Genomic DNA, 115,343 nt, shown 5'->3' on the forward strand with positions numbered 1-115,343 from the left:
AATACCCTCTGAAGACTTTAGAAATCCTTATATTTACTATTCATTTTTGTTAAAAATACAAAACTGTTATTGCTGAAAATGCAAGAATAAACTAATGTAAAAAGGACTATAAAATGGCAATAAATAAGAAACAAACTCAACCCAAAATCACAACATTAGCTGTTAAAACTATGAATAGTAAAACAGCTTCACAAATAGCAAAATCATTAGGCGCTTCTGCATTAGCACAGACTAATACAAATAAACAAACAAGTTCAAAGATGGAGGTTATTGCCTCAAAAGTATTAAGTAGTAATAAGTATAATAAAAATACAAAAGCATTGGCTGGAACTTTATTATCTCAGGCTAATAAAGAAAGAAAAGTTTAAAATAAGCAGTATCATGAGAGAGATTAATTCTTCTTTTTAGTTAAAATACTATTAAAAAATATTTGGAGAAAATTAAAATGATAAAAATAAGCCATTTAGACCATTTAGTTTTAACAGTAAAAGATATAGATAAAACAGTAGATTTTTATACAAAAGTTTTAGGTATGGAAAAAGAGATTTTTAAAGGCACAAGGGTTGCTTTAAAATTTGGTAATCAAAAGATTAATTTACATTTATTAGGAAGCGAATTTGAGCCAAAAGCGTTTAATGTTAAAGATGGCAGTGCTGATTTGTGTTTTATTGTAAATACGCCTTTAAATGAAGCTAAAAACTATATAGAATCTTTAGGTATAAAAATTGAAGAAGGAATCGTAAGTAGAACAGGAGCTATGGGAGAAATAGAATCTATTTATTTACGAGACCCTGATAAAAATCTCATAGAGTTATCAAACTATAAAAGCAAGTAAAACTTGCTTTTATTTAAAACTTCGTTTCATCAAAATAAAACTCATTAACCCCATTAAATCCTTCTAAAAAATATAAAAAGTAATTCACTTCTTCTATTTCATTTTCTGTAATTTTACCTTTCATTGAAGGCATTACTTTAAAATGTCTTATTACACCTTCAAGACAGATAGTTTTTGATAAATCAGGATTGTATAAATAATCCTTTAAAAAATCATTTGTTTGGTGAAGATGAAACTCTATATCTTCTCTACTTCCAATTTGTTGTTTTAGTCTAAATGAGATTTCATTTCCCGTTGGGGCTTTTAGTTTTAGAGTTTTATTGTTTTCTTCTATAAAGTTTTTCATTAATAGTGGAATTGGCATTGATTTTTGATGACATTCCATACATTTGTTTTCAAATATTTTTTCACCTTTTTCATACAACTCTCCATCAAACTCTTGAGGTAAATCAGATGCAAGTATAGAGCTAATAAATACACATGTAAGTAACAAATTTTTCATAGTAACTCCTTTTTTAAATTTTAGCACAAAAATAAGTCAATTTAAAAAGTGAGCGAATAAAGGAGATTATCTCCTTTATTTTATGCAATTAATAGTTTTTTTAAATCATCTTTTGCATTTGTTGTAAGTGTAAGATTGAAGTTTTCAGCTAAGAAGTTGAAAATATCTTCATTTACAAATTGTGGTGGTTTTGGTCCAAGATAAATATTTTTTACTCCAAGAGAAAATAAAGCAAGTAAAACAATAATAGCTTTTTGTTCCATCCAAGATAATACAATAGAAATTGGTAAATCATTGATTGGTGTGTTTAATGCTCCACTTATTGCTTTTGCAATTTCAACTGCACCATTTGAGTCATTACATTGACCTAAGTCTAAATATCTAGGAATTCCAGTTCCTTCAATTTCTCCAAAATCAATATCATTAAATCTGAATTTTCCACAAGATGAAGTGATGATTACACAGTCTTTTGGTAAAGATGAAGTTAATTCTCTATAATATTCTCCACCTTTCCCTGGTGCATCACAACCAGCAACTACAAAGAATTGTTTGATTTTCCCTTCTTCTAAAGCTTTTAAGATTTGTGGAGCTAAAGTTAAAACAGTTTTATAGTGGTGACCAGTTGTTAATGTTGTAGTTTCATTAAAATCAATTCCATTTGCATCTTCACACTCTAAAGTTCTTTTGATTAAAGCATCAAAGTTATCATTTTCAATAGGAGTTGAACCCTCAACACCTACAATTTTGTAAGTAAATAATCTATCTAAATATTCACAGTTTTTCTTTGGAGGAACAATACAGTTTGTATTTACTACAAAAGTTCCAGGAAATTTCTCCATTAGTTTTGCTTGGTCAAACCATGCTTTTCCAACATTTCCTTTTAGGTGAGGATATTTTCTAAGTTCTGGATAACCATGAGCTGGTAACATTTCAGAGTGTGTGTAAACATTGATTCCTTTATCTTGCGTTGCTATTAACAATCTTTCAAACATCTCTAAATCATGTCCAGAAACTAAGATAGCTTTTCCTTCAACTTTATTTTGAGAAACAGTTATGGGAGTTGGAATACCAAATTTATTTGTGTGAGTATTTGATAATCTATCCATCACTAAGCTTCCTGCTCGTCCTATTTTCATTAGTTGATTGATGTGGTCGTTGAAGTTGAAGTTTACATTTGTAAGTGTGAAATAAAGCGTTTCACTCATAACATCATCAATCTCTTTTGTAAGTTCTGGTTTAAATGTATTTAAATGTTCTCTGTATGCACTAAGACCTTTTAAACCAAAAATCATAATATCTTGAAGTCTTGAAAGATTTTCATCTTTTCCACAAGTTCCTACTGTTGCACCAGTACTTCCACATCCACCTTTTTGACTCATTTCACATTGATAACAAAACATACTCATAATATAAAATCCTTCTAAATTTTTGAGGGATTATATGGTTTTAGAAAGAGTGATACATTGATATTAATCAATAGAATATATATAAATAAAGCATTAAAACTCTAAAATACGACTTTAAAAATATAAAGGATTAAAATGTCAAAAGAAAGAATAAAAGATTTTATTGATAAACAACTTGAAAATTTAGATGATTTTTCTTACAAAATAGAAATTGATGAAAATCATATTTATGCAATTTTTTCAGAAATCTTAAGTGAAAACACAAATAAAGAGATTACTTTTAAATTACTAGATGAAGTTTTATATATGCATTCGGTTACTTATGGGTGGAAACCTGTGGAAAAAGGTGTAGCAAATAAATATTTTTGGATTGAACTTTTAAAAACAGAAGCTTAACAAGCTACTGTTTTTGGTGGAAGTTTTGAGACAAATTCTTCAATAGATATGGCAACTCTTTTTGAAAATGCCACAGCTTCTACAACTGTTCTAGCACCTGTAACAACATCACCAGAAGCAAATACTCCACGTCTAGCTGTTACTCCATTTTCATCACTTTGAAGTAGTCCATTTTCACCTAAAGATAATCCAGTATTGTTTTTTACAATTAAATCTCGTGCTGTTTGGCTAATGGCTACTAAAATAGAATCAGCTTCTTCAAAATTTTCTCTATTAATTTCTTGATCTGTTGTCATATATCTTATACCTTTTTCTGTTAGTTCTAAAGGTAATCTATGAAGTTTGAATTTCACTCCATCGATTTTTGCATGAGCAATTTCAATTTTTTCAGCAGGCATATCCTCTTCACCTTTTCTATACATAATTGAAACATCATTTGCCCCATTTCGTATAGCAGTTCTTGCAACATCCATAGCTACATTTCCAGCGCCAATTACAACTATTTTTTTACCTAAATCATAAGCTTTTGGAGTTTTTAAATAATCAATAGCAAAATGAACATTTCCTAAACTTTCACCTTTAATTCCTAATTTTTTAGGAGCCCAAACTCCAGTTCCTATAAAAATTGCATCAAAGCCATCCCTTTGTAAATCATCAAGGGTAATATTTTTACCAATCATAATATTTTTTCGGATTTTTACACCTAATTTTATTAGATTTGTTTCAATCTTATCAAGAATTGTTTTATCAAGTCTAAAATCAGGAATACCATATCTTAGAACTCCTCCTATTTGGTCATTCCCTTCATACATTGTCACATTAAAGCCTTTTAAAGCCATCATTATTGCAAGACTAATACCAGCTGGACCTGAACCAATTATTGCTAGATTTCGACCATTTAAAATTGGTTTCTCAAACTCTCTAAAATTCATATAATAAGTTGAAATATAGTTTTCAATTCCACCTACGTTTACAGGAGTCGATTTTTTATTTAAAACACAATGTCCTTCACAATGTTTTTCGTGAGGACAAACTAGGGAACAAATAATTGATAATGGATTATTTTCAAAAATTTTTTCTCCTGCTTCTTTTATATTTCCACTTAAAAAAAGTCTGATCATTTCTGCAATTGGAGTACCAACTGGACAGCCAGTTTGACATTTCGGTTTTTTACAATCTAGACAAGTTTGCGCTGAATTAATTATATGTTGCATGTTATTCTCTTTAGTAATTTCTTCCTAATTATAACAAATAAATAAAATTATAAAATTAATTTATAAAAATAAGCTATTATTCTAGTTATTTTCGTGCTAATTAAGTATAATATCAAACTTTATTAAATTAATAGTTAGTTATCAAAAGATATAATATAGATATTACAGGGAAAAGGATGATAATGTCAGTCGTTAAAAAAGTAGTGTTTTTAATAGTTTTATTCATTGGGTTTATAGTTTATTCTGTCTATAGCTTTGATTTTGACTCCCCCACAAATACTCAAACTTTAGTTTCAACTTCAACAAAAACAGAAATTAATTCTACTGATACAGGTTTGATTGATAAAATTATTAATTTTTTTGCTTCATCTGATCAAAAAGATTCTAAACCGTTTAATCTTGTGTTAACAAAAAAAGATGGAATAGTTACAATGGATGGTATTTTCTCAAATGAAGAAGATGCTAAAAAAGTCTCTAATATTTTGAATATTAATAGAGATGGTGAATATACTTATGAAGATGATGTTGTTATTGACGAAGTTTTATTATCAAAAGTTGCTGTATTAATTACTCCTTTTAAGGATTTTTTTGCGGATGGAGCTAAAATTTTAATTATAAATGATGAAGTTTCTTTATCAGGAGAATTAAAAGATCCAAATTATTATGCTTTATTAGAGTCTATTACTTCAAGAATGGATATAAATTTAATTAAAGATATAAATATTGCTAATCCAACTCTTGTTACTGCTGATAGTGAAGATAACTTGAATGATAAAGAAGTTTCTCTTGAAAGTAATAAAAATTCTGAGAATGTTAGCAAACGTGAAAATGCTGTAAAAACTATTTTAACTCCAAATGAGATTCAACTTAGTATTAATCAAATATTATTAGAAAAAAAGATTTCATTTGAAAGAAAGAGTTCAACTATTACTGCTGATTCTAATCCAACTTTAGTAGGAATAGCTAAAATATTAGAAAACAACAAAAATGTAAAAGTTGAAATTGCTGGACATACTGATTCAAGAGGTGATAAAAATCTGAATAAACAGATTTCACAAGATAGAGCAAATAGTGTAAAAATTGCATTGATTGATTTGGGTGTGGATGAAAATAGACTAATCGCTGTTGGTTATGGAGAAGAATTTCCAATTGCAAAAGATGATGAAAATGGTCTATCAGAGATAAATAGAAGAGTTGATTTTAATATTATAGGAGAATAGATTTATGCTTGACATTGCTTCACAAATTGTAATAAATTTAGTAATTGCTGGAATTATAGGTTTTATCTTAGGATATCTTCTTGGAAGAAATAGTTATCCTAAAATTGAATCTATAGAGAATGATAATAGAGTTGATGATTTGAGAGAGGAAAGAATTGTTAAAAGTACATTGAATCCTATTTTCAAAAAGAATTCAATCTTAGATTATAAACCTTTAATTTTAACTAGTCCAAAACCAAGTGGAAAAGATCCTTTGATTAAAATAAAAGGCATAAATAGTAAAATTGAGTGTGATTTAAATAATTTAGGCATTTATCATTTTGAACAAATCTCGAAATGGTCAAATAAGAACACTGAGTGGATAGAAGAGTTTTTATTGCTTCCAGGAATCGCTAAAAATAATCAATGGGTAGATCAAGCAAAAATTCTTGCTTCTGGTAAAGATACACCTTATAGTTTACAAGTTGAAAATGGTGAGATTGAAGTAGATTAAATTTTAATCTACTTACTCTTTTATCTTTACAACATATCTTCCAACAGCTTTTCCTGAAAGTAAATGCTCATAAGCCACTTTTATTTCATCTATAGAAATTTCATTTATAATCGTATTTAAACTATTTATTTTCCATCTACTTGCTAATTTTTCCCAAGCAGCTTGTTTTTTCTCTAATTTACATTCAACAGAGTCAATTCCTATTAATCTTATTCCTCTTAATATAAAAGGAAATACGTTGGTATTAAGCTCATGAGAAGACGTAAGTCCACAACATGTAGCAACACCATCATATTTTATTTGTTTAAGGGCATTAGCTAGTATTTTTCCACCTACTGTATCAACTACCCCTGCATATTTTTCACTTAATAGGGGTTTTTTTGATTCTTCTTCAAATTCTTCTCTTAGAATTACTTCATTAGCACCAATTTTTTTCAAAAAATCAACTCTATCTTTTTTCCCAGAAATTGCAGTTATGTTGTATCCTAATTTACTTAATATAGCAATTGCAATAGATCCAACACCACCTGTCGCCCCTGTAACCAATATATCACCACTTTCTGGTTTTATGCCATTTTCAATTAGTTCATTTACACTTAATGCTGCTGTTAGACCAGCTGTTCCAAAAGTCATAATCTCTTTATCTGAAATTGAATCAGGGATTCTTGCAACCCAACTAGCAGGTATTTTTACAAATTGAGCATGTCCTCCATCTGAATTCATACCCATATCATAACCTGTTACTAAAACCCTTTCTCCTACTTTAAAAATTGGAGATGTTGATTCAAAAACAGTTCCTGCTACATCTATTCCTGTAACGTGTGGGAAATTTCTGCTAACACCTGGGTTCCCAACTGAGCTTAATGCATCTTTATAATTTAGTGAAGAGTAGCTAACTTTTATAACAATCTCATTTTCTTCACATTTTGGAGTAGGTATATCTTGTATACTAGATATAAATTCCTTTTCTCCAACTTTTTCAACTACAAAAGCTTTCATTTTTTTCCTTTTTACTATTTGAATGTACTTTAGCTAAAAAATATTGAAAGCTTAATAACATTTTTTTATTAATTTGTAACTATAAATTTTTTAGAGAAATAGATATTTGAGTATTATTTTTTAGTTTTAATGTTTTAATAAATCTTTTAAACTATCTTTTGGATTTTTACCATCTAATATATGTTTTACTTCATTTGCAATAGGTGTATAGACGTTATGTTGAAGAGAAAGATTATATATAGCTTCTGCCGTTTTAATTCCTTCTGCAACCTCTCCTAGTTCTTTTAATATATCTTCTATATTCTTATTTGAAGCAAGTCCAAGTCCAACTCTATAATTTCTACTCATTGTAGAATTTGCAGTCAAAAATAAGTCACCAGCTCCACTTAATCCTAAAAATGTTGATTTTTTTGCACCAAAAAATTTCCCAAATCTTTCCATTTCCACTAAACCTCTAGCGATCAATGAAGCTTGAGCATTTTTGCCTAAATTTAATCCTTCACAAATACCACTAGCAATTGCTAAAACATTTTTATAAGCACCTGCAACTTCAGCCCCAATTACATCAGAACTATAATAAGTTTTTATAAAATTTGGAAAAAAAGGAGAAAATTGTTCAAAAAGTTTTTCTGAACTTGAATTTATAACTAAAGCACATGGTAAGCCTTGTTTAACTTCTGTTGCAAATGATGGACCTGAAATAAATCCTATGTTCTTTTTAGGAACAAAATCAGCATATATTTCATTTAAAAATTTACCACTAGAAGCTTCTATTCCTTTAGAAGCAACAAGAATCTTTTGTCCATTAAAAACAAAATTTTCTTTTAACCAATTTCGTATTTCTTGAGCTGGAATTGCAATTATTAAATATTTACACTCTAATGCAGTTTTTAAATCAACAAAGTTTTCAATCTCTTTTTTTGTTCTTGAAGTTATTAAAACTTTTTGTTTTTGACTTAGTGCAAAATGTAGAGCTTGTCCCCATTTCCCTGCACCAATTACTGCAATAGAGTTGTTTTTCATTATGATAGTCTTTGTTTTAATAAGTCATTTACTTTATTTGGATTTGCACTACCTTTTGATTCTTTCATAGTTTGCCCTACAAAGAAACCAAATAGTTTGTCTTTACCTGATTTATATTCTGCAACTTTATCTTCATTTGCAGCTAATATAGCGTCAATAATAGCTAATAAAGCTCCATCATCAGATACTTGTTTTAGTCCTAGTTTTTCAATAGCATTATCAACATCAGTTGATTCATTTTGTATTAAGAAATCAAGAACTTCTTTTGCAGCTTTTCCTGAAATAGTATTATCTTCAATTCTTTTTACAAGAGTTGCTAAAGTTTTTGCATTAATAATTGAATCTTCAATTGAAGCACCCTCTTTTAATCTTGCTAGTAACTCAACAGTTAACCAAGTAACTGCATTTTTTGCACTAATTCCCTCAGCCATCATTTCATCAAAATATTTAGCCATTTCTAAAGAAGCTGTGATTACAGAAGCATCATATTCTTTTAGACCAAATTCTTTTACAAATCTATCTTTTTTCTCATCAGGAAGTTCTGGAATTACTGAATATTTAGCAAGCATTTCATCTGTAATTATTACAGGTAACAGATCTGGATCTGGGAAATATCTATAATCAGCTGCATCCTCTTTTCCTCTCATAGATCTTGTTTCTCCAGTGTTTGGATCAAAAAGTCTCGTTTCTTGAACAATCTCTTTTGAGTGAACACCATCTTCCCAAGCTTCAATATGTCTATTTACTTCATAATGAATTGCTTTTTCAATAAACTTAAATGAGTTCATATTTTTAATTTCACATCTAGTATAAAGGTTTTTATCACCTTTTGGTCTGATTGAAACATTTACGTCACATCTGAAACTTCCTTCTTGCATATTTGCATCAGAAATTCCTAAATATCTTACAATTGAGTGAAGTTTTTTTAGATATAAAATAGCTTCTTCAGCACTTCTCATATCAGGTTCTGAAACAATTTCAAGTAAAGGCGTTCCTGCTCTATTTAAATCAACTTGTGAAGCATCTCCTGCATGGATATTTTTTCCTGCATCATTTTCTAAGTGAGCTCTAGTTACACCAATAGTTTTTTGTCTTCCATCTGGAAAATCAATTACTAATTCTCCAAGTCCAACAACTGGAACTTCAAATTGAGAAATTTGATAACCACTTGGTAAATCTGGATAAAAATAGTTTTTTCTATTAAATACTGATTTCTGATTTATTTGAGCTTTTAGTGCAGTTCCAAGCATAATAGCTTTATGAACAGCTTCTTTATTTAATACTGGAAGTGCTCCTGGTAATCCTAAACAAGTTGGACATATATTAGTATTTGGTTCTTCTCCAAAACTTGTAGCGCAAGAGCAAAAAAGTTTACTATTTGTATTTAATTGAGTGTGAACTTCTAAACCTATAATAACTTCAAACATCTATTTCCTTTATCTAACAATTTTTATATCAGCTGTTAATTTTTGTTTTTCAAAATAATCTTTTAGATATTTTTTTTCTCTTGTTGTCATAATATCGTTAAATATTTTTGCTTTTACAGTTTCAAAATTAAGAGAAGTAGTTCCTTCTTTTTTTATTACAAATAAAGAAACAAACTGCTTGTTTGCTGTAAAAATAGGAGTAAAACTATTTAATTTAGTTTCATTTAATAAAAATTGCATTTGTGGTTGTAAACTTTCAACACCTAGTTTTAAAGGAGTTTTTTCAACATCTGCTGCAATTACCATTGGATTATTTATAGCATTAGTTAAAGAAGCTTTATTTTTTGAAGTATATTGCATTACATCATAAGCTTTTGAAGTTGAGAATTGACCTTTATTTTTTTCATAATATAGTTCCATATCTTCTTGATTTGCAACTGCTAATTGACCTTTTACTATTTTTTGAATTAGTTTTTGTCTAATTACAGCATCTTTTGCTTCTTCTTCAAAATCAGAATAATTTCCATATTTTTGTTTTACTATGGCTTTAAAAGAGTATAAATCCATTCCATTTGCTTTTGCTAATTTTTCAATATATTCATTTACATCAAAAATATCAGCGTTGATATTATTATCTTTTACTGCTTGTTCATATAAAGCTTTGTCAATTAGTAATCCAACTGCTTCATTTTTGCCTAGTTTATTTACAGACATTGTTTTTTCAATATCATAAACAGTGATTGGTTCGTCATTAACAGTTATTGCAATACCATTAGCTATACCAGCAAATGATATTCCTGAACTTATAAGTAGTGTTAAAAAAAGTTTGTACATTTTGGTTTCCTTCTTTCATAAAGCAGATATTTTACCAAAAAAATAGTAAATATCTGTTTTGATGAAAAAAAGATTATAAAGTTTTAGCTTTAGTAACTTTATTAATTAAATAAAAGATTGAATTATAATCAAGTCCTGATTCTTCGCTCAATCCAATTTCACAAGTTTTAGATGTAGAAAATGCCATTTTTGCACCAGCTGTTTGCTCTTTTAAGCTTCTTAGTGCTGATTTATTTAATTCAGGAAAATTAAATCCTCTATCACCTGCAAATCCACAGCATTTTACATCTGCTGGAATAATTACATTTGTAGAACACAGTTGTGCTAAAGTTTTGAATTTATCTTCTAATCCCATTTTTCTTGAACTACATGTTGTATGAATTGTAATTGGTTCATTTATAGCTGTAAATTCTAAATCTTTTGTTAAGAATTTTAATGCAAATTCTATTGGTTCATAAATTGATAATTTATGAGAAAAACTTTCCATCATCTTTTTAGTACATGGGCTTGTATCACATAAAATTGGGTATTCTCCAAATTCACTTACATGTAATAATGCAAGTTCTAATTGTGATGATTTTGTGTGAGCTGCATCATTAAATCCTTTTGATGAAAAAGGCATTCCACAACATAGATTTGGCAAATCTTCAGGGAATAATATTTGGTAACCCGCTTTTAATAACACTTCTACTGTAGTATCAAATAACTCTTTTTCTTCTTTAGAAACAGCATTTAATCCCATACTTCTATTTATACATGAAGGGAAATATACAACTTTTTTATCACTAACTTTTTGTTCAAAGTTTAGATTTACATTTGTTCCTTTTGGCATTGAAGAGCTCCATTTAGGAAGAGAGTTTTTGCTTAATTCTCTAAATGTTTTAGTCATACTTTCCATGCTAGATGTTCCTAAAACTTTATGAACAAAGTTTGCACTATGAAGACCAAATCTAATACCTTTTAAAGTTGTAGAAAAATTATTTGCTACAAAATTAGCAATTGATTTTCCAGTGTTTGAGATTTGTTCTGTTCTTAAATGTTTTGTTAAACTTCCCGTATCTATTTTCACTGGACAAGCAGTTGAACATAAACTACATGTTGCACATGTTTCTATTCCATCATATTGGTATAAATCTTTATACTCTTTTGCCTCTTGATGATTTCCAATTGCTTCAAGTCTTGAAATTTCTCTATTTATTACAATTCTTTGTCTTGGAGTTAAAGTTAATTCATTTGATGGACATGTAGGCTCACAAAATCCACATTCGATACATTTATCAACAATTTCGTTTGTTGCTGGAAGAGTTTTTAGATTTTTAAGGTGAGCTTCTTTATCATCATTTATTATAACACCTGGATTTAATAAACCTTTTGGATCAAATAATGATTTGATTTTTTTCATCATAACATAAGCATCATGTCCCCACTCTACTTCAATAAATGCAGCCATGTTTCTTCCTGTTCCATGTTCTGCTTTTAAGCTTCCTTCATATTTAACTGCAACAGAAGTTACAACTTCATTCATTAAATTATCATATCTTTTAACTTCTTTTGCATCTGAAAAATCTTGGGTAAATACAAAGTGAAAGTTTCCTTCTAAAGCGTGACCAAAAATAAGTGCTTCTGTATAATCATATTTTTTGAATAAATTTTGAAGCTCAAGTGTCGCTTCTGCTAAACACTCAATTGGATAAGCAACATCTTCAATAATAACTGTTGTTCCTGTAACTCTTACGGCTCCAACAGCTGGGAATAAACCTTTTCTAATTTTCCAATAAAGATTATATTCGTATTCATCTTTTGTAAAATATATGTTTCTAACAACTGTAAATTCTTTTAATAGCTCTTCAATTTGAGTTATTTGAACATCAAGTTGATTATCATTTAAAGCTCTTGTTTCTATTAGAAGCGCAGTTATTTCTGAACCTAAATCTTTTATATATTCAGGCATTGCTGAATCATTTTCGATACTTTTTAAAGCAGCTCTATCCATAAGTTCAACGGCATCAACAACTATTTGTTTTGAATCTCGTGCAAGTTTTAGTTTTGTAACCGCGCTACAGGCTTCATTCATATCTTTAAAGTAAATTAATGCACTTGCTTTATCTTTTAAATCTTCAACTGTGTAATAAGTGATTTCTTCAATAAATGCCAGTGTCCCTTCACTTCCAATGATTAAATGTTGAAGTATTTCAAACTCATCTTCAAAATCAATTAAAGCATTTAAAGAGTAACCACATGTGTTTTTGATTTTAAATTTTCTTTCAATTTTTGCTCTTAACTCTTCATTGTTTTTTGTATCATCTGAAAAACTTTTTAACTCTTTTAGAAAATCACCATGAGTTTTTCTAAAAGCATCTTTACTCTCTTGGCAACCAGTATCTAGTTTTGTTCCATCTGCAAAAATAAGTTTTATAGATTTAAGAGTTTTATATGAGTTTTGTGAAATTCCACAACACATTCCTGAAGCATTATTAGCAGCAATTCCACCAATCATAGCAGCATTTATACTTGCTGGATCTGGACCAATTTTTTTTGAATATCTAGCTAATAATCCATTTGCTTGAGCACCAGTAAGTGCTGGTTGTAATGAAATAAAACTCGCATCTGATGAGATTTTGAAGTTTGAAAAGTTTCTTGAAGTGATAACTAAAATTGAATCACTAATTGCTTGACCTGATAGTGAAGTTCCACCAGCTCTAAAAGTAATACTTAAATTCATTGAGTGTGATAACTCAATAATATCTTGAACTTCTTTTGCATTATCTGTTTTGATTGCAATTTTTGGGATTAATCTATAAAATGAAGCATCCGTTCCATAGGCTAAAGTGTGAAGTTTATCTGTGAAGATTTTCTCTTTTTTAATCTTTTTTACGATTTCATCATAAAATTTCTGATATTTGCTTTCTAACATATTTAGTTCCTCCAAGATTCATAAAGGATAGATTTTAACTTCACTAAATGATAATAATATGATATTTTAATTAATCTTAAAAATATGCTTTGAATAAATAATAGTTAGAATAAGTATTTTTTAGTAGATAAGAGAGAATGTTTTATTATTTAGGCATTTTCATGCCTAAATAAATTTATTAATATTATGGAATCATCCATGTTAAAATATAAGCTTGAGCCATTGTAATAAGACCTATAAAAGTTACAAGTATTAAACTGTGTTTAACTGTAAATCTAAATAAGTCAGACTCTTTTCCAACAATACCTGTAGATGCACAAGCAATAGCGATAGATTGTGGAGAAATCATTTTACCACATACACCCCCAGTAGTATTTGCAGCTACCATTAATGTTTCATTAAGCCCTAATTGTTGAGCAGTTTGTTGTTGTAATCCGCAGAAAAGTGCATTCGATGAAGTATCTGAACCTGTTAAGAATACTCCTAACCATCCAAGGAATGGTGAAAAGAAAGGGAACATAAATCCAGTATTTGCAAGAACAAGTGCCATAGTTGAAGACATACCTGAATAGTTCATAACAAATGCAAAAGCAAGAACCATACCAATAGATAAAATTGCCCATTTAAGTTCAAAAAGTGTTTCACCCATTGTTTTTGTAGCTGTTGTTACATTTAATCTAAAAATAAATAAAGTGATAATTGCTGTTAAGAAAATAGCAGTACCAGTTGCAGAAAGAGGATTAAATGTATATACAACCTCAAATGATTTAGGAGCACTCGTAATTGGAGGCATTTTAAAAATCATATTGTGAATTTCTGTGAATTCAAATTTGAAGATAGTATCTGCGAAAATTTGACCTTTTGCAAAAAAAGCTTTAAACCATTTAGTTGTCCATATTGTAACCATTACTGAAAGAATTATAAATGGTGACCATGCTTTAAATACTTCACCCGTAGTGTGTGGTACTAAATTGAAACCTTCCATATTAGCTTTCATAACATTTTTTGGTTTCCATGATTTTAAGAAAACTGTAGTTGCTACAATAGAAACGATTGCAGAAGTAACATCCGGTAATTCAGGTCCGATGAAATTTGATGTTAAATATTGAGTAATAGCAAAACTTCCACCTGCAACAAGTGCAACTGGCCATACTTCTTTAATACCTTTCCATCCGTCCATCATAGCAACAAGCCATAAAGGAATAATCAATGATAATAGTGGTAATTGTCTACCAGCCATTGCTCCAATAGTAAAAGCATCAATTGAAGTAACTTGTCCTGCAACAATAATTGGAACCCCAAGTGCACCAAATGCAACAGGAGCAGTGTTTGCGATAAGACACAATCCAGCAGCGTATAATGGGTTAAATCCAAGACCAACTAAAATAGCAGCTGTAATAGCAACAGGCGCACCAAATCCAGCAGCACCTTCTAAAAAAGCACCAAATGCAAAACCAATTAAAATAACTTGAATTCTTTGGTCTTCAGTTATTGAAATAATTGAATTTCTAATAATATCAAATTGACCACTTTTAACAGTTAATTTGTATAAGAATACTGATGCTACGATAATCCAAGCAATCGGCCATAAACCAAATAAGAATCCATATTCAGCTGATGCGAATACCATATTAACTGGCATATCAAATCCAAAAACTGCTACAATCATAGAAAGAGCTAACGTAATGATTGCTGCGTAGTGTCCTTTCATTCTAAATACTGCTAGTGCCAAAAAGAAAAAAACAATAGGGATCAGTGCTACAAGCGCCGATAGTCCTAAGCTATCTCCAATTGGAGCATATACTTGTTGCCAAGTTTGCATATAAAACCTCCATAATAAAAAATATCCAAAGAATATTAAAATGGTATGAGATTTATATGATTTTAATGGGTGTAAGAAGGAAAGGAATCAAATATCTTTAAAAATGTATCCAGTATCAACAACTGTTTGAATAAACTCTTTGTTTAATATCTTTCTTACTCTTCTAATTAAACTTCGAATAGATTCTAAAGATACAAAACTTCCTTCCCAAACATAGTTTTCTATTGTACTATATGTAATTACTTGATTTTTTTTGCTAAGAAAAAGATTCATAAGAAGTTTTTCTTTTTTTGTTAATCTGGTTTCTTCATCATCAATAACTAAAGTTGCTGATTTAAAATCAAAATATGAATTTGTATCAAAATAGATTTTATCATCTTTGATATTACAAAGTTTTTCTATTTTTATCTCTAATTCATCAATAAAAAAAGGTTTTTTTAAATAATCATTACAGCCAAAATCATAAGATTGTTTTATTACATCAAGTTCAACACTCGCACTTATAATTATTACTGGAATTACATCATAATATTCTCTTATTTTTTTTAAAATATTTATACCATCTATATTTGGAACATTTATATCTAAAATAAAACAAGAAAAACCTTCTGTTATTCTTTCATAAGCCTTTGCCCCATCTGTAAAAGACTCTACACTATAATTTTTTAGTTTTAATCTTTTTGTTATAGTTTCATTCAATTTTTGATTATCTTCTAAAAGTAAGATTTTCATTTTAAACCTTTTTGTGTGGAAGTTTTATTGTAAAGATAACATTATTTTTATTGTTTCGGACATTAATCGTTCCTCTCATTTTATCTTCAATGATAATTTTGGCCATATAAAGACCAATTCCAGTTCCATCTTCTTTAGTTGTAAAATATGGTTCAAAAATAGAATTAATGATTTTTTCATCAATTGCACCAGCATCATCAATAATTTCAATTGTATTAAAATTTGTACATCTTTCAATATTTATATCAATTTTTCCTTTTTGATTTATAGGAAGATCTTTTTCTACAATTTTATTTTTTGCGTTGTTTATGATATTTAATAAAACTTGTTTAAATTCATTTTCATATCCATAAATCAATAATTCTTCATTTTTATTTTTATAATTAAAATTCATTTTAATATTCGAATAAAATATTTGTTTTCCAATTATTTCGTTGATTTCATTAAAAGCTTTAGATATAGAAAAAAGGTTTTTTTTAGTTGATGGTTTAAGGAAATTTCTAAAATCACTTAGAGTTTTTGACATATATTTTATTTGAATCATAGAATCATTTACAAAACTTTTAACATCATTATCTTTTAATTCATTTAATAAATATGAAGTTTGAATATCTTGTACAAGAGCTGACAATTCAACTAATGGTTCGTTCCATTGATGAGCGATTGCTGCAATCATATCACCCATTTCGGCTAGTTTACTTTGTTGAATTAAAAATTGTTTTTGCTGAATTCTTTCAGTTATATCATCCATAATACAAACAATCCCACCGACACTTCCGTCTATATTTTTATAAACTGCTTTATTTAAAATGATATGTTTCATTTCATTTGAAGGAGTATAAAAAGTAAATTCAGAAGTACTTGTGCTAAAAGTTTGCAATAACTCTTTGTCAATAAGAGTATTTTTAGTTGCAACTTTAATTGGAAAAAAATCAAAGGCAGTTTTTCCAATGATTTCATTTCTTGTTGAGCTTACTAAAGATGCAAATGCAGTATTACAACCCAAAAATTTACCTTCAGTATTTTTGTAATAAATAGGATTTGGAATAGTGTCAAGAAGCACTTTATCAAACTCTATTCTATTTGAAAGTTCAAGTTCAAGCTTTTCTCTTCTTTGAATATTAGCTTTTAAAATTACAACAATAATACTCAATACAAAAATTGTAATAATAGTTATAATAAAAAATCTAGTATGTTCTTTATAAATAGATGCAGGTTCATTTATTATTAGAGGATTTTCAACATAGTTAGAAACATCAAGATTAAATCTTTTTAATTCATCATAATTAAACATATAAAGATTTGGAGATTTTTCTAAAACAGGAATATCTTTTATATTTTTTCCATTTAAAACTTCAAGAGCCATTTTAGAAACAGTTTCACCTTGAGCAACAGCAGAAGTTAATAAACCTCCTACCATTCCACTGTTTAAGTAAAAGTCCCAAAGTCCATAAATGGGAACTTGACTTACTTTTTTTACCTCTTCAAAACTTTGTTTGTATGTAAAATAGTGTCCAGTTGTATCTTTAAATAAAAGTACAAATAAAATAGCACTATTTGCTTTTTCTAGTTTTGAAACTTTCGTTTTTAAATCAGTTATTTCAAGGTTATCTGTATATTCAATATTAAATTTATGTTTATATTTTTCAATAATTTTTGTTAAATCTTTTTTTACAGCATAACCAGTAATCGAGGTATCATTTATAATTAAAAGATTTTTTAAATGAGGATGCAATCTAGATATTAATTCAAAGTTCTTTTCTATATCAACTTCTTCTGCTACACCTGAAATATTTTTAAAAGTTAATTTATCTAACATATTTTTGTTGTAGTTATTTATTCCGCAAAATAGTACGGGTACATTTTTAAATAAATAATCATAATATTTTTCCATAAAATCAAAGGCATTATTATCACTAATAATAATTAAATCAAATTCTCTTTCTCCAAATTGTTGTTTATAAATTTTTGCAAGATTTGCTAAGTAAGAAGAGTCATCAATTCTTTTTGTATCCATATAAACTGTAGTTAGTTCTATATTTTTATCTGAGGAAAAATTCTTTTCAATAGTTTTAGATATATCATCTGTCCACGCATATCCTTTATGGTATGAATGAATTAATAATACTTCTTTTAGTTGGTTTGCTTCTAAGAAATTAAAAAAGAGTATGCTAAATAGTAAAAAATATTTCATTATAATCCTCTATTTAGCAATTATATCAAGATTTCACGAAAATCACATATCCTGATTTTGGTCCATGAGCGCCAATAACCAAAGATTGTTCTATATCAGCAGTTTTTGAAGGACCTGAAATAAATACTCCATATCCAGCATTTTCAAAATCAATTTTTTCATAAGCTTCATGCATATTATTTAAAAGTTCATTTTCTTCAATTACAATTATAATATTTTGGGCAATAAAATATAAAGCTCTATGTCTATTATTTTCATTTTTCATCCAAATAGCACCATTTTCAGCAACTGCAAAATTTCCTTTTACTACTGCTAAATCAATATTTTTTAAATCATGGGCATCATCAAAATCATTTGCATTAAAATTACAAACTGAGCAAAAATCAACATCACTTGCAATTTGTTTTTCATCGGGATAAAGAGATTTTATTGTTTCATCTAATTTATCTTTTTCGATTATTAAAGCCTTTCCTCCAACGCTTTCAAGCATAGTTGAGAAAGTCTCAAATTTATTTTCAAATTTGATACCAAAATTTTCATAACTTGGAAGTTTTACATTTTTTACAAGATTATTATCTTTAATATTTTTTAATATTTTTTCTTTGCTAGTCATCTAATTCTCCATCTCTAAACATTTCTTTGAAACTTTTTGAAGGCATAACAGGTAAATCCCTTTGTTTTCCCCAAACATTTGCTTTGTTATATAAAATAGAATTTGGAAGTTTTGGCACTATAAATCTAGCCATTTTTCCTGCAAATTCAAACAGAGTTGGTTTACTCATTAGCCATGAAGTTACTTTCATTGCCATTTTTTTCTTTGGATCAATTAGATTTGCTTCTGATAAATCTTGTCTTAGACTATAAAGTTGTGAATCTAAATCAATTTTAACTGGACAAACATTTGAACATGAACCACATAACGTACAAGCAAATGGTAAAGAGTTATGTTTTTCAGGCTCTTTTTTTGCTCCTAAGATTGAACCAATTGGTCCTGGGATTACATATTCATAAGAGTGCCCACCACTTCTTCTATAAACGGGACAGGTATTCATGCAAGCCCCACATCTAATACAGTTTAGAGCTTTTTTATTTTTATCTGATGCTAAAAACTGACTTCTATTATTATCCACAATAATAATATGCATTTCGCCACCCTCAACTGGAGCATGGAAATGTGAAGTATAAGATGTAACTGGTTGTCCAGTCGCACTTCTTGCAAGTAGTCTTGTAAATACTGATAAATCTTCAAGTCTTGGAATAATTTTTTCAATTCCCATCGAAGCAATATGAAGTTTTGGAACACTTGCTCCCATATCTGCATTTCCTTCATTTGTACAAACTACAACACCACCTGTTTGAGCAATTGCGAAATTAACTCCTGTTAGTCCTGCTTGTGCAGTTAAAAAATCTTCTCTAAGAGCTGCTCGTGCTGCTCGTGTTAAATAAGTTGGGTCATAATTTCCTTCTTCTGTTCCTAAATGTTCATGAAAAGTATCTGAAACATCTGATTTTTTTAAGTGAATTGCAGGAAGAACTATATGTGAAGGTGGTTCATTTCGTAATTGAACGATTCTTTCACCTAAATCTGTATCAATAACTTCAATTCCAAGATTTTCTAAATATGGATTTAAGTGACACTCTTCTGTTAACATTGATTTTGATTTTACAAGTTTTGTAACACCTTTTTCTTTTAAAATCTGTGCAACAATTTGGTTATGTTCAAGTGCATCAAATGCAAAATGAACTTTTATTCCTTTTTTTGTAGCATTTTTTTCAAATTCTAAAAGATAAGTATCAAGATTTGCCATTGTATGAGTTTTTATTTGATTTGCAAACTCTCTTAATTGTTCCCATTCAGGAATTGATTTACTAGCTCTATCTCTTTTTTCTCTTACAAACCAAAGTGCTTGGTCATGCCAATGCATTCTCTCATCATTAGCAACAAATTTTGCTGCATTTACGCTGTGACTACTCATGGTTTAACTCCTGCAAGAATTTCAACAATATGCATTACTTTGATTGGATTTTTATCTCTATTTATAATTCCATCCATATGCATTAAACATGACATATCTGCACCTGTGATTATTTCAGCCGATGAATTTATATGGTCTTTAATTCTATCTTTTCCCATCGCAACTGAAATAGCTTCTTCTTGAACACTAAATGTTCCTCCAAAACCACAGCATTCATCTTCTCTTTTTAATGTAACTAATTCAATATCAGATATTTTATTTAGAAGATTTTTTAACTTTGAATCATAAGGAATATTAAGTTCACTTGCAGTTGCTAGTTTTAAAACTCTGTGTCCATGACATGAATTATGAACTCCAACTTTATAGGGAAATGAAATATCAAAATCTATGTTTTCAATTTTTATAATATCATGTAAAAATTCGCAAACTTCATAAATTGAAGCCTTCACTTTATTGTAATCTTTATCATTGTCAAAAAATGGTGCATAATGCTCTTTTACCATAGATACACATGAACCACTAGGTGCAACAATATAATCAAAATCTTTAAATGTTTTTACAAATTCAATAGCTAATTTTTTTACATCTTTCGAGCATCCAGAGTTTGCCATAGGTTGTCCACAGCAAGTTTGGCTAAGAGGATATTCTATTTGTAAACCTTGATTCTTTAATAATTTATATGTTGCTTTACAAATATTTGGATATAACTCATTCATAAAACAGGGAATAAAAAGTCCTATTTTCATCTACACTCCTCATTTTTAATAGCTAATTTTATATTTAGTATATGAGATATATATGATAATTCTATTTTTTTATAAATATACTAATATCATTTTCTAAGTAATTTTCTTTTATTTCTATTTTTTTAGATAGGCTTTTTGAATAATTAAGAATATCAAGAAAATTTACATTTGTAAGGGAATCATTCTTTAAAAAGTTAAACACAAATCCTATTTTTGAAGCTTCAAAACATTTTTTTATAAAAATGAAAATTTCATCTTTTTTTAAAATATTCATAGCGCCACTACAAATATAATAATCAGCAAAAAGAAGTTCATCCTCTATGATATTTTTAATATAAAAACTTGTATTAAGAAATCTTTTTGATGCAAGAGTTATCATTTTTTCTTCACAATCAATTCCAATATATGATTTTGGCTTCAAATCATTATCAAAAAGATAGTTATAATATTCTGCAAAACCACAACCTGCATCTATGATATTAGATTTTCTGATTTCATTTCCTATAAAGTTTGTCAAAATTTCAAATCTTTTATATTGACTATATTTAGAGTTCCAATGAACTCCTTTTGCACTTATTCCATATTTTTTTATAGTAGGAGTATAAAATTCGTTATTTTTTTTCACCATATGTAGAATTATTCTGAAATTTGTTCTATTAGAACATTATTATCTTTTATAAATTTTGAAATAACTTCTGAATTAGTGTGTTCATAAGCTTTTTCATAAACAATTCTTTTTATGCCACTTGCAATTAGATTTTTTGAACATTCACTACAAGGTTCAAGAGTTACGTAAATTGTCCCGCCTTCAATTGATATTCCTTTTCTAGCTGCCCAAATAATTGCATTCATTTCTGCATGAATTTCATATGTTTTTGACCATTCATGGTGCTCTTTAGTATATTCACCATTCCAATGTTCACTACAATTTTTATAACCAGCAGGAGTTCCATTGTATCCTGTTGATAATATTCTTCCATCTTTTACAATTACAGCTCCTACTTGTTTTGATACACATTTAGATGCTTTTGAAATCTCTTTTGCAATATTAATAAAACTTCTATCGTTTAACATTTTAGTCCTAGTTAAATTTTTTTGATTATATCTAAAAGATATTTTAAATAAATAAGAGATGAATTCTATTTGAAACTTAAATAAAGCTTATTTAAATAAACAAAAATATATTTATCAGAAAAAATGTGCTATTATGAGAAAAAATTTTATTAAATTAAAAAGGCTGAGTATGGATTTTAAAGATATCAAAGAATTAATAAGAGTATTTGATAAGAGTGAACTTAACAAATTAAAGGTTAAAGAAGGTGAATTCGAAATTTCTATGCAAAGAGGTTTTGAAAGTGGAGTTACAACTGTTACAACATCAGCTCCAGTTGCTCAATCAACATTTGCATCTGCACCTGTAGTTACAACATCAGTTGTTGCAGAAGCTGTAAGTGCTCCAAAATCAGGTGAAGTTATTAATTCTCCAATGGTAGGAACATATTATTCTTCTCCTTCTCCTGAATCTCCTTCTTTTGTTGAAGTTGGTTCTACAGTTAAAAAAGGACAAACTCTTTGTATTTTAGAAGCAATGAAAATTATGAACGAGGTTGAAGCTGAATTTGATTGTAAAATTTTAGAAATTTTAGTTAAAGATGGTTCTCCTGTTGAATATGATATGCCAATTTTTGTTGTTGAAAAATTATAAGAGTTAGATATGGCAGAAATTAAAAAAATTTTAATAGCTAATAGAGGAGAAATCGTTCAAAGAGCTGTTAGAACGATTAGAGAAATGGGTAAAAAATCTGTTGCAGTTTATAGCGCAGGTGATAAAAATGCTTCATATTTAAAACATGCTGATGAAGCTGTTTGTATTGGTGGAGCAAAATCAAAAGACTCATATTTGAATATTCCAGCAATTATTACAGCTGCTGAAATGACAGGTTGTGATGCAATTTTTCCAGGTTATGGTTTTTTATCTGAAAATCAAGATTTTGTTGAAATTTGTAGATTACACAATATCAAATTTATCGGTCCATCTGTTGAAGTAATGGAAAAAATGGCTGATAAATCAAAAGCTAAAGAAGAAATGATAAGAGCTGGTGTTCCTGTAGTTCCAGGGAGTAAAGGTTCTGTTCATTCTGTTACTGAAGGTAAAAAATTAGCTCTTGAAATTGGTTATCCAATTATGGCAAAAGCAGCAGCTGGTGGTGGTGGAAGAGGAATGAGACTTATTCATGATGAATCAGAATTTGATCAACTATTTATGGCAGCTTCAAGTGAAGCATTGGCTGCATTTGGTGATGGAACTATGTATCTTGAAAGATTTATTAATAATCCAAGACATATTGAAGTTCAAGTTGTTGGAGATTCTCATGGTAATGCTATTCACATAGGTGAAAGAGATTGTTCTTTACAAAGAAGACATCAAAAAGTTATTGAAGAATCACCTGCAATTTTATTAAATGATGAAACAAGAGCAAAACTTCATGATGTTGCTGTAAAAGCAACTAAATATTTAAAATATGAAGGTGCTGGGACATTTGAATTTTTAGCTGATGATAAACAAAATATTTATTTTATGGAAATGAATACAAGACTTCAAGTTGAACATCCTGTTTCTGAAATGGTTTCTGGTATTGATATTGTTGAATTAATGATAAAAGTAGCTGAGGGTGAAAAAGTACCTCCTCAAGAATCTATAAAATTCAAAGGTCATGCAATAGAGTGTAGAATTACAGCAGAAGATCCAAATTCATTTTTACCAAGTCCTGGAAAAGTTACACAATGGATGGTTCCTGGTGGAAGAAATGTAAGAGTTGATTCTCATGTTTATACAAACTATGTTGTTCCTCCATACTATGACTCAATGATTGGAAAACTAATTGTTTGGGGAAGAGATAGAAATAAAGCTATTAACATTATGAAAAGAGCTTTAGCTGAATTTGAAGTTGAAGGAATAAAAACTACAATTCCATTTCATCAAAAAATGATGGAAAATGAAGATTTTATTTCAAATAACTATGATACTAAATACCTAGAAAACTACAAAAAACTAGACGATTTATAAGAAAAGAGCTTAGCTCTTTTTCTTAAAGCTTAAATTTATCTAAAACTAGATATACTCCGGAAAATTATACACATTTATATACCCATTTTACTTTGATATATTAATCAAAGATTCATTTTCATTAAACTGACTTACTTGCAAGACTCAAATTGCGTTTTAATTGTACATTTATGGGCAAGATTTAATCTAAACTATATAACCGTGTGTATTTTTTATAAAATAATATACTAAGGTAAAAAAATGACTTTTAACGAATTCAATTTAAAAGATTTATTGCAAAAAGCAATAGATGAAGCAGGTTTTAAAGAACCAAGTCCAATACAAGAACAAGCGATCCCGTTTGTATTAGCAGGTAGAGATATTGTTGGACAAGCACATACAGGAACAGGTAAAACAGCAGCATTTGGACTTCCTATTTTAAATAATATGAAAGGTAATTCTGGTGTTGAAGCAGTTGTTATTGTTCCTACAAGAGAACTTGCAATGCAAGTTTCAGATGAATTATATAGATTTGGTAAATTCTTAGGTGTTAACACTGCAACTGTGTATGGTGGACAAGCTTATGCTAGACAAATCAAATTAATAGAAAATGCAGGAATTATTGTAGCAACTCCAGGAAGATTTTTAGATCTTTTAAGAGGTAATAAAATTGATATTAAACCTAATTACGTAATTCTTGATGAAGCAGATGAAATGCTTGATATGGGATTTTTAGATGATATTAAAGAAATTTTTACTTTCTTACCAAAAGAGAGACAAACTCTATTATTTTCTGCAACAATGCCATTAGCGATTAAAAATCTTGCTAAAACTATTTTAAATAACCCAGAGTTTATTACTTTAACAAAAAGTGATGTTACAAATTCAAAAATTACTCAAACTTTTTACGTTGTTGATGAAAGAGAAAGAGATGATGCATTAATTAGATTATACGATTACAAAAATCCAACTAAATCTATTATTTTTTGTCGCACAAAAAAAGAAGTTGATAGATTATCAACATTTATGGTTTCTCAAGGATTTATGGCAAAAGGTCTTCATGGTGATATGGAGCAAAGACAAAGAGAAGAAGCAATTAGAGCGTTCAAAACTTCTAAATTAGAAATTCTAATTGCAACGGATGTTGCAGCTAGAGGATTAGATGTTAATGATGTTTCTCATGTATTTAATTATCATTTACCATTTGATTCTGAGTCTTATGTACATAGAATTGGTAGAACAGGAAGAGCTGGAAAAGAAGGAATTGCTGTATCTATTGTAACTCCACATGAGTTTAGAATGTTACAAAAAATTGAAAAAAATATTGGTACAAAATTAGAAGCTAAAATAGTTCCTGATATTGATTCTGTAAAAGTGAAAAAAATAGCTGAATTAAAAAATCAAATTAGTGAACAAGAAATTAAAGATTATGCTTTAGCTTTAGTTGAAGAACTAAAAGAAGAATTCGATATTTCTACTATTGCATTTAAATTAGCATCTATGATTTCAGCATCTACATTTGTTCAAGGTAATAATAATATTGGAAAAACTGAGTCTGATATTAAAAGACTTATTGAAAATTCAAGTAGATATGATAGCGAAGGTTCATCTTCTGGAAGAAATTCAAGAGGTGGAAGTAGATTTGGTTCAAGAGGTGGTTCACGAGGTGGAGATAGAGATAGAAATTCTAGACCATCTGGAGATAGAAACTCAAGAGGTGGAGATAGAGATAGAGCTCCAAGAGGTGATAGACCAGCAGGTGACAGAGCACCAAGACCAGCAGGAGATAGACCAAAACCAAGTGGAGATAGAGATAGAGCTCCAAGAGGTGATAGACCAGCAGGTGATAGAGCACCAAGACCATCAGGGGATAGACCAAAACCAAGTGGTGACAGAAGTCCAAGACCATCTGGTGATAGAAGTAGAAAAAGAGATTAATTCTCTTTTTTGAAATTTTAATATTCTCATATAAATTCTAACAAAAATCAAAAAATCACAATTCTTTAGCAATAATATAATCTAAATAATAATTCTATAATAATTTTAAGCTTATTTAAAGCTAAGGTAAACAATATACTACTATAATGACAATATAAATAAGTTATAAAAGGTTTACCTTTGGATATAAGAACAATAAACAGCTTTGAAAAAGCAAGAGAAAAAACCCTTCCTAGTTTTGCAAAACTTTCATTAGCAATGCTATTTATAGTAGTCGTATTTTTGTGGTCCTATACATCCCATGGAAATGTACCTAATAATACATTTCTGATTATTGGTGCCATATTTGGTGCTTATATGGCAATGAATATAGGTGCAAACGATGTTGCAAATAATGTAGGACCTGCTGTTGGTTCTAAAGCAATTACAATGACATGGGCAATTATTCTTGCTGCAATATTTGAAGCTTTAGGTTCTTTTATCGCAGGTGGAGAAGTTGTAAAAACTATAAAAGATGGAATAATCGACCCTGCATTAATAGCAAATCCTGAAATATTTATTTGGGCTATGACAGCAGCGCTTTTATCTGGGGCTTTATGGCTAAATTTTGCAACTTCTATTGGAGCTCCTGTTTCAACTACACATTCAATTGTTGGTGGAGTAATGGGTGCAGGAATTGCAGCTGCAGGTTTTTCAATTGTTGATTGGAATATGGTTGGAACAATTGTTGCTTCTTGGATTATTTCGCCCTTGTTAGGTGGAATAGTTGCCGCTGGTTTTTTATTTTTTATCAAAAAACAAATAATTTATAAAGACAATTTAATTGAATCATCAAATAAATTTGTTCCTATATTAATTGCATTTATGGCTTGGTCTTTTAGTACATATATTATTTTAAAAGGATTAAAAGCCATAGTTAGTGTGAATTTTTTTGTTGCAACAATTATTGGATTAATTATTGCTATTTGTGTTTATTTTATTGTAAAGCCTCTTGTTAAGAAAGCTTCTTTAAAATTAATTAATAATAGAACATCAATTAATTCTTTATTTAATATTCCACTTATATTTGCAGCAGCTTTATTATCTTTCGCACATGGAGCTAATGATGTTGCAAATGCAATAGGACCATTAGCTGCAATTAATGATGCAATTATGAATTCTGATGTTGCAAGTAATGTTAATATTCCCTTTTGGGTTATGGCAGTTGGTGCTTTTGGTATAGTTGTTGGGCTAGCTTTATATGGGCCTAGACTTATTAAAACTGTAGGTTCTGAGATTACTGAACTTGATCAAATCAGAGCTTATTCTATTGCTATGGCTGCTGCATTTACTGTTATTGTTGCAAGTCAGTTAGGTCTTCCCGTATCTTCTACTCATATTGCAATTGGTGGTGTTTTTGGAGTTGGTTTTTTAAGAGAATATCTTGATATGAATGAAAAAAGATTTTTACAAGAGACAAGAAAAAAATTCAAAAAACATAAAAAAGAACTTGATAATATGCAAGAAGAATTAGATAAAATCGAACTTATTAAAGATAAATCAAAATCTAATTATATAAGAATAGTTGAATTATATAAAAAAATTGATGAAAAAGATGATTTAGTGAAGCTTGAGAAAAAAGATATTAAAGACGCAAAAAGTACTAAATATGTTAAAAGAGATGCTGTTAAAAAAATTATTGCTGCTTGGATTATTACTGTTCCTGCTGCTGCAATTCTTGCTGCTGCAATATTCTTTATGATAAAAGGTATTATGGTTTCATAAGTAGTATTTACTTATGAAATCTTCTAAATATTTATCACTTTAATGATAAAATCTCTCAAATTTTTAAGAGGGATTTATTATCGAAGCAATACTATCTGTTTTACCTATATATTTTTTTATTTTACTTGGTTTTATGGCCAAAAAAATCTTTACAAATCAAATCGATGAAAAAAGTTTAGTTCTTTTATCTTTATATTTTTTCCAACCAATATTAATTTTTTGGGGTTTAACTAAAACTCCTATCAATTTTGAATTTGTTATTTCGCCTTTTATTTATTTAGTTGCTGTTTTAATTTCACTTCTTTTATTACTTTTATTTAATAAACAAATTTTTAAAGAAAGAACAGATCAATCTATATATTTAGCAACGGCACTTGTTGGTAATACTGGTAATTTAGGAATTCCTCTTGGAATTGCATTGTTTGGGGTTGAATCAGTTCCCTACACAAGTATAATTAATATTGCTAATACTTTATTTATTTACGTTTTTTCTGTTTATTTCTTTGCTAGAGAAAAATTCTTTTTAAAAGAAGCAATCTTAGCAATATTTAAAATTCCTGGGATTTGGTTTGCAATTCTTGCATTAATTATAAATTATAATGGAATTACTATTGATAAAAGTATTTCTATTGCACTAGAAATGGGCGCTTATACTTCAATAATAATTCAGTTAGTTATTTTTGGAATATATTTATATAATGTAAAAATAAAATCTATGCCATGGCATTTATCATTACATATTAGTTTTGTAAAACATATATTATTGCCTGTTGTTGGAATAATTATCATAGTTTATTTCACTAATTTAAATTCATTTGTAGCTTCTATTTTAATTATGGAATTAGCAGTTCCTCTTGCTGTAAATAATGTAAATTTAGCTGCTTTATATAACTGTAAACCATACAATGTTGCTGCAACTATTTTAGTATCAACTACTTTATTTGTTTTTTTACTCTATTTTTATATAGAAATTATTAAATATTTCGTTAAGTAGATTTTCATGTGTGGTATTTTAGGAACAAATTTTATTTCTAATAAATTTGATAAATCTTTGGAACTTTTAAATAATCGTGGTCCAGACTTTCAAAAATTTATCAATATTGATAATAAACAATTTGGTCATACAAGACTTGCAATTATTGATTTAGATGAAGAAGCAAATCAACCTATGATTTTTGATGATATTTTACTTGTATTTAATGGAGAAATTTACAATTACAATGAATTGATTCTTTCAGAAGAGTTAGAATGTAAAACAAAAAGTGATAGTGAAGTATTAATTCGTCTTTATCAAAAATATGGATTTGATTTTTTAAATAAACTAAATGGAATGTTTGCCTTTTGTATTTTTGATATGAAAAAGAATCTTTATTTTTCTGCAAGAGATAGATATGGCAAAAAACCATTTTTTTACTATTTTAAAGATAATAAATTTATTTTTTCATCAAGTATTAAATCAATTTTAAATCTACTTGATTATAAACCAAATCTAAATAAAGTGGCCCTTTCAAAATATATGCAATATTTTGTCTCTTTTGGTGAAGATACATTTTATCAGGACATTTATAAACTTGAAGCCGCATCATATATGATTTATGAGCGAAATAAGGCTCTTGAGCTTCAAAAGAAGAAATATTATAAGATAAATACATATAAAGCTATAAAGGATGAAAAACAGGCTTTAAATGATATTGAAGAGCTTTTATTCAAAAGTGTTGAGTATAGGCTCAACAGTGATGTGGAAGTTGCTTCTCTTTTAAGTGGTGGAATTGACAGTTCATTAATATCAGCACTTTATACAAAAATATCAGGAAAAAAGATAAATACCTTTAGTGTTGGCTATGATGAATATAAAAACTATTGTGAACTTGATTTTGCACAAATTACAGCAACTCATATAAACTCAAATCATAATCCAGTAGTTATAAATCAAAAAGAGTATATCAATTATTTTGAACAAACACATGATATGCTTGAAGAACCTCATGGAGATAGTGCAGCTATTCCTTTAAATATCTTAACAAAACAGATACATAAAGCGGGAATCAAAACTGTATTATCAGGTGAAGGAAGTGATGAAATATTTTTAGGTTATGATAACTATACAAAGTTTTTAAAATATTATGAGTTTGAAAAAAGTCTTTCAAATGAACAAAACCTTTTTTTAAATGACATAATTGGAGCTTTACAAAATAATACTAAAGAGAGTGAATATTTAAGAAGAATTGTAAAAAAACAAAATCTTTATAACTCTTTTGGAGAAATTTATACGGACATTCAAAGAAAAAGATTATTCAAAAAAGTACCAACTTTTAAAAGTGAAACTGCTAAACAAGATCCCGTTGATTGGATGAGTTATATTGACTTAAAAATTTGGCTAGGAGAGGCACTATTGAGTAAAGTTGATAGAATCTCTATGGGTAACTCTTTGGAGATTAGAACGCCATTTTTGGACTTTAATTTAGTGAATTATATGTTTAGTGTAGAATCATCTATAAAAGTGGGCGATACTAATAAATATTTACTAAAAAAAATAGCTTCTAAATATATTCCAGATGTTATTATTAATAGAACAAAAAAAGGTTTTAATTCACCTTTTAATGAGTGGTTAAATAAAGAGTATAAAGATAAAATCCTTGATGTGATAGTTGAAGTAAATAATCAAACAAATCTCTTTAATCATGAATATATATTACATATTTATGAACTATCAAAATCAAATAAATTTAAACAACATCTTTATTCACTTTTTGTATTCTCTTTATGGTACAAAAAAGAGTTTCTTTCTTAAGAAAAAAGATTGTAAAATCAAATAAATTCAAGATTATTAAAAAGAGAAGATATGACTATATTAATACCAGTAGATTCTAAAAAAAGAGATGAATGTGTTATTTCATCAATTGAAGAAAATAAGGCTTGGGCATTTGTTACATTAGACGAAGGAAGAGTTGAAAAAATTGAATTCTTTGACAGACGTGAAGATATTTCTTGTTGGATTGATGCTGTTGTTGTTATAAATGCTTTAGAATATGTTTGGCCTTTTATGGATGAAGGAATTATTGCTTTAATTGCTCCAACTCAAAAAAGTATTGATGAAATTGTAGAAGCATTTTTATTCAAAGATTTACACGACTTCTCAATTTAATGAAATTTAAAAAAAAAGATTTAAATCTACTTACTAAAGTTATTGCTTCACGACGAGATGTTAGAGGTAATAATTTTATAAATAAAGAAATATCAAGTAAAAAATTAAATATAATTCTTAATTCTGCGCTACATGCACCTTCTGTTGGATATTCTCAACCTTGGCACTTTATTTTAGTTGATAAAGAAAAAAGAGATCTAGTTTATGATCACTTTAGTAAATCATTCGAAAAAAGTAAAGATAAATTTCTCGATAAACCTTTGTACAATAGTTTAAAACTCGAAGGAATAAAAGAATCAAATATTAACATAGCTGTTTATTATAAAAAAAGCTCATCAAATGTTTTAGGTCAAACATATATGAAACGAACAGGTGAATATTCTGTTGTTTGTGCAATTTTAAATATGTGGCTTACTGCTAGAGCTTTAAATATTGGAATGGGTTGGGTTTCTATTTTAAAACCTAAAAAGATAAATAAAATATTTGACATAGATAAAAATGAGTATAAATTTATAGCTTATTTATGTTTTGGATATACAAAAGAGTTTTATAATGAGCCAGAATTAAAAAAACTTAAATGGAATAAAAAGAAAAAATTAAAAGATTGTTTCTTAAAATAGAAAGGTTTTACTTTCTATTTTAAAATCCATTTGGATTAAATCCACCAAAATCATCTCCAAAACTATTAAAATCTAAATTTTGTGTATATGGATTTGAATATCCATTTTGAACAGAAATATTTTGAAGTTGCATAATATCAGCTTTTGGATCAATGCCTTGTGGACATACTAAAGTACAAGCGCTACATAATGTGCAATCCCAAATACCATTTGTTTGAATAGAATCAACTATAGTCGCTTTATTTACTAACTTTTTATCATTTACATACCTTAATGCTCTTGTAAGAGCAAAAGGTCCTAGAAACTCTTTATTTACTTCATAAACAGGACATGAACTATAACATGAATTACAAAGAATACAATTACTTTGTAAATCTATATTTTTTATATTTTCTTGAGATATTTCAGTTGATTGGATATTTGAGTTTATTGTTAGATTTAATTTCTTTATCAAGAATGTTTCATGTGAAACATCTACAACGAAATCTTTTATAATATTTGTATTATTCATTGGTTCTATTAAATCATTATCGTTTATATTTGTTTTACATGCAAGTTTCTCTGTTCCATTAACTTTGACTGCGCATGAGCCACAAACGCCACTTTTACAGCCACATCTAAAAGTTAAACTTGAATCTATTTCTTTTCTTATTTCAATAAGAGATTGTAAAAGGTTTGCATTTTTTACTTCGTATTCATTTATTTGATTGTTTTCTAATGATTCATTATTAAATCTTTTTATCAATATTTTCATTTTATTTCCTCGAATCTGAAAACTATTTCATCATTTGATTTTTTTATAATGCTATTTTTTTCATAATCTTTTAGTTCAAAAGGAAAATCCAATCTAAAATGACTTCCCCTACTCTCTTTCCGATTTAATGCAGAAATACAAACAAGTAAAGCAACATTTATAATATTTTTAAATTCAATAAACTCTACTAAATTTTTATTATAATATTTTGATTTATCACTTATTCCCATAATTTTTATTTCTGATTGAATTTTTTTTATTTTTTCAATCAAATCTAGAACTTTTATTTCGTTTCTAAATAATCCCAAATTATTGAAAAGTAATTTACCAATTTCATCTTTTTTATTATAAAAATTTATTTCATTTGGATAGCTATAAATCTCGTTTATTAAATTTATCTCTTTTGAGATTGTATTTCCTGATTTGTTTATTTCATTAATTTTTTTTGCTTCATTTAAAGCATTTATTCCTGCAATTTTTCCAAAAGTTACTATTTCAAGTAATGAATTACCACCCAATCTATTTGCACCATGAATTGAAGCTTCTGCACACTCTCCGCAGGCAAAAAGATTTTTTATATTTGTTTTTGCATCTTCATTAGTTTTTATTCCGCCCATACTATAATGACTTGCTGGAGTTATTGGAAGTAATTGTTCTTCAATCTTTATATTTGAGTAATCAAAGGCTAAGTTACTTTCTTGTGGCATTAATTCTTTTATTTTATCAATACCTAAATGTCTTAAATCTAAATACACTTTTTGATTTTTTTCTATTTTTTCATATATTGCTCTTGCAACTTCATCTCTTGGTTTTAACTCATCAATGAACCTATTTTCTTTTTCATCAAGTAAATATCCACCTTCACCACGAGCACTTTCACTAATTAATATATTAGAATTTTCAAGGCTTGTTGGATGAAATTGAACAAATTCCATATTAGATAGTTCTACTCCTGCATCAAAAGCGATAGCTATACCATCTGCAGTATTTGAATATGAATTTGTTGTATGATTAGTATAAATTCCCGCATATCCACCAGTTGCTAAAATTGTTGTTTTAGATAAAAATTCTTTTACAACTCCCTCTTTTATATCAAGAGCTGTAACTCCTATACATTTGTCATCTTCAATGATTAAATTTAATAAAAGATGTTCGTTTTTAAACTCAATATCTTCTTCTATACATCTATCATAAAGTGTATGTAAAATCTTTAATCCAGTATAATCACTTGAATAACAAGTTCGGATTTTTTTTGTTCCTCCAAACTTTCTTTGTGATATTTTGTTCTCATTTGTTCGATTAAATGGCACACCAATAGAATCAAGCCAATAGATAGTTTCTTTAGCATTTTGACACATTATCTTTATATTATCTTTATTTGATAGTTTACAAGAAGCTTTATATGTATCTTCTATATGAGTATCTATACTATCATCATCTTCATATAATACAGCATTTATTCCACCTTGTGCTTGAACACTTTGAGAATGAGTTGGATAAGTTTTAGAAAGTACTAGAACTTTTGAATTATTATTTGAAGCATTTATTGCTGCTGTTAATCCAGCGATTCCTGAACCAATTATTAGTACATCAATCATGTTACTAATCCCAAAATTCTTTAAGTGGTTCAGGCTTATCTTTTGTTAAGTCTGAATCAAATGAAAATTCATTATTCTCATCATCTGGAAATGAATGCCCAACATCTTCTTTTATTGGTTCAATATTTTTAATAGGTTCAATTTTTTCAGATTTAATCTCTTTTTTAATCTCTTGTTTATTTGTAGGTATTTGATTTTTTAATAAAAGATATTCATTCATTATTTGTTCATAATGATTAAAATCTAATAGTATAATTCCTGGTTTACCATCTCTTAGTACTATAGCTTTTTCAATTTCATTTCGATTTAATTTATCAAAAATATTTTTACTTTTTCTTATTAATTCAGTCGATGAAAACATTTCATTTGATGTGTATTGTAATAAAGCCATTAGAATCCTTTATGTATTATAATATGTATTATAACACAAATTTAAAATAATATTTTTGTTTTTCACTAATAACTAAAAATATTAAATCTAGATTTAGCGAGTAAATAATTACTCTATATATAAGGCTTAGTATTTAATTTTACAATATATTTATCTTTTAATTTTGTATTTAAATTAATATATAATATCAATCTATATAGTATGAATTTTGTTTTTTGTATTATTAATAAGAAAAGTAGATTTATTTTAAAGATGAATTATAAACATACTTGTAAGTATGTTTATAATTAAGAATAAAATATATTCAAAAATATATTTTTACAGATATTATTTTGAGAAAATTTCTTCAGCCCACTCTGTAATAGGACCTCTTAAAACTTTTTGTAATTTAATTGCGTATGAATTTACAAGTTTATTTTCATTTTTAGTTGACTTTAGTAATGTTGTTAAGGCATTTGTATATTTATTTACATAGAAGTTATCTATTTGTTTATTAGAACCAAGTACCACAACTTTACATGAACTATCTATTCTTGAAAGAACCATTTGCATTGTTTTATTTGACATATTTTGAGCTTCATCAATTATTATAAATGCATTTGATAATGTTCTTCCTCTCATTTCCCCTACCCACATTGTTTCAATTCCATAATTGCTAATCATTTGTTCAATTCTTGCAGTCACTTCACTATCATCAAGTTCTGCAAAAATAGCATCGGGATTTTTTTTATTTCTTTTTCTTTTATGTTCAGTTCTTATTATATAGTCTAAACTATCCATCAAAGGATGATTATATATTCTAAACTTCTCTTCAAGTCCTGGTAAATATCCAACATCTTCACCTTTATCGAGTGATTCAATAGAATTTCTAATATAAATGATTTTTTGAAAGTATTTTTGACGAACTAATTTTAAAGCCCCACTAAGGGCTAAAAGTGTTTTACCTGAACCAGCCTTAGCTTCAATGATTAAAACGTTGTACAAGTGATTTAAAATAGCATCACTAAAGAAAAGTTGTTCTTTATTCAGTGGAGTAATAATTTGATCTCTAATCTCTTCTTCGTTAAGTAGATTTATTCTTTTATTTTGAATATTAGCTAATAATACTTGATCTGATGATTTAACTTTAAAGCAATATGAAAAATTGTAAGGTTTATATTCTTTATCAAATTTATCAATTACTTGATTATCTAAAAACTCTAAATCTTCAAAATTTATTGTTATATCTTTTGTAAATTCAAAGTTAAATACATCTTTATCCTTACCAACAAGGGAATCTGTTTTTATATCAAGAGATATAGCTCTTGTTCTTGCCATTATATCAAGGGATAAAAACTCAACTTGATTTTTATAATAAGAATTTGCAAACTTTGCAATCTCTAGTATTTTTCTATCATTTATGATATTTAAAGATACATTTTTTATATTTACGTCATATTCTTCTTTTGAGATTATATCTATAAAAGTATTTTTATCATTTTCAATTTTTAAACGAATAATTTTGAATAAATCTTTTTTTATTGATTCAACTATAATTGCATTCTCAAGAATTCTTGCAAATTCTCTAGCTTGAAAATTTATTTCTTCAAAACCACTTTTTTTTGTATCAATTTCATCCAAAACAGTTTCAGCAAGTATGATTAGATTGTGACCATCTTGAGAAAGTTTAAAAATATTTGTTGCATCTTCTAATAAGATATTTGTATCTAAAATATAGTATTTTTCAAAGTTCATTAAATTACCTTTTTAGGTTTCATTATCGCATAAGATATATATGCAAATAGTACTACAATTATTGCTGTGAACAATAATGAAAATGATTTTGTAATAACATATCCTACTATAAGTATTGCTAACATAGTTGGCATTTCATTATACATTCTAAAGAATTTACCACTTTTATTGCAAGTCTCATTATGAAGTTCTTTTCTATATTTATCAAGAGAAAAAGAATAAATTATTAATAAAATTAAAGCAAATAATTTAGCATACATCCATGGATTAGTATTAAAATCTAATAAAACAGGATTTAAAACCAACATTGTAATTCCACTTAATATAGTTGCCCACATTGCAGGATGACCAATATATTTGTAGATTTTAAACTCTTGAATTTTTACAATCTCAACATACTCTTTTTTATCAATATTTTCAACATGATAAACAAAAAGTCTAGGAAGATAAAAAAGCATTGCCATCCAAGACATAAAAGCAACTACATGAAAAGTCAAAACCCAAGTATAATATTCCATTTTAAACCTCTTTTTTATTTTTTATTTTAATAAGCCATTCATTTAAAGTCTTTTCAAATCCAATATTTGAATTTTCATAAAGTTCTAAATTTTCTTTTAAATATTCTTGTTCAACATATCCTCCAAAATTATGGGGGTATAAATAGCCTATATGTTGCGAATCAAGATGTTTTGGTATATCTAGTAGTTTTCCAGCTTTTATCTCTTCTAGGGCTTTATTTACAGCTTTATATGCACTATTAGATTTTGGACTTGATGCTAAGTAGATTGCACATTGTGATAAAATGATTCTTGATTCAGGATAACCTATTTTATTACAAGCAACCATTGTATTAACTGCAAGATTTAAAGCATTTGGATTTGCATTTCCAATATCTTCACTAGCAAATATTACCAATCTTCTTGTTATAAAATCTACACTTTCTCCACCATTTATTAATCTGCTCATATAATATAAAGCTGCATCAATATTTGAACCTCTTAAAGATTTTATCATTGCACTTGCTAAATCATAATGAGTATCTGAAGATGAAACTCCATCCCCTATTACATTTTCCCTTAACTCTTTTAATAAAGATATATTTATATCTTTTGATACTTTATATGCAAAATTTAAAAGTGTAAGCATGGCTCTTGCATCACCAGAACTTGATGTAATTAGATATTCTAAAGCATCTTCATGGATATTTATTTCAATATCTTTTAAAGCAATATCAAGAATTTTATTCATCTCTTCTTTTGTAAAAGCTTTAAATTCATATAAAAATGATCTTGAACGAATAGCAGAAGTTAAAGTAAAAAATGGATTCTCTGTACTTGCGCCAATTATTATTGCATCATAATTTTCCATTATTGGAAGCAAAACTTCTTGTTGAGTTTTTGAAAGTCTATGAACTTCATCGATAAAAATCAAAGGTTTAATTAAAGAGCCTTTATATTTATCAAATACTTTTCGTAAATCTTCAATTTTTATACTTGTTGCATTAAAGTAAAAATAGTCAGTGTTGATTTCTCGTGCAATAATTTTTGCTAAAGTAGTTTTTCCAGTTCCAGGTTTTCCATAAAAAAATAGATGAGGAATATCTTTTTGTTTGATTAGTTTATAAAGTGCTTTATCTTTTGCGATAATATGAGATTGACCAACAAAAGTTTCTAAACTTGTTGGTCTTAGTTTATTAGAGAGGTCTATCATCTTCATTCATAAAGATTCTTAGATTTTTGTATTCCTCTTTTGTTAAAAATCTTGTTTTTCCAGTAGGAAGATTATTTAAAGAAATTCCACCATATTCCAATCTTTTTAAATCAAGAACATCAAGTCCAAAATGGGCAAAAAATCTTCTTAATTCTCTATTTTTACCTTCAGAAATTACAACTTTAATTTTAGAAAATTTTTCACTATTTGTTAGAATATCATAGGCTAAAAATGGTGCAAAACTCATAGATTTTATTTTAGTTGTTTTAAAAGCTCCACCAGTTGCATCTTCAATTTCTAAACCATTTTGCATAGCTTGTTCAACTGGTTTTGTAATTACCCCATTTACTTTGATTTTATAAACTCTTTCTAAATCAGAGTGCATTAAAGCATCAACAATTTCTACACTATCAGATAAAAGTAATAAACCTTCACTAGCATAGTCAAGTCTTCCAACACTTAAAAAATGTTTATATTTATGATCAAGTGAATCATAAATAGTTTTTCTACCCTGAGGATCTTTTTTAGAAACAATTTCACCTTTTGGTTTATTGTAAACAATTACTGTACTAATTCTATTTTTATCTTCTCTGATAGATTTTTTACCAATATGTACTTCATCACTATTTGAAACTTTTGTTGCAAGATTTGTAACAACTTTTCCATTTACTTTTACTCTACCCTCTTCTATTAGCTTATCAGCTTCTCTTCTTGAGTAGTTACTATTATGAGATAAAAATTTATTTAATCTTACTAACTCTTCTGGAGTTTCTTCTATTTTCTTTTTCATTTTATACCAGCTTCAATTAAATCATGAATATGTAATACACCAACTAATTTATCATTTTCATCAGTTACAATTAATAGCTGTATTTTATAATCTTCTATTACTTGCAGTGCATCACTTGCTAAAAGCTCTTTGTTCTTTAATCTTTTTGGATTTTTTGTAGCAATATCTTCTACTTTACAATCCATTGAAAAATTATCATTCATTAAAGCTCGTCTTAAATCTCCATCACTTAAAAGTGCAATTACTTTTTTATTTTCATCTTCAATAATAACGCTTCCAAGTCTTCCTTCGCTCATTACTAAAATTGCATCTTTTAATTTTGTTTCACGTGAAACGACAGGAAGATTTTCTTTTCGTAATAAATCATCTACTTTAACAAAGAGTTTTTTACCTAAACTTCCACCTGGATGAAAAGATGCAAAATCCTCTTTCTTAAAATTTCTTTTTTTCATTAAACAAACAGCAAGTGCATCACCCATTGCCATAGTTAAAGTTGTAGAAGACATTGGGGCTGCATCAAGGGGACAACCCTCTTTTTCTACATTTATATTTATAAAAATATCTGCATATTTTGCAAGAGTTGATTCAGGATTCCTAGCCATTGCAATTAAAGGAATATTAAATCTCTTTAAGTGAGGAAGAATTTGAACTAATTCATCACTTTCTCCACTATATGAAATTCCCAAAACAATGTCTTCTTTTCCAACCATTCCTAAATCACCATGCATTGCTTCTGTTGGGTGAAGAAAAAATGAACTTGTTCCTGTACTTGCTAATGTTGCCGCAATTTTGGTTCCAACAAGTCCAGATTTTCCAACTCCTGTAATAATTAATTTACCTTTTGAATTTATGATTAAATCAATAGCTTTTTCAATATCAAAAGAGATAGTAGCTGCTGCTTTTTCTAACTCTTTTGCTTCAGTTAATAAAACATCTTTAACTATTTGTATAAAATCCATTTTTATTCCTTATTGAACAAAGATTGTTGGAACTATCATTGGGTATTTTTTATATTTTCTTGTACAATGTTTTCTTACTACTTTTCTTAATTCATCTTCTAATATTCTATTGTTTTTTAGAATACCTGGTTTAATATTTTCTAAGAATATAGTTAATAAATCTTCAATTTCTTTTGAAAAGAATTTATCTTGTTTATCTGAAACTAAACCAAATGAAGTTACTTTTGGTCTTTGAGATAATGTTCTATCATCTTCATTTATTTGAGCAACAATCATAACAACACCTTCGTTTGCCATTGTTTGTCTGTCTAAAATTACATCATCAGAAATTTTATGATTTAATTGATTATCTATATAAACTTTTCCAGTTTTAACTGTTTTTACTTTTTTTAGATATTTTGGAGTAACTTCAATTTGTTCTCCATCACTCATAATATAAACATTTCTTTCTAAAACACCACAATCAATACCAGTTTGACCATGTTTTAATGCATGGTTATATTCACCATGAACTGGTAAAAAGAATTTAGGTTTTACAAGTCTAAGCATCAATTTTTGTTCTTCTTGAGCAGCATGACCTGATACGTGAATATCTGGATAATCTTGATATGCAACTTTTGCACCAGCTTTTAAAAGATGATTAATAATTTCAGAAACACTTCCTTCATTACCAGGAATTGCTTTTGCAGAAAGAATAATTTGATCTTCAGGTTTAATTTTGATATGTCTATGTTCATGAATTGCCATTCTATAAAGAGCTGACATTGATTCACCTTGAGAACCAGTTGTTACAATTAAAACTTCTTTATCATTATATTTATTTACTTCATGCGCTTCAATAAATTGATCTTTTGGGAATTTAATATAACCAAGATTCATTGCAATCTCAAGATTCTTTTCCATTGATCTTCCAATAACACAAATCTTTCTATTGTATAAAAGTGCTTTTTCAATTGCTTGAGAAACTCTGTGAATATTTGAAGAAAAAGTTGACATTAAAACTCTTCCTTTTGCATTTTGGAATATTCTATCAAAAGTTGGTCCAACAGTTTTTTCTGTTCTTGTAAATCCTGGTGAATGTGAATTTGTTGAATCAGAAGTTAAAACTAAAACACCCTCTTCTCCATAATGTGCAATTCTATGTAAATCTGTAGGAAAACCATCAATTGGAGTATGGTCAATTTTAAAGTCACCTGTATGAATCATTGTTCCAGCTGCTGTTTTAACCGCAATACACGATGAATCAATAATTGAGTGAGTTACATGCATCCATTCAACTTCAAACTCATTTCCAATTTTAATAGGTGTTCTTTTTTGAATAGCTCTAAATAAAGATCTATGTTCTCTCATTTTATGTTCATCAAATTTTGAACCAATCATTTCAAGTGGTAATGATGTTCCATACACTGGAAATTGCATCTCTTTAAATAAATAAGGCATTGCACCAATGTGATCTTCATGCCCATGTGTAATAATAATTCCAACAATTTTTTCTTTAATTTCTCTAATATAAGTAAAATCAGGGATTAAAATATCTACACCATGCATATTTTCATCAGGGAAACTCATACCAACATCAACAATTATTGCTTCATTCTCTGTTTCAATAACCATCATATTTCCACCAATTTCACCTAATCCTCCAAGTGGAGTAATTTTAAGTTTAGCAGTCGTATTTAAATTTAATTTATAATGTGGATTTAATCTATCTCTATGTATTTTTTCATTTACTAAATAGGCTTTTTTTAAATCAGTAATCCAACCTTCACCTTTTACTTGAGTCGCTTGTGGATCTTTTGCAACTTTTGGTTTTGGCTTTCTTTTTTTGAAAGGTTTTTTAGTTTCACCCTCTGTGTTTTGTGGGTTAGTTTCATTTTGATTAGCTTCATTGCTAACAACAATTTGTTCTTCTTTGTTAATTTCTTCCATCTTTTACCCTTGTATGCATTTGGCTATACAAAGATGAACTTACTTCATGAGGTCTAACATTATCATTAATACTTAATTCTTCATAAATTTTAGAGATGGTATTTTTATCTATCACTGATGTAAGATTTTTTGAAAGTTTTTTTCTTGGCTGCACAAAACAGGCCTTTAAAAACTTATTAAAATCCTTATCAAGATATTTATCCATATCTTTTTTGATATAAAGAATTGAAGATATTATCTTTGGAGGTGGATCAAAAGATTCAGGTGGAACATCAAACAGTATTCTAGAATCAACAGAAATTAATTCCGTGATAATACCAAGTGATGAATAATCTTTATCGTTAACTTTCGCAGTAAATTTTTCTGCTACCTCTTTTTGAACCATTACAATAATGTGTTCACAATTTTTATCTTCAAATGCTCTTAATATAATGTTTGTTGCAATATAGTACGGTAAGTTTGCAATTAAGTCATATTTACCGTCATTTAGGGTTTTTTGCTTGTCCCAAGCCACTAAAACATCTGTGTGAATCAGTTTTAGTTTTTCCTCTTTTATTTCTATTGCGAACTTAGACTTTAAGATACCAATTAAATCAGTATCAACTTCATAAGCAGTCATATCTTTGTACTTGACTAAATTTTTGGTCAAATCACCTAATCCAGGCCCAATTTCCACCATATAATTATTGTTGTTGGGCATCGATTGGATGATCTTATCCAAAATAGTCGTATCTTTTAAAAAGTTTTGTCCGTATTGTTTTTTTGCTTTTACTTTTTCCATAATTGCAAGGAGTATATCTGCTTTTAACTTACAATTAGATAAGATAATATTTAGTAATTAAGAAGGATTTTAGTTGAGTAGTTTTGCAAAAAGAATAATACCATGTTTAGATGTTGATAATGGAAGAGTTGTAAAAGGGGTAAATTTTGTTGGACTTCGTGATGCTGGTGATCCAGTTGAAGTTGCAAAAAGATATAACGCTGAAGGAGCTGACGAGCTTACTTTTTTAGATATTACAGCTAGCCATGAAAATAGAGGAACTATTGTTGACATTGTAAAACAAGTTGCTAAAGAAGTATTTATTCCTTTAACCGTTGGTGGAGGAATTAGAAAACTTGAAGATATTTATGCTTTATTAAATGTGGGTTGTGACAAAGTTTCTATAAATTCTTCAGCTGTTTCAAATCCAAACTTAATAAATGAAAGCTCAAAAAGATTTGGTTCACAATGTATTGTTGTAGCAATTGATGTAAAAAGAGTTGCTGATGGCTCATATCATGTTTTTGTAAAAGGTGGACGAGAAGATACGGGTCTTGATGCACTAGCTTGGGCAAAAGAGGTTTATGATAGAGGTTGTGGAGAAATACTATTAACTTCTATGGACACTGATGGTGCAAAAACAGGATTTGAATTAAATATTACTGGTCAAATTTCAAAACTTGTAGACATTCCAGTAATTGCAAGCGGTGGTGCTGGAACAATGGAACACATAAAAGAGGCTTTTGAATGTGGAGCAAGTGCAGCATTAGCCGCTTCAATTTTTCACTTTAAAGAGATAGATATTATGGATTTAAAAAGATATTTAAGAGCAAATAATATTCCAGTAAGGATATAAAATGATGAAAAAAAGATTTTTTATAGCGGCACTTTTATTACCAATTTTAGGATTTTCTTACGAATTAAATTTTAATAAAAGTTTTACAAAAGTTGTAAATCCTGATTTATTAACAACAAATATTACAATTAGTGTTGAGAAAAAAGATGAAAATAAAGTAAATAGTGAAATAGAAAAATTTAGTGATTTTTTAAAAAAAACAAATGATGTAATTCTTAAAAATGGTAGTTTTACATTAAGTCCTAAATATAAATATCATGATAATAAACAAGAATTTATAGGTTATGTTGGAAATTTAAGATATACAGCTGAATCAAAAAATGCAAAAGATTTAAATGTTTTTATGGATAAATTAATTTCAATAAAAAACGGCATCAAATCAGATGAAGTAAAACTTAATATCTCAAATGTTTCTTGGAAAACAAGTGATAATTTAGAAAATAAGAATTTTGATGATTTAAGACTTGAAGCTATAAATTGGATTGATAGTTACGCAAAAACTCTTTCTTCACAAGTTTCTAAATATTGTGAAGTTTCAAAAATAAATATTTTTGAAACAAACACAGGAAATGTAGTCTATGCAAGGTCTGAAATGGCATATTCAGGTATGTCAAAATCAATGGCAGATATAGCACCAATTAATAGTGAACAAAATATAACAATCAATCCAAATTTTATATTGGAATGTAAATGATTATATGTGCTGGAAGAAATGAAACTTTTCATTTCGCTCACCCAATAGGGGTAGGTCTAATCGAATCTGCTATAAATCTTACAAGAATGTGTTTATTTAATAAACCAGAATATCTACTTTTTGTTGGAAGTGCAGGCTCTTACGGTAATCATCAGATTTTTGAAATAGTTGAATCAAAAAGAGCTTCGAATATAGAATTAGGATTTTTAACACAAAGTGCATATACTCCTTTAGATAATGTACTTGAATCTGAAAATAAGTTTGCGAGAAATGACACGATTGTAAACTCTTCAAATTATATATCAACAAATGAAAAACTTTGTAAAGAGTTTTTAGATTATGGAGTTGGAATTGAAAATATGGAGTTTTTTTCAATTTTAAGTGTTGCAAAAGAGTTTGAAATTCCAGTTGCTGGAATATTCGTAATAACAAACTATACAAATGAAAATGCCCATGAAGATTTTATAAAGAATCACAAAGAGGCAATGGATAAACTAACAAAATATTTACTTGAAAAAAATATAATAAAATAAATAAAATATTGGACAAATTATAATGGCAAAAGAAGAGTTATCATCTATATATGATTACACATTAGATGAATTAAAAGAGAAATTAAAACCATCATTTAGAGCAAAACAAGTTTATAACTGGCTTTATAAAAAGTATGTTAGTTCTTATGATGAAATGAAAAATATACCAAAAGATTTATTAGATGATTTAAAAACAAATTATCCACTTGATATTATGCAAATTGTAAAAAAAGAACAAAGTGTTGATGGAAGTATAAAATATCTTTTTAAATTAAGAGATAACCACACCGTAGAAGCTGTTTTACTTTTGATGAAAGAGAAAAAAAAAGATGAAGATGGGAATATTGTAAGAAGTGAAAAATACACTGTTTGTATTTCATCTCAAGTTGGATGTAAAGTTGGATGTAGTTTTTGTTTAACTGCAAAAGGTGGATTTGTACGAAATCTTACAGTGGGAGAATATATAGCTCAAATTGTAAATATCAAAAGAGATAATGATATAGCTGAAAATAAAGCTTTAAATATCGTTTATATGGGGATGGGTGAGCCACTTGATAACTTTGATAATTTTATAAAAGCTGTTAGTATTTTTTCTGAACTTGATGGATTGGCGATTAGTAGAAGAAGGCAAACTGTTTCAACTTCTGGGATTGCGTCAAAAATAGAAAAATTAGGAAAAATTGATTTAGGAATACAGTTGGCAATTTCACTTCATGCGGTTGATGATGAGTTAAGAAGTGAACTAATTCCAATGAATAAAGCTTATAACATTGCTTCAATTATTGATGCTGTTAAAAAATTCCCAATAGATACAAGAAAAAAAGTTATGTTTGAGTATTTAGTAATTAAAAACAAAAATGATTCACTAGATGCTGCAAAAAAACTTGTAAAACTTCTAAATGGAATACAATCAAAAGTGAATTTAATTTTCTTTAATCCATATCCTGGAACTACATATCAGCGACCAGAAGTGGAAGATATGCTAAGATTCAAAGATTATTTAAATGAAAAAAGCGTAATTTGTACGATTAGAGAATCAAAAGGCTTAGATATAAGTGCAGCTTGTGGACAGTTAAAGGAGAAAGAAGCAAATGGGAATTCTTGAAATATCATTACTAGTATTTATAGCAATTGTTGCAATTGTTACAGGCGTAGGATTTTATATACAAAATAAAAAAGAAGAGGAGAAATAATTTAATGGCAATTACAAGATTCGCACCAAGTCCAACGGGATATTTACATATTGGTGGGCTAAGAACATCACTTTATAACTATTTATGGGCTAGAAAAACAAATGGTGAATTTAGACTAAGAATTGAAGATACAGATACAGCAAGAAACAATGAAGAAGCAATGAAAGCAATCATTAGTGCATTTGATTGGGTTGGATTAAATTATGATGGTGAAGTATTTTATCAATCAAAAAGAACAGATATTTATAAAGTTTATATTGACAAACTTTTAGAAAATGGAAATGCTTATAAATGTTATATGAGTAGAGATGAACTGGATAGCCTAAGAGCTTCTCAAGAAGCAGCAAAACAAAATCCAAGGTATGATGGAACTTGGAGACCTGAAGCTGGAAAAGTATTACCACAAATTCCAGCAGGAATAGAGCCAGTTATTAGAATAAAAGCTCCATTATCTGGAACTATTGAATTTGAAGATGGTGTAAAAGGTAGTATGAAATTTGATGCTAATCAAGTTGATGATTTTGTAATCGCAAGAAGCAATGGAATGCCAACATATAACTTTGTTGTTGCTATTGATGATGCATTAATGAATATGACAGATGTAATCAGAGGTGATGACCACTTATCAAATACTCCAAAACAAATTGTTGTTTATAATGCATTAGGATTTAAAGTTCCTAAGTTTTATCATGTTCCAATGATTAATAATCCATCAGGTAAAAAACTATCTAAAAGAGATGGTGCTATGGATGTTATGGATTATAAAAATCTAGGATATTTACCAGAAGCTTTACTTAACTTTTTAGTAAGACTTGGTTGGTCAAATGGTGACCAAGAGATTTTCTCAATGGAAGAGATGTTAGAGCTATTTGATCCTTCAAATATAAATAAATCTTCTTCATCATACAATGGAGAAAAACTTTTATGGTTAAATTCTGAATATATAAAAGCTGTTTCAAATGAAAGATTAATCGAAGAGTTAAAGTTTTTTGATTTAGATTTATCTCATCATCCAAAAAGAACTGAGTTATTAGACTTATCAAAACAAAGAGCTCAAACAATCGTTGAATTAAAAAAATCAATTACTGATATTTTAGATGTTCCAACTTCTTATGAAGAAGCGGGAGTTAAAAAATTTGTAAAAGAAGATACAAAAGATTTTTTAGAAAAATATCTTGAATTATTAGAAAAAAACAAAGAAGATTTATATAATGTTGAAAATGTTGAAGAAATTACAAAACCATTTATTGCTGAAAATGGACTAAAATTTCCACAATTATTTCAGCCAATTAGAATAGCATTAACAGGTGGAACACAAGCCCCTTCTGTTTATGACATTATCGCAATACTCGGTTTTAACGAAGTTTCTTCAAGGTTAAAAGAAGCCTTAAAAAGAAATTTTCAAAATACTTGATTATTTAAAAATAATCTGGCATAATAGCTGTACATTTACAAAGGACAAAATAGATGAATATTTACGTAGGAAATTTATCATATAGAACAAATGATAAAGATTTAGAAGAGCTTTTCTCAAAGTTTGGTGCAGTAAAAAGTGCAAAAGTTATAATGGATAGAGAAACAGGAAAATCAAAAGGTTTTGGTTTTATTGAAATGGAAGATTCATCAGCTGGTACTAAAGCAATCGAAGCTTTAAATGGTAATGAGAGCGAAGGTAGAACTTTAAGAGTTAACGAAGCGAAACCAAGAGAAGAAAGACCTAGAAGACAATTCTAATTTAAAAAAAGTAGTGCTTTTTTTTAAAAACACTACTTCCTTTTTATACAACTTAAAAACATCCAAAGAAAGTCTCTATTATGAAAATTTTATTATTAGAAGACGATTTAATGCTTAATGAAATTATAGAAGAACATTTAGTTTCACAAAAACACGAGATTACAACCGTTTTTACGGGTTTAGAAGCACAAGATTTACTGTACAGCCAAAAATTCGATTTACTACTTTTAGATGTAAATGTTCCTATTCTTAATGGTTTTGAACTATTAAAAGAGTTGCGACAAAAAGAGATTTATACACCAGCCATATTTTTAACTTCCCTAAATCAAGTTAGTGACATTGAAGAGGGATTTAAATCTGGCTGTGATGACTACATAAAAAAACCTTTCGAACTTAAAGAGTTGGATATTAGAATAAATAATATAAAACGACTTTTTAACATCAATCCAAACAATTTAATTGAAATATCAAAAGATACATTTTTAGATGTTGATAATTTGCTTATTATAAAAAATGATAAACAGATTCATATAGCAAAAAAAGAGTGTGAAGTTTTACAATATTTAATTAAAAATAGTAATAAACAAGTTAGTCAAGAAGAGCTTAGTTCAAATGTTTGGAGTTATGAAGATTCCCCAAGTGCTGCTACAATTAGAACATATATAAAAAATCTTAGAAAGATTTTAGGTGATGAATATATCATAAATCTAAGAGGAGTTGGTTATCGATTTAACAAGCAGTGAAAAGAGTACATATCTAAGATTTTTATTTTTGTATTTAGGTTCTTCTTTTGTTTTAATGATTTTTATTGCAACTCTTTATTATCAAAATGAAAAAATACTTTATTATGATTTAACTAAATCAAATATGCAAAATGAAGTTTCAAAAATTTCTTCTTTAATTATTCTTTCACATATGGGTGGAAATAAATTTGATAAAGAAAAATTACTCGAAACAGAAAATTATAAAATCTCTTTTTATGACAAAAATCAAAATAAAATATTTGGAAATCTAGATGAAAATATTAATTTTTCAAAAAAGATTATTGATACAAAAAATAGTTTTATTTTAGTAGATGATTCAGTTTTAGGGCATTTGGATATATATTATATTGCTTTAAAAGAGAATATGTATTTTAAAAAAATAGAAGAATTAAAACTAAATATTATTAGTATATTTTTTATTATTTATTTAATTATTGCACTTATTGGATTTTATTTAGCAAAACTTTTTTTGAGACCTATTCGTGAAGAAAGAGTAAAATTAAATAACTTTATAAAAGATACAACCCACGAATTAAATACTCCAATTAGTGCTATTTTGATGTCAACTGAAAACAAAAATCTAAGCGAAAAACAAATAGAAAGAGTAAGAATTAGTGCAAAAAGAGTTTCTGAAATTTATAGTGATTTGACATATTTGTTTTTAGAAAATAAAGAGACAATTAAAAATATTCAAGAGTTTAATTTAAAAGATTTGATAAGTGAACAAATGGAATATTTGGATTTAATTGCCACAAAAAAAAGAGTTAAAATAAATAAAACTATTGAAGATTTTGATTATAAAATAGATAAAGATGATTTTATTAGAATCTTTAATAATTTAGTTTCAAATGCTATAAAATACAATAAAATAAGTGGAGTAATAGATATTTCACTAAAAAATAATATATTAAAAATATCAGATAGTGGCATTGGTATAGAAAAAGATAAAATTAATGATATTTACAAAAGATATTACAGAGCAACAAATGAACAAGGTGGTTTTGGTATTGGTTTGAATATTGTAAGTTATATTTGCAGTTTTTATAAAATAAAAATCACTGTTGATTCACAAATAAATAAAGGAACAACTTTCAGTTTAACTTTTTAGGTTCTCTACACTTTAACTACTCACAAAAAAAATAAAATACTCTTAATTTAATACTACAGGAGTATATCAATGCAAAATATAATCAAAATAGTTTTAGGAATTTTTCTTACATTTACTTTTTTAAATGCTGAACTTTTAGAGCAAAATGGTGAAAAAGATGGCTTTAATGTAAAACTTACTTCAACAAAAGCTTTAGTTGCTGGAAGTAATGAATTTTTAGTTGAATTATCAAAAGATTCAAAAGTTGTTGAAACTGCTAAAGTAAAAGCAAAGTTCTTTATGCCTGAAATGCCAGGAATGCCTTATATGGAATCAGAAGATAATGCTACTTTAGTTAATGGAGTTTATAAAATGAATATAAATCTTCCAATGAGTGGAACTTGGCAATATCAACTAAAGTTTAAAACAGATGACGGAGTTGTTCATACTATTAAAGGTAGTGTGAATTTATAATGTTAAGAATATTACTAAGCTCATTTCTTGCTAGTTCACTATTGAGTGCTGTAACAATAGATGAGCTAGTAAAAAATAGTTTTGAAAAAAACTATGATTTAAAAAGTTTAAATAAATCAATAAACGTAGCAAATGAACAAATAAAAGTTTCTAAGAATTGGGAAAATCCAATGCTTGCTTTTAAAGTAAATAACATTGGATTAAATAAACCATTATCAAATCAAAAAGAGTATGGAGTTGAACTTTCACAAGTTATTCCTATTGGAAGAACTCTTGATATTGAAGAAAATATTGCTAAAAAAGATAGAAATATAAAACTGTTTGACTTAGAAGATAAAAAACTTGAACTTGAATCAAAAATATATGAATATTCGTACAATATTTTGATTTTAGAAAAACGATATAAACTAATAGAAAACTATTTAAAAAATATAGAAAAACTTGAAGAGTTATATAGCTCTTTATATAAATATCAAAAAGCCTCTTTAAATGAAGTTTTAAATACAAAAGTATCATATTTAGATTTGAAACTTGAACTTGATAATTTAAAAACAATGATAGATAATTTGTATCTAAATTTAGAATTAATAAGTTATGAAAAAGTTCAAACAATAGATGAAAATATCGATATAAAAGAGATAAATAAAGCTTTTATAAATCAAGAACTTATTATCACTCATCCAAAAGTAAAAACTTTAGAAGAAGATAGCTCAAAATACAAAGAAATGGCAAGTTTAGAAGAAGCGAAGAAGTATTCAAATGTAACTTTGAGTGTGGAATATATGCAAAATGCTGAACAAGATTATGGAAATGTAACGGTAGGAATACCACTTCCTTTATATAAAACTGAAAATATAAATGCTTTAAAGGCAAAACTAAATTCAAATGAAACAAACGATAAATTGGATAGTTTTATACATAATTTATCTTTGCAAACAAATATTTATTTAAACAATCTAAATCAAAGTGCTAGAAATTACAGACTCATCCAAAAAGAGATAATTCCACTAAAACAAAAAATCCAAACAAATATAGAAAATTACAATAGCTTCGAGCTGGTAAAACCAGAAGAAAGCATAAATAATCTAAATGAATTAATTACCTATGAAACAAAAGCTTTAGATGAAGCATTAAAATATTATGAGAGTTATTCACAACTTATCTACTTTACAAATAAAGGTTTAAAATGATTAAAATATTGATATTAAGTACCCTACTTTTTAGTGGTTTTTTACAAGCGGAGATTTTAGATGCAAAACAGTTATTTAATAAAAAGATTACAAAAGTAGTAAAAGAAGAAGTATCTATAAATAAAAGTTTTTATGGAGTTACAAAAATAGATGAATCATCTTTAGTTGATATTACAAGTAGATTTGATGGTTATATTACAAAACTAAATGCAAATAAAAAATATATGACTATAAAAAAAGGTGAACCTTTATATTCTGTATATTCTCAAGAACTTTTAAGTATTCAAAATGAACTGCAAGTAGCTAAGAATTTTAATCAAAATATCTATCAAAGTACTTTTTCAAGACTTGATAATTTAGATATTTCAAAAGGTGAACAACAAAAAATAAAAGATGGAAAAATGAATTCAAATGGTTTAGTGGTGACTTCTCCAATAAATGGAATATTGTTGGAAAAAAACATAAATCAATCAAGTGCTATAACTAAAGGAAATTTGCTTTTACAAATGGCTAGTTTAGACAGAATCTGGTTTGTAGCTTCTGTTTATCAAAGTGATTTAGAGTTTATAAAAAAAGATAATATGGCACTTATAACTATAGATGGAATAAATCAAAAATTAAATTCAAAGGTTGATTTTGTCTACCCTATTTTTGATGAAAAAACTAAAACAGTTGATGTGAGATTTATTCTTGAAAATGAGGATTTAAAATTGGTTCCAAGTATGTTTGGGAAAGTTGATATAAATGTAAAAAAAGACCTTATGTTAACTCTTCCAAAAACAGCAGTTCTAAAAAAAGCAGATAAATTTTATGTTTTCAAACCTTTAGAAAATGGTGAATTTGAACCTATAAAAATAGAAGCAAAAAGAATATCTTCAAATAAATATGAAATATTAAGTGGATTAAATGAAAATGATGAGGTTATAAATAACGCCCTATTCCTACTTGATTCAGATGCAGTTACAAATGCACTTTATGAATCAGATAAAGAGGATTGGTAATTATGGTAGAGAGTATAATTTCATATAGTATAAGAAATAAATTTCTAGTACTTTTTTCAATTCTAATTTTAACTGTTGCTTCATTTTGGGCTGTTAAAAATACAAATTTAGACGCCCTACCTGACTTATCACCTCCACAAGTAATCATACAAGTTGAATGGAGTGGACAAAGTCCAAAAACAATAGAAGAACAAATCTCTTATCCTTTAATCTCAAATTTGATGAGTTTGCCAAATATACAAACAGTTCGAGCGATGACTTCATTTTCAACAGCAATGATTTATATAATATTTAAAGACGGAACTGATATTTATGATTCAAGAAGTAGAGTTTTAGAGCAACTTTCAACTTTACAAGGAACATTTCCAACAGGTGCAACTGTTCAACTTGGACCTGATGCCACAGGTGTTGGTTGGGCATATGAATATGCTTTAAAATCAAATACAAAAAGTTTAGATGAGTTACGAACTTTACAAGATTATTATTTTAAATATGCACTTTTAGGTGTTGATGGAGTTAGTGAAATAGCCTCAATTGGTGGGTATGTAAAAAACTATGAAATTACACTAAATCAGGATAAATTAGTTCAATATGATTTAAATATAAATGAAATAAAAGATATTATCCAAGCAAACAATAGTGATATAGGTGGAAGAATCATTTTAGAAAATGGTTATGAACATATAATCACAGCTCGAGGTTACTTAAAATCTCTAAGTGATATTGAAAATATTACTATTAAAACTTCAAATAATATTCCACTAAAAATAAAAGATATAGCTGAGGTTAATATTACTTCAAGTGCAAGACGTGGTATGGTTGATTTAAATGGTCAAGGTGAGACGATTGGAGGTATTGTAATAGTTCGACATGGAGAAAATCCTTATGCTGTTATAAAGGCTGTAAAAGAGAAATTAGCCACATTAAAAGTTCCCGATGTGGAAGTAGTTGAAGTTTATGATAGAAGTTCTCTTATAGATAAAGCAATTGATACTTTAAAAAATACTTTGATTGAAGAGTCTATTATTGTAGCAATTATTGCAACACTATTTTTATTTCATTTTAGATCTGCTTTGATTATTATCATTACTTTACCAATTACAGTGCTTATTAGTTTTTTACTTATGAAAGCTTTTGGAATTGGCTCAAATATTATGAGTTTAGGAGGAATCGCAATAGCAATTGGAGCAATGGTTGATGCCACAATTGTAATGGTTGAAAATGCCCACAAATATCTGCAAGGAAAAGAGAATATTTCAAATGAAGAAAGAGTTGAAATAATCATAAAATCAGCAAAACAAGTAGGTCGTCCAATATTTTTTGCTTTAGTTTTAGTGGTAGTTTCATTTTTCCCTATTTTTGTTTTGACTGGTCAAGAAGGAAGGCTTTTTACACCTTTAGCATTTACTAAATCTTTTGCCATGATGACGGGAGCAATTTTATCTATTACCCTAGTTCCAATTTTAATGATTTTTTTAATTCGTGGAAAAATCATGGCTGAAGATAAAAATATTTTAAATAGATTTTTTATAAATCTTTATTCGCCACTTTTAAAAATGGCTTTAAAATTAAGGTATTTAATAGTTGTTATTTATATTGGAATAATTATTTTCGCATTTAGTGTTTATCAAAAACAAAATTGGGAATTTATGCCAATGATGAATGAACAAACTTTTATGTATATGCCAGTAACTCCTTATGGAATAAGTATTGATATGGCAAAAGAGTTAGCACAAAAAACAGATTTAATTATAAAATCATTTCCTGAAGTACAAACAGCTTTTGCAAAAGTTGGACGAGCTTTAAGTGCCACAGATCCAGCACCACTTGCTATGATTGAAACAATTATTACTTTCAAACCAGAATCACAATGGCGAGAAGGGATGACTTATAAAAAGCTCATGGAAGAGATGAATGAAAAACTTCAAGTACATGGACTTATAAACTCATGGACATACCCAATTAGAGGGCGAATTGATATGCTTTTAACTGGTATTAGAACACCTCTTGGAATAAAACTTTATGGAAATGACCATAAAATCTTAGAAGAAACAGCAAAACAAATAGAGCAAAAATTAAGAAGTTATGAGGGAACTTTATCTGTATCTTCTGATAAGGTAAATTCAGGATATTATTTAAATATTCAAATAAATGATGAAATGATTTCAAGATATGGAATAAGTAAAAACGATATTTTAGAAACAATAGATTTAGGAGTTGGTGGAACTCAAATCTCAACTTTTTTGGATAAGTTAGAGAGATACCCAATAACTTTAAGATTTGAAGCAAATCAAAGGGAAGATTTAACAACACTAGAAAATCTTCAAATCAAAACAAATTTAGGTTTTCAACCTTTACGATTATTTGCAAATCTAAAATATGAAGAAGGACCATCTGTTATCTCTTCTGAAAAAGCTTTAAATGTAAGTTTTGTTTATATAACGCCAAAAGAGAGTGTTTCAACAAAACAATATAAAGATGAAGCAAATGAATTATTAAAAGAAATAGAGTTACCAAGTGGTTACTATTTTGAGTGGTCAGGACAAAGTGAATATTTGGAATCAGCTATGGAAAAATTGACTTATATTATTCCTTTAACTTTTATAATTATATTTGTGTTGATATATTTAGCTTTAAAAAATATGACTTATACTTTGATTATATTTTTTACTTTACCTTTTGCATTAAGTGGTGGAATAATATATTTAGATTATCTAGATTTTAATATTTCAATTGCTGTAATAGTTGGTTTCTTAGCACTTTTAGGAGTTGCAGCTGAAACTTCTATTGTTATGCTTGTGTATTTAAATGAAGCAATGATTGAGTTAAAACAAAGTTGTTTAAATATAACAAAAGATGAAATAGCAAAAGCTATCTATAAAGGTGCAGTTTTGAGACTTCGTCCAAAACTAATGACTCTTTTTACTATTTTAGGAGGATTAATCCCTATAATGTATATTCATGGAGTTGGAAGTGAAGTAATGCAAAGAATTGCAGCTCCGATGATTGGTGGAATGGTTACTTCAACATTTCTCACACTTATTATAATTCCAGCAATTTTTTATATAATTAGTATTAGAAACAATGATTCTACACATTAATTAAACAAAAAGAATATAGAATGTAGTAATTTAAAAAAAGGATAGAAGATGAGATTTATAACAAAAATTACAAGTGCTTTAATATTGAGTTTTGGTTTAGCAAATGCTGCTTCTTATAGTGTTGATAATGCCCATACGAACGTAGGATTTTCAGTAAAACACATGATGATTACAAATGTAAAGGGTGATTTCAAAACTTATGATGCACAAATTGATTTTGATGAAGCTACGAAAAGTTTTAAAACATTTAGTGCAAATGTAAATACAGCTTCTATTGATACAGGTATTGAAAAAAGAGATGAACATTTAAGAAGTGATGATTTTTTTGCTTCAGAAAAATTTCCAAAGATGACTTTTGTTATGAAATCTTATGAATCAGATGGTAATGAAGGAAAAATGAAAGGGGATTTAACAATCAGAGGTATTACTAAACCAGTTACTTTTGAAGTTGATGATATTGCTAGTGTAAAAGATTTTCAAGGTATTAAAAGAGTTGGTTTTTCTTTAAAAGGTAAAATTAATAGAATGGATTATGATTTAAAATGGAATAAAGCTCTTGAGTTAGGTGGCGTTGCTGTAGCTGAAGAAGTGAAAATCATAGTTGATGTTGAAGCTGTACAAAAATAGTATAATTAAATAAATATAAATAAGGAAACAATATGAAAATGAGATTATCAGGATTATTATTAGGATTTTTACTTGCAACTACATTATCATTTGCAGCAGAAGGTTCATGCGGAGCTGGAAAATGTGGTGCTGAAATGAAAAAAGAGATGAAAGGTTCATGCGGAGCTGGAAAATGTGGTGCTGAAATGAAAAAAGAGATGAAAGGTTCATGCGGAGCTGGAAAATGTGGTGCCGAAATGAAAAAAGAAATGAATGATGGAATGAAAGACACTAAAAAAGAGATGAAAGACCAAATGAAAGGTTCATGCGGAGCTGGGAAATGTGGTTCTAAGTAACCACTTATAAGAGGTCTTTTAAGACTTCTTATAAACTCTTATTTAAAATCTCTTTTAATAATCTATTTGTATAAAAATAAGTAAAAATTGCCGCACTATAAATCATAAATAAAATTCCAAACCATAAATAAATAAAATCAAGTTCAAAATACTTTACAATAAAATAAGCAATTATTAATTTTGCAAAAATCTGTCTATATAACCCAATATATAAAAGCATTTTGGGTCTTTTTATGGCTTGAAGTGTTGAAACACAAACAAATAAAATTACATAAGCATAAAATATCCAAATTTCAATGAGTAAATAACTCACTCCAAAATCTACAACTATTGGATTAGAATCAAAAAATGAAATGATAAATCGTCCTAAAAGGGTTAAAGAGATTATTCCAATTGTTGAAATAATAAACCCATATTTAATTGAAACTTTTAAAGTCTCAATTACCCTATCATACTTTTTAGCACCATAATTGTTTGATACAAGAGCAAGAACAGCAGTGCTTAGTCCAAGGGCTGGTAAAAGCATTAGTTGTTCAACTCTATACCCTATTCCATATCCTGCAACGGCATACATTCCATAATGTGATACAAAATAAGTAAGAATCAATGAACCAATAGCCATTGTGAGCATATTTAAACTTGATGGATTTCCTTGAATTAAAAATTGTTTATAAACTCTGATATTTGGAATAAAATATTCTAGTTTTTCAAAATGAATAAGTTTTGTTTGTAAAACTTTGTAAAATAGATAAAACATATTTATTATTTGAATCAAAACCGTAGCAAATGCAATTCCTTTTATTCCCATCGCAGGAATAAATAAAAATCCATACATTAACAGAGGATTTAAAGCTAAGTTGGCAAAAAAGCCAAATATCAAACTATTTCTATAAGTTTTTGTATCTCCTGTTGCCACTAAAATAGAGTTTAGGGAAAAGTTAAACATAAAAAATACAGCACCAAATAAAATAGGATTTATATAATCAAGTGAAAGTTGTAAATACTCTTCTTTTGCTCCTAAAAGCATAAAAAGAGCTGGTGCAAAAAAATATCCAATAATACTTAATAGAAGTCCAATAATAGGAACAAAAATCAAACCTTTGTGAGCATAAATAGAAGCTAATTTATATCTTTTTTTACCAAGAGCATTTCCAAGAAGGGCTGTAATTGCTGAACTAAAACCATATCCAAAACCAATAATTAAGAAAAATATCATAAAAGATAAAGTTAATGCTGATATTGCTTGTGTTGAAATGAGTCCAGCATAAAATGTATCAACAACATTGTACATGGTGTTAAAAAACATTCCCATACTTGCAGGAATTGCTAATTGTTTTATTAGTGAGGGAATATTTTGTGTGGTTAGGTTTTCTGAGTTTGTTTTCAAATTTTTAAGAATAGAAGAACTATTCTTCTATTCTTATCATGGCAGGTTTACTTAAAATTACCCCTGAGTTTTCAAGTTCAGTTATTGCTTTTACAATATCTTTTTCAATAGAGATATGTGTAGTTAAAAGTAAATTTGCACTTCCATTTTTTAATGGTTTTTGTAACATTGCTTCAATAGAGATTGAGTTATCTCCTAAAATAGTTGCTATTTTTGCTAAAGTTCCTGATTTATCAGCAACTTCAAGTCTTAAATAATATTTTGTTTGGATATTATCTTTTGACATTAACGTGATTTTTTCACCCGGTTGATTTTCAAAACCAAGCATTGGTGAACCTTTTCCACGTCTTGCTATATCAATAATATTTGCAATAACAGCAGATGCTGTGGCATCACCACCAGCTCCTGCTCCATAAAACATAGTTTCACCAACTTTATCTCCAACAACAGAGATTCCATTCATAACACCATCAACTTTTGCAATCATTTTATCTTGAGGAATTAAAACGGGATGAACTCTTAATTCAACTTCGTTTCCTACTTTTTTTGCAATTCCTAAAAGTTTAATTGAATATTCAAACTCTTTTGCAAATTCTATATCTGCATTTGAAATATTTTGAATACCTTCTATTAAAATATCTTCAGGTTTTACATCAATTCCATAAGCAATTGAACCTAAAATTAAAAGTTTATGTGCAGCATCAAATCCACCAACATCAAAAGTAGGATCAGATTCAGCATAACCTAAATCTTGAGCTTCTTTTAAAATAGCATCATAACTTACACCATCATTTATCATACGAGTAAGCATATAATTACAAGTTCCATTCATAATACCTTGAATAGATTTGATATGATTTGCACTTAATCCATCTCTTAGGGCATTAATAATTGGAATTCCACCAGCAACTGCTGCTTCAAACTCAAATGGAATATCACCAGCTAATTCTTGAAGTTCATATCTATGATATGCTAATAAAGCTTTATTAGCTGTAACCACAGCTTTCCCTTTTAATAAAGCTTTTCTAACAATTTCATTTGGTTTATCAATTCCACCCATTAGTTCAACTACAACATCAATTGAATCATCATTTAAAACATCATCAATATTATCTGTTAATTTAATATCAACATCTCTCATTTTATGTAAGTTTGAAACTACTCCAAGGGTTACTACAATCTCTTTACCAGCACGTGCTGCTATAATATTTTTATTATCTCTTAAAATATTAGCAACACTAGCTCCAACTGTACCAACTCCGATAATTCCAACTCTTAACATGAATAATTCCTATTTCTCTAATGATTTTAAATATTTCTTTATATTTTTTGCTGCTTGTCTAATTCTTTTTTCATTTTCAATTAGAGCAATTCTTACATATTGGTCACCATAATTTCCAAAACCAATTCCAGGACTTACGGCAACTTGTGCTTGTGTTAATAGCTGTTTTGAAAATTCCATACTTCCCAAATGTGCTGCAACTTCTGGAATTTTTGCCCAAATAAACATTGATGCATCTGGTTTATTCATTTTCCATCCAGCTTCTGCAAACACTTCAAGCATTAAATCTCTTCTTTTTCTATATTTCTCAACATGTTCAGCAACACATTCTTGTGGTCCATCAAGTGCTACAGTAGCAGCAATTTGAATTGGAGTAAACATTCCATAATCTAGCCATGATTTTATTCTTTTTAAAGCACCAATTAATCTTTCATTTCCTACGATACAACCAACTCTCCATCCAGCCATATTATATGATTTTGATAGAGTGAAACATTCAACTGCAACATCAAGTGCACCCTCTGCTTGGAAAATAGAAGGAGTTTTATATCCATCAAATGTGATGTCAGCATAAGCAATATCAGAGATTACATAAAATCTTTCTCTTTTTGCCATTGCTACTAATTTTGTGTAAAACTCAGGTGTAACTGTCGCACATGTAGGATTATGAGGGAAGTTTACAACTACAAATTTTACTTTTGGAATTGATTCATCAATTGTTTTTTGTAATCTTTGAAAGAAAAGATCTTCATCAACTTTAAATGCATCATCAAATACAAGTTCAAATTTATGAACAGCAGCACCATTTAACATAAATGCATATGAGTGAATAGGATATGTAGGATCTGGAACGACAGCTACGTCACCCACATTTACTATTGCTTGAACTAAGTGAACATATCCTTCTTTTGAACCCATTGTTGCACATACGTGTTTATTTGGGTCTAAAAAATCAACATCATATTTTCTTTTATACCAGTTAGAAATAGCAAGTCTTAATTTAAAAATACCCGCACTTGCACTATAACCATGATTTTTTGGTTTTGCAGCAGCTTCAATTAATTTATCTGTAATATGTTGTGGTGCTGGACCATCAGGATTCCCCATAGAGAAGTCAATTACATCTTCCCCTGCTCGTCTAGCTTCCATCTTGATATTATTAACTTCTGCAAACACATAGTTTGGAAGTCTTTTCATTCTCTCAAATTCGATTTCTGGAAACACAATTTACTCCTTAGTAATGTTAATTCCTTGCTTCATATTAGCAAGAGTATATAAATCGTCAATTTTAATATATTTTGTATTGTTAGGCACTTCAAGTCTTAAACTTTTATGCAAACTGTTTTCTTCATAAATTCCAATTATATTTAAAGCTTCATCATAAAAAACCACATTTGGATACCAAATATTACCACTTGATGATTTTATTGTAATAACTTTTGTATTTGATACTTTAATCATATACGGTTTAAGTGGTTTTTTTAAAGATAATTCTTTATTATTTATTAAATCTTCTGCTCTATAAACTGAAGAATCACTCGTATCTATCGAATAATTCCAATTATAGTCACCCTCTCTTTTGATATCAACAATTCTACAATTTATTGATTGTAATTCTTGAGATAATCTGAGAGGGCTTATGGCGGCTGCAGTTTTTATTTGAATAGTCCATTTTAAATTATTATTAACGACAATTTCTTCTTGTACAATGAAATTATGTTGTCCTAAAGCTCTTAAAATATCACCAAGATTTTTTGATGATTTTTTTGGATATTTATTAACATTAAATGTAATACTAATATTTTGAGTTGATGGGAGATTTAGCTTTAACACACCATTATTTGACAATTCTTGAATAATTTTTGTGTAGTCAATCTGATTATTTGTATAAAAGTTAGCTTCATTGCTAAAAATATGGTTAATTAGATTTTTGTGAGTGTTATAATCACTATTTCCTAATAAATCTTTTACTTTCATATCTAAGTTTGCACTTAACAATACACTTAATGTAATTATTAAAATCAGTTTTCTTATCACGGTTTTTTCTTCTTTTATCTTTTAAGATTATAAATCAAAATCCCAGCAGCAACAGAAACATTTAATGAATCAAATTCATGTTCCATAGCAATTGATACTTTTAAGTCAAGTTTTTTAGCAACTTTTGGAGAAATCCCAGTTCCTTCACTTCCTAAAAATAGGGCAACTTTATCAGTTTTTTCAATTTTCCCATATTTCTTTAAATCAATTCCATCTGTTGTTGCACCAATTAATGTGAAACCACAATCAATTAATTCACTTGCTAAATCAGCTGATCTTGGATGAACCAAAAATGGTAAATCAAGTAATGCCCCAGAACTTGTTCTTAGAATTCCAGAATCATTTACAGTTTTAATATCAGCAGCAATTAATCCTTCAATTCCTAAAGAATAAGCAGTTCTAGCAATCGCACCAATATTTCCAACATCAGTAACACCATCAAGAACTAAAATGAAATTCATTTTTTTGAACTCTTTTATGTCTGTGTATTCAACATGTGTTAGTTTTAAAAAGAAACCTTGATGGTTTCCACCTTTTGCTAATGCTTGAGCTTTTTGATTATCCAATTTGTGGATTTTTTTGTCAAGTTTTGCAAATCTTGTAAAAAGTTTTTTATCAATCTCTTTTGAAAGAAAAATTTCTTCTATTAACTGCGGGTGTTTTTCAAGTACATAAAGTACGATTTGTTTTCCATATATTATCATTGGGAGATTCTATCTAAAAATTGTTGATAAACCTCTTTTATTGATTGTCCAGTCATTTTAGCTATTAATTTAGCTTTTATTTTTGGAGCAATATCTAAAGAAATAATATCATCTAAATCAAGGTTAAAACCAACTGTTTCTTTTGGTTCAACAATTACGACCCATTCACCTCTAATATTCATATCTTTAAACTCATTAAATAAATTTAAAGCTGAATTCTTAAAAGTTTTTTGGTGAAGTTTACTTATCTCTTTTGCTAAAAATATTGTTCTATTGGCATCTTTTATACTTAATTCTTCAAGTAGTTTTAGAAGTCTATGTGGTGATTCATAAAGAATTGCTAATTTATCATCATTTAAAACATCATTTAATTTTGATGCCCTACTTACTCCTTTATGGTCTAAAAATCCATAAAATGAAAAAGTTGTGTGAGGAAATCCGCTCATTGCATAAGCAGTTAAAATAGCATTTGCACCAGGCAAAACATCATAAGCAATATCATTTTTTATGCAATAATCAACTAGAGTAGCCCCAGGATCACTAACGCAAGGCATTCCTGCATCACTTACATAAACAACATTTTTAGTAAAAGTGTCTTTGTCTAAAGTTTGTAAAATATGATTTTCGTTATGAGAATGGAAAGATTTATATTCTTTGTTTGAAAAGTCTAGGTTATTTTTTTCACCTAAAAGATTTAGAAGTTTTTTTGTTACTCTTGTATCTTCACAAAAAATAAGTTCCGCTTCCTCAAGGACTCTTAAAGACCTTTTTGAAATATCTTCAAGATTTCCTATTGGAGTTGGAACTAAGCACAACATAATATTGTACTATTTAGCCATGTTATATTTAGCTTTGAATTTCTCAACTCTACCAGCAGCATCAACAAGTTTTTGCTCACCTGTAAAGAATGGGTGACAAGATGAACAAATGTCGATTCTTAAAGACTCAACATTTGATTTTGTTTCAAATGTGTTACCACAAGCACAAGAAATTGTACAAACTTTATAATCTGGATGAATATCTTTTTTCATGCCATAATCCTTAATGTAATTAATGTTTAATAAAAGGTCAAGTCTATTGCTAGCCCTTTAAAAAACTCTTTAGGGACGGGATTATAACGAAAAATACTTAATAATATCTGAATTTAAGTTTTCTATTATATTGGATGTTTTATCTAAAAATTGACCTTTATTAAAAGTATTTTGTCTTTTTGCAAGTTTTGCCGTATTTGCAGATATTTTTTCTTCTAATTCTTGTTTAGAAAGTTTTCCATCTAAATACTCTAAAGTTTCGAGTATTCCAATAGATGCCATACAATTTGGGCTTCTTGTATATTTTTTTTCTAAAAATATAACTTCATCAATAAGCCCTGAATTTATCATAATTTTTGTTCTTTGAGAAATTCTATTTTTAAGTTCTTCTTTGTCCCAAAGAATTTCAAAAATCTTCAAATCTTTTGCTAGAGCAATTTTAGGATTTTTTTCAAAATACGAAGTAGGGCTAAGACCAGTTTGTTTATAAATAGAATAAGCTTTTTCGATTCTATATCTATCATTTTTTTCGATTTTTTGCATATATTCTTTATCTATTTCATACAATAAATCATAAGCATCTTGTTGAGGAATATCAAGTTTTATTTTTGTTTCAATGCCTTTTGATAAACCATCAATTAGGGCTTTTAGATAAAATCCAGTTCCACCAACAATGATTAGATTTTTATCGTTTTTAATAGCATAATCTTTTGCTTTTTTATAAAGTTCAATAAATTTAATTACATCAAACTCTTCATTTGGATAAACTTCATCTATTCCAAAATGAATTATATTTCTTCTTTCTTTTAAAGTAGGTTTTGCAGAAGCTATTTCAATTTCTTTATAAACACAAAGTGAATCAAGCGATAAAATAATAGAGTTTGTTTTATTTGCTATTTCTAAAGATAGGGCAGTTTTCCCTGAAGCTGTTGATCCAATTATTGCTATTTCTTTCATGATTTAACTTTTGAATTTTTACAATCTTCTAATTTTTGATTTAGTTCATTTATCTCTTTTTCTTTTTGAATTAAGATTCTTAATAGATCTGAAACATCTTTTGAACCAGAATCTTTAACTTCCATTTGTGTTTTAGAAACACAGGCACTTAATGTAAAAACTAAAAATATGGTGCTTAAAAGTAGGGTGATTTTAGACATTTGTTGCTTTCATAATTAAAATAAAATTGATTATAACTAGAAAAAGTTTAATTCTAATTTTTTAATAATATCTTAGATACAATTCTTTCCATGAATAAGCTTATACAAAAACTAAACGACTTTAACGAACTTGTTATGTTCAAACACTCTATTTTTTCACTTCCTTTTATTTTTATAGCAATGGTTGTAGCTGCAAATGGTTGGTTTGGATTTAAACTTTTAATTCTTGGAATTTTTGCTGCTTTAACAGCTAGAAATTTTGCAATGGGATTTAATAGATTTATGGATAGAGATATTGATGCTTTAAATCCAAGAACTATAAATAGACCAAATGTTGATGGACGAATCAGTGCTTCTTCAATGTTTATTTTTGTTGTTTTAAATGCTTTAGGATTTATTGCCGTTGCATATTTTGTAAACGATTTAGCATTATATTTATCAATTCCAATTTTAATAATTATTGGTTCATACTCATATTTCAAAAGATTTTCTTATTTAGCCCATGTGATTTTAGGTATTTCTTTAGGACTTGCTCCAATTGCTGGAGTTGTTGCTGTGAGTGAAACGATACCTTTTTGGTCAGTTTTATTGAGTAGTGGAGTTATGTTTTGGGTTGCTGGATTTGATTTACTTTATTCTTTACAAGATATTGAAGTTGATAAAAAATTAGGACTTCATTCTATTCCATCAAAATTTGGTGTTGAAAAAACAATGAAAATTTCAAAAATATTTCACGCTTTAACAGTGATTTTTTGGCTTTTATTTGTGATTATTTCTGAAAGTTCATATTTTGCTTATGTTGCTGTAGTTTTAAGTGCATTGATGCTTTCTTATGAACATTATTTAGTAAATAAAGATTTTAGAAAAATCGATAAAGCCTTTTTTACAGTAAATGGATATTTAGGAATAATATTTTTTGTATTGATTATATTAGACAATATTTTCTTTTAATTTATTTTTTAAGTAAGGCTGTGCTATTATTCCAGCCTTATTTCTAATAATAACAAATGCGTCTGTGGCTCAACTGGATAGAGCATCGGGTTTCGGCCCCGGCGGTTACAGGTTCGACTCCTGTCAGGCGTACCATTTTACAATCTAACTTAATCAAAAACAATCTAGATAAAGTCCATTAAATCAAACTTTAAAATAATTTATAATCTAACTTATGCTAATTAAATCTAAGAAAATTTGGGTCTCATTTTGGGTCATTTTTAGAAAAGACCTAATTTAATAAATAATTATGACCTTATTTCTATAAAAAAGGTCGTTGAAATGCCTAAGATAGAGTTATTAAAAGATATACAAATTAAAAAAACAAAACCACAAGAAAAAGAATATTTCTTAAATGATGGTGGAGAATTAAGGCTATTAGTAAAAGAAAATGGGTCAAAAATTTGGCAATTTAAATATACATTTTTAAACCAGAATGTTTATCTATTCTAAAACTTTTTAATCAATTAAGTAGCTTTTTTAAAATATATTTAACTACAATACAAAAAAATTAGGGGCTTAAATGAAAATTGTTTATATGATTATCTTCTTTTTGTTATTTTTACCTAATCAATTGTTTGCTATGCAGATTTTTGTAAAAACATTAACTGGTAAAACAATAGCTTTAGAAGTTGAAGCTAATGATACTATTGAAAATGTTAAAGCAAAAATACAAGATAAAGAAGGTATCCCTCCAGATCAGCAAAAAATAGTTTTTGCTGGAAACCAGTTGGAAGAGGGAAGAACTTTAGCAGATTATAATATACAGAAAGAATCAACTCTTCATTTGGTAATTAGACAAATTGTAGTACAACCAATAAATAAAATTACTCCTAAAACTCGACCAACACAATACGCAAATGCACAAGGTGCAGCAAAAGCATTGGATAAAATTATAGATAACATAGATAATAATCCAAAAATGGAAAGTGTAATAGCAAAATTAAATCAATTTTCGTCAAATGAAGCAGTAGCAAGTGCAGTAGAAACTACAACTCCTGTAGCAACAAATGCAACAGTTGGAGCAACAACGCAAATTTCAAATGGAATTGCAGGAATAGTAACTCAAAGACAAAATGCAAATATTTCTTCTGGTGGTATGAACTCAGGTGATGGAATGTTTAGTGAAAATAATCTTTGGATTAAACCATTTGGATCAATTGGTTCTCAAAATGATAAAGATGGTATAAATGGATTTGATTTAAAAACATATGGGTTAGGATTTGGAGCAGATACAGAATATAAAAACAACCAAAAATTAGGATTGGCATTTTTCTATACAAATGGAAATGTTGATGTAAATAATATGAATCAAAACGCAGATTTAGATGTATTTACAACATTAATATATGGAAATGTACCTGTAATAGATGATAAAACAAACTTCTTGTATCAAGCTGGATACGCTTGGCAAAAAACACAAACAGATAGAGCAGTGTTTACAGGAGATATAGCAGAATCAAAATATACAAGTAAAACAGCATCTTTAGATTTAAAATTAATGAGAGATGTGAATGTAAATAAAGATTTATTATTACAACCATTAGTAAATACAACATATAGACATTTTACAAATCCAGCATATAATGAAACTGGAGCAGATGCACTAAATTTAAATGTTGATAAATTTACATCAAGTGATTTAATTGTAGGGTTCGGAACATTAGCACATTATAAATTAACAGATGATTCAAAAATAGTTGGAAATTTAAATGTAGGATATGATTTACATGATAAAAACCAAACTGTAACTTCAGCTTATGAAGGAGCAACAGGAGTTAACTTTGGGACAGATGGAATAGATAATGGAAGATGGTCGTATGAAGCTGGAATTGGATATGAAATGGATATAAATAAAACAAATAATATCAATGTATCATATGATTACCAAGGACAAGGAAAAGATTTTAGTAATAATGTAGTTTCAGCAAAATATGTGCTGAAGTTTTAATTATTAAATTGATTGCTAACAATATTTTTTAATTTTATATAGTTTTCCAAGAATTTAGATACTTATTAAATAACTGGAACTAATAAAATAAAGTAATATATTTTATATGTTTAGTAAATATTTCTTTTCAAACTCTAAATTCATTTCCTATAAATTAAATACATATTGTGTGTTATACCTTTCCTAATAAATAAAGGATTTGAAATGACTACAACAACTAATAAAGTTAGAACAAAAACTCCAACTACTATCAGGTGTAAAAAATTTAATTTTTACTATCTTATCTTTGGTAGCTATTTTTTCTATTTCTTTAGGTAATAATGTCATTTAATCTACTTTTAGTGTTCGATTAAATAATATCTATTGTAAGGGGTTATAAGAAAAAGACTTTGATAGAAATAGGGTGCAAGAAATTTATTCGACTCCTGTCAGGCTTTTTTTATAAATTCTATAGAATAATTTATTTCATATTCTTTTAAATCATTTAAGAATTACTTTGTTTCTTCCTGCTGCTTTTGCCATATATAGGGCTTCATCTGCTCTTTTAATAGTGTTATTTATTGGTTCATTTTTTTCATATAATGTTCCTCCAAAACTACAAGTTATTTTTGGAAGATTGTCAATTTTATTATTTTCTATTATTTTTCTTAGATTTTCAAGTGCAATTTTAAGTCCATTTTCTGAAGAAACTTTTAATATCATAATAAATTCTTCTCCACCCCAACGAATTAATATATCATCATTTCTTGAATATTTTTCTACGTTTGATACAAGAGTTACTAAAATCTTGTCTCCAACATCATGTCCAAAAGTATCATTTATTTTTTTAAAATTATCTATATCTATCATCCCTAAACCAAAATACATCTCATCATTTTCAAAAGTCTCAATAAGTCTTTTATAGTTATTCTCAAAAAATTCTCTATTATATGCATTTGTTAATTTATCTCTTAATACTTTTTGTTCTAATTCAAGATTTGCAAGCATTGTTTCACTAATATCAGTAAAACTAACTATATAAATAGCATCTTCAAATTTATTAATTGTTACAGAAAAAGCATAAGTTATTCCATCAATTCCTTTAATTGCAACAACTCTTTTTCTATGACTCAAGGTTTGAATTATATTAACCCAATTTTCATTTTCATTCACAAAAGATAAATTAAAAAACTTTTCATCTTCTATAAATAAATCACTAATACATTTGTGATTTATTTTGTATTCTTCAATATTTTTAAATCCTAAAAAATTGAAGAATTTTTTATTTGCAAATTCAATATTTTTTCCGTTTGTTAAAATTACTATATTATCTTGTGTATCTATAAATTTGTAAAGTTTATCATAGGCAATTTTTTGTGAAGTTATATCACTAATTACTCCTTCAAAATAACTATGATTTTCATCACTGATTAATTGAAGATTATCATTTATCCAAATAATTCTTCCATCTTTTGAAATAATTCTATATTCTAAATCAATATTTAAAACATTATTTTTAATCATTGAATCTATACTTTTATGAACCACAGCTAGATCACTTGGATGAATAATATTTGCAAAAGATATTACTTTATTGAATTTTATTTCATCAATTTTGTAACCAGTTATTGTTTCAATAGCATTATTTATATAAAGCATCGTAAAATCGTCATCAATTTCACATCTATAAATAATATCAGGAATATGAGAAACTAAAGATTCAAATTGTTCTTTAGATTTTTTTATTTTTAGTTGATAAAGTTTAATACTTGTAATGTCATGAATTGTTCCTAAAGATTGAACTACATCACCATATTCATCAAAAGTATGTCTGCATTCTTCTTCTACATATTTTATTTCACCAGTTTTTGTAATAATTCTATGTTCAACTTGATAATTTGTTTTATTTTTAATTGAATTCATATAGGCTTTATCTACTTTTTTTATATCTTCAGGATGAATATATCTTAAAAAATTCTCATAACTAGCTTCAAACTCTTGAGGACTAAATCCAAAGATATGATAAACTTCATCACTCCATTTAAGATTATTTCCTAAAATATCAAATTCCCAATATCCAAGTTGAGCAATTTTTTGTACTTCTTTTAAAACATTATCTTTTTTTGAAAGCTGAGTTTTCGTTTTATCAATTCTGTAAATAAAATAAATCATACCCATTGTTAAAAATATTAAAATAGCTAGAAATAAAAAATATTGTGTAATAAAATCTTGTAAATCATTATGTTTATTAGAGATTATTATATATGCAATAGTTTGATTTGTAATGGCATTCTTTACTGGTAAATATGTAGTTATATAATAATCACCATTGTATTTATTGTAAAAATTAAAAATTTCACCTGATTTTATAAACTCTCTTATTTTGGAATTATTTTTTGTTAAATATTCTTTGATAATAGGCTCAATATTATTATTTCCACTATTTGAAATATTTATTTCATGATAAAAATCTTTATCAATTGAACAAGTAGCGTAGTTGTCTTTTTCTTCTTCAATGATATTTTTATCAACTATAGATTTTTTGATTATAAAGTCAGTATCACTATGGAGTTCTTTTTTTAAATCATTTATTATTGATTCCATAGAAACAGAAGTTTCAACGCTTCCTAAATAAATATCATTATATTTCAAAGGATAAACAAATCTATATCCGTTATAAATTCTACCTTCTTCAAATCCACTAATAGCTTTTTGATATTGATTTACAAAAGCAACAGTATGTCTTATGTTAGTTAAATTATCTCCATATTTATTTGGTCTATGGAATCTTAAAAAACTATCATTATTTTTTAAATGAAAATGTAGTTGTTTGAGTTTATAATCATTCATATTGTTATACATGTCAATAAGATGGTCGTATAATTTTTTTCTTATGATTTCTTGTTCTTCTTTAGAAGATGTATAAACATTTTCTAAAATACTTTTTGTTTCTTTAGTATTTAATTTATTAAAATAAATAATATTAGAATAAACCTTATATGCTTCAATTATTGTATTGTACGTAACTTCAATAATTTTCTTTTCAGCATCTAAATGTTCTTTTTTTCTATTTTCAATAAGTGTGAAAATAACGTAAGTAAATAATAAACACATAAGAAAAAAAGATAGTATAAAAATGATTTTCTTTTTCAAAATATTTAATCCTATTAAAATAATTCGCGATTATATCAAAATCATTAGATATAAACAAAAGTTATAAAGGGATAAATATTTTTATTTAAGAATTAGTGATAAATAGAGTCTATTTTTGACTTCAAATCTTTTTTAAGGAGTCTAAAATATCTAACTTTTTAAATGAGGAAAGTAAACTAAGTAAATTTTACCTAGTTTACACTTTTTTAGTTATCTTTAAAATTTCCAATAATTTCTTTAGCTTTTTGTAAAGCAACATCACTAGAATTTTTATCAAAAGTTAAAGCAACAGCCATTCTTCTTCCCACATGACTTTGAGGTTTTCCAAATACTCTAATAATTGAATCTTTTGTAAATGAAGAATCAAAAATATCAACTTGAGGATTAAAGCTATCACCACTTGCTTTATACGCAGCACTTGCACCAGCTCCATAAGTTACATACTCAATTGGAAGTCCTAAAACTGCTCTTACATGAAGTGCAAATTCACTAGCACTTTGAGTAATCATAGTAACCATTCCAGTATCATGTGGTCTTGGACTTACTTCTGAGAAATAAACATCATCACCTTTTACAAAAAGTTCAACTCCAAAAATTCCTCGTCCACCTAAACCATCAGTGATTTTTTTAGCAATATCTTGAGATTTTGCAATTGCAATTTCACTCATATTCATTGGTTGCCATGAGAAGATATAGTCACCATCTTGTTGAATATGACCTATTGGCTCACAAAATACTGTATCTTTTCCATTTCTAATAGTAAGCATTGTGATTTCATAGTCAAATCTAATAAACTCTTCAACTATTAATTCACTAGCATCTCCTCTTGCTTCTTTTGCTAATTCCCAAGATTTTTCTAAATCTGCCTCGCTTCTTGCAATACTTTGACCATGTCCAGAAGAACTCATAACAGGTTTAATAACACAAGGAAAACCAATATTTGAAGCAGCTTTTTGTAAAGCTTCAAAAGTTGTAACAAACTCAAATTTACTTGTTGGAAGTTTTAACTCAACAGCTGCAAACTCTCTAATATTTTTTCTATTCATAGTTTTATTAACAGCATCTGCATTTGGAATTACATGAAATCCCTCTTTTTCTGCTTCAAAAAGTGCTTGAATATTTATAGCTTCAACTTCTGGTAAAATAAAAGTTGGTTTTTCTCTTCTTATAACATCCAGAATCTCATTTTTATTTTTCATATTAATTGTATATGATTTATTAGCAACCAATTGTGCAGGAGCGTTGTTATAACTATCAACAGCTATTGTTTCAATACCTAATCTTTGAGCTTCAATGATAACTTCTTTACCAAGTTCACCACTTCCAAGAAGCATGATTTTTATAGAATCAGATTTTAAAGGCGCAGGGAATTTCATATTTTTTATCCTTAATTATTGAATTTAGTTTTTATTAAATGCTAGTTACGAAAACTTTTTTTACAGCACCTTTGAAATAAATAGTGCCATTTTTTTTCGAAAGAGTTAACTCTTCACCACTTTTTGGGTAAACAAAAGTAGAATCTTTTACAAGTCCTAAATTATTAGCTCTTAAGAAACACGCAGCCATTCCAGTTCCACAAGCAAGTGTTTCTCCTTCAACTCCTCTTTCATAAGTTCTAACTTTTATAATACCATCTTCAATTTTTGCAAAATTAACATTTGCATTGTGTTCATATCTCATTTTTGCACACAAATCATGATTGTAAAGTTCCAAATCATCAACTATTGTTACAAGATGAGGAACACCAGTATCAACTAAATACCAAGCAAATCCATCTTGAACAAATTCTTCTTTTATAACTTTAGGAAGAGTAAGTTGAGTTTCAACAATATCATTTTCAACGCATGATTTTATTAATCCTGCACCTGTCAAAAATTGCATTTCATTTGATGTAACTAAATTATTTGTAAAAGCATAATGAGAAACAGCTCTTGTAGCATTTCCGCACATTGCAGCATCACTTCCATCGCTATTGTAAAATAACCATTTAAAATCAGCTTCATTTGATGGAACAATTACAACTAATCCATCTGCACCAATTCCCTCAGTTCTATTACATAATTTTATAGCTTCATTTGTATAATCTTTTTCTATAAAAGTGTGAAAAATTACAAAGTCATTTCCACTTGCACTATATTTTGTATATGTCATATAATCTCTCCGATGATTCGTTCAACTTCGTTTTGAAGATGTTTTAAATTTTGTGAATTATCTATTACCATATCAGCTAACTTTCTTTTTTCTTCAATATCCATTTGATTTGAGATTTTTAATTTAGCTTCATTTTCATCAATATTATCTCTTTTCATAAGTCTTTGAATTTGTAACTCTTTTGGAGTATAAATAACCAAAGATTTTGAAATTGGATAATGCATTTTTTCAAAAAATAGTGGAATATCTACAAAATAAGGTTTATTTTGTTCTTCAAATATTTTTGATTCTTTAATGATTTCATTTTTAATTAATGGGTGAAGTAGGGCTTCTAGTTTTAGTTTATTTTCTTCATTTGAAAAGATAATTTTCCCTAACTCTTTTCTCAAAACTTTTCCATTTTCTACATATTGTTCACCAAACATGGTAGCAATTTTATTAGAATTTTCATCCAATAATCTATGAGCTATTACATCAGCATCAATTGTTAAAAAACCGTGAAGTTTGAAGAGGTTACAAACAGTGCTTTTGCCTGTTGAAATTCCGCCAGTTAAGGCGATTGCGTTTTTAAATAAATCATTACTCATAGAAAGATTCTACAATAATAATGATTTATTTATATTTAATAGCAGTTAATTATCTTTTTGCGATACCAGTTAATTCTCTGTGTTCTGATGCTGGAAATACAAAAGATGCAAGTTGGATTTCAGATGAATAATAATCTAATCCATCTAATAAATCAGATCTTTGTAGATTTATATCAGCAGTTGGGTGATATTTTTTAGAAGCTAAGATTGAAGTGTTATGTCCAAATTTAAATGGCATAGCAATCCAGAATTTTGTTCCAACAAGTTTTAAATCAGCAAATAATTGCTCTTTATCTTTTGAAATTGCTTTTGAAGCAAAAGCAATTAAACCATCAGCTTTTAAAATTCTTTCAATATTTGCAAGTAGAAGTTCATCAATTTTTACATCAGTTAAAATTATTACATCAATATTTTTTTCATTTTTTGATGTAAGAAGTGAAGTGTCTCCAAACTCGATATTTGAAACTTTTGAATGTCTAGCAGCTTGATTTTTCATATCTTCATCAGCAGTTCCAATAATTAGAACATTAGAAGCTTCTTTGTGTGTACACAATGGTAAATGTACCATCATTTCATTAAATGCGTTATTATCTTTCATTATATATAGTCCTTAATATTTATAAACATTTTGCTATAATACCCAAAAATTTTTAAAGTAATCGCAAGATTTGGAAAACAGAATAAAAAAAAGGTGAATAATGGCAACAGTTAGTTACAAAGATGCTGGAGTTGATATAGATGCTGGAAATCAGTTTGTAGAAAATATCAAACCTTATGTAAAAGCAACGACAATTCCAGGAGTTCTTGGAGGAATAGGTTCATTTGCTGGTGCATTTGAATTACCAAGTGGTTACAAAAAACCTGTAATTCTATCTGGAACAGATGGAGTTGGAACAAAACTAAAACTTGCAATTGATGCAAAAAAATTTGATACAGTTGGAATTGATTTAGTTGCCATGTGTTCAAATGACTTGTTATGTAACTTTGGAGAGCCATTATTTTTCCTAGATTATTATGCAACTGCAAAATTAAATGTTGAAGAAGCTACTCAAGTAGTAAAAGGAATAGCTGAGGGTTGTATCAGAAGCGAGTGCGCTTTAGTTGGTGGTGAAACTGCTGAAATGCCAGGAATGTACAAAGAGGGTGATTTTGACTTAGCTGGTTTTTGTGTTGGAATTGCAGAAAAAGATGAGTTAAATAGAATTGATAAAATCAAAGCAGGTGATACTTTAATTGCATTACCATCTTCTGGTGTTCACTCAAATGGTTTTTCACTTGTTAGAAAACTTTTACTTGAAAAATTAGGAATGTCTTTAGATGATGATTTCCAAGGGAAAGCACTTAAAGATGTATTATTAGAACCAACTAGAATTTATGTAAAAGAGTTCAAAGCTAATAAAAGTAAAATCAATGCTTTAGCACATATTACTGGTGGTGGAATTACAGAAAACTTACCAAGAGTTTTACCAGATAATTTAAAAGCAGTTGTAAAAAGAGCAGATGTTAGAGTTTTACCAATTTTTGAATTTATGGGTAAACACGTAGAACTAGAAGAGATGTACAGAACATTTAATATGGGTGTTGGTATGGTTTTAGTTGTAAGTGCTGAAAATGTAGATTCAGTTTTAGCTAACACTGATGGATATGTTATTGGACATATAGCTGATGGTGCTAAATGTGTTGAATTTATCTAATATTTTTTAGATAAGAAGTAAAAAGGGTGAGTTTAAGAACTCACCCTTTTTTTATGTTCTTATAATAATTTAGAATCTCCACAACTTTAGAAGCATAACCCCATTCATTGTCATACCAAATTAAAAGTTTAATCATATTATTTATAACTTCAGTGTATCTATGGTCAATTATTGTTGTGAATTTTTCTTTTTTAAAATCACTTGAAACCAAAGGCTCAAAATTATTTAAAACTATTGGGAAGTTTTGATTCTTTTCATACTCTTCAAAAAGCTCAATTATCTCATTTTTTGTTGATTTTTCTTTTGTAAACAAAGTTACATTTATAGCTCCAACTGTATCTGTTGGAACTCTTAGGGAACTTGAACTTATTAAGTTCTGATTGATATTTGGAAGTACAAAAGAACAAGCTTTTATGGTTGTTGTTTTATTTGGAATAATATTTTGAGTTGAAGATCTACCAAACTCAAAGTTACAATTCACTTCTCTTGTATCACTTTTTACAAAACTTCCATCAAGAACTCTTTGATGATTTAATAAAGGATGAACAGTAAGAATATCTCCACATAAAATCTCTTTTTTATCATTTATAAGTTTTAAAGCAGGAAGTAGGGCTGTTGCATTACATGAACTTGTAGAGATGATTTTGTGAATATTTGGATTTAATTCTTTTTCATTTACTCCCAAAATTATGTTTATATCAGCTTTATTATTTGGGTGAGTTAAAAATATTGCTTTTACAGGAAGATTTTTTAAAAGATTAATATCCTCTTTTTTACCACTTGAATCAATAATAATATCAATATTTGTTAAATCAATTTTATCTAAAAAATCAAAGTTTGTGATTTTTATTTTTGATGTTGAGTTCTGAATATAGTTATTTTCAACGATTTTAAATCTATCTTCATATTTTCCATATGTTGAATCATAATTTATTGAATAAACTATATTTTCAATATATGGATTTATCTCATTTATTATAACTATTTCAAAATCTTTATTTGAAACCAACTGTTTTAAAACAGCTTTACCGATTCTACCAACACCATTTAAAAGAATTTTCATAATCTAACCTACATTTTTTTATAGGGAAGTATAGTTAAATTCTAATTATACTTTAGCCATTTCGATAAATAAAAAGTGCGAATTTTCCAAAGCTTTTATTTCTATTTTTTTAATATCAATTATTTCCATTGCATCACCAGCATTTAAAGTAATTTCATTTATATTTGAACTTCCTTCAATTTGTACAAAATAAACTTGTCTATTTTCTTTGATTTCAAACTCTAAAGATTTATTAATTTCAAGTTCACTAACATAAATATTTATATCTTGATAGATTTTTATATCGGCAGTTCCATCAGTGCTTGAAACAATATTTAAAAACTTATTGATTCTATCTTTTTCTTCATATCTTTTTGAGCCATAAAGTCTAGGAAGACCAGCTTTTGGAGGAATAATCCAAATTTGCAAAAGTCTTAAATCATTACTTTTATGAACATTATGTTCACTATGATATATTCCATCTCCTGCACTTAAATATTGAACTTCTCCTCTTTTTAAAGTCTCAGAATTTCCCATAGAATCTTTGTGAGTAATCTCTCCATTTACAACATAAGAAATGATTTCCATATTTGCATGAGGATGAGTGTCAAACCCAGATTCAGGATGAACAATATCATCATTTAGAACTCTTAAAACTCCAAAATTCATATTATTTGGATTTCTATATTCTGCAAATGAGAAATGAAAACGGCTTTCTAACCAACCTAAATTTGATGTTCCCATATTTTCTTTTGGTAATTTTTTTAACATGTTAACTCCTTGTCAAAAATAAAACTTTCCATTGAGATATTTGAATACAACATCTCACTATTAAATGATTTTCCTTTTTTATTTATAGCATTTCCAAAAGCTATAAATATAGGTAAAAAATGCTCAATCGAAGGATGATTTTTATAAAAATTTATATTTTCTTGAATATTTTTTAACTTTTCTTCTTTTGCATTTTCAATAATATCAATCATATCATCATTAAATTCTTTTGCGTAATTTCTTATGTTTGGATTCATACTCATATCACCTAAATTATGGGTAATTCCACCACTACAAATAATCAAAGCTTCATTTTTAAATTGTTGAAGTTTTTCTCCTAATTCTATTAATTGGTTTATATTATATGAAGTAGGAATACTTATTTGTAGTACTGGAATTTCAAGATGTTCATACATTAATGCAAGAACATTCCAAACTCCATGGTCATAACTTTTTTTATTTTCATCGATTGAGATATTAATATTCTCTTTTTTTAATTTTTCGATTAAATTTAAAGTTAATTTCTCATCACTATTTATTTCATATTTTACTTTATATAATTCATCTTCAAAACCGTAAAAATCATACATAATTTTATTTGCTTCTGGACTAATGATTTTTAAATCTTTTGTTAAATAATGGGCAGAAAATATAATTATATATTTTGGTTTTTCTAAACTATCTGCTAATTTTTTTATATTTTGTTTAGATTTTATATCACTTAAAATTATATTTGGAGCACCATGCGAAATAAATAGTGTTGGATTCATGATTATTGTGCTAAAACACCCTCAATATCAATCGCTAATTTAACTTCATCAGATACAGCAACTCCACCTGTTTCTAAAGCTTTATTCCAAGTTAAACCAAAATCACTTCTTTTAATTTTTCCATTAAGTGAAAAACCAGTTCTTTGTTTTCCCCAAGGATCTTTAATTACAGAACTTGTTTCTAAATCAAGTTTGATATTTTTGGTTACGCCTTTCATAGTGAAATCACCATAAACTGCATCTTTTTCAATTTTTGTTGATTTAAAAGTAATTTTTTGAAATTTTGCAACATCAAACATATCTTCAGCTTTTAAATGTTCATCTCTTTTTTCATTTGCTGTGTTAATTGAAGCAACAATAATTTCTCCATTTATTGATATTAATGTATTTGTTTTTTCATCAAATTCAAAAGTTCCAGCAATGTCGTTAAATTTACCAGTAACATTTGTAATCATCATATGTTTTACTGTAAAACCAGCATTTGTATGACTTGCATCAACATTATAATTACCTGCAAATAACGCAGTTGAAAGAGCAATTGATGCTAAACTTAATTTTAAAATTTTCATAGTATTCCTTTTATTATTTTATTTTACTAATTAGTAATATTAAAGCAAAAAAATTAATTTGCTTTGTAAACTTTATTCAATAAATCATATAAAGTATTTAATTCTTCATCACTTAAAACTTCCAACATATGAGTCAGATTTTTTGCATGATTTGGAAAAACCTCTTCAATAACATTTTTTCCTTTTTGAGTAATAGATAATATGAATGCTCTACTATCATTTGGGTCTTTTATTGAAGTTATCCATTCATCTCTTTTTAGATTTTTAACAACAACAGTTATATTTCCAGGTGTACTCATAGTTAATTTTGTAATTGAACCAATATTTAAATCACCTCTGTGATATAAAACTTCTAATACTTTAAATTGATTAAATGTAAGATTATGTTTTGATAAATAATTAACAGTCAAATTTGTAATTTTTAAACTGGCTTTTTCTAATCTAACAACAGTTTTCATAGCTTTGTCAGTTCTAGTTCCATAAGATTTTAACGATTTTTTATTCATAAACATACTCCTTTTGAAATTATATTACTAATTAGTAATAAAGTCAAGGGGAAAATGAAATTTATGAAATTTTTACTTAACCTTTTCATAATGAATTTTTGGATAAAATATTTCGTTTTGCTATAAAAGAATGAAAAATAAGGATACTAAAATGCTATTGACGCCAGGTCCAACTCCAGTACCAGAATTTGTAAGAAAGGCGATGGCCGATATTACGATTCATCATAGAACTGAAGAGTTTGAAGCGATTTTTAAAAATACTAGAGAATTATTAATTGAAATTTATGATATGCCTGAAGTTGTAATGTTAGCTTCAAGTGGTACAGGTGCTATGGAAGCTTGTGTTACAAATTTAACACACAAAAAAGCACTTACAATTAATTCAGGAAAATTTGGTGAAAGATTCGGAAAAATTTGTGCTGCATTTGGTATAGATTATACAGAAATCAAAAATGAGTGGAATACACCAGTTAGCGTTGAAGCAGTTGTTGAAGCTATTAAAGCTGATTCTTCAATTGATGCTGTGTTTATTCAAATTTGCGAAAGTGCAGGTGGATTAAGACATCCAGTTGAACAAATTGCTGCAGAAATTAAAAAAATCAATAAAGATATTACAATCGTTGCAGATGGAATTACAGCAATTGGTGTTGAAAAAATTGATACAACAAATCTTGATGCAGTAGTAACGGGAAGCCAAAAAGCTTTAATGTTACCACCTGGTCTTGCAATGATTGGATTTTCAAATGCAGCGGTTGCTAAAATTGAGTCAAAACCAAGAGGTTACTATTTTAATTTAGCAATTGAAATTAAAACACAAAGAAAAAATACAACAGCATGGACGGCTGCAACTACACTTATTATTGGTTTAGGTGCAATTTTAGAAAAACTAAAAGCTGATGGATTTGATAATTTATATAAACAAACAGCATTAAGAGCAAATGCTACGAGAGAAGCTTTAAAAGCAATTAGATTTGATATTTATCCAAAAACTCCTGCAAATGCAATGACAACTGTTTATACAGAACAATCAAGTGCTATTAGAAAAATATTAGAAAATAAATACAATGTAAATATTGCAGGTGGACAAGATCATTTAGCTGGTAAGATTTTTAGAATTAATCATATGGGATTAGTTGAAGATTATGAAGCATCTTGGGCTGTAAATGCTGTTGAATTAGCACTTGATGATTTAGGTATTAGAACATTTGATGGAACTGCAAACAAAGTTTTTGCATCAAATATGTTTAAAGGAAATTAAGAATAATGATTTTTGAACACGAAATTCCAAAAGGAAGTCGATTATACTTTGGAGCATCTGCTAAAAGAAAAAGAGTATTGGAAAATCAAGTTTGCGATATTTTAGAAAATAATGGATTTGAAGAGATATTAACTCCAAATTTCTCATATTCTCAACATCAAGCTATTGCAAATGAGAGAAAACTAATAAAATTTTCGGATGAGCAAAATGAACAAGTATCATTAAGAGCCGATTCAACTTTAGATGTAGTAAGAATTATTACAAAAAGATTAGGAAGAACAACAACACATAAAAAATGGTTTTATGTTCAACCTATTTTTTCTTATCCATCAAAAGAAGAGTATCAAATTGGATGTGAGTGGATAGATCATGATAATATTGCTGATATTATGAATTTAACAGCAGATATTTTAAAAGCTTTAAAAATAGAACCTATTTTACAAATATCAAATATTAATATTCCAAAACTTGTTTCAAATGAGTTGAATATTGATATTGATTTACTTAAAAATGGAGAAATTGCAACACTATTTAAATTAGATTGTGAGTGGTTAAATAAACTTATAAAAGTTAAAGATATAAAAAGTTTAGAAGATGTAATAAGTATTGTTCCTGCTTCTATTAAAATAGAGTTAGAAAAACTTCTTTCAAAAGCAAAAGATGTAGATTATGGAAATATAATTATTGCACCACTTTATTATGGGTCATTAAGATATTATGATGGTATTTATTACAGAGTAATTAATGACAATTTAACTTTATGTAATGGTGGAGTTTACTCAAGTGAAGGTATAAACTCACTAGGTTTTGCACTATACACAGATAATTTATTAAAAATTTTAGAGGATTAAGAATGAGCGCAGATATAATTGTTGGTATCCAATGGGGAGATGAAGGAAAAGGTAAGATAGTTGATATGCTTGCTCAAAAATATGATATGGTATGTAGAAGCCAAGGTGGACACAATGCTGGACATACTATTTGGGTTGATGGAGTAAAGTATGCTTTACACCTAATTCCTTCAGGAGTTTTAAATCCAAAAGCTATAAATGTAATTGGAAATGGTGTTGTATTATCACCTGAAAATATTATTAAAGAGATGAGTCAATTTCAAAACCTTGAAGGAAGACTATTTATTTCTGATAAAGCACATTTAAATTTACCATATCATGCATTAATTGATCAAGCAAAAGAGAGATTAAGAGGTGCAAAAGCTATTGGTACAACAGGAAAAGGAATAGGACCTGCTTATTCTGATAAAATTAATAGAGTTGGACATAGAGTTGGTGAATTATTAAATCCGGCAAAATTAACTAAATCAATTTTAGAATATTTTGAACAAAACAGAGCAATATTTGATGTTCTAGAAATAGCAACGCCAAATGAAAAAGAGTTATTAGAAGAGCTAAGTTCTTATAAAGAAAAATTAGCCCCTTTTATTACAAATACAACAAATATGGTTTGGAAAGCTCTTGATGAAAATAAAAGAGTATTACTTGAGGGTGCTCAAGGAACTATGCTTGATATTGACCATGGAACATATCCTTATGTAACTTCTTCAAATACGGTAAGTGCTGGTTCTTGTACAGGTTTAGGATTAAGTCCTAAAGATGTTGGAATCATAACAGGAATTACAAAAGCTTACTGCACAAGAGTAGGAAATGGTCCATTCCCATCGGAAGATTTTGGCGATGAGGGCGAAACTATGGCTCAAGTTGGAAAAGAGTTTGGAACAACAACTGGAAGAAAAAGAAGATGTGGTTGGTTTGATGCAGTTGCAGTCAAACATGCTTCTAGATTAAATGGATGTGACCAATTAGCTTTAATGAAACTTGATGTTTTAGATGGTTTTGCTAAAATAAAAATTTGTGTTGCTTATGAATTAGATGGTGTTAGAATTGATTATGTTCCAACTTGTTTAGAAAATGTAAAAGCAATATATGAAGAGATCGATGGTTGGGAAAGTGTAGTTGGAATTAGAGATTATGAATCACTACCAGCAAATGCAAAAAAATATATAGAAAAAATAGAAGAAGTTACTTCTGTTAAGGTTGGAATCGTTTCAACATCTCCTGAAAGAGATGACACAATTATAAGGGGGTAAAAACGCATGAGAATGAAATTACATCATACACCGTATGTCTCAAGAAGAATTACAAGAGATTTAATTAGTTGTGACTTTGTTGAGGTTAGAAAAGAGAAACATAGTATCGAAGCAGAAGTTGAAAGAATATTAGATGCTGATTTAGAAAAAGAGTTTGCTTTAGATGAAAAAGTTCAAGAAATTTTGGAAGAGCAAGAAGAAGAAATCGAGTATTTAAATGCAGATAGAAGACAACTTTTTTGGATGACTAAAAAAAGATTAGCAAATGATTTTGGAGTTATTTTAAATAACGAAGATAGATTTTCAGACATTGCTCACAAAATATTAGATTATTTATGGGAAGAAGATTTTATACATTATACATGTTCTGATAATCAAATTAAAAATGTAATATTTGCTTCTTTAGATGATTTTATCAAAGGTTTTGAAAAAGCTGATAGTGAAGTTATGGCAAAATTAAAAAATTATAAAAGAAAATTAATACCAGGAACTGATGATTATGATCTTGTATATCACAGATTATATGAAGAGGAATTAACAAAAAGAGGATTGATATAAATGCAAAAAGTATGGATATATTTAGAGAATGGGACTTTTTTAGAAGCGAAATCTTTTGGTGCAACAGGAACATCTGTTGGAGAAATAGTTTTTAATACATCATTAACTGGATACCAAGAAATTATTTCAGATCCTTCTTATGCTGGACAATTTATTACTTTTACAATGCCAGAAATTGGAAATGTTGGAGTTAATGACAATGATATGGAAAGTAGAATTTGTCATTGTAAAGGTGTATTAGTTAGAAATTATCATGCTGAATATTCAAATTATAGAGCACAAAATGATTTAGATTCTTTATTAAAAGAACATGGTGTTTTAGGAATTTGTGAAATAGATACTAGATATTTAACAAAGATGATTAGAGATGAAGGTGCTATGATGATGATAGCATCAACTGAAATTTCTTGTAAAGATGAATTAGCAAAACAATTAGCGGCAAGTCCTAGAATTGAAGATATAAACTATATTGAAATCGTATCAACAAAAGAATCTTATGTTCATAAATCAGGAGCTTGGAATCACTCTATCAAAGCGTATGATAAAGCAGTTATGAGTGATAAAAAAGTTGTTGTTATTGACTTTGGAGTTAAAAGAAATATCTTAAATGAGCTTGTTAACTCAGGTCTTGAAGTAGAAGTAGTTCCTTCAACTTTTAAAGCAGATGATTTAATAGCAAGATTCGAAGCAAAAGAAATTGGTGGAATTTTCCTATCGAATGGTCCAGGTGATCCTCTTACTTTAATAGCTGAAAAAGAGCAAGTTCAAAAATTAGTAAAAACAGATATTCCAATTTTTGCTATTTGTTTAGGTCATCAAATGCTTTCTATTGCTCATGGATATGATACTTATAAACTGAAATTTGGACAACATGGTGGTAACCATCCTGTTGCAAATAACGGTGTTGTAGAAATTACAGCTCAGAATCATAACTATAATGTTCCTGATAATATTGTAGAGATTGCAGATGTAACACATGTAAATTTATTTGATAATACAATTGAAGGTGTTAAATATAAAAATAAAGAGATATTCTCAGTTCAACATCACCCAGAAGCAAGTCCAGGACCACATGAGTCTAAATATATCTTCAAACAGTTTGCAGATATTGTAAAATAGTTTAAATAAAAAAAGGGGAAGTTTAAAACTTCCCCTTTTTTTATTAAGTAAAAATCTTATAATAAAAACATTTGAATTAGCTGATAAGTCCCAGCAGTAGCAATTCCAGCAGCAATTCCTGCAAGAACATCATCTCCCATAACTCCTAATCCGCCTTTTACGTCTCTGTCGATTTTTCCAATAAATGAGGGTTTCCAAATATCAAATAATCTAAAGAAAATAAATGCAATTGGAGCCATAAATAAGACATTTGAACTATTAATTCCACAAATAGCAAGTGTAATCCACATACCTGCTAGTTCATCAATAACTATCTCTTTTCCATCGTGCATACCGACTTCTTTTTCATAAATATCAATTTGTTTTATAGCAATTACTGTGATTAATAAAGCTAATAAAAATAGTGTTGATACATGTAAAAATTCAAGTAAAAATAAACCAATAATTAAAGATACAAAAGAACCTACAGTTCCAGGGGCTTTTGGACTTAGACCACTAAAACCAACTGTTAAAAAAAATTTTCTTAAATTCAAAATAAATCCTTATTTTTTCTTTTCTATATCTAGTTTTTTTCTTTTTTCCCAAAGAGATTTTCTTGAAATTCCTAGTTTTTTTGATAGTTCTGTATCTGGATATTTGTTTTGATAAGAAACAACCATCATTTTTACATAATCATTTATTGTCATAATATTTGAATTACCAATTAGTTGATTGTCATTGTTAAATTCGATTTTTCTATATGGAAAATCAATCTCAGTTTCTAATGTAGAAACTACACAATTTTTATCTTCGATAAATTTTATAACATTTTCTTTCACATTTTTCTTCAAAGTATGGAAATCTGTTAGATAAATAATTGATTTCCCCTGTATTGCATTTATCTGTTTTTGCCATGATGTAGAAGTTAAAGAGATAAAATTAATTGGTAAATCCATTTTTCTTGAAAGTTCAAAAACTAATTTATCTGCACATTTTTGTGAATTTGATTCTATTAATGTTGGAAAAGATGGTGGTAATAAAGTATCGGTTGTATCAACTTCTGCCATAGTAAATTCAAAATATTCTCTTAGAGTTTGTAACTCTCTTTTTAAAGTTCTACAATCTTTATAATGGTAGATTTTTCTAATTAATTCATCCATAATAAAGGGTTTCATAATATAATCTTTTGCACCATCTTTAATAGGATTTGTAACAGTTTCATCTGAAATATAAGAGACTAAAAGAAGAATAATTGAATTTTCTGAATATTTTTTTATGATATTTTTACATAAAGCTGATGGTAAAGATGTTGATAAAAGAATCGTGTCATAATCTTTTGTAAGATTATCGATATTTGGTGACTCAATATAATCACAACTATGCCCATCATCAAGCAATCTTGATACAACTTTCTGAGCTAAATAAATCTCATTCTCAATAATTAATATATTCATTTTCTTTTCCAATCATAATATTTCAATGTAGCTATACTTTGAACAGCCACACCTTCTTCTCGACCTATAAATCCCATTTTCTCAGCAGTTGTCGCTTTTACATTTATAAACTGTTTTTCAATATTCAATAACTCAGCTAAAGAACTTTTTATTTCACATTTAAATGGGTTGATTTTTGGTTTTTGAGCGATTATTGTTGTATCAATATTTACAATTTCATATCCAACATTGTAAATAAATCTAACAATATGTTCTAATAATAGTTTTGAATCAATTCCTTTATACTTCTCATCAGTATCAGGAAAAAATTCTCCAATATCTCCAGCTCCACAAGCTCCTAAAAGTGCATCAATAATAGAGTGTATTAAAACATCTCCATCACTGTGAGCTTTAAACCCAAACTCATATGGAAGTTTTACTCCACCCAAAAACATCTCTTTATTATCTTCAAAGGCATGAATATCAAAACCAGTTCCTGTAAAAAAGTTTTTTGAAGCTTCTTTTAAACAAGGAAGTTCGTCTAATTCATTTCCAAGAGTTAGTTTTTTACTTTCATTACTTCCTTGAATATATTTGATTGTTCCATTTATTGCTTTTATAGCTGAACTTTCATCTGTAAATTCAATTTGAGTATCTAAGGCTTTTTTTAGAGTTTTTGTTAGGGAAAGTTGGGGAGTTTGGATTAGTTTTACTTCGTCTCTGTTTATTGTATTTGTTGCATAAATCACTGTATCAGTTACATTTAAAACAGGAACAATACAATCTACATTTTCTTTTTCATCTAAAAGATTTTTAATTACATTTTGGGGAATACAAGCTCTGGCTACATCACTTATCATTACATATTTTGTTGTTACAAATTCTAAGCAGTTTAAAATAGATTTTTGTCTAGTCTCTCCACCTTTTACAAAGGTAAAATCATCGGTGAAGTTTTTCATATAATTTAATTCATCTTCATGGGAAGCCACGATAATTTTATCAAATTGTGAAAAAGAAGCTAACCTTTTTGTAACATTTAGCCATAAAGGTTCATTTTCTATTCTAATCCATTGCTTTTTAGTTTTATGTTCAAAACGTGTGGAATTCCCAGCACATAAAACTATGAGTGTAACATCTAACAACAAAACCCCTTTGTGTAAAAAAGTTACAGATTATAGTATATACTTACTTATGCATAAGTTAAGAATTTTGATTAATTACTTCTTTTATAACATCAATCGAATTTAAAAAGTGTTCAACATCAAAATCATACAAAACAACTTTTTCTAATGCTTTTTCAATATTTTGATCACTTAATGGATAACGAATATCACACAATATTTTAACAATCTCTAAAATTTGAGCTTTAATTTTAAATTCATTAGGGCAAGATTCTGTATTTTCAGTAAATGCAATAGGTATAATTATATTAGGACTTAAATTCCATTGTTTAAAAATATTTGCAGTTATTCTTGCACAACTATATCCTGTAAATTTTTTTTCACAAAAAGTAGTGTCTTTTGTTTCTTCTAATTCCATTAAAAATTCTTCAGATTTTCTATTTTTTTGAATTACTTCTGAGATGATGAATTTTCCAACTTCTTGCAAAAATGCTGGTAAAAGTAGTTCATTTTTTAAATCAAAATTTATATTTGAAACCCAAGTATTTATAATATTACTGGCTAATGCACTAGAAAAAAGGAAATCTTCATTTTTTACAGCATAAGCTAATAAATTGCTATTTATAGTATCCTGAATAGCTGAGCCAATGGCAACAGAAATTGTAAAATTTATTCCAAGTAAATTTATTGCTCTATTTAGTGTTTCAACTCTACTTTTAAATCCAAACATATTTGAATTTGCAATCTTTAAAATGGTTACTATCATTAAAGGATCTTTTTCAATAATAGAAATTAATGTTTGTATATCAGCATTTCCAATACTTTTATATTTTCCCAGTTCAATCACACTTGAAGGAAGAGCAGGTAAAGAGTTTATCTCTTCTAATAAATCTTTTTTCATAATTATTAATACTTTATTTCAATTTCATCTTCATCAATAAGAAGATTAAAATTGGTGTTATTTTCTTTTAAATCATTAAATATTTTACAAATATTATTTTTAATAAAGGTCTCATTTTTTTTGAAAACTAATAAAAAATTGTTTTTATAAACACTTGTAAAAATAAATCTTATTATGTATTTTGATAATACAATTTGATGTTCTTCAAAACCAGCCTCCAAAATATTTAGTTCTTGAGTTGTTTCTAAAATAGAAGTTTCACATAATCCATGAAATATATTATTTGAAATAAAATTTTCTAAAGGAGCTTTAATTTCAGCTATTGGAGTAGTTTTAGTGATTTTATTTTTAATTACTAAAAACTCATTTTCTAAATCATGATATTTATTTTTTAAAAATTCATCTAAAATTAAATCAGTTGATATTTGAATACTACTTAAGATTTTAGAATTTATTTCATTGTATTCACTATGTAGAATTTCCAAACCATTGATTTGAATAAAAGTAGCATATAATTTTTTTGCTTTTTCTAAATTGATTTGATTTGTTGAATAAAAAAGACTAAGGCTTAAATAAATTTTTGAATAAACAGACAATAAATGAGAAGCAATTTTATATTCATTTACGTATGTATAAATTTTAGTTAAAACATCTTCTAATTCTAAACTAAATTTATAAGAAATAGATTTATTTATACACAAATCAAAAATTGCTAATTTAAAATATTCGTGATAATCATTATTTATAGGATTATATTGTGTAAGTATTTGAGCAATATGATAATACTTATAAATAGGAATATTTTCATCAAAATATAAAAGTTGAAAAATAATTTCCATATTTGTATTGGTTAAATTTTCTTGAGAAAATATAAAATCATCAATAATCAAAAGATAATCAAGTTTTTTCATAAAATCAGGATTAACTTCATAGGTAGTTAATAGAGAATTTAAAAGATTATTTTGAAATTCTTCTTGATTCTGCGCAATCACTTCACTTGGAAGATATAAACTAAATTTTTTGTAATAAAATCTTAAAATTTTTTGGAAATATTCTGAATCAAAATACAAATCTTCATTGAGCTTAGTTTTTAAATCTTTTATTAAATTTAGAATCAAAATTGAAGAATTCTTTTTAAATATTAAAAATTCTTGAGAATCTATATTTTCATTTTCATTTCCAAAATTGCTATCTTTTGACAAAATGTAACCATCTTCATATCTTTCAAGAGTTAATAAATAGTTTTTAAAAGTAGTTTTTAAATCATCTATATCAACTTTAATCTCATCATATGAGAAGTAATATAAATATTTTCCCTGAATGTTATTTAATTTATTTAGTTTATTTTCATCTAATAAAATGGTAAATTTTACAGTATTTATAGTTTCTGTCATTAATTCGATAAAAAATTTAATACATTTTTTTGCAATTATATCAATAGAGTTGAAACTACATAATAAAGTAATAGTTTTTAGTAAAATAATATAAGAATCAAAAGTTAAAGAAAATAGTTTTTCATCTTTTGTGTACAACTCTTGTAATCTTGTTTCGTAAAATCTAAATATTGTAGAAACGGCATCAAAATTGTAATTATTATAAGATTCTAATATCTTTTCATTTGTTCCAATAGCTAAAATATGTAATATTATATTTATATCTTTAAAAAAATAAATAGTATCTTTTTTTGTAATATTTAAAAGTTTTTTTTCAATATAGTGATTTAAATGTTCTTTAAATGTAAGATTATTTAAAAATAAATCCTCTAAATCGTTTGGAATTTTTTCTTTTTTAATAGATAAAGTTTCAATATAGTTTATAGTATATAAAATATTTTTTTCGATAGAACTGATTAATTGATTGTCATTTTTTAAGATATTATATTTTTCTAATATAAAATCTATTTGTTTTATAAAATCTCTTTGTTCTAACTCTTGTCCTGTATACAAAGAAAAAATTGAAGAGTTTACCAAATCTTTATTAATAATCATTGTCTCTCCTCTTGCATATTTCAATTTATTATATAGAAAAGAAACTTATACAAATAATAATTTTAAATTAAGGGAAGTAATTAAGGTTCTCTAAACATATTTAGCTATAATCGATTTACAATTCAAATATAATAAACTATAGGATTTTAGAAATGAGAAATTGGTTAGACAATCATAAAAATGACAAAATTAGAACTCAAATGTACTATGCAAAACAAGGAATTATTACTCCAGATATGGAATATGTGGCAAAAGTTGAGAAACTTGACCCTGAGCTTGTAAGAGCTGAAATTGAAAGAGGAAGATTAATAATTCCTGCAAATGTTAACCATAGACAATTAGTTCCAATGGCAATTGGAATTGCATCTTCATGCAAAATAAACGCAAATATCGGTTCTTCTGCACTTGCTTCAAATGTTGAAGGTGAAATAGAAAAAGTTGATGTTTGTTTAAAATATGGTGCTGATACAATCATGGATTTAAGTACAGGTGGTGACTTAGATATGATTAGAACAGCTGTAATTAAACACTCTACAGTTCCAATTGGAACAGTGCCTATTTATCAAATTTTACATGATGTAAAAGATAAAATCGAAGATTTATCAATTGATGTTATGTTAAAAGTTATTGAAAAACAAGCACAACAAGGTGTTTCATACTTTACTATTCATGCTGGATTCTTATTAGAATTTATGCCTCATGTTGCAAAAAGAAAAATGGGAATAGTAAGTCGAGGTGGTTCTTTAATGGCTGCTTGGATGATGCATTATCACAGAGAAAATCCATTTTATGAAGCATTTGATGAAATTTTAGATATTTGTGCAAAATACGATGTATCTTTATCTTTAGGAGATTCATTAAGACCTGGATGTTTAGCTGATGCATCTGATGAAGCTCAATTAAATGAGTTAAAAGTTTTAGGTGAATTAACACTTAGAGCTTGGGAAAAAAATGTTCAAGTTATGATTGAAGGTCCTGGTCACGTTCCTTTAAATCAAATTGAAAGAAATATGAAACTTGAAAAAGAGTATTGTCACGAAGCACCGTTCTATATTTTAGGACCACTTACAACTGATATTGCTGCTGGTTATGACCATATTTCATCTGCAATTGGTGCAGCTGTTGGTGGATGGCATGGCGCAAGTATGCTTTGTTATGTAACTCCAAAAGAACACTTAGGTTTACCAAATGCGGAAGATGTTAGAAATGGAATTATTGCTTATAAAATAGCAGCTCACAGTGCTGATATTGCACGTGGAAGAAAAGGTGCTAGAGATATTGATGATGAAATGTCTGATGCTAGATATGGCTTTGACTGGAACAAACAGTTTGAATTATGCTTAGATCCAGAAAGAGCTAAAGAATATCATGATGAAACATTACCTCAAGATGTATTTAAAGAAGCAGAATTCTGCTCAATGTGTGGACCAAAATTCTGCTCATATAAAATTACTCAAAAAATTGTAAAAGAGCATGGTCAAGCAATGATTGACATTGCTGGTTAATTAAGATATAAATTATCCTATTTAAAATATAATACAATGATTAAAAAAATATAAAGGAATTTTTATATGGCAAATGTAGAAAATATTAAAAAAGAATTAGAAAATATTAAATATCCAGGTTTTGCAAAATCAATAGTAGAGTTTGGATTTGTAAAAGATATTCAAGTGGATGGAACAAATTGTTCTATTCTTCTTGATATTACTTCAACAGCTGCTGAAGTTGAAGTACAATTAAGAAAAGAAATTGCAGCCTGTTTAAGTGCTATTGGAATAAATGTTACACTAAATTTTAATAAACCACAAGAACAAAAACAAGCAAGTAATAGTGTAAGTGGAAAAAATATAGCTCCTCAAATCAAAAAAGTTGTAATGGTAAGCTCAGGAAAAGGTGGAGTTGGGAAATCAACTACAACTGTAAACTTAGCAGTTGCAGCTGCAATGCAAGGTAAAAGAGTGGGTATCCTTGATGCTGATATTTATGGACCAAATATTCCTCGTATGATGGGTTTACAAGGTAAGGAAGTAGAAATTGTTGGAGATAAAGCAAAACCTTTAAATGCTTACGGTGTTGATGTTATGTCAATGGGTATGTTAATGGAAGAGGGGCAAGCTCTTATTTGGAGAGGTGCTATGATTATGAAAGCAATCCAACAACTTTTAAGAGATATTTTATGGGAAGAGTTAGATATTTTATTTATTGATATGCCTCCTGGAACTGGTGATGCTCAATTAACTTTAGCTCAAAGTGTTCCTGTAAGTGCTGGAATAAATGTAACAACTCCTCAGCATGTTGCACTTGATGATTCAAGAAGATCTTTAGATATGTTCAAAAAACTTCATATTCCAGTTGCTGGAATTGTTGAAAATATGAGTGGATTTGTTTGTCCTTCATGTAATGTAGAATCTGATATTTTTGGAATGGGAACTTGTGAAGAACTTGCAGTTCAATACAATACTCAAGTATTAGCAAATTTACCAATTGAACCAGCTATTAGAGAAGGTGGAGATGCAGGAAAACCTGTAGTTTATTTCAATCCTGAATCAGTTTCAGCAAAAAGATATATGATTGCAGCGGATAAATTAATTCAATTCTTAGCAAATATTGATGACAATATTGATAATTCAGCGATTCAACCAATTATGCCAGCAGGTGTAAGTGCTTGTTCAACTGAAGGTCAAAAAATAAAAGCTGAACATGAATCAGCTCAAAAAGCTAAAAGTGGTGAAAGTTGTGGAACTGGATGTGGTTGCCACTAAAAAACGTAAAATATAAAAAGAGTTTTTGAACTCTTTTTATAAACTTATTTATCAACTCTTGAATTTTTTTCTTCAATCCCAGAAATCCCAAATCTTCTAGCTAACTCTTGTTTAACTCTATCTGGACTTATGTTTTTTGATGCAAGTGCAACTAAAACATGGTATGTAATATCAGCCGCTTCGTAAATAATCTCTTCTGTATCATTATCTTTTATGGCAAAAGTAAACTCGCCAGATTCTTCAACTATTTTTTTAAGCATTGAATTTTGTTTACCTTGAAGAAGTTTTGCTGTGTATGATTTATTTGGATCATCATTTTTTTTCTCTTGAATAGTGTGATATAAAGTATTTATAACTCCATAAGCATTACTTGTATTTATTTGTACATCACTTATAGTTTCATTAGTATTTAGATTTGTGAAAAAACAAGATTTTCTTCCTGTGTGACAAGCAACACCTTCTTGATTTACTTTTAAAAGTAATGTGTCATTATCACAATCAACTAAAATTTCAACAACTTCTTGAAGGTGATTTGAACTTTCACCTTTTTTCCAGATTCTTTGTTTACTTCTACTAAAATAGTGAGCATAGTTTGTTTTGATTGTCAGTTCAAGAGCTTCTTGATTCATATATGCAAGCATTAAAACTTCATTTGTTGTTGCATCTTGAGTAATAACTGGAATTAGATTATCCATCTTTAGCCAATCAATTCTATTTAATTGTTCCATAATCTTTTCCTTTAAAAGTTTGTTTGAACATCAATTCTTAGTAAATCTATAGTTCTTTCTTCTTTATTTATGTCAACATCAATACCAAAGTTAAAATCGTTTTTATTTTTATTTTCTTCAAATGATCTGTAATCTTCAATCTTTTCATATTTAATATTTTCGTCGTATTTTATTTCAGGTTTGATTTTTACAATAGATTCTATTTCTTTTGCATAAATAGAATTTGTCAAGATTAATAAAGAAGTAGGAATTAGTAAAAAAGATTTTTTTTTCATAGTTTTTTAAAGAAGTAGTTACCTACTTCTTTTTATTTATTTATAACTGCATCTCTAGATTTGTCTTTAGTATCAACCCAAATATTTGGAGTTGAACCACCCGGTGTTAAGAATATCTTCGCATCTTTATTTTCTCTTAGTGCATCATTGAATTTACCTTGAACTTCAATTTGTTGCATTTGTAATAGGTTAGAAGTTAAAGATTCAGCGATAGTTTTATTTGCAACAGATTGTGCTTTTGCTTCAATGGTTACAGCATCTGCTCTACCTTGTGCTTCAATTCTTTTAGCTTCTGCTTCACCAGTTGCTTGTGCAGCTCTTTTTTCAGCTTCTTGTTTTGCTCTTAAAACTTCGTATCTTACTCTTTCAGATTCTTGATTAGCTATTTGAACTCTTTCAATTTGTTCTTTAATTTTTTCAGGAAGTACAATTTCTCTTAATTGAACAGACTCAATAGTAACTGAACCTTCAGCTAATTCTGTAACTTGTGTTTTTATTAACGTATCAAGGTTTGTAGCAATTTCGTTTCTTTTCATTGGAAGTTCTTCTGCGTTAAATCCTCCAATAACATTTCTTACAACATTTCTTACAACTGGATTTACTATCTTATCTTCCCAAGATAATCCCCATGTAGCAATCGTAGCTGGTGCTCCTGATGCTGTAAGTCTATATTGAACTGTAAGTTCAATAGAAACAGGTAAACCTCTTGAATCAAGAACGCTAATAGCTGGATTGATTTTAATTCCTGCATCAAATCCACTCATCTCTTCAACACTTCTATAATTTAATAGTCTAACTTTTGTATCAACTATTATAACTTTTTGGAAAACGGGAATATATAAGTGAAAACCAGGATTTAATGGTGTTTCATCGTATTTTCCTGTTGTTGCTTTAATACCAACTTGTCCTGATTCAATAATAACAAATGGTTTAAAAATAAAAAGTGCAGCAATAACTATGATAACTAGATAAAGCATTCCTGCCTTTTTCCCAAAGTTTTTGAAAAACTCTGGTGTTTCAAAAGGAGGTTGGAAATTTCCACCACCATTGTTATTTCCACCACTATTATTCTGTTGTCTATTTTTAAAATAATCGTTGTCTATAGGCATAATTTTCCTTGTTTTAAATATTTAATGGGTTAATGTTACTTAACATTAGTTAACATATGTTAAATACTTAATATATTTTTCATTTTTTCCAGCAACTACATCAAAGTATGCTGATTGAATTTTTTCTGTAATTGGACCACGTGAGCCACAACCAATAACTCTTGCATCAACATCTCTAATTGGAGTAATTTCAGCAGCTGTTCCTGTAAAGAATGCTTCATCAGCGATATAAACTTCTTCTCTACTAATTCTTCTTCTTACAACTTCAATTCCCATATCAGCGGCAAGTTCTATAACAGTAGCTTGTGTGATTGATTCTAATGAGTTATCATTTGGAGGAGTGATTAATTTTCCATCTCTTACTATAAAGAAACAAGCCCCAGATGCTTCAGCAATATAACCTTGGTCATCTCTTAGTAAAGCTTCATCATATCCAGCTTCAACAGCTTCAAATTTTGCCATTTGAGAATTTAAATAATTTGCAACAGCTTTTGCTTTTCCCATACCAGAAGTATTTGGAGTTCTTGTAAATGATGAAATTTTAACTCTTACACCTTTTCTAAGACCTTCTTCTCCTAAATAAGCTCCCCATTCCCATGCAGAAACAGATACATTTACCGGAGCATCTTTATGATAAAGTCCCATAACACCGTAACCTAAGTAAACTAAAGGTCTAATATAAGCACCTTCGAATAATTCATTTTTTTGTAATAATTCAACTTGTGCTTTATTCAATTCTTCAAGTGAAAAAGGTACATTCATTAGTGTCATTTTTGAAGAGTTTAATAATCTTTGTGTATGTTCATTAAGTTTGAAAATAGCACATCTTCCATCAACAGTTTTGTATGCTTTTGTTCCTTCAATAGCACCATTCCCATAATGAAGAGTGTGGCTTAATACATGTACTTTTGCATCATTCCAATTTACAAATTCTCCATCCATCCATATATATTTTGACTCAGTCATTTTATTAATTCCTAATAATTAAATTTTTAATCATCCATTTTATCCAAGATATTATTAAAATAAACTCTTAATAATTAATTATTAGATATTTAAATATAATAAAAGGAAAAAGTATAAAAGAGTAAAAAATGTTTCTAAAAAGGATTTTTAATTTATTGATTTTTATATTTCTTAGCTTTTTTATAACAGCTTGTTCGGTTAACAATAATCAACTTCAAGTTAATCAAAAAAAGATTTATGAAAAAGAGCCAATAACTCCTCAATTAAAAAATGAAATAAATCAAATTTTGCAACTAATCAAACAAAATAATCTAGCTTTATTGAATAGTAAATATATTCATCCAATAAATGGTTATTATGATGTTACAAAATTTGAATATAAAAATATATTTGAAATTAAAAATAGTATTTCAGAACTAAACAATGAAATAGATTCATTTGAAATAAAAACTGAAAAAGTAACTTTTAATTGTAGTCCTTTGGATGATAGTTTATATGGATGGGATAAAGAAGGAGTTTTTTTAAATTCTCAAACAACGCCATTTATTACAAAAATTATGGAAGAAGCAAATATTTTACAAACAAATAGGTTTAAAAAAGAAGAGATTGAAAAAGCAGATTTTATAGAACAAACAAGTTATGAAGTGATAATTCCATACAACATAATATTTTATATAACAAAACTTGAAAATAATTGGTATATAACTTTGATTGATAATGTAACAACAGATTGTAGTAGATAAAGGTTAGAAAATGAGTCAACAAGAGTTTTGGAATAATAAATTTTCAAAAGCAAATTATTTTTATGGAACAAAAGCAAATGAATTTTTAGCTTCAAAAATTGAATTATTTAATAATCATAAAAAACTTTTATGCTTAGGCGAGGGTGAAGGAAGAAATGCGATATTTTTTGCTCAAAATGGGTTTGAAGTAAGTGCAATTGATGCTTCAAATTTAGGATTAGAAAAACTTCAAAATAGGGCTATTGAAGAGAAGTTAGATATAAAAACTACTTGTATGGATTTGAATTTTTGGAAAGTTTTAGAAAAATATGATGTGATAGTAGCTTCTTATTTACACATGTATAAAGATGAAAGAGAAGAGTTATTTAAAAAAATTGAAGATTCTTTAAATAGAAATGGTTACTTTATTGCTGAGTTTTTTTCAACAAAACAATTATCTTTTAATAGTGGTGGACCAAAGGATTTGGATTTACTTTATAGTCTTGAAGATTTTTCAAATTATTTTAATTCATGTAAAAAAAATATTACAGAAGAAATAGTGGTTTTAGATGAAGGAATTGGTCATCGAGGTGAGGCTTGTGTGATTAGAGTTGTTGTTCAAAAGAATTGATTTAACAACTTTTAACTACGATTTAAGTACACTATCTAATAATAAATATCAAAAACAATTATAATTAATAATACAGAGAAAAAAATGTTAGAAACAATAAAAAATTTAATTAAAGAAAAAGTTTTAATAATCGATGGAGCTATGGGAACACAGCTTCAATTAGCAGATATAAAACAAGAAGAGTGGTTATTTGAAAATCAAGATTTAGAAGGTTGTAATGAACTTTTAAATCTTACTGCTCCACATATTTTGGAAAAAATCCATGATGATTATGCTCTTGCTGGGGCTGATTTAATATGTACAAACACTTTTGGTTCAATGCCTTGGGTTTTAGATGAATATGGTATTGGACATACATCTTATGAATTATCAAGATTGGGTGCGGAACTTGTAAAAAAATCTTGTGAAAAATATAGTACACCTCAAAAACCTAGATTTGTTGTAGCTTCAATTGGACCTGGAACAAAACTGCCATCATTGGGTCATATCAAATATGATGAAATGTATGAGGGTTATAAAATTATGGCTCAAGGTTTAGCTGATGGTGGAACTGATATATTTTTACTTGAAACTTGCCAAGATCCACTTCAAATAAAAGCAGCACTTCATGCTTTAAATGACACAGCACCTCATATTCCAATTATGGTTTCTGTAACCATTGAACTTTCTGGAACAATGTTAATTGGAACAGACGCTATGACAATAGCTGCGATTTTAAGTCCATTTAATATTTTATCTTTAGGATTTAACTGTGGAACAGGACCAAAACAAGTTCATAAACATGTTAAAACTTTAAGTGAAGTTTGTAAGTTCCCAATTTCAGTTCATGCAAATGCAGGACTTCCTCAAAATAGAGGTGGAAAAACTTATTATCCAATGCAACCAGATGAATTTACAGCTTTACAAAAAGAGTTTTTAAAAATACATGGAGTTTCATTTTTAGGTGGTTGTTGTGGTACAACTCCTGAGCATATTCAAGCTTTAGCAAAGGCTGTTGAAAATGATGTTCCATTAAAACCTTGCGGATTTTTAAAGGCTTCATTGGCTTCACTTTTTGGAACAGTTCCCCTAAAACAAGAACCAGCTCCACTTTTAATTGGTGAGCGTTCAAATGCAACAGGTTCAAAAGCTTTTAGAGAACTTTTAAAAGCAAATGATTATGAAGGAACTTTAAGTGTTGGACAACAGCAAGTTCGAGCAGGAGCCCATGTAATCGATGTAAGTGTAGGATTTGCAGGTCGTGATGAAAGATTTGATATGGATGAGGTTGTTGCACTTTATTCTCAAAAAGTTGCACTTCCTTTAATGCCTGATTCAACTCAAATTTATGCTTTAGAAGCAGCACTTAAACAAATAGGTGGAAGAGCTATTATTAACTCTGTAAATCTTGAAGACGGTGAAGAAAAATTTGATGCGGTTTGTAAATTAGCAAAAAAATTTGGAGCGGCTTTAGTTTGTCTTGTAATTGATGAAGTTGGAATGGCAAAAACAAAAGAAGATAAACTGAGAATTGCTGAAAGAATTTTTGATTTATGTGTAAATAGACATGGATTTGAAGCTTCAGATTTAGTGTTTGATATGCTTACCTTTACTATTGGTTCAGGAGATGATGAGTATAGAACGGCTGGTGTTGAAACTATGGAAGCTATACGAGAATTTCAAATTTTACATCCAGAAGTGGGAACAACTTTAGGATTATCAAATATCTCTTTTGGACTTGACCAAAAAGCTAGAATTTACCTAAACTCTATCTATCTTGATCATTGTGTAAGAGCAGGACTTACAAGTGCTATTGTAAATGTAAAACACATTTTACCTCTAAATAAAATAAGTGCAGAAGATAGACTATCTTGTGATAACTTGATTTTTAATAATCATGAAAATGGTGACCCTTTATTTGCTTTTATTGAACACTTCTCAAATGTGGAAGCTCAAGAAGAACAAACAGATGAAGAATATCAAAAAATGGAACCAATCAAAAAAGTGCAAAAACTTTTATTGGATGGAGATAAAGATAGATTATTGCCACTTGTTGAAGAGTTAAGACATAGTGTAAATCCTGAAATCATTGTAAATGAATGGTTAATTGATGGAATGAAAATCATTGGTGAACTTTTTGGTTCAGGACAAATGCAGTTACCATTTGTACTTCAAAGTGCTGAAACTATGAAAGCTACCGTTGATGCGCTTAATCCATATTTACCAAAACAAGAAAAAGATAGTGAAACAACGCTAATTTTAGGAACTGTAAAAGGTGATGTTCACGATGTTGGTAAAAATTTAGTTGATATTATTCTTTCAAATAATGGATTTAAAGTTGTAAATGTTGGGATAAAAGCAGGTCTTGATACTTTTATTGATAAATTACAAGAACACAATGCCCATGCAATTGGAATGAGTGGATTACTTGTAAAATCAACAGCAGTTATGAAAGAAAATCTTGAAGAACTTCAAAGATTAGGAATAAAAGTGCCAGTTTTATTGGGTGGTGCAGCACTTACTAAAAACTTTATAGATGATTATTGCCGACCATTTTACGATGGACCAATTTTTTATTGTAGAGATGCTTTTGATGGGGTTGTTTCTATGCAAAGAATTGAATCAGGTGATTCTAATAATACAGCACTTGCAGCTGATTTAATCAAAATCATTGATACAAGCGATAGAGTTGAAGAAGAAGCTGTGGAAATTCCTCCTTACGAAGAGATACCACTTCCTGAAAAAGGAACTTTTACTTTTCCTCCAATTTGGGATAGAATTGCAAAAACTGGTGCAAAACTAGATAAAGAGTTGATTTTTAAATGGATAAATCATAGGGTTTTATTTAGACAAAGATGGGGATACAAAAGAGGAAAACAAGATTCAGCTAAATTTTTACAGTATGAAAAAGATGTAGTTGAACCAACATATCAAGCTTTAAAAGCAGAATTAGTTGATAAAGATATTTTTGACCCTATTGCTATTTATGCTTATTATCCTTGTATTTCACATGATAATAAACTTTATATTTTTGATAAAAAATATTTGTTTAATACTCTTGAAGAATCAAAAAATGTACCACCTTTAAGTGAAGCGATAAAAGTATTAGAATTTCCAAGACAAAAAAGAAAACCGTTCAGATGTATTGCTGACTTTTTTGCAAATGATAGACTTGATGTTGTGGCATTTACACTTGCAAGTGCTGGGCTTAAAATCTCTGATTATGAAAGAAGTATTTATGATAAAGGTGAGTTTAGTAAATATTACCAAGTTCATGGACTTGGAGTTGAACTAGCTGAAGCTCTTGCCGAAGTTTTACACAAACAAATAAGACTAGATTTAGATATTGTGCCAAAAGAGGGACACACTCTAAATGATGTTCAAATGAAACAATATGTAGGTTGCCGATATTCACCAGGATACGCAGCTTGTCCAGATTTAGCAATGAATAGAGATATCTTTGATTTACTAAATCCTGAAGAGTTCGGAATAGAATTATCTGAAACTTTTCAAATGCATCCAGAACAAACAACTTGTGCTATTGTGGTTACTCACAAAGAAGCAAACTACTACAATATTTAACACTAAAACAAAGGATGCATCTTTTGCATCCTTATATATTTTTCCATAGGATTACAATTTGACAAACAACGCTAAAGGTTTAGCTCTTACATCTTTGGGTGTATTTATTATGAGTTTAGAATCTCTTTTTATAAAATTTACAACAATTTCGCCTTTTTTATTCTCTTTTTATATAGGAATATTTATGTTTATTTCTATGATTTCAACATTTTTATTTAAAGAAAAAGCCGTTTTAAAAAAAGCTTTAAATACAAATTTACCTATGATGATAGTTTGTGCTACTTTGATGGGAACTTCAAATATCTTTTTTATCACAGCTGTAAAAACAACAACTGTAGCAAATGTTGTAATTATTTTTAGTACAGCTGCTCTTTTTTCTGCTTTATTTGCTTATTTATTTTATAAAGAAAAAATTACAAAAAATATAATAATTGCTTCATTTTTTATGTTTGTAGGATTATTTATAATATTTAATGACAAACTAGAAATAGGAAGTATTGAAGGAAATATTTATGCTCTTTTTTGTACAGCATTATTTGCTACTTCGTATGTTTTATTATCACGATATAAAGATATGAATAGGGTTGTTTTAACTGCTTTTAGTGGATTGGCCTTGAGTATAATTGCATTTTTCTTTTGTGATGAATTAGCTATTGATTTTAAAACTTTAACAGTTGTAATGATTATGGGATTGTTAATAAGTCCTATTTCAAGGGTATTATTAGGTACTGGAGCAAAATATATAAGGGCTAGTGAAGTTTCTCTTTTGATGATTATTGAAACTATTATGGCACCTATTTGGGTTTGGATATTTTTGAATGAAGTACCAAGTTCTTATACATTTATTGGAGGAAGTATAATAATAGCTACTTTGATAATAAATTCGATATATACTTTAAAAAAAGAGAATTAATAAGTCTATCTTTCCAAACGAGAATTTGGAAAGATATGATTTCTAATTAGGCTTTAATTTCACACTTTTTGCATCTAGCATCAAAACTATATTTACCCGCACCAATAAACATAATTGAAATTGAAGCTAAAAGATAAATTAATGCTAATTCAATTACTGGACCACCACTTTTCCCTAAAGCAAAAAGTTCACTACCATGAGCTAAAAATATTGCAAAAACCATAGTTAAAGCAAAAAACAGCGATGAAATTCTAGTAAAAAGCCCAAGAATAATTAAAATAGGGAAAACAATTTCTCCTAAATAAACTCCATAAGCTACAAACTCAGGAAGACCAGCACTTGTAACTAAAAATTTTATACCATCAATTCCATTAAAGAATTTAAAAAATCCATGAAATAACATAAGTCCAGCAATAGATAATCGTAAAATTAATTTTCCAATATCTTCATTTAAAACAGATTCTAATTTGTTTTCAAAACAAGTCATTTAATAATTCCTTTTATTTTTTCGCGATTGTAACTATTTAATATTAAGTAATTGTTTAGTGTGATATTTTCGTAATAAAATCAAAGCTAAAACACAACCCAATAAGGCCCAAGCCATGTCACTTTGGGTATCCCAAATATATCCTTGAGTTCCTAAAAAATCATTTGAAGCTTCGTTTGTAAAAATAGCAACCCACCATTCTACAAGTTCATAAAAGGCAGAAAGTGCTAAACAAAAACAAATAATAAAAAAATTCCTCCATGATTCAATAGTAATGATACTTTTTCTTATGATTATTTCTCTGGCTATCATAGCTGGAATAAAACCTTGGGCTAAATGACCGAGCTTATCATAGTCATTTCTTTCTTGATCTAAAATCTCTTTTATAAAATCAAATAGTGGAACATGGGCATAAGTATAGTGACCACCAATCATCAAAATGATGCAATGGATTAAAATCAATGTATAAACTAAAGATGTGAGTTTAAATTTTTTATAAGTAAGTGCTAAAACAATTAAAGCAATTATTGCTGGAAGTACTTCTAAAAACCAAGTGAATAAATCTTTTGGATTAATGATCGACCAAATAAAAACAGAAAAATAAACAAATAACCAAATTTTAATCATTGTAATCCTTTAGAAATGTTAATTATCCTATAATAAAGCTTCAAAATTATTATAAAGGCTTATTATGAACTATACATATTTTAATCCAACTTCAATTGAGTTTGGAACAGATAAAATAAAATCAATAGTTAACTATATTGATAAGAAATTAAAAGTATTAGTTGTTTATGGTGGTGGAAGTATCAAAAAGAATGGAGTTTATGAACAAGTAAAAACAGCACTTGAGGGTTATACTTGGTTAGAATTTAGTGGAGTTGAACCTAATCCATCTTATGAGACTTTAAATAAAGCCGTAAAAATCATAAAAGATGAAAAAATAGATTTTGTTTTAGCTGTTGGTGGAGGTTCTGTAATTGATGGAAGTAAATACTTAGTTGCAGCTGCCCTTTATGATGGTGATGGTTGGGATTTTTTAGATGGTTCAAAACAAGTAGAAAAGGCACTTCCTTTAGGAGCTATTTTAACTCTTCCTGCAACAGGAAGTGAATCAAATACAACAGCTGTAATTTCAAAAAAATCAACAAATGAAAAAAGATATTTTGGTTCACCTTTACTTTATCCAAAGTTTGCAGTTTTAGACCCAAATGTAATGAGTACATTAGATGATAGACAATTAGCAAATGGTTTAGTTGATGCATTTGTACATACATGTGAACAATATTTAACATATCCAAATACATCACTTTTACATGATGGTTATGCTCAAACTATTTTAAAAGGTTTACATACTTTATCAATGGATTGGGAAAATAGAAAAACAATTTCATGGCAAGAAAATCTAATGCTATTAGCAAATCAAGCTTTAAATGGATTTATAGGTTCAGGAGTTCCTCAAGATTGGGCAACACATATGATAGGACATGAAATAACTGCATTTTATGGACTGGACCATGCACGAAGTTTAGCAGTAGTTCAACCACAACTTTTAAGAGTAATGATTGAAGATAAAAAAGAAAAATTAACTTTGATGGGTAAAGAAGTTTTTGATATGCCAAATAACTATGAATTAGTGATTGAAGCAATTGAATACATGTACAATAGTATTGGTGTGAGTACGAATTTAAATGATTATGAGATTGATGATAAAGTAGTTGAAAATATCACAACAGCTCTAAAAGCTCATGGCATGACAAATATTGGAGAAAGAGGAAATGTTACTTTAGAAAAAGTAGCTCAGATTTTAAATATGGCTATGAAAAAATAAATTTTATTTATTTTCTAAGTCTAAAACTAAAGTAAATAAAGCTCCCATATAGATTTTATCTATATGGGAAAATTCACTATTTTTTACATTTAAAGTTCCATTTAAATGTCTTTCTACTAAAAGTTTACTCATATAAAGTCCAATTCCAGTACCTTTGAATTTGTGTTTCGTTGTAAAATATGGTTCAAAAACCTTATCAATAATATTTTCTTTTATTCCACCTGCATTATCTTTTATATCAATAATCAAATAATTATCTTTTTTGTAAATATCAATAAAAATATATTTATCAGTAGTGATAATATATCTTAGTGCATCTTTTGCATTTACAAGAATATTCATAAAAACCTGAATAAGTTCGTTTTCTAAAGATAAAAATTCTACATTTTCAATATTTTTTATAATTTGAATTCTATTTTGAACAAAAGTATTTCCCATTAAATCCAAAGCTTTTTCGACAACGCTATTGATATTTATTGTTGAGGTATTTTTCTTTTTACTAAAAAAGTTTCTGAAATCATCAATTGTATTTGATAGATATAAAGTTGATTTTTTTATATGATTTATTCCTTCAAAAAATTCTTTATCACTTAATGTACTAAACTCTTTTTTAACTTCCATTCCAGAAGCGGCAACACTAATTGTAGAGAGTGGTTGTCTCCATTGGTGCGCTATATTTTCGAGCATTTCACCCATTGAAGCCATTCTTGATTGTTGAATTAAAATTCTATTTTTTTCTTCATTTTTTTGAATTTCAATTGCAATCTTTTCATTTAATTGTGAATTTAATTTTTTTAATAAATATTGTCTATAAAATAAAACCAAAATAAAAGTAAAAATAATCAAAACTGCTAATATTTTATAAAAAAATCCATAATCTAAACTATTTTGATAATTTACAGAAATCCAATTATTTAAAATTTCTTGTTTTTGAATTATTGAAATATCATTTATTGCTTTATTAAAAATATCATTTAAAATTGGTTCGTCATTTCTTGTTCCAACTCCTAAATTCCAAGTTTCATCAAATCTTCCTGAGATTTTTAATTGTCCAATATAGTTATTTTGTATATGGTATCCAAGGGTTACAAGAGTATCAATAAAACCAAAAACTTTTCCTTTTTGAACAAGATTTAATCCTTCTTGAATATCTTCTACATCAATAAAATCTATATTTGGATATTTCATTCTTAAAATTTCACCAATAGCATAATCTTTTATAATTGCTAATTTTTTATCTTTTATTTGTGAAAAATCATTTATAAAAGGAGCATTTATATCAGCTGCAATTACCAAAGGAATGTTTAAATAAGGCATTGTAAAATTAAGATACTTTTCTCTTTGAGGTGTTGTTCTAACAAGTGAAAATATATCACAAACTCTTTTTTGACCAAGTTCTAAAGATTCACTCCAAGTTTTTGTAGGAACTAAAGTAATTGGTATTTTAATTTTACTTTCAAGTATTTTTATATAATCAGCGGCTATTCCAATATGTTTATTATTTTCAATTTTTTCAAAAGGCATCCAGTTTGGGTCAACGCACATTTTGATAGTTTTTTTATTTTCTAAATATATTTTTTCTTTTTCATTTAATAAAAAATTATTTTCAAGATGTTTTGTATAAACAAAATCTTCTGAATTAATTTCATTTTTAATTAAACCCATTACTCGGTAAGTATTTATTATTAGATTGATTTTTTCTTGAGTTATTGTTCCAATTTTTCCATCTTTATCAAAAGCTAATTTTTTCATTTCATTTGCTTCAAAAATAAAACTTTCTAAACTTTTGTTTTGAGAATTATATTTTTCATGGATTAATTTTGCAATTTCATCTATATTATTAAAAGCATATTCCCAACCTTTGATGGTTGCTTTATAAAAATCTTTTACAAGTTTTGGGTTATTTAAAGCAAAATCTTTTGTGGTAAAAATAATATCTTCATAAAAATCAAAACCATAATCTTTAGGTTTAAATACTCTACTTTCATAACCTTTTTCTTTCAGTAAAAAAGGTTCATTCGTAATATAAGCTAACATCAAATCAGTTTTTTTATTTATTAAGTCATCAATATTAAAAGAGTGTTCTAAAAATTGTAAATTAGAAGTATTAATGCCTTTACTTATAATCATAGATTTAAAAGTTGCAAAATCTTGTTGCTCTTTTGTTATCATTATTTTTTTGTTTTTTATATCTTCAATGTAGTTAATATCTGAATTTTTTAAAGTAAGAAGAATCAATGGAGAAGATTGAAAAATCGAGCCTAATAAAACAATATCTTTTCCATTTGATTTATCTGCAATCAAAGAACTTGAGCCAATTCCAAAATCAGATTTTTTATTGATAACTTCATCTAAAACATTTGAATCATTATATTTTTTTAGTTCAACATCAAGACCAACTTCTTTATAAAAACCTTTTTCAATAGCTGTATAAAAACCAGCGAATTGAAATTGGTCAAACCACATAAGTTGAACAGAAGTTTTTTGTAAATTTGAAGCATTTAAAAAAGGCAAAGCACTCAATATCAAAGCAAATATTAACTTTTTCAAGATGCTCCTTTTAAATAATTTAATCTTTAATTAACTCAATATTATAACAAACTAAGATAAAATATCTATCATTACTTTTAGGAATAAATATGTCTAAAGAAAAAACAATTAAAAATAAGCTTTTAGAGTATGTTTACACTATTTCTAAGCAACCAATATTATTAAAAGATTTATTAGTCGCAAATAGACAACACAATGATGGAATGCATGTAGATCCAGCAAAATTAGGATTTAGAATAAGATTAATTAGAGCATATATTGTTTATATAGGAATTGTTCTTGCTATTATAGTTCCAATTTCACTTTTAACTCATAAACCTTTAGCCAAAATTGACCCACATATTTCTATTTTGGGAGCTATGGTTATAACAGCTGTTATATTTATAGGGTTTAACTTTTTTAGAGATAAAATGAGAGATACTATGACTAAAGAACTTATTATTAGATCATGGAAACTGCATTTCCCATTTTTTACTTATGAAGAATATTCAGAGAAAATAGATGAAATTTTTGAAAAAGCTATGCGAGATGAAATCTCAAAAAGAGATTTAGAAAAGTATATTTTAGAAAATCTTTCAAAATAATAAGTAGTTTTAAAACTACTTATCATGCAAAGCAACAGCTTCTTTATTCCTTTGTTTTTTCAGTTCCATATCCACATATTTTTCTATCAACTCTTGTTTTTGTTTAAATGCTAAAGTGATTTTTCTTTTAACTGGTCTATTTTCATAGATAAAAAATCCAGCTTCATACATAGATAATCTTATTGGAGTTGCAATTGCGTAAGAACTCATGATAGAGTCGTTTTTACAAAGCTTATAAATATCATCAAAATACTCTTTTGTCCAAAGTTCAAAATTCACATCACTCGAAAAAGCATCTTGATAGATTATGTCAAAACTATTTGTTTTTAGGCTTTTTATATAATCTCTCGCATTTCCAATAAAAACTTCTATTTTGATTTTTTCATCTTCATATTTGTTGCTTTTTGCAACTGAATTTATAATGTATTTTATATTCTCAAACTCTTTTGGGAACTCAAAAGTTTTAAGTGAATTTACAAGATTTCCATCAAGTTCGGGAGAATAAAAGTTTAGTTTCACATCAAGATTATTTAACAAACAATAATAAATAGTTGAAAATGTGTTATATCCAATCCCAAAACAAATATCCAAAATATTAAGTTCTTTTTTGTTTTTATGAAATGTAAACGCTGGGATTATGTGTTTTGATAAAGCTTCGTTTATCGCGCCATCATCTGGATTGTGATAGTGTTGATTATATAGTTTTGAAAATAGGGTGTTTGAACCATCTTTTGTGGTTACCACAGAGTTAATGTTGTCTTGCACTTATAGTCCATTGTCCCAATGGTGCATTTTTTTTGCTGTAAAAATATAAACATCATCAAAAAGCTCAATACAATTTGGTGCTTGAAAACCAACACTTTCAAGTAAATCTAAAAGTTCGTATCTATTGTCATTTGAGATTTTTTCTAGGATTATGATGTTTCCTGAGTTTTCTAAAGCTTTGTACATAATTTTTAAAATAGTCTCTTGGTTTTTGCAAAAAGATAAAATATCTCCTAAAACTATATATTCAAACTCTCTTGCTGTTGCTTTTAGTTTTGCACTCTCTTCATCAACAAAAGAAATATATTTTATATTTCCTTCGTTTTGAGCTCGAATTTCTTCTAAAGTAGAATCAACTAAATCTAAAGAGTTATTTATATGAAGAATAGAAATATTTGTATATGGTGAAAATAACTCTTTAAAAAGATTGAGTTTTTGTTGCACTTTTTAGTTTCCTAAAGCTTTTAATTTTTCATCTGAAAGATATAATTTCTCATTTGACATAACATCAATTTTACAAGATAAAATATCCTTTGCTATCTCTTTTGCTTCGTCTAAAGAGTGCATTGCACATGTTCCACATTGGTAAACATTTAGTTCTGGAATATCATTTTGTTCTTTTACTTCAAGTACATCTTTCATAGCTTTTTCCCAAGCCACAGCAACCGTAGTTTCATCAGGAGTTCCGATTAAACTCATATAAAAACCAGTTCTACAACCCATTGGAGAAACATCGATAATTTCAACTGAATCAGAATTTAAATGATTTCTAATAAATCCTGCAAATAAATGCTCTAAAGTGTGGATACCTTTTTCACTTAACATTTTTTCATTTGGTACACAAAATCTTAAATCAAATACTGTAATATCATCACCTTTTGGTGTTTTCATTTTTTTTGCAACTCTTACTGCTGGTGCTGGCATAATTGTATGGTCAACTCTAAAACTATCTAATAATGGCATAATAAAATCCTTATAATTTACTTTTTTAATAAGCTTGGATTGTATCAAAAGTTTATTAAATGGGCGATAATCTGAAAATATAAAAAGGGATTTTGAATAATCTTTTAACTATGATTAGTAATAAAATAATAACAAAAGAGTTTTTAATGGAATTGGTTTATTTGTGGGTTGATAAGTATAAGAATATAGAGAAACAAGGGTTTAATTTTTCGCCTAGGTTTAGGTGTGAATATGATGAAGATACAAAAGAATTAAAAATTGTTGATAAAGAAAAAACTGGAGAATCTTATCCTAAAAACTTTTTTGGTGAAAATATAAATGTTACTGCTATTGTTGGAGAAAATGGGAGTGGGAAGAGTAGTTTATTAAATTACATTGGGAATAAAGGAACTTTTTTTAATAAAAATAATGAAGTCTGTAACTTGGAAAAAGAAAAAGATTATAAAATTATACATACAAATTATGATTTATTAAAAATCAATAAACCAAGTTATTTAAATTATATGCGTAAAGGTTTGAAATACGAGAATCTATATTATACAAATCAAAATAGTCAAACAAATTTTGATGTTCTAATATTTTTTAGGTATATTGTGAATAATATTTTTAAACATTGTTATTCATTCAAATCAGAAATATTTTTCTTTAATCCTATGAAAATTATGTTTTTCGATACTTTTCATCCTACAAAAGATAATTGCAAAAAACTTGCAAAAGAAGTTAAAGATAAAAATTTCTCAAAAGAAAAATTATTAACATTTTTGTATATAGAATTATTTGAAGATGAAAATCCTAAAATACACGAAATTGAGTCCGATATTATGTCTATTGAAAAAGAGATTCTTGAAAAATTTAAGGTAAAAAATATTGAAAATATTTATGCTTTACTTGAAAAAATAGAAGAAAGTACGATATTAATTGAAGAATTTAAAGATATATATAATGTGTATAAAGAAAGCCTTTTAGAATTAAGAAATATAGGATATTTAAAAATTGATTTTGAAGATAAAGAGGGTAGAGAATATTTTGATTTGAGCCAAGGAGAAAGAAAACTTTTTACTGAAATGTTAATGATTTTTGATGAAATTAAACAAAGTGAAAACAATAATTTTCTTCTACTTTTAGATGAACCTGATTTAACACTTCATCCTGATTGGCAAAAGAAATATATTAGTGAAATGATTAAATTGTTATCGAATTTTTCTGAAAAAAAGTTTCATTTGATAATAACATCTCATTCTCCATTCATCCTTTCAGACTTACCAAAAGAAAACATAATATTTCTAGAAAAAGGAAAGCAAGTTTATCCTTTTGATGATGGAAAACAAACTTTTGGAGCAAATATCCACACCTTGCTTTCTCATGGATTTTTTATGAAAAATGGACTTATGGGTGAGTTTGCGAAAGATAAAATTCAATCAATTATAGAATATCATGAAGAACTTTTGAAAAAAGAATTAACAAAAAATGAAAATAAAAAGCAAAGAGATGAAGAAAAAGAAATTTATGAAAAAGAGCATAAAACTAAGTTTAGGCAAATTCAATCAATTATCGGAGATGATTATTTAAAACAAGTGATTAAAAATCATTTAGTTGAAATAGAAAAGATTTTATATGATGAATATTTAATTGATAAAGAGATAGAAAAACTTCAGGACAAAATTGATAGATTAAAAAGGCTAAAGAAATAATGATTTTAGTTAAATATAAAGAATTTGAAAAAAAAGATTATTATAAAAAAATAGCAAATACTGAAATGCGAAAACAAAATAATTGTACTTTTGAAGAATATTATAATACTAATATAAAAGCCATTTTAAATAATTATTCTCTTGCAGATATTTTAACTGGTGATTTTGGTAAGTTATTGGAGATAAAAGATTCTAATAATTTGACAAGTGTAGATTTTGAAATAGTTAAAACTTTTTTTAATTATGATAAAGCAAATTCAAAAGATTTTATTCCATTACTTTCAAAATTACAACCAAAAATATCAGAATTTCTTCAAGAAAATATAGAAGTTCATACTTGTTATTACTGCAATATTGATTTTATAAATACTTTCAAAAAAAACAATGAAATAAAAAATGCTTTTACGTTAGACCATGTTTTAGAAAAAGCTAAGTATCCATTTTTGGCGTTGAGTTTATACAATCTAGTGCCAAGTTGTTATGTATGTAATAGTAAAGTAAGAGATTCAAAAATATCATTTAAGGACTTTTCTCCAACAAATAAAGATTTTGATTTTGATGAAAGAGTAAAGTTTAAATCATTTATTTCAAATGTTAATCTTCAAATAGAAAAAGAACAAGATTTTTATATAAAACTTATTGAGAATTATTCAAATAAATATGATAAATATATAGAAAGTTTAAATTTAAACGATAGATATGATTATCATAAATACAAAGTTTTAGAAATGATTCAAAAAAGAAGAGAATATCCAGATAGTAGAATAAAAGAGTTAGCTGATTTGACTAAAAAAACACAAGAAGAGATAAAACAAGATTTATTTGGTATTTATACATCTGAAGATTTACACAAACGTCCACTATCAAAACTAATCAAAGACATAAGTGAAGAGTTAGATTTGATATAAATTCAAATCCAACCATTGCACTTCATATTTTTACAAGCCAAAAGTCACCAAAAGTTCTGAATCTTCTATTTTTATATCATTGATAAATGAGCCTTTAAAAGATGATTTATCAACTTTATAAATAGGAATACGATTAAAAACATTATCAATAACTGGTTTTGTATTTGTAATAATAGTATTTACAAAGTTTTTATCAATATCCATATTTGTGAGTTTCAATTCTTCTATTTGAATATCTTTTAGAAATATTGCTGAGGTTTCCCTATCAAAATATGGATTCCCAGTTATGGCAAAAGTTCCATTTGAGCTAGGTATAAAAACTGTTGAGAAATTCATATTTATAGTAGCTGCCAATCTATTTGTGCCATTTTTTACATAAATATGTGGTTTTTGGAGTTGAATATTTGCAAATACAAAATCCTGATTTATAGGAAATTCTTGTGAAAAGTTATTCAGTTCACTCTCTTCAATTTTCAAAGTCAAACCATTGCTATCAAGTTTTTTTATGCAAGCTGTAAAAAATAGAAGTGAAAATAAAACCAATAATATTTGAAGTTTTTTAAAAATATACATTTTTTCTCTTTATATTTAAAATTGCAGAATTTTACAAAGATAAATAAAAAGTTAGCTTTGGTATGAGTTTAGTTCATACCAAGATTTTTTCTAACCATTGCTTTAAATGCTTTCATATCTTCTCTTATCATTGTTGGGATAATCTCTTCTTTACAGGCATGAACGATAGTTGCAAACTCTGGTTTTGAGTAGATTGTATTTCTATCCCTTGCTAACATTATAAGTTGATTTACATCATCATCTAGGTTTATATCGGCTCTATCGCAGATTGCATCATATACATTAAAAAAAACTTCCCTATCATGTGAAGTCATTTGACAACTGTCATCAAGCATTTTAAGAGCCAGTTTTGAAGCGTATTCTATTTGTATTGGTTCAAAACTATGTGTTTTTGCCCAATCGTAAGCTTTTCTAAAAATATCAGACATAAAACTCCTTTTTATGAGCATATGCAATAAACATACCAAGGTTTTTTTGTAGAAAGTTTGGATATTATATTAAATTATTTTTGCCAAAAGCAAAGAGGTTATTATGGAAGATTATAGCGATTATTTCGAACTTAGAAAAATAAATGATGGTAGTTATGAACTAACATTACTAAATATTTGGAATAAACAAATTCTTACTTCAAACATCAAAAAATTAGAAAAACTAACTTTTTCTTCCCATACTAAATTAGCTGTGGATTTTCAAAATCTAAAAGAGTGTGACACTTCTTCAATTATCTATCTTATTTCATTTTTTAAAAAAGTTGAAGAAAAAAACTTAACACTTAAAAATTTAGATTCTTTTGAAGAGTTTTATAGATTTTATGAAAAACACTATCAAGACAATAGTTTAGATATAAAAGATAAAAAAAACATTATAGAAAAGATTGGTAAAACTGCATATGAAGCTTACCTTTCAAGCCTTGATTTTACAAAATTTGTAGGAAAAGTTTTTTATTATTTTGTTTATTCACTTTTTAATCCAAAAAAAATGAGATTAAAAGCGATGCTAAAATATATTGATACATCGGCTGTGAATGCACTTTTTATAGTAGGAATTACTTCATTTTTAGTAGGAGTTGTAATTGCATATCAAGGAGCTGTTCAACTTGAAAAGTTTGGAGCAAATATTTTTATAGTTGAGATGATTTGTATAACTATGTTTAGAGAAATCGCTCCACTTGTAACTGCAATTGTAATTGCTGGACGAAGTTCTAGTTCATATACTGCTGAAATTGGAGCTATGAAAATAACAGATGAAATAGATGCTATGAGAACTATGGATTTTGAACCAACTCTATTTTTGGTATTACCTAGAATTTTTGCTTTGGTTATTGCTTTGCCTTTATTGGTGTTTTTTGCTGATATTGTAGGAATATTTGGTGGAATGGTAATAGCTTATACGGATTTAGATGTTACATTTTTTGAATTTATAAACCGAATGGGACAAGAAGTTCCATTAAAACATCTTTTAATTGGAGTTTGTAAATCAATATTTTTTGGAGTGGCTATTGCACTTATTGGGTGTTATAGAGGATTTCAAGTACAAAACAATACTACAAGTATCGGAAAATATACAACAATAAGTGTTGTAAATGCTATCTTTGTAGTTATTGCTTTAAACGCGATTTTTTCAGTGATTCTAACTGAGATTGGAATATAATGGAAATAATAAGAGTAAATAATTTATCAACAATCTTTGGTGAAAACATAGTACATAAAGATATTTCATTTAGTGTAAATCAAGGAGAAATCTTTGGGGTATTAGGTGGAAGTGGTTCTGGGAAAAGTGTATTGGTAAAACAAATAGTTATGTTAGACAAAATTCAAAAGGGAAATATTGAATTTTTGGGAAAAGATATTTCAACTTTAGATTTAAAAGATATTCAAGATTTAAAACAACAATTTTCTTATCTTTTTCAGTTTGGAGCTTTATACTCTTTTTTGAATGTGATTGAAAATATTAGTGTGATGTTAAAAGAATATACAGATTTACCAGCAGATTTAATAGAAAAAATCGCTTATACAAATCTTCAAATTGTAGGGCTTCCAAAAAGTTGTGCATTATTGTATCCATCTGAATTAAGTGGTGGAATGAAAAAAAGAGTTGCCCTTGCACGAAGTCTTGCAATGCAACCAAAAGTTTTATTTTTAGATGAACCTACAAGTGGACTTGATCCTTCTAGTACACAAAAAATAAATGAGTTATTACTTAATCTAAAAAAAATGTTAAATATCACAATAATCATAATTACCCATGATTTAGAAACAATAAAAACAGTTTTAGATAGATTTATAATATTAAAACAAAAAATAATCTTTGATGGAAATATAACTCAAGCTTTGGATTCACAAGATGAATTTATAAAAGATTTTTTAACAAATAAAGGCAAATAATGGATACAAAAATAAACTTTTTTAAAATAGGATTATTTGTAATAGCCCTTGTAATCTCACTTTTAGTTCTTATTTTTTGGTTGGGAAAATTTGGTTTTGAAAAGAAAAAATTTGATGAATATTCAATCTATTTTCAAGAATCTGTTTCTGGATTAAATATTGGTTCATCTATAAAATATAAGGGATTTGAAGTTGGAAATGTTAATGAAATAAAACTAAATCCACTTAACTCAGAAGAGATACAAATAGATATTGCAATCAAAAAAGGAACACCAATAAAAGAAGATAATTATGCGGTTTTAGGGAACCTTGGGATTACTGGACTTAAATATATCGAATTAAAAGGTGGAAGTAATAATTCAAAACTTTTGCAAGAAGATGAAAATGGTTTTAGAATAATAAGCTCAAAAACATCAGATTTGACAACTTTAGTTGATTCTACAACTGATTTAACAAACCAATTAACTTTAGTTTTAGGGCAAATGAAAAAACTTTTAGCCGATGAAAATATAAAAACTATTTCAGATATTCTTGGTAAAACAAAAAATAGTATGAATAATGTAGAACAATTTAGTTCATATCTTGTAAATAATGAGAAAAAAATTGATGAACTTATAAAAAATATAAATCTTCTTAGTAAAAATGGTAATAAATCTTTTGAAAGTATAAACAATTCAGCAAATAGTTTCAAAGACTTAACAAGTGAGATTTTGGCTGAAATCAAAAAGGGAAGTTTTGATATAAACGGTATGTCAAAAGAGAGTTTTGACAAACTAAATAGTGTTTTAAATAACCTAGATTCAACACTTTTACAAACTCAAACTTTGATAGATAATCTAAATCAAAGTCCAAGTGATATTTTATTTAAACAAAAAAATATAAAAAATGGACCAGGAGAATAAATATGAAAAATCTTTTTTATCTTTTAATTGTAATTCTAATTTCAGGATGTACTTTAAAACAAGAAGTGGGACAAATAAATAGTTATTCTATTGATTTTAACTCAAAAAACGAAAGTTATAAAAATATAGATAAATCAATTTTGATTGAAGAACCACTTGTAAATAAAAGTTTTAATTCACGGGCAATTTTTTATAGCCAAAAACCTTATTTGTTTGAAGAGTACGCAAAAAATAGATGGATAAATCTTCCAAGTAGTATGATTCATAACTCATTATTAGAGTCTTTTCAAAGTAGTAATATTTTCTCTTTAGTCTCTGTTGAAGATACAAAAATAAAATATGATTATGTTTTAAAAACAAATGTAATCAAAATCTACCATGAAATAAATGCAGATAAATCTTATGTTATTTTGAAAATAAATTTTGATTTAGTAAAAGATAAAGAGTTGGTAAAAACATTTAGTTATGATAAGAAGGTTTTAGAAGCTCAAAATAAACCTTATGAATTTGTAAATAGTTTGAATAAAACTTTTGAAGAGATAATGAAAGAGTTGCTAAAAGAGATAAATAAATTATAATCTTTTAGCGATTATTGGAGCTAAATTCATAACTATAAAAAGTCGCATTATGTGATGAATTGTAATATATGGAACATTTGCTCCAACAATTAAAGCTATTAAATTCATCTCTGTTTGCCCACCTGGACTAAAAGCTAAAAGAGTTGAAACTATTGGGAAACCAAAAAAGTAATAGGCAATAGCTACAAAAATACCAGAGATAAATGCCAAAATCACAAAATGCCCAAAAGTTCCCATTAAAATTTTTAGAATCATTCTTAATTTAACACCTCTAAATGTAAAACCAATAATTGTTCCAAATATAACTTGAATAAATTTGATTAATTCATCTGGAATCAAAGTATGTATAAATCCACTACTATAAACAATAACACTTAAAATCATAGGACCAATTAAAAAAGCAGCTGATATTTTTAGTTTTTTCGCACCAAATGCTCCAATTAATCCAATAATAATCAGATAAAAGAACTCTACTAAATTGGTGTCTTTTATAGCTTTTGTGATTAATTGATTTCCACTAATATCAAGATGAAAAAGATATTGAATAATAAAAGGCAGAGTTAAAACCACAAATAAAAGTCTTGAAGATTGAACAAGGGTTATCTTAGCAGTATCCGCTTTTTGTTCTTCTCCTAAAATTACCATTTCTACAACACCACCTGGAGTTGAGCTAAAAAATGCAGTTTTTCTATCAAACTTTAAAACTTTTACATAATAATACATTCCAGCAAAAGTAACAATAATCGAATAAGGAATAATCAATAAAATACTAAATAAATAGATATGTAAAAATTCTAAGATTTCAGGAGTAAAAGCACTTCCAATTATCAAACCTATAAAAATTCTAGCTGGTGCTGAAAAGATTTTTGGATTTTGTATTGGAAGTTTTTCAAATCTCATGGCAATAGAAGTTGTAAAAATTGCTCCTAATAGCCAAGGAAGTGGAAGATGTAAAAAAATAAATAAAATAGAGCCACAAAAACCTATGAAAAGTGCAAGTAACATTTGAGATAATTGTTGCATGTTTATCATAGATTTCCTAGCTCAGTTGTTTTAAGCTATGCTTTTTAAAACTAAATCTTGAGCCTCTTTTATTAGTAATTCTAAATGCTCTTCACTTATAAAACTTTCCGCATAAATTTTATAAATATCCTCAGTTCCAGATGGACGTGCTGCAAACCAACCATTTTTTGTAGTAACTTTTAGTCCACCAATGCTTGCATTATTTCCACTTGCGTTTGTATAGATGTTTTCTATTTCTTCATTTGCTAAAGTTTTAGATGTAATATCTTTTACACTAAGGTTTTTTAGTTTAGCTTTTTGTTCATAATTTGCAACAGCATCAACTCTTTTATAATAAGCTTTTCCAAACTCTTTTTCAAATTCTTGATAAATAACTCCTGGGTCTTTTTTTAGTTTAGCAGTAATTTCAGCAGCTAAAAGATTTAAAATAATTCCATCTTTGTCAGTAGACCAAACACTTCCATCTTTTCTCAAGAATGATGCTCCAGCACTCTCTTCTCCTCCAAAAGCTAAACTTCCATCATATAAACCTTCCACAAACCATTTAAATCCAACAGGTACTTCATAAAGTTTTTTATCTAAAGATTTAACAACTTTATCAATCATTGAACTTGAAACTAAAGTTTTACCGACTGCTAGGTCATTTTTCCAAGATTTTCTATTTGAAAATAGATACCAAATAGCAACAGTTAAATAATGATTAGGATTCATAAGTCCTACACTTTTTGTTACGATTCCATGTCTATCAAAATCGG

General features: G+C 27.6%; 114 protein-coding genes and 1 tRNA gene (1 of these 115 only partly in view). 51 read left to right on the plus strand and 64 right to left on the minus strand.

The window, feature by feature from the left end; genetic code table 11:
* The first annotated feature begins 113 nt into the window (after positions 1 to 113).
* Both ASUIS_RS00320 and ASUIS_RS00325 read left to right on the plus strand, forming a co-directional pair.
* On the plus strand, positions 114 to 368 hold the full coding sequence (locus tag ASUIS_RS00320) for a hypothetical protein (protein ID WP_118885167.1): 255 nt from the start codon (positions 114 to 116) through the stop codon (positions 366 to 368).
* 77 nt (positions 369 to 445) lie between these two features.
* Entirely contained in the window at positions 446 to 835 is a 390-nt protein-coding gene (locus ASUIS_RS00325) for a VOC family protein (protein WP_118885168.1), read from the plus strand.
* 13 nt (positions 836 to 848) lie between these two features.
* Here the strand turns inward: ASUIS_RS00325 and ASUIS_RS00330 are convergent, their stop codons facing one another.
* Entirely contained in the window at positions 849 to 1,337 is a 489-nt protein-coding gene (locus tag ASUIS_RS00330) for a hypothetical protein (RefSeq protein WP_118885169.1), read from the minus strand.
* Positions 1,338 to 1,417: 80 nt separating this feature from the next.
* Positions 1,418 to 2,743 (minus strand): hydroxylamine reductase, encoded by a 1,326-nt coding sequence (hcp, locus tag ASUIS_RS00335; protein ID WP_118885170.1) that lies wholly within the window; start codon positions 2,741 to 2,743, stop codon positions 1,418 to 1,420.
* A gap of 135 nt (positions 2,744 to 2,878) precedes the next feature.
* Between hcp and ASUIS_RS00340 the strand changes: the two genes are divergently transcribed.
* Positions 2,879 to 3,139, plus strand: coding sequence for a hypothetical protein (locus ASUIS_RS00340; RefSeq protein WP_118885171.1), 261 nt, complete (start codon positions 2,879 to 2,881; stop codon positions 3,137 to 3,139).
* On the opposite strand, the gene ASUIS_RS00345 is transcribed toward ASUIS_RS00340, so the two are convergent.
* On the minus strand, positions 3,136 to 4,371 hold the full coding sequence (locus ASUIS_RS00345) for an NAD(P)-dependent oxidoreductase (protein WP_226800028.1): 1,236 nt from the start codon (positions 4,369 to 4,371) through the stop codon (positions 3,136 to 3,138). The two genes, ASUIS_RS00340 and ASUIS_RS00345, sit on opposite strands and share 4 nt — an antisense overlap.
* Positions 4,372 to 4,535: 164 nt before the next feature.
* Here ASUIS_RS00345 and ASUIS_RS00350 point away from each other — a divergent pair, with 164 nt between their 5' ends.
* Positions 4,536 to 5,573: an OmpA family protein gene (locus tag ASUIS_RS00350; RefSeq protein ID WP_192894407.1), complete on the plus strand. Its 1,038-nt coding sequence runs from the start codon at positions 4,536 to 4,538 to the stop codon at positions 5,571 to 5,573.
* A gap of 4 nt (positions 5,574 to 5,577) precedes the next feature.
* Positions 5,578 to 6,066: a hypothetical protein gene (locus ASUIS_RS00355; protein ID WP_118885174.1), complete on the plus strand. Its 489-nt coding sequence runs from the start codon at positions 5,578 to 5,580 to the stop codon at positions 6,064 to 6,066.
* Positions 6,067 to 6,078: 12 nt separating this feature from the next.
* Here ASUIS_RS00355 and ASUIS_RS00360 read toward each other — a convergent pair whose 3' ends face one another.
* The 13 genes from ASUIS_RS00360 to ASUIS_RS00420 all read right to left on the minus strand — a co-directional run bounded on the left by ASUIS_RS00360 (position 6,079) and on the right by ASUIS_RS00420 (position 21,807).
* On the minus strand, positions 6,079 to 7,065 hold the full coding sequence (locus tag ASUIS_RS00360) for a YhdH/YhfP family quinone oxidoreductase (RefSeq protein WP_118885175.1): 987 nt from the start codon (positions 7,063 to 7,065) through the stop codon (positions 6,079 to 6,081).
* Between the two features lie 126 nt (positions 7,066 to 7,191).
* Positions 7,192 to 8,088 carry an NAD(P)H-dependent glycerol-3-phosphate dehydrogenase gene (locus ASUIS_RS00365; protein ID WP_118885176.1) on the minus strand — a complete coding sequence of 299 codons (897 nt, stop codon included), beginning with the start codon at positions 8,086 to 8,088 and terminating at the stop codon, positions 7,192 to 7,194.
* Positions 8,088 to 9,515 carry an Asp-tRNA(Asn)/Glu-tRNA(Gln) amidotransferase subunit GatB gene (gene gatB / locus ASUIS_RS00370; RefSeq protein ID WP_118885177.1) on the minus strand — a complete coding sequence of 476 codons (1,428 nt, stop codon included), beginning with the start codon at positions 9,513 to 9,515 and terminating at the stop codon, positions 8,088 to 8,090. The genes ASUIS_RS00365 and gatB overlap by 1 nt, the downstream gene beginning before the upstream one ends.
* A gap of 9 nt (positions 9,516 to 9,524) precedes the next feature.
* Positions 9,525 to 10,349 carry a SurA N-terminal domain-containing protein gene (locus ASUIS_RS00375; RefSeq protein ID WP_118885178.1) on the minus strand — a complete coding sequence of 275 codons (825 nt, stop codon included), beginning with the start codon at positions 10,347 to 10,349 and terminating at the stop codon, positions 9,525 to 9,527.
* Positions 10,350 to 10,422: 73 nt separating this feature from the next.
* Entirely contained in the window at positions 10,423 to 13,263 is a 2,841-nt protein-coding gene (locus ASUIS_RS00380) for an FAD-binding and (Fe-S)-binding domain-containing protein (RefSeq protein ID WP_118885179.1), read from the minus strand.
* Between the two features lie 184 nt (positions 13,264 to 13,447).
* Positions 13,448 to 15,085, minus strand: coding sequence for a lactate permease LctP family transporter (locus ASUIS_RS00385; RefSeq protein WP_118885180.1), 1,638 nt, complete (start codon positions 15,083 to 15,085; stop codon positions 13,448 to 13,450).
* 87 nt (positions 15,086 to 15,172) lie between these two features.
* Positions 15,173 to 15,817: a response regulator transcription factor gene (locus ASUIS_RS00390; protein WP_118885181.1), complete on the minus strand. Its 645-nt coding sequence runs from the start codon at positions 15,815 to 15,817 to the stop codon at positions 15,173 to 15,175.
* Position 15,818: 1 nt separating this feature from the next.
* On the minus strand, positions 15,819 to 18,011 hold the full coding sequence (locus ASUIS_RS00395; RefSeq protein WP_118885182.1) for a sensor histidine kinase: 2,193 nt from the start codon (positions 18,009 to 18,011) through the stop codon (positions 15,819 to 15,821).
* Between the two features lie 25 nt (positions 18,012 to 18,036).
* The gene (locus ASUIS_RS00400; protein WP_118885183.1) at positions 18,037 to 18,624 is read right to left on the minus strand and encodes a LutC/YkgG family protein; all 588 of its coding nucleotides are present in this window, start codon (positions 18,622 to 18,624) and stop codon (positions 18,037 to 18,039) included.
* A complete protein-coding gene (locus ASUIS_RS00405; RefSeq protein WP_118885184.1) occupies positions 18,617 to 19,987 on the minus strand; it encodes a lactate utilization protein B in 1,371 nt (456 codons plus the stop codon). Before ASUIS_RS00405 ends, ASUIS_RS00400 begins: the two co-directional genes overlap by 8 nt.
* On the minus strand, positions 19,984 to 20,733 hold the full coding sequence (locus ASUIS_RS00410) for a (Fe-S)-binding protein (protein ID WP_118885185.1): 750 nt from the start codon (positions 20,731 to 20,733) through the stop codon (positions 19,984 to 19,986). The genes ASUIS_RS00405 and ASUIS_RS00410 overlap by 4 nt, the downstream gene beginning before the upstream one ends.
* Before the next feature lie 61 nt (positions 20,734 to 20,794).
* Positions 20,795 to 21,361 (minus strand): class I SAM-dependent methyltransferase, encoded by a 567-nt coding sequence (locus tag ASUIS_RS00415; protein WP_118885186.1) that lies wholly within the window; start codon positions 21,359 to 21,361, stop codon positions 20,795 to 20,797.
* Between the two features lie 8 nt (positions 21,362 to 21,369).
* Entirely contained in the window at positions 21,370 to 21,807 is a 438-nt protein-coding gene (locus tag ASUIS_RS00420) for a deoxycytidylate deaminase (protein ID WP_118885187.1), read from the minus strand.
* 169 nt (positions 21,808 to 21,976) lie between these two features.
* On the opposite strand from ASUIS_RS00420, the gene accB reads away from it, so the two are divergent.
* From accB to bluB, 8 genes are all read left to right on the plus strand, one after another.
* Complete coding sequence (gene accB / locus ASUIS_RS00425; protein WP_118885188.1) at positions 21,977 to 22,438, plus strand: acetyl-CoA carboxylase biotin carboxyl carrier protein; 462 nt, start codon at positions 21,977 to 21,979, stop codon at positions 22,436 to 22,438.
* 9 nt (positions 22,439 to 22,447) lie between these two features.
* Positions 22,448 to 23,800 carry an acetyl-CoA carboxylase biotin carboxylase subunit gene (locus ASUIS_RS00430; RefSeq protein ID WP_118885189.1) on the plus strand — a complete coding sequence of 451 codons (1,353 nt, stop codon included), beginning with the start codon at positions 22,448 to 22,450 and terminating at the stop codon, positions 23,798 to 23,800.
* A gap of 240 nt (positions 23,801 to 24,040) precedes the next feature.
* Positions 24,041 to 25,717, plus strand: coding sequence for a DEAD/DEAH box helicase (locus ASUIS_RS00435; RefSeq protein ID WP_118885190.1), 1,677 nt, complete (start codon positions 24,041 to 24,043; stop codon positions 25,715 to 25,717).
* 180 nt (positions 25,718 to 25,897) lie between these two features.
* On the plus strand, positions 25,898 to 27,481 hold the full coding sequence (locus ASUIS_RS00440) for an inorganic phosphate transporter (RefSeq protein ID WP_118885191.1): 1,584 nt from the start codon (positions 25,898 to 25,900) through the stop codon (positions 27,479 to 27,481).
* 88 nt (positions 27,482 to 27,569) lie between these two features.
* A complete protein-coding gene (locus tag ASUIS_RS00445) occupies positions 27,570 to 28,475 on the plus strand; it encodes an AEC family transporter (RefSeq protein WP_226800030.1) in 906 nt (301 codons plus the stop codon).
* Positions 28,476 to 28,481: 6 nt separating this feature from the next.
* Positions 28,482 to 30,272 carry an asparagine synthase (glutamine-hydrolyzing) gene (gene asnB, locus ASUIS_RS00450; RefSeq protein WP_118885193.1) on the plus strand — a complete coding sequence of 597 codons (1,791 nt, stop codon included), beginning with the start codon at positions 28,482 to 28,484 and terminating at the stop codon, positions 30,270 to 30,272.
* A 51-nt stretch (positions 30,273 to 30,323) separates the two neighbouring features.
* Positions 30,324 to 30,626 carry a hypothetical protein gene (locus ASUIS_RS00455; RefSeq protein WP_118885194.1) on the plus strand — a complete coding sequence of 101 codons (303 nt, stop codon included), beginning with the start codon at positions 30,324 to 30,326 and terminating at the stop codon, positions 30,624 to 30,626.
* Positions 30,626 to 31,246, plus strand: a complete 621-nt coding sequence (gene bluB, locus ASUIS_RS00460; RefSeq protein ID WP_118885195.1) for a 5,6-dimethylbenzimidazole synthase — start codon at positions 30,626 to 30,628, stop codon at positions 31,244 to 31,246. The genes ASUIS_RS00455 and bluB overlap by 1 nt, the downstream gene beginning before the upstream one ends.
* Before the next feature lie 19 nt (positions 31,247 to 31,265).
* On the opposite strand, the gene ASUIS_RS00465 is transcribed toward bluB, so the two are convergent.
* From ASUIS_RS00465 to rsmA, 10 genes are all read right to left on the minus strand, one after another.
* A complete protein-coding gene (locus ASUIS_RS00465) occupies positions 31,266 to 32,000 on the minus strand; it encodes a succinate dehydrogenase/fumarate reductase iron-sulfur subunit (RefSeq protein WP_118885196.1) in 735 nt (244 codons plus the stop codon).
* Positions 31,997 to 33,598: an FAD-dependent oxidoreductase gene (locus ASUIS_RS00470; RefSeq protein WP_118885197.1), complete on the minus strand. Its 1,602-nt coding sequence runs from the start codon at positions 33,596 to 33,598 to the stop codon at positions 31,997 to 31,999. Before ASUIS_RS00470 ends, ASUIS_RS00465 begins: the two co-directional genes overlap by 4 nt.
* Positions 33,599 to 33,602: 4 nt before the next feature.
* Positions 33,603 to 33,989, minus strand: a complete 387-nt coding sequence (locus ASUIS_RS00475; protein WP_118885198.1) for a hypothetical protein — start codon at positions 33,987 to 33,989, stop codon at positions 33,603 to 33,605.
* Between the two features lie 327 nt (positions 33,990 to 34,316).
* Complete coding sequence (locus ASUIS_RS00480; RefSeq protein WP_118885199.1) at positions 34,317 to 35,723, minus strand: PhoH family protein; 1,407 nt, start codon at positions 35,721 to 35,723, stop codon at positions 34,317 to 34,319.
* The gene (gene hemJ, locus ASUIS_RS00485) at positions 35,723 to 36,241 is read right to left on the minus strand and encodes a protoporphyrinogen oxidase HemJ (protein ID WP_118885200.1); all 519 of its coding nucleotides are present in this window, start codon (positions 36,239 to 36,241) and stop codon (positions 35,723 to 35,725) included. Before hemJ ends, ASUIS_RS00480 begins: the two co-directional genes overlap by 1 nt.
* Position 36,242: 1 nt before the next feature.
* The gene (locus tag ASUIS_RS00490) at positions 36,243 to 37,433 is read right to left on the minus strand and encodes a replication-associated recombination protein A (RefSeq protein WP_118885201.1); all 1,191 of its coding nucleotides are present in this window, start codon (positions 37,431 to 37,433) and stop codon (positions 36,243 to 36,245) included.
* On the minus strand, positions 37,417 to 38,223 hold the full coding sequence (locus ASUIS_RS00495) for a pseudouridine synthase (RefSeq protein ID WP_118885202.1): 807 nt from the start codon (positions 38,221 to 38,223) through the stop codon (positions 37,417 to 37,419). The genes ASUIS_RS00490 and ASUIS_RS00495 overlap by 17 nt, the downstream gene beginning before the upstream one ends.
* Positions 38,220 to 39,182, minus strand: coding sequence for a KpsF/GutQ family sugar-phosphate isomerase (locus ASUIS_RS00500; protein WP_118885203.1), 963 nt, complete (start codon positions 39,180 to 39,182; stop codon positions 38,220 to 38,222). The genes ASUIS_RS00495 and ASUIS_RS00500 overlap by 4 nt, the downstream gene beginning before the upstream one ends.
* Before the next feature lie 9 nt (positions 39,183 to 39,191).
* Complete coding sequence (locus ASUIS_RS00505) at positions 39,192 to 41,111, minus strand: ribonuclease J (protein WP_118885204.1); 1,920 nt, start codon at positions 41,109 to 41,111, stop codon at positions 39,192 to 39,194.
* Positions 41,098 to 41,892, minus strand: coding sequence for a 16S rRNA (adenine(1518)-N(6)/adenine(1519)-N(6))-dimethyltransferase RsmA (rsmA, locus tag ASUIS_RS00510; RefSeq protein ID WP_118885205.1), 795 nt, complete (start codon positions 41,890 to 41,892; stop codon positions 41,098 to 41,100). Before rsmA ends, ASUIS_RS00505 begins: the two co-directional genes overlap by 14 nt.
* A gap of 73 nt (positions 41,893 to 41,965) precedes the next feature.
* On the opposite strand from rsmA, the gene hisF reads away from it, so the two are divergent.
* The 14 genes from hisF (at position 41,966) to ASUIS_RS00580 (ending at position 55,460) form a co-directional block, all read left to right on the plus strand.
* A complete protein-coding gene (hisF, locus tag ASUIS_RS00515; RefSeq protein ID WP_118885206.1) occupies positions 41,966 to 42,727 on the plus strand; it encodes an imidazole glycerol phosphate synthase subunit HisF in 762 nt (253 codons plus the stop codon).
* 1 nt (position 42,728) lies between these two features.
* Entirely contained in the window at positions 42,729 to 43,421 is a 693-nt protein-coding gene (locus tag ASUIS_RS00520; RefSeq protein ID WP_192894406.1) for an SIMPL domain-containing protein, read from the plus strand.
* Positions 43,418 to 43,954 (plus strand): phosphorylase family protein, encoded by a 537-nt coding sequence (locus tag ASUIS_RS00525; protein WP_118885207.1) that lies wholly within the window; start codon positions 43,418 to 43,420, stop codon positions 43,952 to 43,954. The genes ASUIS_RS00520 and ASUIS_RS00525 overlap by 4 nt, the downstream gene beginning before the upstream one ends.
* Positions 43,955 to 43,976: 22 nt before the next feature.
* The gene (gene rlmN / locus ASUIS_RS00530) at positions 43,977 to 45,059 is read left to right on the plus strand and encodes a 23S rRNA (adenine(2503)-C(2))-methyltransferase RlmN (protein ID WP_118885208.1); all 1,083 of its coding nucleotides are present in this window, start codon (positions 43,977 to 43,979) and stop codon (positions 45,057 to 45,059) included.
* Positions 45,060 to 45,151: 92 nt separating this feature from the next.
* Complete coding sequence (gene gltX, locus ASUIS_RS00535) at positions 45,152 to 46,561, plus strand: glutamate--tRNA ligase (protein ID WP_118885209.1); 1,410 nt, start codon at positions 45,152 to 45,154, stop codon at positions 46,559 to 46,561.
* Between the two features lie 53 nt (positions 46,562 to 46,614).
* On the plus strand, positions 46,615 to 46,881 hold the full coding sequence (locus ASUIS_RS00540) for an RNA recognition motif domain-containing protein (protein ID WP_118885210.1): 267 nt from the start codon (positions 46,615 to 46,617) through the stop codon (positions 46,879 to 46,881).
* A gap of 80 nt (positions 46,882 to 46,961) precedes the next feature.
* Positions 46,962 to 47,624 (plus strand): response regulator transcription factor, encoded by a 663-nt coding sequence (locus ASUIS_RS00545; RefSeq protein ID WP_118885211.1) that lies wholly within the window; start codon positions 46,962 to 46,964, stop codon positions 47,622 to 47,624.
* Positions 47,599 to 48,753: a sensor histidine kinase gene (locus tag ASUIS_RS00550; RefSeq protein ID WP_152031903.1), complete on the plus strand. Its 1,155-nt coding sequence runs from the start codon at positions 47,599 to 47,601 to the stop codon at positions 48,751 to 48,753. Before ASUIS_RS00545 ends, ASUIS_RS00550 begins: the two co-directional genes overlap by 26 nt.
* Before the next feature lie 69 nt (positions 48,754 to 48,822).
* Positions 48,823 to 49,206, plus strand: coding sequence for a FixH family protein (locus tag ASUIS_RS00555; RefSeq protein WP_118885212.1), 384 nt, complete (start codon positions 48,823 to 48,825; stop codon positions 49,204 to 49,206).
* A complete protein-coding gene (locus tag ASUIS_RS00560; protein ID WP_118885213.1) occupies positions 49,206 to 50,396 on the plus strand; it encodes a TolC family protein in 1,191 nt (396 codons plus the stop codon). Before ASUIS_RS00555 ends, ASUIS_RS00560 begins: the two co-directional genes overlap by 1 nt.
* Positions 50,393 to 51,397: an efflux RND transporter periplasmic adaptor subunit gene (locus ASUIS_RS00565; RefSeq protein WP_118885214.1), complete on the plus strand. Its 1,005-nt coding sequence runs from the start codon at positions 50,393 to 50,395 to the stop codon at positions 51,395 to 51,397. Before ASUIS_RS00560 ends, ASUIS_RS00565 begins: the two co-directional genes overlap by 4 nt.
* Positions 51,398 to 51,399: 2 nt before the next feature.
* Positions 51,400 to 54,498 (plus strand): efflux RND transporter permease subunit, encoded by a 3,099-nt coding sequence (locus ASUIS_RS00570; RefSeq protein WP_118885215.1) that lies wholly within the window; start codon positions 51,400 to 51,402, stop codon positions 54,496 to 54,498.
* 48 nt (positions 54,499 to 54,546) lie between these two features.
* Complete coding sequence (locus ASUIS_RS00575) at positions 54,547 to 55,125, plus strand: YceI family protein (protein ID WP_118885216.1); 579 nt, start codon at positions 54,547 to 54,549, stop codon at positions 55,123 to 55,125.
* A 32-nt stretch (positions 55,126 to 55,157) separates the two neighbouring features.
* Positions 55,158 to 55,460 (plus strand): HvfA family oxazolone/thioamide-modified RiPP metallophore, encoded by a 303-nt coding sequence (locus ASUIS_RS00580; protein WP_118885217.1) that lies wholly within the window; start codon positions 55,158 to 55,160, stop codon positions 55,458 to 55,460.
* Positions 55,461 to 55,488: 28 nt separating this feature from the next.
* Here the strand turns inward: ASUIS_RS00580 and ASUIS_RS00585 are convergent, their stop codons facing one another.
* The 9 genes from ASUIS_RS00585 to ASUIS_RS00625 form a co-directional block, all read right to left on the minus strand.
* Positions 55,489 to 56,847 carry an MATE family efflux transporter gene (locus ASUIS_RS00585; protein ID WP_226799944.1) on the minus strand — a complete coding sequence of 453 codons (1,359 nt, stop codon included), beginning with the start codon at positions 56,845 to 56,847 and terminating at the stop codon, positions 55,489 to 55,491.
* A 19-nt stretch (positions 56,848 to 56,866) separates the two neighbouring features.
* Positions 56,867 to 58,129, minus strand: a complete 1,263-nt coding sequence (locus tag ASUIS_RS00590) for a homoserine dehydrogenase (protein ID WP_118885218.1) — start codon at positions 58,127 to 58,129, stop codon at positions 56,867 to 56,869.
* 9 nt (positions 58,130 to 58,138) lie between these two features.
* Positions 58,139 to 59,353, minus strand: a complete 1,215-nt coding sequence (locus tag ASUIS_RS00595; RefSeq protein WP_118885219.1) for an LL-diaminopimelate aminotransferase — start codon at positions 59,351 to 59,353, stop codon at positions 58,139 to 58,141.
* Between the two features lie 3 nt (positions 59,354 to 59,356).
* Positions 59,357 to 60,166 (minus strand): hypothetical protein, encoded by an 810-nt coding sequence (locus tag ASUIS_RS00600; protein WP_118885220.1) that lies wholly within the window; start codon positions 60,164 to 60,166, stop codon positions 59,357 to 59,359.
* A gap of 14 nt (positions 60,167 to 60,180) precedes the next feature.
* Positions 60,181 to 60,870 (minus strand): 23S rRNA (guanosine(2251)-2'-O)-methyltransferase RlmB, encoded by a 690-nt coding sequence (gene rlmB, locus ASUIS_RS00605; protein WP_118885221.1) that lies wholly within the window; start codon positions 60,868 to 60,870, stop codon positions 60,181 to 60,183.
* Positions 60,867 to 61,688 carry a 16S rRNA (cytidine(1402)-2'-O)-methyltransferase gene (gene rsmI, locus ASUIS_RS00610; RefSeq protein WP_118885222.1) on the minus strand — a complete coding sequence of 274 codons (822 nt, stop codon included), beginning with the start codon at positions 61,686 to 61,688 and terminating at the stop codon, positions 60,867 to 60,869. Before rsmI ends, rlmB begins: the two co-directional genes overlap by 4 nt.
* Before the next feature lie 9 nt (positions 61,689 to 61,697).
* Positions 61,698 to 61,901 carry a 50S ribosomal protein L31 gene (gene rpmE / locus ASUIS_RS00615; RefSeq protein ID WP_014472884.1) on the minus strand — a complete coding sequence of 68 codons (204 nt, stop codon included), beginning with the start codon at positions 61,899 to 61,901 and terminating at the stop codon, positions 61,698 to 61,700.
* Between the two features lie 81 nt (positions 61,902 to 61,982).
* Entirely contained in the window at positions 61,983 to 62,858 is an 876-nt protein-coding gene (miaA, locus tag ASUIS_RS00620; RefSeq protein ID WP_118885223.1) for a tRNA (adenosine(37)-N6)-dimethylallyltransferase MiaA, read from the minus strand.
* Positions 62,855 to 63,058 carry a hypothetical protein gene (locus ASUIS_RS00625; RefSeq protein WP_118885224.1) on the minus strand — a complete coding sequence of 68 codons (204 nt, stop codon included), beginning with the start codon at positions 63,056 to 63,058 and terminating at the stop codon, positions 62,855 to 62,857. The genes miaA and ASUIS_RS00625 overlap by 4 nt, the downstream gene beginning before the upstream one ends.
* Positions 63,059 to 63,148: 90 nt before the next feature.
* Between ASUIS_RS00625 and mqnP the strand changes: the two genes are divergently transcribed.
* The 4 genes from mqnP (at position 63,149) to ASUIS_RS00640 (ending at position 65,999) form a co-directional block, all read left to right on the plus strand.
* Positions 63,149 to 64,009, plus strand: a complete 861-nt coding sequence (gene mqnP, locus ASUIS_RS00630) for a menaquinone biosynthesis prenyltransferase MqnP (RefSeq protein ID WP_118885225.1) — start codon at positions 63,149 to 63,151, stop codon at positions 64,007 to 64,009.
* 58 nt (positions 64,010 to 64,067) lie between these two features.
* Positions 64,068 to 64,144, plus strand: a tRNA-Arg gene (locus ASUIS_RS00635).
* Between the two features lie 186 nt (positions 64,145 to 64,330).
* On the plus strand, positions 64,331 to 64,501 hold the full coding sequence (locus ASUIS_RS13530; RefSeq protein WP_153801668.1) for an integrase arm-type DNA-binding domain-containing protein: 171 nt from the start codon (positions 64,331 to 64,333) through the stop codon (positions 64,499 to 64,501).
* 70 nt (positions 64,502 to 64,571) lie between these two features.
* Positions 64,572 to 65,999 (plus strand): autotransporter domain-containing protein, encoded by a 1,428-nt coding sequence (locus tag ASUIS_RS00640; protein WP_118885226.1) that lies wholly within the window; start codon positions 64,572 to 64,574, stop codon positions 65,997 to 65,999.
* Positions 66,000 to 66,479: 480 nt separating this feature from the next.
* Here the strand turns inward: ASUIS_RS00640 and ASUIS_RS00645 are convergent, their stop codons facing one another.
* The 5 genes from ASUIS_RS00645 to ASUIS_RS00665 all read right to left on the minus strand — a co-directional run bounded on the left by ASUIS_RS00645 (position 66,480) and on the right by ASUIS_RS00665 (position 72,467).
* The gene (locus ASUIS_RS00645) at positions 66,480 to 69,131 is read right to left on the minus strand and encodes a sensor domain-containing diguanylate cyclase (RefSeq protein WP_118885227.1); all 2,652 of its coding nucleotides are present in this window, start codon (positions 69,129 to 69,131) and stop codon (positions 66,480 to 66,482) included.
* Positions 69,132 to 69,337: 206 nt separating this feature from the next.
* Positions 69,338 to 70,507 carry a formate-dependent phosphoribosylglycinamide formyltransferase gene (gene purT / locus ASUIS_RS00650; RefSeq protein ID WP_118885228.1) on the minus strand — a complete coding sequence of 390 codons (1,170 nt, stop codon included), beginning with the start codon at positions 70,505 to 70,507 and terminating at the stop codon, positions 69,338 to 69,340.
* A gap of 34 nt (positions 70,508 to 70,541) precedes the next feature.
* Complete coding sequence (dapF, locus tag ASUIS_RS00655; protein ID WP_118885229.1) at positions 70,542 to 71,282, minus strand: diaminopimelate epimerase; 741 nt, start codon at positions 71,280 to 71,282, stop codon at positions 70,542 to 70,544.
* Positions 71,279 to 71,869, minus strand: a complete 591-nt coding sequence (coaE, locus tag ASUIS_RS00660) for a dephospho-CoA kinase (protein ID WP_118885230.1) — start codon at positions 71,867 to 71,869, stop codon at positions 71,279 to 71,281. The genes dapF and coaE overlap by 4 nt, the downstream gene beginning before the upstream one ends.
* A gap of 49 nt (positions 71,870 to 71,918) precedes the next feature.
* Complete coding sequence (locus ASUIS_RS00665; protein ID WP_118885231.1) at positions 71,919 to 72,467, minus strand: spermine/spermidine synthase domain-containing protein; 549 nt, start codon at positions 72,465 to 72,467, stop codon at positions 71,919 to 71,921.
* Positions 72,468 to 72,567: 100 nt separating this feature from the next.
* On the opposite strand from ASUIS_RS00665, the gene purM reads away from it, so the two are divergent.
* On the plus strand, positions 72,568 to 73,563 hold the full coding sequence (gene purM / locus ASUIS_RS00670) for a phosphoribosylformylglycinamidine cyclo-ligase (RefSeq protein ID WP_118885232.1): 996 nt from the start codon (positions 72,568 to 72,570) through the stop codon (positions 73,561 to 73,563).
* 40 nt (positions 73,564 to 73,603) lie between these two features.
* Here purM and ASUIS_RS00675 read toward each other — a convergent pair whose 3' ends face one another.
* From ASUIS_RS00675 to ASUIS_RS00695, 5 genes are read right to left on the minus strand one after another with little or no spacing between them, the layout of a single operon-like run.
* Positions 73,604 to 74,626, minus strand: coding sequence for a glyceraldehyde 3-phosphate dehydrogenase NAD-binding domain-containing protein (locus ASUIS_RS00675; protein ID WP_118885233.1), 1,023 nt, complete (start codon positions 74,624 to 74,626; stop codon positions 73,604 to 73,606).
* Between the two features lie 45 nt (positions 74,627 to 74,671).
* A complete protein-coding gene (locus ASUIS_RS00680; RefSeq protein WP_118885234.1) occupies positions 74,672 to 75,376 on the minus strand; it encodes a pirin family protein in 705 nt (234 codons plus the stop codon).
* A complete protein-coding gene (locus ASUIS_RS00685) occupies positions 75,370 to 76,146 on the minus strand; it encodes a DODA-type extradiol aromatic ring-opening family dioxygenase (protein ID WP_118885235.1) in 777 nt (258 codons plus the stop codon). Before ASUIS_RS00685 ends, ASUIS_RS00680 begins: the two co-directional genes overlap by 7 nt.
* Positions 76,147 to 76,148: 2 nt before the next feature.
* Positions 76,149 to 76,715 (minus strand): YceI family protein, encoded by a 567-nt coding sequence (locus ASUIS_RS00690; RefSeq protein ID WP_118885236.1) that lies wholly within the window; start codon positions 76,713 to 76,715, stop codon positions 76,149 to 76,151.
* A gap of 53 nt (positions 76,716 to 76,768) precedes the next feature.
* On the minus strand, positions 76,769 to 77,221 hold the full coding sequence (locus ASUIS_RS00695; RefSeq protein WP_118885237.1) for a MarR family winged helix-turn-helix transcriptional regulator: 453 nt from the start codon (positions 77,219 to 77,221) through the stop codon (positions 76,769 to 76,771).
* Between the two features lie 151 nt (positions 77,222 to 77,372).
* Between ASUIS_RS00695 and ASUIS_RS00700 the strand changes: the two genes are divergently transcribed.
* From ASUIS_RS00700 to carA, 5 genes are read left to right on the plus strand one after another with little or no spacing between them, the layout of a single operon-like run.
* Positions 77,373 to 78,479 (plus strand): pyridoxal-phosphate-dependent aminotransferase family protein, encoded by a 1,107-nt coding sequence (locus ASUIS_RS00700; protein ID WP_118885238.1) that lies wholly within the window; start codon positions 77,373 to 77,375, stop codon positions 78,477 to 78,479.
* Positions 78,480 to 78,484: 5 nt separating this feature from the next.
* Positions 78,485 to 79,330: an ATP phosphoribosyltransferase regulatory subunit gene (locus ASUIS_RS00705; RefSeq protein ID WP_118885239.1), complete on the plus strand. Its 846-nt coding sequence runs from the start codon at positions 78,485 to 78,487 to the stop codon at positions 79,328 to 79,330.
* A gap of 2 nt (positions 79,331 to 79,332) precedes the next feature.
* Positions 79,333 to 80,583, plus strand: a complete 1,251-nt coding sequence (locus tag ASUIS_RS00710; protein WP_118885240.1) for an adenylosuccinate synthase — start codon at positions 79,333 to 79,335, stop codon at positions 80,581 to 80,583.
* 6 nt (positions 80,584 to 80,589) lie between these two features.
* On the plus strand, positions 80,590 to 81,141 hold the full coding sequence (locus tag ASUIS_RS00715) for a DUF507 family protein (protein ID WP_118885241.1): 552 nt from the start codon (positions 80,590 to 80,592) through the stop codon (positions 81,139 to 81,141).
* Positions 81,142 to 82,260, plus strand: a complete 1,119-nt coding sequence (gene carA, locus ASUIS_RS00720) for a glutamine-hydrolyzing carbamoyl-phosphate synthase small subunit (RefSeq protein ID WP_118885242.1) — start codon at positions 81,142 to 81,144, stop codon at positions 82,258 to 82,260. It begins immediately after the preceding gene.
* 56 nt (positions 82,261 to 82,316) lie between these two features.
* Here the strand turns inward: carA and ASUIS_RS00725 are convergent, their stop codons facing one another.
* From ASUIS_RS00725 to ASUIS_RS00745, 5 genes are read right to left on the minus strand one after another with little or no spacing between them, the layout of a single operon-like run.
* Positions 82,317 to 82,793: a phosphatidylglycerophosphatase A family protein gene (locus tag ASUIS_RS00725; RefSeq protein ID WP_118885243.1), complete on the minus strand. Its 477-nt coding sequence runs from the start codon at positions 82,791 to 82,793 to the stop codon at positions 82,317 to 82,319.
* Between the two features lie 9 nt (positions 82,794 to 82,802).
* Positions 82,803 to 83,693, minus strand: a complete 891-nt coding sequence (locus ASUIS_RS00730; RefSeq protein WP_118885244.1) for a DNA-binding transcriptional response regulator — start codon at positions 83,691 to 83,693, stop codon at positions 82,803 to 82,805.
* The gene (locus ASUIS_RS00735; protein WP_118885245.1) at positions 83,690 to 84,814 is read right to left on the minus strand and encodes a bifunctional 2-C-methyl-D-erythritol 4-phosphate cytidylyltransferase/2-C-methyl-D-erythritol 2,4-cyclodiphosphate synthase; all 1,125 of its coding nucleotides are present in this window, start codon (positions 84,812 to 84,814) and stop codon (positions 83,690 to 83,692) included. The genes ASUIS_RS00730 and ASUIS_RS00735 overlap by 4 nt, the downstream gene beginning before the upstream one ends.
* Before the next feature lie 58 nt (positions 84,815 to 84,872).
* Complete coding sequence (locus ASUIS_RS00740; protein WP_118885246.1) at positions 84,873 to 85,694, minus strand: HDOD domain-containing protein; 822 nt, start codon at positions 85,692 to 85,694, stop codon at positions 84,873 to 84,875.
* A 5-nt stretch (positions 85,695 to 85,699) separates the two neighbouring features.
* Complete coding sequence (locus tag ASUIS_RS00745) at positions 85,700 to 87,682, minus strand: hypothetical protein (RefSeq protein WP_118885247.1); 1,983 nt, start codon at positions 87,680 to 87,682, stop codon at positions 85,700 to 85,702.
* A gap of 152 nt (positions 87,683 to 87,834) precedes the next feature.
* Here ASUIS_RS00745 and thiC point away from each other — a divergent pair, with 152 nt between their 5' ends.
* Positions 87,835 to 89,187 (plus strand): phosphomethylpyrimidine synthase ThiC, encoded by a 1,353-nt coding sequence (gene thiC / locus ASUIS_RS00750; RefSeq protein WP_118885248.1) that lies wholly within the window; start codon positions 87,835 to 87,837, stop codon positions 89,185 to 89,187.
* 66 nt (positions 89,188 to 89,253) lie between these two features.
* Positions 89,254 to 90,444 carry an Mrp/NBP35 family ATP-binding protein gene (locus ASUIS_RS00755; protein ID WP_118885249.1) on the plus strand — a complete coding sequence of 397 codons (1,191 nt, stop codon included), beginning with the start codon at positions 89,254 to 89,256 and terminating at the stop codon, positions 90,442 to 90,444.
* A 44-nt stretch (positions 90,445 to 90,488) separates the two neighbouring features.
* Here ASUIS_RS00755 and hisIE read toward each other — a convergent pair whose 3' ends face one another.
* From hisIE to ASUIS_RS00775, 4 genes are read right to left on the minus strand one after another with little or no spacing between them, the layout of a single operon-like run.
* On the minus strand, positions 90,489 to 91,172 hold the full coding sequence (gene hisIE / locus ASUIS_RS00760) for a bifunctional phosphoribosyl-AMP cyclohydrolase/phosphoribosyl-ATP diphosphatase HisIE (RefSeq protein ID WP_118885250.1): 684 nt from the start codon (positions 91,170 to 91,172) through the stop codon (positions 90,489 to 90,491).
* 11 nt (positions 91,173 to 91,183) lie between these two features.
* On the minus strand, positions 91,184 to 91,447 hold the full coding sequence (locus tag ASUIS_RS00765) for a hypothetical protein (protein ID WP_118885251.1): 264 nt from the start codon (positions 91,445 to 91,447) through the stop codon (positions 91,184 to 91,186).
* 32 nt (positions 91,448 to 91,479) lie between these two features.
* A complete protein-coding gene (locus tag ASUIS_RS00770) occupies positions 91,480 to 92,556 on the minus strand; it encodes a prohibitin family protein (protein WP_118885252.1) in 1,077 nt (358 codons plus the stop codon).
* 45 nt (positions 92,557 to 92,601) lie between these two features.
* On the minus strand, positions 92,602 to 93,522 hold the full coding sequence (locus ASUIS_RS00775; protein WP_118885253.1) for a branched-chain amino acid transaminase: 921 nt from the start codon (positions 93,520 to 93,522) through the stop codon (positions 92,602 to 92,604).
* Between the two features lie 155 nt (positions 93,523 to 93,677).
* Between ASUIS_RS00775 and ASUIS_RS00780 the strand changes: the two genes are divergently transcribed.
* The 4 genes from ASUIS_RS00780 (at position 93,678) to ASUIS_RS00795 (ending at position 99,349) form a co-directional block, all read left to right on the plus strand.
* The gene (locus ASUIS_RS00780; protein ID WP_128326723.1) at positions 93,678 to 94,265 is read left to right on the plus strand and encodes a hypothetical protein; all 588 of its coding nucleotides are present in this window, start codon (positions 93,678 to 93,680) and stop codon (positions 94,263 to 94,265) included.
* 10 nt (positions 94,266 to 94,275) lie between these two features.
* Positions 94,276 to 94,875 (plus strand): class I SAM-dependent methyltransferase, encoded by a 600-nt coding sequence (locus tag ASUIS_RS00785; RefSeq protein WP_118885255.1) that lies wholly within the window; start codon positions 94,276 to 94,278, stop codon positions 94,873 to 94,875.
* A gap of 84 nt (positions 94,876 to 94,959) precedes the next feature.
* A complete protein-coding gene (gene metH, locus ASUIS_RS00790; protein WP_118885256.1) occupies positions 94,960 to 98,436 on the plus strand; it encodes a methionine synthase in 3,477 nt (1,158 codons plus the stop codon).
* A 58-nt stretch (positions 98,437 to 98,494) separates the two neighbouring features.
* A complete protein-coding gene (locus tag ASUIS_RS00795; RefSeq protein ID WP_118885257.1) occupies positions 98,495 to 99,349 on the plus strand; it encodes a DMT family transporter in 855 nt (284 codons plus the stop codon).
* Between the two features lie 46 nt (positions 99,350 to 99,395).
* On the opposite strand, the gene ASUIS_RS00800 is transcribed toward ASUIS_RS00795, so the two are convergent.
* Both ASUIS_RS00800 and ASUIS_RS00805 read right to left on the minus strand, forming a co-directional pair.
* Positions 99,396 to 99,836 (minus strand): DoxX family protein, encoded by a 441-nt coding sequence (locus tag ASUIS_RS00800; RefSeq protein ID WP_118885258.1) that lies wholly within the window; start codon positions 99,834 to 99,836, stop codon positions 99,396 to 99,398.
* A 33-nt stretch (positions 99,837 to 99,869) separates the two neighbouring features.
* Positions 99,870 to 100,463 carry a DUF2238 domain-containing protein gene (locus tag ASUIS_RS00805; RefSeq protein ID WP_118885259.1) on the minus strand — a complete coding sequence of 198 codons (594 nt, stop codon included), beginning with the start codon at positions 100,461 to 100,463 and terminating at the stop codon, positions 99,870 to 99,872.
* Positions 100,464 to 100,527: 64 nt separating this feature from the next.
* Between ASUIS_RS00805 and ASUIS_RS00810 the strand changes: the two genes are divergently transcribed.
* A complete protein-coding gene (locus tag ASUIS_RS00810) occupies positions 100,528 to 101,667 on the plus strand; it encodes an iron-containing alcohol dehydrogenase (RefSeq protein WP_118885260.1) in 1,140 nt (379 codons plus the stop codon).
* A gap of 3 nt (positions 101,668 to 101,670) precedes the next feature.
* Here the strand turns inward: ASUIS_RS00810 and ASUIS_RS00815 are convergent, their stop codons facing one another.
* Positions 101,671 to 104,217 (minus strand): ABC transporter substrate-binding protein, encoded by a 2,547-nt coding sequence (locus ASUIS_RS00815; RefSeq protein WP_118885261.1) that lies wholly within the window; start codon positions 104,215 to 104,217, stop codon positions 101,671 to 101,673.
* Between the two features lie 89 nt (positions 104,218 to 104,306).
* On the opposite strand from ASUIS_RS00815, the gene ASUIS_RS00820 reads away from it, so the two are divergent.
* Entirely contained in the window at positions 104,307 to 104,801 is a 495-nt protein-coding gene (locus ASUIS_RS00820; RefSeq protein WP_118885262.1) for a hypothetical protein, read from the plus strand.
* Positions 104,802 to 104,816: 15 nt separating this feature from the next.
* On the opposite strand, the gene ASUIS_RS00825 is transcribed toward ASUIS_RS00820, so the two are convergent.
* From ASUIS_RS00825 to luxS, 3 genes are read right to left on the minus strand one after another with little or no spacing between them, the layout of a single operon-like run.
* The gene (locus tag ASUIS_RS00825; protein WP_118885263.1) at positions 104,817 to 105,566 is read right to left on the minus strand and encodes a tRNA (5-methylaminomethyl-2-thiouridine)(34)-methyltransferase MnmD; all 750 of its coding nucleotides are present in this window, start codon (positions 105,564 to 105,566) and stop codon (positions 104,817 to 104,819) included.
* Positions 105,567 to 106,010 carry a hypothetical protein gene (locus ASUIS_RS00830; protein ID WP_118885264.1) on the minus strand — a complete coding sequence of 148 codons (444 nt, stop codon included), beginning with the start codon at positions 106,008 to 106,010 and terminating at the stop codon, positions 105,567 to 105,569. It abuts the gene before it with no gap.
* A gap of 3 nt (positions 106,011 to 106,013) precedes the next feature.
* Positions 106,014 to 106,529: an S-ribosylhomocysteine lyase gene (luxS, locus tag ASUIS_RS00835; RefSeq protein ID WP_118885265.1), complete on the minus strand. Its 516-nt coding sequence runs from the start codon at positions 106,527 to 106,529 to the stop codon at positions 106,014 to 106,016.
* A 92-nt stretch (positions 106,530 to 106,621) separates the two neighbouring features.
* Here luxS and ASUIS_RS13535 point away from each other — a divergent pair, with 92 nt between their 5' ends.
* Both ASUIS_RS13535 and ASUIS_RS00845 read left to right on the plus strand, forming a co-directional pair.
* Positions 106,622 to 108,220 (plus strand): AAA family ATPase, encoded by a 1,599-nt coding sequence (locus ASUIS_RS13535; protein WP_128326722.1) that lies wholly within the window; start codon positions 106,622 to 106,624, stop codon positions 108,218 to 108,220.
* The gene (locus ASUIS_RS00845; protein ID WP_118885266.1) at positions 108,220 to 109,128 is read left to right on the plus strand and encodes an HNH endonuclease; all 909 of its coding nucleotides are present in this window, start codon (positions 108,220 to 108,222) and stop codon (positions 109,126 to 109,128) included. Before ASUIS_RS13535 ends, ASUIS_RS00845 begins: the two co-directional genes overlap by 1 nt.
* A 30-nt stretch (positions 109,129 to 109,158) precedes the next feature.
* Here ASUIS_RS00845 and ASUIS_RS00850 read toward each other — a convergent pair whose 3' ends face one another.
* Together ASUIS_RS00850 and ASUIS_RS00855 are read right to left on the minus strand one after the other, a co-directional pair.
* The gene (locus ASUIS_RS00850; RefSeq protein WP_118885267.1) at positions 109,159 to 109,701 is read right to left on the minus strand and encodes a DUF1439 domain-containing protein; all 543 of its coding nucleotides are present in this window, start codon (positions 109,699 to 109,701) and stop codon (positions 109,159 to 109,161) included.
* Positions 109,702 to 109,769: 68 nt separating this feature from the next.
* On the minus strand, positions 109,770 to 110,129 hold the full coding sequence (locus tag ASUIS_RS00855) for a hypothetical protein (RefSeq protein WP_118885268.1): 360 nt from the start codon (positions 110,127 to 110,129) through the stop codon (positions 109,770 to 109,772).
* Between the two features lie 103 nt (positions 110,130 to 110,232).
* Here ASUIS_RS00855 and ASUIS_RS00860 point away from each other — a divergent pair, with 103 nt between their 5' ends.
* Genes ASUIS_RS00860 through ASUIS_RS00875 form a run of 4 tightly spaced genes read left to right on the plus strand, consistent with a single transcriptional unit; the run spans position 110,233 to position 113,565 of the window.
* Positions 110,233 to 111,351: an MlaE family ABC transporter permease gene (locus ASUIS_RS00860; protein ID WP_118885269.1), complete on the plus strand. Its 1,119-nt coding sequence runs from the start codon at positions 110,233 to 110,235 to the stop codon at positions 111,349 to 111,351.
* The gene (locus ASUIS_RS00865; protein WP_118885270.1) at positions 111,351 to 112,085 is read left to right on the plus strand and encodes an ABC transporter ATP-binding protein; all 735 of its coding nucleotides are present in this window, start codon (positions 111,351 to 111,353) and stop codon (positions 112,083 to 112,085) included. The genes ASUIS_RS00860 and ASUIS_RS00865 overlap by 1 nt, the downstream gene beginning before the upstream one ends.
* Positions 112,085 to 112,987 carry an MlaD family protein gene (locus tag ASUIS_RS00870; protein ID WP_118885271.1) on the plus strand — a complete coding sequence of 301 codons (903 nt, stop codon included), beginning with the start codon at positions 112,085 to 112,087 and terminating at the stop codon, positions 112,985 to 112,987. Before ASUIS_RS00865 ends, ASUIS_RS00870 begins: the two co-directional genes overlap by 1 nt.
* Before the next feature lie 2 nt (positions 112,988 to 112,989).
* Positions 112,990 to 113,565 carry an ABC-type transport auxiliary lipoprotein family protein gene (locus ASUIS_RS00875; protein ID WP_118885272.1) on the plus strand — a complete coding sequence of 192 codons (576 nt, stop codon included), beginning with the start codon at positions 112,990 to 112,992 and terminating at the stop codon, positions 113,563 to 113,565.
* On the opposite strand, the gene ASUIS_RS00880 is transcribed toward ASUIS_RS00875, so the two are convergent.
* Both ASUIS_RS00880 and pgm read right to left on the minus strand, forming a co-directional pair.
* Positions 113,560 to 114,597: an AbrB family transcriptional regulator gene (locus ASUIS_RS00880; RefSeq protein ID WP_226799946.1), complete on the minus strand. Its 1,038-nt coding sequence runs from the start codon at positions 114,595 to 114,597 to the stop codon at positions 113,560 to 113,562. The genes ASUIS_RS00875 and ASUIS_RS00880 overlap by 6 nt on opposite strands.
* 21 nt (positions 114,598 to 114,618) lie before the next feature.
* Positions 114,619 to 115,343: the 3' portion of a phosphoglucomutase (alpha-D-glucose-1,6-bisphosphate-dependent) gene (gene pgm / locus ASUIS_RS00885; protein WP_118885273.1), read on the minus strand. The gene runs 910 nt beyond the window's last position; only the last 725 of its 1,635 coding nucleotides appear in the window; its start codon lies off the right edge, out of view; the stop codon is at positions 114,619 to 114,621.

This window comes from Arcobacter suis CECT 7833 (genome assembly GCF_003544815.1).
Lineage (GTDB): Bacteria > Campylobacterota > Campylobacteria > Campylobacterales > Arcobacteraceae > Aliarcobacter > Aliarcobacter suis.

What these genes read in the sequence shown, in the direction of transcription:
- ASUIS_RS00555 (WP_118885212.1), top strand. Translation starts at nt 48,823, where the DNA reads ATGCAAAATATAATCAAAATAGTTTTAGGAATTTTTCTTACATTTACT.
- ASUIS_RS00400 (WP_118885183.1), bottom strand. Translation starts at nt 18,624, where the DNA reads ATGACTAGCAAAGAAAAAATATTAAAAAATATTAAAGATAATAATCTT.
- ASUIS_RS00580 (WP_118885217.1), top strand. Translation starts at nt 55,158, where the DNA reads ATGAAAATGAGATTATCAGGATTATTATTAGGATTTTTACTTGCAACT.
- ASUIS_RS00805 (WP_118885259.1), bottom strand. Translation starts at nt 100,463, where the DNA reads ATGATTAAAATTTGGTTATTTGTTTATTTTTCTGTTTTTATTTGGTCG.
- ASUIS_RS00700 (WP_118885238.1), top strand. Translation starts at nt 77,373, where the DNA reads ATGCTATTGACGCCAGGTCCAACTCCAGTACCAGAATTTGTAAGAAAG.
- ASUIS_RS00590 (WP_118885218.1), bottom strand. Translation starts at nt 58,129, where the DNA reads ATGTTAAGAGTTGGAATTATCGGAGTTGGTACAGTTGGAGCTAGTGTT.
- rsmA (WP_118885205.1), bottom strand. Translation starts at nt 41,892, where the DNA reads ATGGAAAAAGTAAAAGCAAAAAAACAATACGGACAAAACTTTTTAAAA.
- ASUIS_RS00560 (WP_118885213.1), top strand. Translation starts at nt 49,206, where the DNA reads ATGTTAAGAATATTACTAAGCTCATTTCTTGCTAGTTCACTATTGAGT.
- ASUIS_RS00540 (WP_118885210.1), top strand. Translation starts at nt 46,615, where the DNA reads ATGAATATTTACGTAGGAAATTTATCATATAGAACAAATGATAAAGAT.
- ASUIS_RS00565 (WP_118885214.1), top strand. Translation starts at nt 50,393, where the DNA reads ATGATTAAAATATTGATATTAAGTACCCTACTTTTTAGTGGTTTTTTA.
- rlmN (WP_118885208.1), top strand. Translation starts at nt 43,977, where the DNA reads ATGGCAAAAGAAGAGTTATCATCTATATATGATTACACATTAGATGAA.
- ASUIS_RS00430 (WP_118885189.1), top strand. Translation starts at nt 22,448, where the DNA reads ATGGCAGAAATTAAAAAAATTTTAATAGCTAATAGAGGAGAAATCGTT.
- ASUIS_RS00740 (WP_118885246.1), bottom strand. Translation starts at nt 85,694, where the DNA reads ATGAAAAAAGATTTATTAGAAGAGATAAACTCTTTACCTGCTCTTCCT.
- ASUIS_RS00505 (WP_118885204.1), bottom strand. Translation starts at nt 41,111, where the DNA reads ATGGAAGAAATTAACAAAGAAGAACAAATTGTTGTTAGCAATGAAGCT.
- asnB (WP_118885193.1), top strand. Translation starts at nt 28,482, where the DNA reads ATGTGTGGTATTTTAGGAACAAATTTTATTTCTAATAAATTTGATAAA.
- ASUIS_RS00800 (WP_118885258.1), bottom strand. Translation starts at nt 99,836, where the DNA reads ATGACTTGTTTTGAAAACAAATTAGAATCTGTTTTAAATGAAGATATT.
- coaE (WP_118885230.1), bottom strand. Translation starts at nt 71,869, where the DNA reads ATGAGTAATGATTTATTTAAAAACGCAATCGCCTTAACTGGCGGAATT.
- ASUIS_RS00745 (WP_118885247.1), bottom strand. Translation starts at nt 87,682, where the DNA reads ATGATTATTAATAAAGATTTGGTAAACTCTTCAATTTTTTCTTTGTAT.
- ASUIS_RS00455 (WP_118885194.1), top strand. Translation starts at nt 30,324, where the DNA reads ATGACTATATTAATACCAGTAGATTCTAAAAAAAGAGATGAATGTGTT.
- ASUIS_RS00520 (WP_192894406.1), top strand. Translation starts at nt 42,729, where the DNA reads ATGATGAAAAAAAGATTTTTTATAGCGGCACTTTTATTACCAATTTTA.
- ASUIS_RS00465 (WP_118885196.1), bottom strand. Translation starts at nt 32,000, where the DNA reads ATGAAAATATTGATAAAAAGATTTAATAATGAATCATTAGAAAACAAT.
- ASUIS_RS00705 (WP_118885239.1), top strand. Translation starts at nt 78,485, where the DNA reads ATGATTTTTGAACACGAAATTCCAAAAGGAAGTCGATTATACTTTGGA.
- ASUIS_RS00415 (WP_118885186.1), bottom strand. Translation starts at nt 21,361, where the DNA reads ATGGTGAAAAAAAATAACGAATTTTATACTCCTACTATAAAAAAATAT.
- miaA (WP_118885223.1), bottom strand. Translation starts at nt 62,858, where the DNA reads ATGAAAGAAATAGCAATAATTGGATCAACAGCTTCAGGGAAAACTGCC.
- ASUIS_RS00625 (WP_118885224.1), bottom strand. Translation starts at nt 63,058, where the DNA reads ATGTCTAAAATCACCCTACTTTTAAGCACCATATTTTTAGTTTTTACA.
- rpmE (WP_014472884.1), bottom strand. Translation starts at nt 61,901, where the DNA reads ATGAAAAAAGATATTCATCCAGATTATAAAGTTTGTACAATTTCTTGT.
- hisIE (WP_118885250.1), bottom strand. Translation starts at nt 91,172, where the DNA reads ATGGAACAATTAAATAGAATTGATTGGCTAAAGATGGATAATCTAATT.
- thiC (WP_118885248.1), top strand. Translation starts at nt 87,835, where the DNA reads ATGAGAAATTGGTTAGACAATCATAAAAATGACAAAATTAGAACTCAA.
- ASUIS_RS00870 (WP_118885271.1), top strand. Translation starts at nt 112,085, where the DNA reads ATGGATACAAAAATAAACTTTTTTAAAATAGGATTATTTGTAATAGCC.
- ASUIS_RS00755 (WP_118885249.1), top strand. Translation starts at nt 89,254, where the DNA reads ATGGCAAATGTAGAAAATATTAAAAAAGAATTAGAAAATATTAAATAT.
- ASUIS_RS00665 (WP_118885231.1), bottom strand. Translation starts at nt 72,467, where the DNA reads ATGAAAGATAATAACGCATTTAATGAAATGATGGTACATTTACCATTG.
- hcp (WP_118885170.1), bottom strand. Translation starts at nt 2,743, where the DNA reads ATGAGTATGTTTTGTTATCAATGTGAAATGAGTCAAAAAGGTGGATGT.
- hemJ (WP_118885200.1), bottom strand. Translation starts at nt 36,241, where the DNA reads ATGGAATATTATACTTGGGTTTTGACTTTTCATGTAGTTGCTTTTATG.
- ASUIS_RS00330 (WP_118885169.1), bottom strand. Translation starts at nt 1,337, where the DNA reads ATGAAAAATTTGTTACTTACATGTGTATTTATTAGCTCTATACTTGCA.
- ASUIS_RS13530 (WP_153801668.1), top strand. Translation starts at nt 64,331, where the DNA reads ATGCCTAAGATAGAGTTATTAAAAGATATACAAATTAAAAAAACAAAA.
- ASUIS_RS00375 (WP_118885178.1), bottom strand. Translation starts at nt 10,349, where the DNA reads ATGTACAAACTTTTTTTAACACTACTTATAAGTTCAGGAATATCATTT.
- ASUIS_RS00685 (WP_118885235.1), bottom strand. Translation starts at nt 76,146, where the DNA reads ATGAATCCAACACTATTTATTTCGCATGGTGCTCCAAATATAATTTTA.
- purM (WP_118885232.1), top strand. Translation starts at nt 72,568, where the DNA reads ATGGCAACAGTTAGTTACAAAGATGCTGGAGTTGATATAGATGCTGGA.
- ASUIS_RS00320 (WP_118885167.1), top strand. Translation starts at nt 114, where the DNA reads ATGGCAATAAATAAGAAACAAACTCAACCCAAAATCACAACATTAGCT.
- ASUIS_RS00340 (WP_118885171.1), top strand. Translation starts at nt 2,879, where the DNA reads ATGTCAAAAGAAAGAATAAAAGATTTTATTGATAAACAACTTGAAAAT.
- ASUIS_RS00390 (WP_118885181.1), bottom strand. Translation starts at nt 15,817, where the DNA reads ATGAAAATCTTACTTTTAGAAGATAATCAAAAATTGAATGAAACTATA.
- ASUIS_RS00810 (WP_118885260.1), top strand. Translation starts at nt 100,528, where the DNA reads ATGAACTATACATATTTTAATCCAACTTCAATTGAGTTTGGAACAGAT.
- ASUIS_RS00495 (WP_118885202.1), bottom strand. Translation starts at nt 38,223, where the DNA reads ATGAAAAAGAAAATAGAAGAAACTCCAGAAGAGTTAGTAAGATTAAAT.
- ASUIS_RS00480 (WP_118885199.1), bottom strand. Translation starts at nt 35,723, where the DNA reads ATGAACTTTGAAAAATACTATATTTTAGATACAAATATCTTATTAGAA.
- ASUIS_RS00410 (WP_118885185.1), bottom strand. Translation starts at nt 20,733, where the DNA reads ATGAAAATAGGACTTTTTATTCCCTGTTTTATGAATGAGTTATATCCA.
- ASUIS_RS00820 (WP_118885262.1), top strand. Translation starts at nt 104,307, where the DNA reads ATGTCTAAAGAAAAAACAATTAAAAATAAGCTTTTAGAGTATGTTTAC.
- metH (WP_118885256.1), top strand. Translation starts at nt 94,960, where the DNA reads ATGTTAGAAACAATAAAAAATTTAATTAAAGAAAAAGTTTTAATAATC.
- ASUIS_RS00525 (WP_118885207.1), top strand. Translation starts at nt 43,418, where the DNA reads ATGATTATATGTGCTGGAAGAAATGAAACTTTTCATTTCGCTCACCCA.
- ASUIS_RS00730 (WP_118885244.1), bottom strand. Translation starts at nt 83,693, where the DNA reads ATGAATATATTAATTATTGAGAATGAGATTTATTTAGCTCAGAAAGTT.
- ASUIS_RS00845 (WP_118885266.1), top strand. Translation starts at nt 108,220, where the DNA reads ATGATTTTAGTTAAATATAAAGAATTTGAAAAAAAAGATTATTATAAA.
- ASUIS_RS00435 (WP_118885190.1), top strand. Translation starts at nt 24,041, where the DNA reads ATGACTTTTAACGAATTCAATTTAAAAGATTTATTGCAAAAAGCAATA.
- dapF (WP_118885229.1), bottom strand. Translation starts at nt 71,282, where the DNA reads ATGACATATACAAAATATAGTGCAAGTGGAAATGACTTTGTAATTTTT.
- ASUIS_RS00675 (WP_118885233.1), bottom strand. Translation starts at nt 74,626, where the DNA reads ATGAAAATTCTTTTAAATGGTGTTGGTAGAATCGGTAAAGCTGTTTTA.
- ASUIS_RS00570 (WP_118885215.1), top strand. Translation starts at nt 51,400, where the DNA reads ATGGTAGAGAGTATAATTTCATATAGTATAAGAAATAAATTTCTAGTA.
- ASUIS_RS00420 (WP_118885187.1), bottom strand. Translation starts at nt 21,807, where the DNA reads ATGTTAAACGATAGAAGTTTTATTAATATTGCAAAAGAGATTTCAAAA.
- bluB (WP_118885195.1), top strand. Translation starts at nt 30,626, where the DNA reads ATGAAATTTAAAAAAAAAGATTTAAATCTACTTACTAAAGTTATTGCT.
- ASUIS_RS00500 (WP_118885203.1), bottom strand. Translation starts at nt 39,182, where the DNA reads ATGGATTTTATACAAATAGTTAAAGATGTTTTATTAACTGAAGCAAAA.
- ASUIS_RS00365 (WP_118885176.1), bottom strand. Translation starts at nt 8,088, where the DNA reads ATGAAAAACAACTCTATTGCAGTAATTGGTGCAGGGAAATGGGGACAA.
- ASUIS_RS00695 (WP_118885237.1), bottom strand. Translation starts at nt 77,221, where the DNA reads ATGAATAAAAAATCGTTAAAATCTTATGGAACTAGAACTGACAAAGCT.
- luxS (WP_118885265.1), bottom strand. Translation starts at nt 106,529, where the DNA reads ATGCCATTATTAGATAGTTTTAGAGTTGACCATACAATTATGCCAGCA.
- ASUIS_RS00875 (WP_118885272.1), top strand. Translation starts at nt 112,990, where the DNA reads ATGAAAAATCTTTTTTATCTTTTAATTGTAATTCTAATTTCAGGATGT.
- ASUIS_RS00490 (WP_118885201.1), bottom strand. Translation starts at nt 37,433, where the DNA reads ATGATAGACCTCTCTAATAAACTAAGACCAACAAGTTTAGAAACTTTT.
- ASUIS_RS00860 (WP_118885269.1), top strand. Translation starts at nt 110,233, where the DNA reads ATGGAAGATTATAGCGATTATTTCGAACTTAGAAAAATAAATGATGGT.
- ASUIS_RS00385 (WP_118885180.1), bottom strand. Translation starts at nt 15,085, where the DNA reads ATGCAAACTTGGCAACAAGTATATGCTCCAATTGGAGATAGCTTAGGA.
- ASUIS_RS00710 (WP_118885240.1), top strand. Translation starts at nt 79,333, where the DNA reads ATGAGCGCAGATATAATTGTTGGTATCCAATGGGGAGATGAAGGAAAA.
- purT (WP_118885228.1), bottom strand. Translation starts at nt 70,507, where the DNA reads ATGAAATTCCCTGCGCCTTTAAAATCTGATTCTATAAAAATCATGCTT.
- ASUIS_RS00405 (WP_118885184.1), bottom strand. Translation starts at nt 19,987, where the DNA reads ATGAGTAGTCACAGCGTAAATGCAGCAAAATTTGTTGCTAATGATGAG.
- ASUIS_RS00680 (WP_118885234.1), bottom strand. Translation starts at nt 75,376, where the DNA reads ATGTTAAAAAAATTACCAAAAGAAAATATGGGAACATCAAATTTAGGT.
- ASUIS_RS00325 (WP_118885168.1), top strand. Translation starts at nt 446, where the DNA reads ATGATAAAAATAAGCCATTTAGACCATTTAGTTTTAACAGTAAAAGAT.
- gltX (WP_118885209.1), top strand. Translation starts at nt 45,152, where the DNA reads ATGGCAATTACAAGATTCGCACCAAGTCCAACGGGATATTTACATATT.
- ASUIS_RS00785 (WP_118885255.1), top strand. Translation starts at nt 94,276, where the DNA reads ATGAGTCAACAAGAGTTTTGGAATAATAAATTTTCAAAAGCAAATTAT.
- ASUIS_RS00545 (WP_118885211.1), top strand. Translation starts at nt 46,962, where the DNA reads ATGAAAATTTTATTATTAGAAGACGATTTAATGCTTAATGAAATTATA.
- ASUIS_RS00350 (WP_192894407.1), top strand. Translation starts at nt 4,536, where the DNA reads ATGTCAGTCGTTAAAAAAGTAGTGTTTTTAATAGTTTTATTCATTGGG.
- rsmI (WP_118885222.1), bottom strand. Translation starts at nt 61,688, where the DNA reads ATGTTGTGCTTAGTTCCAACTCCAATAGGAAATCTTGAAGATATTTCA.
- ASUIS_RS00640 (WP_118885226.1), top strand. Translation starts at nt 64,572, where the DNA reads ATGAAAATTGTTTATATGATTATCTTCTTTTTGTTATTTTTACCTAAT.
- mqnP (WP_118885225.1), top strand. Translation starts at nt 63,149, where the DNA reads ATGAATAAGCTTATACAAAAACTAAACGACTTTAACGAACTTGTTATG.
- ASUIS_RS00690 (WP_118885236.1), bottom strand. Translation starts at nt 76,715, where the DNA reads ATGAAAATTTTAAAATTAAGTTTAGCATCAATTGCTCTTTCAACTGCG.
- gatB (WP_118885177.1), bottom strand. Translation starts at nt 9,515, where the DNA reads ATGTTTGAAGTTATTATAGGTTTAGAAGTTCACACTCAATTAAATACA.
- ASUIS_RS00770 (WP_118885252.1), bottom strand. Translation starts at nt 92,556, where the DNA reads ATGCCTATAGACAACGATTATTTTAAAAATAGACAACAGAATAATAGT.
- ASUIS_RS00475 (WP_118885198.1), bottom strand. Translation starts at nt 33,989, where the DNA reads ATGGCTTTATTACAATACACATCAAATGAAATGTTTTCATCGACTGAA.
- carA (WP_118885242.1), top strand. Translation starts at nt 81,142, where the DNA reads ATGCAAAAAGTATGGATATATTTAGAGAATGGGACTTTTTTAGAAGCG.
- ASUIS_RS00775 (WP_118885253.1), bottom strand. Translation starts at nt 93,522, where the DNA reads ATGACTGAGTCAAAATATATATGGATGGATGGAGAATTTGTAAATTGG.
- rlmB (WP_118885221.1), bottom strand. Translation starts at nt 60,870, where the DNA reads ATGATAATATATGGAAAACAAATCGTACTTTATGTACTTGAAAAACAC.
- ASUIS_RS00865 (WP_118885270.1), top strand. Translation starts at nt 111,351, where the DNA reads ATGGAAATAATAAGAGTAAATAATTTATCAACAATCTTTGGTGAAAAC.
- ASUIS_RS00355 (WP_118885174.1), top strand. Translation starts at nt 5,578, where the DNA reads ATGCTTGACATTGCTTCACAAATTGTAATAAATTTAGTAATTGCTGGA.
- ASUIS_RS00380 (WP_118885179.1), bottom strand. Translation starts at nt 13,263, where the DNA reads ATGTTAGAAAGCAAATATCAGAAATTTTATGATGAAATCGTAAAAAAG.
- ASUIS_RS00360 (WP_118885175.1), bottom strand. Translation starts at nt 7,065, where the DNA reads ATGAAAGCTTTTGTAGTTGAAAAAGTTGGAGAAAAGGAATTTATATCT.
- ASUIS_RS00765 (WP_118885251.1), bottom strand. Translation starts at nt 91,447, where the DNA reads ATGAAAAAAAAATCTTTTTTACTAATTCCTACTTCTTTATTAATCTTG.
- ASUIS_RS00715 (WP_118885241.1), top strand. Translation starts at nt 80,590, where the DNA reads ATGAGAATGAAATTACATCATACACCGTATGTCTCAAGAAGAATTACA.
- ASUIS_RS00850 (WP_118885267.1), bottom strand. Translation starts at nt 109,701, where the DNA reads ATGTATATTTTTAAAAAACTTCAAATATTATTGGTTTTATTTTCACTT.
- ASUIS_RS00470 (WP_118885197.1), bottom strand. Translation starts at nt 33,598, where the DNA reads ATGATTGATGTACTAATAATTGGTTCAGGAATCGCTGGATTAACAGCA.
- ASUIS_RS00855 (WP_118885268.1), bottom strand. Translation starts at nt 110,129, where the DNA reads ATGTCTGATATTTTTAGAAAAGCTTACGATTGGGCAAAAACACATAGT.
- ASUIS_RS00880 (WP_226799946.1), bottom strand. Translation starts at nt 114,597, where the DNA reads ATGATAAACATGCAACAATTATCTCAAATGTTACTTGCACTTTTCATA.
- accB (WP_118885188.1), top strand. Translation starts at nt 21,977, where the DNA reads ATGGATTTTAAAGATATCAAAGAATTAATAAGAGTATTTGATAAGAGT.
- ASUIS_RS00395 (WP_118885182.1), bottom strand. Translation starts at nt 18,011, where the DNA reads ATGAAATATTTTTTACTATTTAGCATACTCTTTTTTAATTTCTTAGAA.
- ASUIS_RS00575 (WP_118885216.1), top strand. Translation starts at nt 54,547, where the DNA reads ATGAGATTTATAACAAAAATTACAAGTGCTTTAATATTGAGTTTTGGT.